Annotated in this window: 104 protein-coding genes and 1 pseudogene (1 of these 105 running past the window's edge); 53 read left to right on the forward strand and 52 right to left on the reverse strand. The window is 54.2% G+C overall.

All coding sequences use genetic code 11. The annotated features are described in order from the left end of the window. Positions 1–304: 304 nt before the first annotated feature. The 4 genes from ACPUC8_RS15200 to ACPUC8_RS15215 all read right to left on the reverse strand — a co-directional run bounded on the left by ACPUC8_RS15200 (position 305) and on the right by ACPUC8_RS15215 (position 5245). Entirely contained in the window at positions 305–1696 is a 1392-nt protein-coding gene (locus tag ACPUC8_RS15200) for a c-type cytochrome (RefSeq protein WP_494926704.1), read from the reverse strand. After that, positions 1693–3348, reverse strand: coding sequence for a GMC family oxidoreductase (locus tag ACPUC8_RS15205; RefSeq protein WP_058972588.1), 1656 nt, complete (start codon positions 3346–3348; stop codon positions 1693–1695). The genes ACPUC8_RS15200 and ACPUC8_RS15205 overlap by 4 nt, the downstream gene beginning before the upstream one ends. A 29-nt stretch (positions 3349–3377) precedes the next feature. Then, a complete protein-coding gene (locus ACPUC8_RS15210; RefSeq protein ID WP_039332568.1) occupies positions 3378–3944 on the reverse strand; it encodes a sugar dehydrogenase complex small subunit in 567 nt (188 codons plus the stop codon). 275 nt (positions 3945–4219) lie between these two features. Next, positions 4220–5245 (reverse strand): LacI family DNA-binding transcriptional regulator, encoded by a 1026-nt coding sequence (locus ACPUC8_RS15215; protein ID WP_494926705.1) that lies wholly within the window; start codon positions 5243–5245, stop codon positions 4220–4222. A gap of 238 nt (positions 5246–5483) precedes the next feature. Here ACPUC8_RS15215 and iolG point away from each other — a divergent pair, with 238 nt between their 5' ends. Beyond that, entirely contained in the window at positions 5484–6485 is a 1002-nt protein-coding gene (gene iolG, locus ACPUC8_RS15220) for an inositol 2-dehydrogenase (protein WP_058972586.1), read from the forward strand. A gap of 79 nt (positions 6486–6564) precedes the next feature. On the opposite strand, the gene ACPUC8_RS15225 is transcribed toward iolG, so the two are convergent. Beyond that, a complete protein-coding gene (locus ACPUC8_RS15225; RefSeq protein ID WP_039332571.1) occupies positions 6565–7290 on the reverse strand; it encodes a pirin family protein in 726 nt (241 codons plus the stop codon). Between the two features lie 123 nt (positions 7291–7413). Between ACPUC8_RS15225 and ACPUC8_RS15230 the strand changes: the two genes are divergently transcribed. Then, positions 7414–8295, forward strand: coding sequence for a LysR family transcriptional regulator (locus ACPUC8_RS15230; protein WP_039332572.1), 882 nt, complete (start codon positions 7414–7416; stop codon positions 8293–8295). A 112-nt stretch (positions 8296–8407) separates the two neighbouring features. Here the strand turns inward: ACPUC8_RS15230 and ACPUC8_RS15235 are convergent, their stop codons facing one another. From ACPUC8_RS15235 to ACPUC8_RS15255, 5 genes are all read right to left on the reverse strand, one after another. After that, positions 8408–9643 (reverse strand): MFS transporter, encoded by a 1236-nt coding sequence (locus tag ACPUC8_RS15235; protein WP_494926706.1) that lies wholly within the window; start codon positions 9641–9643, stop codon positions 8408–8410. Positions 9644–9861: 218 nt separating this feature from the next. Next, entirely contained in the window at positions 9862–10794 is a 933-nt protein-coding gene (locus ACPUC8_RS15240) for an ROK family protein (protein ID WP_494926707.1), read from the reverse strand. Further along, entirely contained in the window at positions 10791–11657 is an 867-nt protein-coding gene (locus ACPUC8_RS15245) for an ABC transporter permease (protein WP_039332579.1), read from the reverse strand. The genes ACPUC8_RS15240 and ACPUC8_RS15245 overlap by 4 nt, the downstream gene beginning before the upstream one ends. After that, positions 11657–12577 carry an ABC transporter permease gene (locus ACPUC8_RS15250; RefSeq protein ID WP_058972581.1) on the reverse strand — a complete coding sequence of 307 codons (921 nt, stop codon included), beginning with the start codon at positions 12575–12577 and terminating at the stop codon, positions 11657–11659. Before ACPUC8_RS15250 ends, ACPUC8_RS15245 begins: the two co-directional genes overlap by 1 nt. Before the next feature lie 3 nt (positions 12578–12580). Then, the gene (locus tag ACPUC8_RS15255) at positions 12581–14116 is read right to left on the reverse strand and encodes an ABC transporter substrate-binding protein (RefSeq protein WP_494926708.1); all 1536 of its coding nucleotides are present in this window, start codon (positions 14114–14116) and stop codon (positions 12581–12583) included. Positions 14117–14317: 201 nt separating this feature from the next. Between ACPUC8_RS15255 and ACPUC8_RS15260 the strand changes: the two genes are divergently transcribed. From ACPUC8_RS15260 to ACPUC8_RS15270, 3 genes are read left to right on the forward strand one after another with little or no spacing between them, the layout of a single operon-like run. After that, the gene (locus ACPUC8_RS15260; protein WP_494926709.1) at positions 14318–15451 is read left to right on the forward strand and encodes an ROK family protein; all 1134 of its coding nucleotides are present in this window, start codon (positions 14318–14320) and stop codon (positions 15449–15451) included. Between the two features lie 10 nt (positions 15452–15461). Then, complete coding sequence (locus ACPUC8_RS15265; RefSeq protein ID WP_494926710.1) at positions 15462–16904, forward strand: M81 family metallopeptidase; 1443 nt, start codon at positions 15462–15464, stop codon at positions 16902–16904. Then, a complete protein-coding gene (locus tag ACPUC8_RS15270; RefSeq protein ID WP_494926711.1) occupies positions 16901–18691 on the forward strand; it encodes an ABC transporter ATP-binding protein in 1791 nt (596 codons plus the stop codon). The genes ACPUC8_RS15265 and ACPUC8_RS15270 overlap by 4 nt, the downstream gene beginning before the upstream one ends. Here the strand turns inward: ACPUC8_RS15270 and ACPUC8_RS15275 are convergent. Next, complete coding sequence (locus ACPUC8_RS15275; RefSeq protein WP_494926712.1) at positions 18688–19146, reverse strand: acyltransferase; 459 nt, start codon at positions 19144–19146, stop codon at positions 18688–18690. The two genes, ACPUC8_RS15270 and ACPUC8_RS15275, sit on opposite strands and share 4 nt — an antisense overlap. Before the next feature lie 567 nt (positions 19147–19713). Between ACPUC8_RS15275 and ACPUC8_RS15280 the strand changes: the two genes are divergently transcribed. From ACPUC8_RS15280 to ACPUC8_RS15290, 3 genes are read left to right on the forward strand one after another with little or no spacing between them, the layout of a single operon-like run. After that, on the forward strand, positions 19714–19962 hold the full coding sequence (locus tag ACPUC8_RS15280; protein ID WP_072034423.1) for a hypothetical protein: 249 nt from the start codon (positions 19714–19716) through the stop codon (positions 19960–19962). After that, positions 19922–20296, forward strand: coding sequence for a hypothetical protein (locus tag ACPUC8_RS15285; RefSeq protein ID WP_494926713.1), 375 nt, complete (start codon positions 19922–19924; stop codon positions 20294–20296). The genes ACPUC8_RS15280 and ACPUC8_RS15285 overlap by 41 nt, the downstream gene beginning before the upstream one ends. A gap of 60 nt (positions 20297–20356) precedes the next feature. Beyond that, on the forward strand, positions 20357–21064 hold the full coding sequence (locus ACPUC8_RS15290) for a GNAT family N-acetyltransferase (protein WP_494926714.1): 708 nt from the start codon (positions 20357–20359) through the stop codon (positions 21062–21064). A gap of 153 nt (positions 21065–21217) precedes the next feature. Here the strand turns inward: ACPUC8_RS15290 and ACPUC8_RS15295 are convergent, their stop codons facing one another. Then, entirely contained in the window at positions 21218–22387 is a 1170-nt protein-coding gene (locus ACPUC8_RS15295; RefSeq protein WP_494926715.1) for an ROK family transcriptional regulator, read from the reverse strand. A 258-nt stretch (positions 22388–22645) separates the two neighbouring features. Between ACPUC8_RS15295 and ACPUC8_RS15300 the strand changes: the two genes are divergently transcribed. From ACPUC8_RS15300 to ACPUC8_RS15320, 5 genes are read left to right on the forward strand one after another with little or no spacing between them, the layout of a single operon-like run. Then, positions 22646–23893 (forward strand): extracellular solute-binding protein, encoded by a 1248-nt coding sequence (locus tag ACPUC8_RS15300; RefSeq protein WP_494926716.1) that lies wholly within the window; start codon positions 22646–22648, stop codon positions 23891–23893. A gap of 9 nt (positions 23894–23902) precedes the next feature. After that, positions 23903–24811 carry a carbohydrate ABC transporter permease gene (locus ACPUC8_RS15305; protein WP_494926717.1) on the forward strand — a complete coding sequence of 303 codons (909 nt, stop codon included), beginning with the start codon at positions 23903–23905 and terminating at the stop codon, positions 24809–24811. Further along, a complete protein-coding gene (locus tag ACPUC8_RS15310) occupies positions 24801–25640 on the forward strand; it encodes a carbohydrate ABC transporter permease (RefSeq protein ID WP_039332612.1) in 840 nt (279 codons plus the stop codon). The genes ACPUC8_RS15305 and ACPUC8_RS15310 overlap by 11 nt, the downstream gene beginning before the upstream one ends. 8 nt (positions 25641–25648) lie before the next feature. Further along, positions 25649–26590: a carbohydrate kinase family protein gene (locus ACPUC8_RS15315; RefSeq protein ID WP_494926789.1), complete on the forward strand. Its 942-nt coding sequence runs from the start codon at positions 25649–25651 to the stop codon at positions 26588–26590. A 3-nt stretch (positions 26591–26593) separates the two neighbouring features. Beyond that, entirely contained in the window at positions 26594–27679 is a 1086-nt protein-coding gene (locus ACPUC8_RS15320; protein WP_494926718.1) for an ABC transporter ATP-binding protein, read from the forward strand. A gap of 199 nt (positions 27680–27878) precedes the next feature. On the opposite strand, the gene bamA is transcribed toward ACPUC8_RS15320, so the two are convergent. Both bamA and ACPUC8_RS15330 read right to left on the reverse strand, forming a co-directional pair. Beyond that, positions 27879–30317 carry an outer membrane protein assembly factor BamA gene (bamA, locus tag ACPUC8_RS15325; RefSeq protein WP_494926719.1) on the reverse strand — a complete coding sequence of 813 codons (2439 nt, stop codon included), beginning with the start codon at positions 30315–30317 and terminating at the stop codon, positions 27879–27881. A 214-nt stretch (positions 30318–30531) separates the two neighbouring features. Beyond that, a complete protein-coding gene (locus tag ACPUC8_RS15330; RefSeq protein ID WP_039332618.1) occupies positions 30532–31941 on the reverse strand; it encodes an MFS transporter in 1410 nt (469 codons plus the stop codon). 115 nt (positions 31942–32056) lie between these two features. Between ACPUC8_RS15330 and ACPUC8_RS15335 the strand changes: the two genes are divergently transcribed. Continuing rightward, complete coding sequence (locus ACPUC8_RS15335; RefSeq protein ID WP_058972571.1) at positions 32057–32908, forward strand: helix-turn-helix transcriptional regulator; 852 nt, start codon at positions 32057–32059, stop codon at positions 32906–32908. A 303-nt stretch (positions 32909–33211) separates the two neighbouring features. Here ACPUC8_RS15335 and ACPUC8_RS15340 read toward each other — a convergent pair whose 3' ends face one another. Next, positions 33212–34114, reverse strand: a complete 903-nt coding sequence (locus ACPUC8_RS15340; protein ID WP_494926720.1) for a LysR family transcriptional regulator — start codon at positions 34112–34114, stop codon at positions 33212–33214. A gap of 94 nt (positions 34115–34208) precedes the next feature. On the opposite strand from ACPUC8_RS15340, the gene ACPUC8_RS15345 reads away from it, so the two are divergent. Further along, positions 34209–35225: a zinc-dependent alcohol dehydrogenase family protein gene (locus ACPUC8_RS15345; RefSeq protein WP_494926721.1), complete on the forward strand. Its 1017-nt coding sequence runs from the start codon at positions 34209–34211 to the stop codon at positions 35223–35225. Between the two features lie 7 nt (positions 35226–35232). On the opposite strand, the gene melB is transcribed toward ACPUC8_RS15345, so the two are convergent. Next, the gene (gene melB / locus ACPUC8_RS15350) at positions 35233–36660 is read right to left on the reverse strand and encodes a melibiose:sodium transporter MelB (RefSeq protein ID WP_494926722.1); all 1428 of its coding nucleotides are present in this window, start codon (positions 36658–36660) and stop codon (positions 35233–35235) included. Between the two features lie 90 nt (positions 36661–36750). Further along, positions 36751–38055: pseudogene (locus ACPUC8_RS15355) on the reverse strand (alpha-glucosidase/alpha-galactosidase). A gap of 222 nt (positions 38056–38277) precedes the next feature. On the opposite strand from ACPUC8_RS15355, the gene ACPUC8_RS15360 reads away from it, so the two are divergent. Together ACPUC8_RS15360 and ACPUC8_RS15365 are read left to right on the forward strand one after the other, a co-directional pair. Next, positions 38278–39117 carry an AraC family transcriptional regulator gene (locus ACPUC8_RS15360; RefSeq protein WP_494926723.1) on the forward strand — a complete coding sequence of 280 codons (840 nt, stop codon included), beginning with the start codon at positions 38278–38280 and terminating at the stop codon, positions 39115–39117. 491 nt (positions 39118–39608) lie between these two features. Next, on the forward strand, positions 39609–40631 hold the full coding sequence (locus tag ACPUC8_RS15365) for a DUF1254 domain-containing protein (RefSeq protein ID WP_494926724.1): 1023 nt from the start codon (positions 39609–39611) through the stop codon (positions 40629–40631). Between the two features lie 64 nt (positions 40632–40695). Here ACPUC8_RS15365 and ACPUC8_RS15370 read toward each other — a convergent pair whose 3' ends face one another. Further along, the gene (locus ACPUC8_RS15370; protein ID WP_494926725.1) at positions 40696–41007 is read right to left on the reverse strand and encodes a DUF1214 domain-containing protein; all 312 of its coding nucleotides are present in this window, start codon (positions 41005–41007) and stop codon (positions 40696–40698) included. 195 nt (positions 41008–41202) lie between these two features. Beyond that, positions 41203–42348, reverse strand: coding sequence for a GGDEF domain-containing protein (locus ACPUC8_RS15375; RefSeq protein WP_494926726.1), 1146 nt, complete (start codon positions 42346–42348; stop codon positions 41203–41205). 557 nt (positions 42349–42905) lie between these two features. On the opposite strand from ACPUC8_RS15375, the gene ACPUC8_RS15380 reads away from it, so the two are divergent. The 4 genes from ACPUC8_RS15380 to ACPUC8_RS15395 all read left to right on the forward strand — a co-directional run bounded on the left by ACPUC8_RS15380 (position 42906) and on the right by ACPUC8_RS15395 (position 48118). Beyond that, positions 42906–44420, forward strand: a complete 1515-nt coding sequence (locus tag ACPUC8_RS15380; RefSeq protein ID WP_494926727.1) for a DUF1254 domain-containing protein — start codon at positions 42906–42908, stop codon at positions 44418–44420. A gap of 27 nt (positions 44421–44447) precedes the next feature. Further along, positions 44448–45746 carry a DUF1254 domain-containing protein gene (locus tag ACPUC8_RS15385; protein ID WP_494926728.1) on the forward strand — a complete coding sequence of 433 codons (1299 nt, stop codon included), beginning with the start codon at positions 44448–44450 and terminating at the stop codon, positions 45744–45746. A gap of 149 nt (positions 45747–45895) precedes the next feature. Continuing rightward, entirely contained in the window at positions 45896–46699 is an 804-nt protein-coding gene (locus ACPUC8_RS15390; RefSeq protein WP_494926729.1) for a hypothetical protein, read from the forward strand. An 816-nt stretch (positions 46700–47515) separates the two neighbouring features. Further along, entirely contained in the window at positions 47516–48118 is a 603-nt protein-coding gene (locus ACPUC8_RS15395) for a site-specific integrase (RefSeq protein ID WP_479410201.1), read from the forward strand. Between the two features lie 912 nt (positions 48119–49030). Here ACPUC8_RS15395 and ACPUC8_RS15400 read toward each other — a convergent pair. Beyond that, positions 49031–49207, reverse strand: a complete 177-nt coding sequence (locus ACPUC8_RS15400; RefSeq protein ID WP_494926731.1) for a hypothetical protein — start codon at positions 49205–49207, stop codon at positions 49031–49033. A gap of 99 nt (positions 49208–49306) precedes the next feature. Next, entirely contained in the window at positions 49307–49534 is a 228-nt protein-coding gene (locus ACPUC8_RS15405; protein WP_058973798.1) for a hypothetical protein, read from the reverse strand. Between the two features lie 343 nt (positions 49535–49877). Here ACPUC8_RS15405 and ACPUC8_RS15410 point away from each other — a divergent pair, with 343 nt between their 5' ends. Next, positions 49878–50045, forward strand: a complete 168-nt coding sequence (locus ACPUC8_RS15410) for a hypothetical protein (protein WP_167347700.1) — start codon at positions 49878–49880, stop codon at positions 50043–50045. 872 nt (positions 50046–50917) lie between these two features. Then, the gene (locus ACPUC8_RS15415) at positions 50918–51616 is read left to right on the forward strand and encodes a metalloregulator ArsR/SmtB family transcription factor (RefSeq protein WP_494926732.1); all 699 of its coding nucleotides are present in this window, start codon (positions 50918–50920) and stop codon (positions 51614–51616) included. Positions 51617–51724: 108 nt separating this feature from the next. On the opposite strand, the gene ACPUC8_RS15420 is transcribed toward ACPUC8_RS15415, so the two are convergent. Continuing rightward, positions 51725–52621 carry a siderophore-interacting protein gene (locus ACPUC8_RS15420; RefSeq protein WP_494926733.1) on the reverse strand — a complete coding sequence of 299 codons (897 nt, stop codon included), beginning with the start codon at positions 52619–52621 and terminating at the stop codon, positions 51725–51727. 414 nt (positions 52622–53035) lie between these two features. Here ACPUC8_RS15420 and ACPUC8_RS15425 point away from each other — a divergent pair, with 414 nt between their 5' ends. Beyond that, a complete protein-coding gene (locus tag ACPUC8_RS15425) occupies positions 53036–55225 on the forward strand; it encodes a TonB-dependent siderophore receptor (RefSeq protein WP_494926734.1) in 2190 nt (729 codons plus the stop codon). 220 nt (positions 55226–55445) lie between these two features. Continuing rightward, positions 55446–56018, forward strand: coding sequence for a manganese efflux pump MntP (mntP, locus tag ACPUC8_RS15430; protein WP_494926735.1), 573 nt, complete (start codon positions 55446–55448; stop codon positions 56016–56018). A 60-nt stretch (positions 56019–56078) separates the two neighbouring features. Here the strand turns inward: mntP and ACPUC8_RS15435 are convergent, their stop codons facing one another. Beyond that, complete coding sequence (locus ACPUC8_RS15435; protein ID WP_494926736.1) at positions 56079–56735, reverse strand: LysE family translocator; 657 nt, start codon at positions 56733–56735, stop codon at positions 56079–56081. Between the two features lie 159 nt (positions 56736–56894). On the opposite strand from ACPUC8_RS15435, the gene ACPUC8_RS15440 reads away from it, so the two are divergent. The 7 genes from ACPUC8_RS15440 (at position 56895) to ACPUC8_RS15470 (ending at position 61735) form a co-directional block, all read left to right on the forward strand. Further along, positions 56895–57812, forward strand: coding sequence for a LysR substrate-binding domain-containing protein (locus ACPUC8_RS15440; RefSeq protein ID WP_494926737.1), 918 nt, complete (start codon positions 56895–56897; stop codon positions 57810–57812). A 257-nt stretch (positions 57813–58069) separates the two neighbouring features. Beyond that, entirely contained in the window at positions 58070–58723 is a 654-nt protein-coding gene (locus ACPUC8_RS15445; protein WP_494926738.1) for a LysE family translocator, read from the forward strand. A gap of 190 nt (positions 58724–58913) precedes the next feature. Further along, entirely contained in the window at positions 58914–59654 is a 741-nt protein-coding gene (locus ACPUC8_RS15450; RefSeq protein ID WP_494926739.1) for an SDR family oxidoreductase, read from the forward strand. 49 nt (positions 59655–59703) lie between these two features. Then, positions 59704–60126, forward strand: coding sequence for a GNAT family N-acetyltransferase (locus ACPUC8_RS15455; protein ID WP_494926740.1), 423 nt, complete (start codon positions 59704–59706; stop codon positions 60124–60126). 165 nt (positions 60127–60291) lie between these two features. After that, a complete protein-coding gene (gene fos / locus ACPUC8_RS15460; RefSeq protein ID WP_494926741.1) occupies positions 60292–60693 on the forward strand; it encodes a fosfomycin resistance glutathione transferase in 402 nt (133 codons plus the stop codon). A gap of 39 nt (positions 60694–60732) precedes the next feature. Further along, positions 60733–61215, forward strand: coding sequence for a glutathione peroxidase (locus tag ACPUC8_RS15465; protein ID WP_494926742.1), 483 nt, complete (start codon positions 60733–60735; stop codon positions 61213–61215). 133 nt (positions 61216–61348) lie between these two features. Further along, complete coding sequence (locus tag ACPUC8_RS15470) at positions 61349–61735, forward strand: VOC family protein (RefSeq protein ID WP_058973286.1); 387 nt, start codon at positions 61349–61351, stop codon at positions 61733–61735. A 39-nt stretch (positions 61736–61774) separates the two neighbouring features. Here the strand turns inward: ACPUC8_RS15470 and ACPUC8_RS15475 are convergent, their stop codons facing one another. From ACPUC8_RS15475 to ACPUC8_RS15490, 4 genes are all read right to left on the reverse strand, one after another. After that, the gene (locus ACPUC8_RS15475; RefSeq protein ID WP_039337336.1) at positions 61775–62266 is read right to left on the reverse strand and encodes a GNAT family N-acetyltransferase; all 492 of its coding nucleotides are present in this window, start codon (positions 62264–62266) and stop codon (positions 61775–61777) included. A 94-nt stretch (positions 62267–62360) separates the two neighbouring features. After that, on the reverse strand, positions 62361–63386 hold the full coding sequence (locus tag ACPUC8_RS15480; protein ID WP_494926743.1) for a Gfo/Idh/MocA family protein: 1026 nt from the start codon (positions 63384–63386) through the stop codon (positions 62361–62363). Positions 63387–63506: 120 nt separating this feature from the next. Continuing rightward, positions 63507–64688, reverse strand: coding sequence for an NAD(P)/FAD-dependent oxidoreductase (locus ACPUC8_RS15485; protein ID WP_494926744.1), 1182 nt, complete (start codon positions 64686–64688; stop codon positions 63507–63509). Between the two features lie 118 nt (positions 64689–64806). Further along, positions 64807–65748 (reverse strand): 2-hydroxyacid dehydrogenase, encoded by a 942-nt coding sequence (locus ACPUC8_RS15490; RefSeq protein ID WP_494926746.1) that lies wholly within the window; start codon positions 65746–65748, stop codon positions 64807–64809. Positions 65749–66002: 254 nt separating this feature from the next. Here ACPUC8_RS15490 and ACPUC8_RS15495 point away from each other — a divergent pair, with 254 nt between their 5' ends. Genes ACPUC8_RS15495 through crtB form a run of 5 tightly spaced genes read left to right on the forward strand, consistent with a single transcriptional unit; the run spans position 66003 to position 71770 of the window. Continuing rightward, entirely contained in the window at positions 66003–66908 is a 906-nt protein-coding gene (locus ACPUC8_RS15495) for a polyprenyl synthetase family protein (RefSeq protein WP_494926747.1), read from the forward strand. A gap of 14 nt (positions 66909–66922) precedes the next feature. Continuing rightward, entirely contained in the window at positions 66923–68194 is a 1272-nt protein-coding gene (locus ACPUC8_RS15500) for a glycosyltransferase (protein ID WP_494926748.1), read from the forward strand. Further along, positions 68194–69363: a lycopene beta-cyclase CrtY gene (gene crtY, locus ACPUC8_RS15505; RefSeq protein WP_494926749.1), complete on the forward strand. Its 1170-nt coding sequence runs from the start codon at positions 68194–68196 to the stop codon at positions 69361–69363. Before ACPUC8_RS15500 ends, crtY begins: the two co-directional genes overlap by 1 nt. Next, positions 69363–70844, forward strand: a complete 1482-nt coding sequence (locus tag ACPUC8_RS15510) for a phytoene desaturase (protein WP_494926750.1) — start codon at positions 69363–69365, stop codon at positions 70842–70844. Before crtY ends, ACPUC8_RS15510 begins: the two co-directional genes overlap by 1 nt. Next, positions 70841–71770, forward strand: coding sequence for a 15-cis-phytoene synthase CrtB (gene crtB, locus ACPUC8_RS15515; protein ID WP_494926751.1), 930 nt, complete (start codon positions 70841–70843; stop codon positions 71768–71770). The genes ACPUC8_RS15510 and crtB overlap by 4 nt, the downstream gene beginning before the upstream one ends. Here the strand turns inward: crtB and ACPUC8_RS15520 are convergent. From ACPUC8_RS15520 to ACPUC8_RS15530, 3 genes are all read right to left on the reverse strand, one after another. Further along, the gene (locus ACPUC8_RS15520; protein ID WP_058973295.1) at positions 71709–72239 is read right to left on the reverse strand and encodes a sterol desaturase family protein; all 531 of its coding nucleotides are present in this window, start codon (positions 72237–72239) and stop codon (positions 71709–71711) included. The genes crtB and ACPUC8_RS15520 overlap by 62 nt on opposite strands. Positions 72240–72365: 126 nt before the next feature. After that, entirely contained in the window at positions 72366–73334 is a 969-nt protein-coding gene (locus ACPUC8_RS15525; protein WP_494926752.1) for a nucleoside hydrolase, read from the reverse strand. Between the two features lie 9 nt (positions 73335–73343). Further along, complete coding sequence (locus ACPUC8_RS15530; RefSeq protein ID WP_494926753.1) at positions 73344–74321, reverse strand: substrate-binding domain-containing protein; 978 nt, start codon at positions 74319–74321, stop codon at positions 73344–73346. 451 nt (positions 74322–74772) lie between these two features. Between ACPUC8_RS15530 and ACPUC8_RS15535 the strand changes: the two genes are divergently transcribed. From ACPUC8_RS15535 to ACPUC8_RS15545, 3 genes are all read left to right on the forward strand, one after another. Further along, positions 74773–75012, forward strand: coding sequence for a type II toxin-antitoxin system CcdA family antitoxin (locus tag ACPUC8_RS15535; protein ID WP_494926754.1), 240 nt, complete (start codon positions 74773–74775; stop codon positions 75010–75012). 2 nt (positions 75013–75014) lie between these two features. Continuing rightward, the gene (locus ACPUC8_RS15540; protein WP_494926755.1) at positions 75015–75323 is read left to right on the forward strand and encodes a CcdB family protein; all 309 of its coding nucleotides are present in this window, start codon (positions 75015–75017) and stop codon (positions 75321–75323) included. Positions 75324–75452: 129 nt separating this feature from the next. Then, positions 75453–76643 (forward strand): CynX/NimT family MFS transporter, encoded by a 1191-nt coding sequence (locus ACPUC8_RS15545; RefSeq protein WP_494926756.1) that lies wholly within the window; start codon positions 75453–75455, stop codon positions 76641–76643. A gap of 2 nt (positions 76644–76645) precedes the next feature. On the opposite strand, the gene sfnG is transcribed toward ACPUC8_RS15545, so the two are convergent. Continuing rightward, entirely contained in the window at positions 76646–77734 is a 1089-nt protein-coding gene (gene sfnG / locus ACPUC8_RS15550; protein WP_494926757.1) for a dimethylsulfone monooxygenase SfnG, read from the reverse strand. Positions 77735–78210: 476 nt separating this feature from the next. Here sfnG and ACPUC8_RS15555 point away from each other — a divergent pair, with 476 nt between their 5' ends. Beyond that, on the forward strand, positions 78211–79053 hold the full coding sequence (locus tag ACPUC8_RS15555; protein WP_494926790.1) for an MBL fold metallo-hydrolase: 843 nt from the start codon (positions 78211–78213) through the stop codon (positions 79051–79053). Here the strand turns inward: ACPUC8_RS15555 and ACPUC8_RS15560 are convergent. The 3 genes from ACPUC8_RS15560 to ACPUC8_RS15570 all read right to left on the reverse strand — a co-directional run bounded on the left by ACPUC8_RS15560 (position 79035) and on the right by ACPUC8_RS15570 (position 81579). Beyond that, complete coding sequence (locus ACPUC8_RS15560; RefSeq protein ID WP_494926758.1) at positions 79035–79385, reverse strand: ArsR/SmtB family transcription factor; 351 nt, start codon at positions 79383–79385, stop codon at positions 79035–79037. The genes ACPUC8_RS15555 and ACPUC8_RS15560 overlap by 19 nt on opposite strands. Positions 79386–79450: 65 nt before the next feature. After that, entirely contained in the window at positions 79451–80392 is a 942-nt protein-coding gene (locus tag ACPUC8_RS15565) for a sugar phosphate isomerase/epimerase family protein (RefSeq protein ID WP_283226114.1), read from the reverse strand. Between the two features lie 8 nt (positions 80393–80400). Continuing rightward, entirely contained in the window at positions 80401–81579 is a 1179-nt protein-coding gene (locus ACPUC8_RS15570) for a Gfo/Idh/MocA family protein (RefSeq protein WP_494926759.1), read from the reverse strand. A 444-nt stretch (positions 81580–82023) separates the two neighbouring features. Between ACPUC8_RS15570 and ACPUC8_RS15575 the strand changes: the two genes are divergently transcribed. The 5 genes from ACPUC8_RS15575 to ACPUC8_RS15595 all read left to right on the forward strand — a co-directional run bounded on the left by ACPUC8_RS15575 (position 82024) and on the right by ACPUC8_RS15595 (position 87953). Continuing rightward, a complete protein-coding gene (locus tag ACPUC8_RS15575; RefSeq protein WP_494926760.1) occupies positions 82024–83037 on the forward strand; it encodes a LacI family DNA-binding transcriptional regulator in 1014 nt (337 codons plus the stop codon). A 17-nt stretch (positions 83038–83054) separates the two neighbouring features. Next, positions 83055–83879 carry a sugar phosphate isomerase/epimerase family protein gene (locus ACPUC8_RS15580; protein ID WP_494926761.1) on the forward strand — a complete coding sequence of 275 codons (825 nt, stop codon included), beginning with the start codon at positions 83055–83057 and terminating at the stop codon, positions 83877–83879. 241 nt (positions 83880–84120) lie between these two features. Beyond that, positions 84121–84849, forward strand: a complete 729-nt coding sequence (locus ACPUC8_RS15585; protein ID WP_494926762.1) for a gluconate 2-dehydrogenase subunit 3 family protein — start codon at positions 84121–84123, stop codon at positions 84847–84849. An 18-nt stretch (positions 84850–84867) separates the two neighbouring features. After that, a complete protein-coding gene (locus tag ACPUC8_RS15590) occupies positions 84868–86637 on the forward strand; it encodes a GMC family oxidoreductase (RefSeq protein WP_494926763.1) in 1770 nt (589 codons plus the stop codon). A gap of 2 nt (positions 86638–86639) precedes the next feature. After that, positions 86640–87953, forward strand: coding sequence for a c-type cytochrome (locus ACPUC8_RS15595; RefSeq protein WP_494926764.1), 1314 nt, complete (start codon positions 86640–86642; stop codon positions 87951–87953). Positions 87954–88068: 115 nt separating this feature from the next. Here the strand turns inward: ACPUC8_RS15595 and ACPUC8_RS15600 are convergent, their stop codons facing one another. Continuing rightward, on the reverse strand, positions 88069–88533 hold the full coding sequence (locus tag ACPUC8_RS15600; protein WP_039330336.1) for a heme-degrading domain-containing protein: 465 nt from the start codon (positions 88531–88533) through the stop codon (positions 88069–88071). Between the two features lie 93 nt (positions 88534–88626). Continuing rightward, positions 88627–89640: a LacI family DNA-binding transcriptional regulator gene (locus ACPUC8_RS15605; protein WP_039330335.1), complete on the reverse strand. Its 1014-nt coding sequence runs from the start codon at positions 89638–89640 to the stop codon at positions 88627–88629. A gap of 198 nt (positions 89641–89838) precedes the next feature. Between ACPUC8_RS15605 and ACPUC8_RS15610 the strand changes: the two genes are divergently transcribed. Continuing rightward, positions 89839–91035 (forward strand): L-talarate/galactarate dehydratase, encoded by a 1197-nt coding sequence (locus tag ACPUC8_RS15610; protein WP_494926791.1) that lies wholly within the window; start codon positions 89839–89841, stop codon positions 91033–91035. On the opposite strand, the gene clcA is transcribed toward ACPUC8_RS15610, so the two are convergent. After that, entirely contained in the window at positions 91032–92429 is a 1398-nt protein-coding gene (gene clcA / locus ACPUC8_RS15615; RefSeq protein ID WP_494926765.1) for a H(+)/Cl(-) exchange transporter ClcA, read from the reverse strand. The genes ACPUC8_RS15610 and clcA overlap by 4 nt on opposite strands. Before the next feature lie 100 nt (positions 92430–92529). Continuing rightward, complete coding sequence (locus ACPUC8_RS15620) at positions 92530–92877, reverse strand: cupin domain-containing protein (protein WP_039330330.1); 348 nt, start codon at positions 92875–92877, stop codon at positions 92530–92532. A 238-nt stretch (positions 92878–93115) separates the two neighbouring features. Here ACPUC8_RS15620 and glsB point away from each other — a divergent pair, with 238 nt between their 5' ends. Then, entirely contained in the window at positions 93116–94039 is a 924-nt protein-coding gene (gene glsB, locus ACPUC8_RS15625; RefSeq protein ID WP_058973899.1) for a glutaminase B, read from the forward strand. A 3-nt stretch (positions 94040–94042) separates the two neighbouring features. Here glsB and ACPUC8_RS15630 read toward each other — a convergent pair whose 3' ends face one another. After that, positions 94043–94984 carry a D-2-hydroxyacid dehydrogenase gene (locus ACPUC8_RS15630; RefSeq protein WP_494926766.1) on the reverse strand — a complete coding sequence of 314 codons (942 nt, stop codon included), beginning with the start codon at positions 94982–94984 and terminating at the stop codon, positions 94043–94045. 185 nt (positions 94985–95169) lie between these two features. Between ACPUC8_RS15630 and ACPUC8_RS15635 the strand changes: the two genes are divergently transcribed. Continuing rightward, positions 95170–95601: a DUF2946 domain-containing protein gene (locus ACPUC8_RS15635; protein ID WP_082672356.1), complete on the forward strand. Its 432-nt coding sequence runs from the start codon at positions 95170–95172 to the stop codon at positions 95599–95601. Between the two features lie 54 nt (positions 95602–95655). After that, on the forward strand, positions 95656–97416 hold the full coding sequence (locus tag ACPUC8_RS15640; protein WP_494926767.1) for a DUF2534 family protein: 1761 nt from the start codon (positions 95656–95658) through the stop codon (positions 97414–97416). Between the two features lie 91 nt (positions 97417–97507). Here ACPUC8_RS15640 and ahr (ACPUC8_RS15645) read toward each other — a convergent pair whose 3' ends face one another. The 3 genes from ahr (ACPUC8_RS15645) to ACPUC8_RS15655 form a co-directional block, all read right to left on the reverse strand. Next, positions 97508–98524: an NADPH-dependent aldehyde reductase Ahr gene (ahr, locus tag ACPUC8_RS15645; RefSeq protein WP_494926768.1), complete on the reverse strand. Its 1017-nt coding sequence runs from the start codon at positions 98522–98524 to the stop codon at positions 97508–97510. Positions 98525–98668: 144 nt separating this feature from the next. Next, on the reverse strand, positions 98669–99685 hold the full coding sequence (gene ahr, locus ACPUC8_RS15650) for an NADPH-dependent aldehyde reductase Ahr (protein ID WP_039330320.1): 1017 nt from the start codon (positions 99683–99685) through the stop codon (positions 98669–98671). A gap of 130 nt (positions 99686–99815) precedes the next feature. Continuing rightward, complete coding sequence (locus ACPUC8_RS15655; protein ID WP_494926769.1) at positions 99816–100076, reverse strand: hypothetical protein; 261 nt, start codon at positions 100074–100076, stop codon at positions 99816–99818. 288 nt (positions 100077–100364) lie between these two features. On the opposite strand from ACPUC8_RS15655, the gene ACPUC8_RS15660 reads away from it, so the two are divergent. The 3 genes from ACPUC8_RS15660 (at position 100365) to ACPUC8_RS15670 (ending at position 102726) form a co-directional block, all read left to right on the forward strand. Next, on the forward strand, positions 100365–100925 hold the full coding sequence (locus ACPUC8_RS15660) for a hypothetical protein (protein WP_039330317.1): 561 nt from the start codon (positions 100365–100367) through the stop codon (positions 100923–100925). 113 nt (positions 100926–101038) lie between these two features. Beyond that, positions 101039–101962 (forward strand): extracellular solute-binding protein, encoded by a 924-nt coding sequence (locus ACPUC8_RS15665; protein ID WP_494926770.1) that lies wholly within the window; start codon positions 101039–101041, stop codon positions 101960–101962. Further along, positions 101962–102726, forward strand: a complete 765-nt coding sequence (locus ACPUC8_RS15670; protein WP_494926771.1) for a molybdate ABC transporter permease subunit — start codon at positions 101962–101964, stop codon at positions 102724–102726. Before ACPUC8_RS15665 ends, ACPUC8_RS15670 begins: the two co-directional genes overlap by 1 nt. A gap of 46 nt (positions 102727–102772) precedes the next feature. On the opposite strand, the gene ACPUC8_RS15675 is transcribed toward ACPUC8_RS15670, so the two are convergent. The 10 genes from ACPUC8_RS15675 to ACPUC8_RS15720 all read right to left on the reverse strand — a co-directional run. Then, the gene (locus ACPUC8_RS15675) at positions 102773–103246 is read right to left on the reverse strand and encodes a GlcG/HbpS family heme-binding protein (protein WP_494926772.1); all 474 of its coding nucleotides are present in this window, start codon (positions 103244–103246) and stop codon (positions 102773–102775) included. 86 nt (positions 103247–103332) lie between these two features. Beyond that, on the reverse strand, positions 103333–103944 hold the full coding sequence (locus ACPUC8_RS15680) for a response regulator transcription factor (protein ID WP_494926773.1): 612 nt from the start codon (positions 103942–103944) through the stop codon (positions 103333–103335). Between the two features lie 4 nt (positions 103945–103948). Continuing rightward, a complete protein-coding gene (locus ACPUC8_RS15685; protein ID WP_494926774.1) occupies positions 103949–105280 on the reverse strand; it encodes a sensor histidine kinase in 1332 nt (443 codons plus the stop codon). A 144-nt stretch (positions 105281–105424) separates the two neighbouring features. Next, positions 105425–106558, reverse strand: a complete 1134-nt coding sequence (locus tag ACPUC8_RS15690) for a type VI secretion system ImpA family N-terminal domain-containing protein (RefSeq protein ID WP_052206015.1) — start codon at positions 106556–106558, stop codon at positions 105425–105427. Positions 106559–106576: 18 nt separating this feature from the next. After that, positions 106577–107032 carry a type VI secretion system baseplate subunit TssE gene (gene tssE, locus ACPUC8_RS15695; RefSeq protein WP_494926775.1) on the reverse strand — a complete coding sequence of 152 codons (456 nt, stop codon included), beginning with the start codon at positions 107030–107032 and terminating at the stop codon, positions 106577–106579. Continuing rightward, on the reverse strand, positions 107029–107574 hold the full coding sequence (gene tssJ, locus ACPUC8_RS15700) for a type VI secretion system lipoprotein TssJ (protein WP_494926777.1): 546 nt from the start codon (positions 107572–107574) through the stop codon (positions 107029–107031). Before tssJ ends, tssE begins: the two co-directional genes overlap by 4 nt. After that, a complete protein-coding gene (gene tssG / locus ACPUC8_RS15705) occupies positions 107552–108631 on the reverse strand; it encodes a type VI secretion system baseplate subunit TssG (protein ID WP_494926778.1) in 1080 nt (359 codons plus the stop codon). Before tssG ends, tssJ begins: the two co-directional genes overlap by 23 nt. Further along, the gene (gene tssF, locus ACPUC8_RS15710; RefSeq protein ID WP_494926779.1) at positions 108595–110442 is read right to left on the reverse strand and encodes a type VI secretion system baseplate subunit TssF; all 1848 of its coding nucleotides are present in this window, start codon (positions 110440–110442) and stop codon (positions 108595–108597) included. Before tssF ends, tssG begins: the two co-directional genes overlap by 37 nt. A gap of 53 nt (positions 110443–110495) precedes the next feature. After that, positions 110496–112079: a type VI secretion system protein TssA gene (gene tssA / locus ACPUC8_RS15715; protein ID WP_494926780.1), complete on the reverse strand. Its 1584-nt coding sequence runs from the start codon at positions 112077–112079 to the stop codon at positions 110496–110498. Continuing rightward, positions 112076–115343, reverse strand: partial view of an ImcF-related family protein gene (locus tag ACPUC8_RS15720; RefSeq protein WP_494926781.1) — the 3' portion only. The gene runs 146 nt beyond the window's last position; only the last 3268 of its 3414 coding nucleotides appear in the window; its start codon lies off the right edge, out of view; it ends in the stop codon at positions 112076–112078. Before ACPUC8_RS15720 ends, tssA begins: the two co-directional genes overlap by 4 nt.

Below are 115343 nucleotides of genomic sequence, written 5' to 3' on the forward strand. Positions count from 1 at the left end.
TAAACTCAGGAGTAAATATTCTTCCGCTCATAGAATCACCTCTCTGGTTAATAACGTTATAACCTCTGAGTGTGTCCTAATCTATTAAACCACTACACGATGGAACATCCATGTTCCAGCGCCACCTTTCGCCCGCGTCCTGCGGGCTCTCCTGGCATACTCTCTCCGTTCAGCGCTGCGGATGCCTGCCCCGGTGCGGCCCCAGCCAGCTCATTAGCTTCAGTGCGGGTTGTCAAAAAGGCCACTGTGTCTAATGCTCTGACACCTCTGCTGCACCCTCAGGCTATCCACAGCGCAGAGACTTTTAGGGAGCCCCACGCTTGCGGCGCATCACACGCCAGACGGCAATTCCCGCCAGCAATATGATGATCGCGCCAATCATTCCCGGCAGCATCAGCGGTTGCAGACGCGCCAGCAGCGGCGGATGCCCCCCTTTCCGCACCCACGCCACGTCGCCAGCGGTCACCGTCACAGCGGCATTACCGTAATGCGCCAGTACGAAGTTACTGATGTCCGCGACTTGCTGATCGTTCAGCTTGTCAACGTATGACGGTGAGCTGAAGCCGGGCATCAACACCTGATGGTCAGCGGTGTCGCGCTGTACGCCAAACAGGATGGCGGCAATCAAGTTATTAGGATTGCGCAGTCCGGTTGCGGTGTTGTGGAACAGCGAAGGATAGGCTTGATTGCTGCTGCCCGCTCCATCCGGTTGATGACAGCTGGCACAGTTACCGCTAAACAGCGCGGCACCGTTATCCAGCGAATGATTCGCGTTATTTGGATTGCGTCCGCGCACGCTATTTTCCACATCATAAGGCGCACCGTAGTTGAACGCCGGGAGCGTATCCCCAGCATCACGAATCGGCGTTGTGCCTTTCAGGTAAGTGGCAATCGCGCGCAGATCGCTGTCCGGTAGGTATTGCAGGCTGTGCTCAACCGCTTCCGCCATTCCGCCCGCCGCCTGATTTTTGCCTGGCGCGCGCCCGGTTTTCAGATACTGCACCAGTTCGTCATCGCTCCAGCCACCAATCCCGCTGATAGCATCCGAGGTGATGTTGGGCGCATACCAGCTTCCCAGCGGCCCGCCCGCCAGCGGCTGATGTTGCTGCTCCTGCATCATAAAACCGCGTGGCGTGTGGCAGGTGTTGCAGTGTGCCAGGCCGTTCACCAGATAGTTACCGCGATTCCACTCGGCACTTTTACTGCCGTCGTTCTGCCACATCTTGTCGTTGGCAAACATCATGTTCCAGAAGCGCATGCTAAAGCGCAGGTTGAACGGGAATGGCAAATCAGTTTCTGGATTGTGTTGCGCCTGCGCTTTCACGCCATGCATCATGTAGTAATAGAGCGCATGCAGGTCGCTATCGGTCATCATGCTGTACGAAGTGTACGGCATTGCTGGGTAGAGTTGTGCCCCATCCGCACGCACGCCGTGACGTACCGCATCCGAGAATTGCGCCTCAGTGTAGTGACCGATTCCGCTGCTGTCCGGGGTGATGTTGGTGGCGTAAATCGTGCCCATCGGCGAAGCGATACCGTACCCACCGCTGTAAGCGGTTTTGCTGCCCGGCGCGGTGTGGCACGCCTGGCAGTCCGCGGCAGTGGCCACCTGCTCGCCCTGATGTAGCAAACTCACATCAAGCGGTTCCGCCTGGGCGCCACAGGCGATCAACGTGGCTAACAGAAGTGCTCTCATGCGAACTCCTTCATGCGCAGGCTGATGTCATGTGCGGCTTTCAGGCCGAGTGCTGCCATGGTCAACGTGCTGTTCACCACGCTGGCAGATGGAATCGCGCCGCCACCCGGCAACCACAGGTTTTCATGGTCAAACGCACGGCAGTTGCCATCTACCACCGCATCCTTACCGCTGGAGCCCATGATCACGCCGCCCATAATATGGTTGTTGGCGTTCAATCCTTTGCTGATGGCAAACTCTTTGCCGTTGAACAACTTGCCGATCTTCTCCAACTGCTCGTGCGACACTTCCGCGCCTTTACGCACGTAATCCCCCACGTCGTAGTAGATATCCGGGCAGGCCAGTCCATGTGGATCTTTGCGCGTTTTGCTCAGGGTTAGACGGTTCTCTGGATCGGGCAGTGGCTCCAGGCTGATGGAAATGTCCACGCTGTGTACTGAGCGATAGCGAATCTCTTCATCCAGCGCTTTGCCCACCAGCCCTTTCTTCAGCGCCTGCTGGGTGGCGGCTACCACTCGAGAAATATTATTCAGAATCATTTTGTTAGCGGAATAATCACGACGGAACTCCCCATCGCGATAACCCACCATACAGCTGCTCTGCGCCGGGCCACGCCCCAGCCACACCGGCTCTTCGGTGAGGAATGAACAGTGGAAACCGGAGTGATCCATCATGTTGCGGCCCACCATATCGGAACCGTTGGCAATGCCGTTCGGATTGCCGCCGTTAGCAGCCAGCAGCAGCAAACGCGGGGTTTCAATTCCGTTACACGCCAGGGCGAAGGCTTTGCCGCTGGCCTTATGCGATGCGCCAGAAGCATCCTTCCAGTGCACGGCGGTGATGCGGTTATTGCCATCAGTATCGATTTTGTAGACGACCGCCTCGGCCAGCACCACTGCACCGTTACGCTCAGCACGTTCGATGTGGTGAATGCCGTTATACATGGCGCCAATCGGGCAAATCGGCTGACAGTTATTGTTGCCGCAGCAGGTAGGACGCCCTTCCCACGGACGCGTGCTGCGCCCTTGAGGAATCGGCACCAGGTTATAGCCATGCGGATTCACTACGCTGGCGAAGTAGTTATCGCCGTGCGCGAACGGCACCATATCCATCGGATACGGCTGGCTACGTTCAGTCGGCGACTGCATGCTGACGTCATTCGGACCCGCCACGCCAATTTCGTTTTCTGCCCGGCAATACCAGGGCTCCAGTTCGTCATAGCTTATCGGCCAGTCACGCCCGACACCGTATTTGGACTGCATCACGAAATCGCTGGGATGATGACGCCAGCACGATGCCGCCCAGTGCCAGGTGGTGCCGCCCACGGTACGGAGGTAACCCTGCTGGAAACTGGAGGCATTTGGTCCCGTGACGTTGACATAGTTGTTTGGCGGGAAATACAGCGGCGCAGGGGCAAATTTGGATTGCGGGTACAATCCCTGAAAATCTGACCCGGCGCGATTGGCGAACGGCATGTTGCGCCAGTTTTCGACCGCTTGCGCACGATCGATACGTAAACCTGCTTCCAGTACCAGCACCGAGTAGCCCTGGCTGACGAGTTCGTTCGCCATCAAACCACCGACCACCCCTGAGCCCACAATCACAATATCTGCGGAGGCATCACCCTGCGCAGTAAACGTTGGTTTTTTCATGATTTTTCTTCGTTTTATTTTTGAGGAAATTACAGCTGTTCGAGATGACCGTTGTGCTCATCCGGTACCGGTGCGGTCCACCAGATCGGGCCGTTGCCGCAGTAGGTCGGCACCACCAGACCATCGCTGACCGTCTGATACATCAGCGCCTGTTTGTAAGCCACCAGGGTGCCGTGATAGTCATCCCCTACCGTGCCGGTGTACCAGGCGGTGACGATTTGATAGAGGAAATCGTGCAGCCCCGCGCTGCTGGCCTTGGCCAGAAAATCCTGCGCGCTGATTTGCGGGGTTATCAAGGTCGTGAGTTGCGCCAGTCGCGGGACAAACTGCGTGTCACGCGTTGCCATCACCTCGTAAAAACGTGCTGCCAGCGCCACATCCAGATGCTGGTGTTCAGTGATGGCTTGCGAGACGCGAACAAACTGTTTCACCGCGTCACTGGCGTGAATCACGCCAGCGGCCAGTGCCCGTCCTGGCAGGGCGGCGACTGCGCCCGTCACGGTTAAGCCAAGCGTGGCCAGCAGGAATTCCCTGCGAGTGGAACCGGTTCCATTCTTACTGACAGAAACGGTTTCGGGTGCAAAATGTCGTTTCATGGGGTTACCTGATGCTAAGAAAAGAGGAGTAAGCCGAACGGCGCTATCCTAACGACTAAGTTGCAAAACTGTTATCAGGATTTGAACGAAATCCCATTATTCAGTGTGGGAATAGCTCTAAATGATAATTTAGGTCAAAAATTGTTGGGTCTGAGATAGTTGCAGTGCGCAATATCGTTGCACCGCACATACAACGAGCAAGTTCGTCGCAGGCTCGCCATTTATGACGACCAAACAGCACTAAAGTAGCCAGCATGGTTCACCGCTCATCACACTCAGGCAAAATAAGAATAGCGGTGATAAATCAACAGCGGGGTTTTGATGTCATTGACTGACCGTTCACTGATTGGCTGGTTGAATATCGCCAGACACTGCTCGATCTCGCGTCGCATATCATGACCCAACACCATATCCATTACGCCACGTTCCAGCAGCACACGGCTGGACTCGCTAAGTTCGTGACCGATAAAGATCACCTGATCCTGCACGCCGTAAGCTTCCAGCGCTTTTGCCACCCCTTCATTTCCCCCGGCGGTATTGTAAATGCCCGCCATCGGTTTCCCCTCGTCGAGCCATTTTTTTACGCTGTGCCAGGCGGTCTCCGCTTCGTCATTGATGTTGACGCGATCGCGAATCGTTAGCCACGGGAAGGCTTCGCGTAACACGCGGCGGAAGCCAATTTCACGCTCCTCTTGCGTGCGATAGGTCGAGCTGCAGATCAGCAGAATGTTACCTGGCTGCTGTGGCGGCAACATGCGGCCCATAAACCAGCCCGCCGTCGCACCCGAGGCGATTTGATCGATGCCGACGTATGCAGTACGGCGAGAGTTGGGCAGATCGCTGGTGAGACAAATCACCTGCACGCCGTCAGCGATGGCGGCTTTGACCGCACGATTGATCTTCACATCATCGCGACAAACCAGAATGATACCGCTCACCTCAGCGGCGCGGCGTTCAATCAGCTGACTGAAACGTTCAGCATTGAACTGGGCACTCGGTAAAGTATCAATGCTGATGCGCAACTGCGGTCGTTCCGCCATCACCGCGCGCGCCTGACGCTCCAGATGCCCGAGGAAGCTGGTGCCAGACTCACACAGAATAGCCACGCGCTGTACGCCTGCATTGCGGCTCTCCTCTCCGGCAAGCATGCCCAACCGCGCCATAGCGCTTTCGACTTTTTTACGCGTTACCTCGCGTACGCCTTCACGTCCATTGAGTACCCGGTCCACCGTAGCCGGGCTGACGTCCGCTTCCTGCGCAATGTGCTTAATGGAAGGCGATTTCCAGTTGTGTTGCGTCATGACGATTCCTGATGTCTTCCACCTCGATAGGCAAACAATATCCCGATAAGTTGATACAAATCAAATTGATATAACACTATGAATTTCAATCAATACTTAGTTTCTGAGGTGTTAAACATCAAATATCCATGTGATCGACCTCATCTTTTCACTCTCCTTTTTCGGCTTTGTTTTGACTTAACAGCAGGCAAAATCGATTAATAGCGCCATCACCTGTTGCCCTCAAAGGAAATATAAAATGCTCAAAGTTGCTCTGTTAGGTGCTGGTCGTATTGGTCAGATTCACGCCGGGAATATTGCTGCGCATCCGCAATGTCGTCTTGCTTACGTGATGGATGTCTACGCGCCTGCTGCCAACGCGCTGGCTGAAAAATACGGTGCCACCGTGGCGGATCTGGACACTATTCTGGCAGACAGTTCTATTGATCTGGTGGCGATTTGCAGCGCCACTAACACCCACGCTGATTTGATTGAAGCCGCCGCGCGCGCCAAAAAAGCCATCTTTTGTGAGAAGCCGGTGGACTTAAGCCTGGCGCGCGTCGAGAAGTGCTTAGCCACAGTGCGTGATGCGGGTGTGCCGTTGATGATTGGTTTTAACCGTCGTTTCGATCCGAGCATGGCGCATTTGCAGGCCTGCCTGCGTGACGGTGAAATCGGTGAGACGGAGTTGGTCACCATCAGTTCACGCGATCCGGGTGCACCACCTGCCGACTATGTCAAAGTCTCAGGCGGTTTGTTCCGCGACATGACGATTCATGACTTTGATATGGCGCGCTGGTTGCTGAATGAAGAGCCGGTATCGGTATACGCCAGTGCCGCAGCACTGACAGACCCGGATATCAAGGCGTTGGGTGATGTGGACACCGCTGTGGTCACGCTCACCTGCGCCAGCGGCAAGATGGCGGTGATCACCAACAGTCGTCGCGCCAGCTACGGCTACGATCAGCGTATTGAGGTACACGGCAGTGAAGGAATGTTGCAGGTCACCAACCAGCTAGAATCGCAGTTGGTGAAATCGGTCGCTAATGGCGTGGTGGCACAAAAACCGCAGCACTTCTTCCTGCAGCGTTACGCCGATGCTTATCGCAATGAGTTAGCGACCTTTATCGAAGCCTTAGCTAAAGGTGAAGGCCACTACCCAAGCGGCAATGATGGCTTGCAGGCGTTGTTATTGGCGGATGCGGCGCTGGCATCGCTGAAGAGCGGAAAGCCGGTGGCACCGCAGTCGTTGTTGTCGTAACCCGCACAGCTCGTAGCGGCACGATTTATCGTGCGATTTAAAAAGGCGCGCAATGAATTGCGCCGCTACGATTTAGCCCTTAGCGCTGTGGATGATTCACTTCCAGTGGACGCAGGTCGAACAGCAGTACTTCGGCATTATCGCCATTGCTGAACTGCAGCGCAGTTTCATTACGCACGCGCGCACCGTCACCTTCTTTGAACTTCACGCCGTTCACTTCAATGCTGCCGCGTGCCACATGAATATAGGCGTAACGGTCGGCACTTAACTCGAAGGTTTGCTGCTCTGCACCATCAAACAATCCCGCGTAGATGCGGATATCCTGGCGCACGCTCAAGCTACCATTCTGCCCTTCTGGCGAGATGATCAACCGCAGCTGGCCACGTTTGTCACTCTCAGCCACTGAAACCTGCTGATAGCCGGGCTGGCTATTGCGCTCGGCGGGCACAATCCAAATCTGCAGGAAGTGCACGTTATCACTTTTTGAGTGGTTGAACTCGCTGTGCGTCACGCCGCTGCCGGCACTCATCAACTGCACATCGCCAGGGACGATAACCGAACCAGTACCCATGGAATCTTTATGTTCCAGAGCGCCTTCCAGCACATAGGAAATGATCTCCATGTTGTTGTGTGGATGTGCACCAAAACCGCGACCCGGCGCGACGCGGTCATCGTTGATCACCAGCAGATCAGAAAAACCGCTCTGTTTTGGATCCCAATAGTTAGCGAAAGAAAAAGTATGATGCGAGTTCAGCCAACCGTGGTCACCCACTCCGCGTTGCTCTGACAGACGTTGTTCAATCATGGTGTGCTCCTCAAATGTGCTGTGGATTGGCGGTTGCCCTTCCGAATGAGGATAAGTATACGTAAACTGATTCGCTCAACAATGCGCTGTAACGACAATGACTGTCACATTTTAGTGGACAATATGCAGATAGAAGATCTCCGTATTTATGTTGCCGTGATTCAGGCCGGTAACTTTACCGCTGCCGCCGAGCAGTTAATGCTGTCGAAGCAATATGTCAGCCGCCGCATTGCGGCATTAGAGGAGTCACTCGGTGCCCGCTTGCTGAATCGCAATACGCGCAAATTATCCGTAACGGATAACGGCCAGATCTTTGCCCAGCACGCGCAGCGTATTCTGGATGATGTACAGGAAGCCGAGCAGGCCGTGTCCGGGCGGCAGCAGGTATTACAGGGCAGCTTTCGTCTTAGCGTGCCGATGTCTTTTGGCATCAGCCATCTGTCACCCTATATCGCCGAGTTTCTCAGCCAACATCCAGGATTGCAGTTCCAGGTGGAACTGGCCGATCGTTATGTCGATATGGTGGGTGAAGGTTTCGACATGGCGATTCGTATTGGCACCCTGCCCGATTCCAGCCTGATCGCTAAACGTTTAGGGGTGTTCCGCCGCGTGATTTGTGGCAGCCCGTCCTATATTCAGGGCGCGGGCGCACCGCGTGAACCCGAGGATCTGTTGCAGCACGCCTGCCTGCGCTATGGGCGCGAAAGCCAGACCGGTTGGGAGTTGTTTAACGGCGACCAGCGTAAAGTGATGGCGGTACAGGGGCCGATGGTCAGTAATAACGGAGAGATGCTGCGCGATGCCGCTGTGGCGGGGCTGGGATTGATTCTATTGCCTGAGTTTATTGTCGCGCCGGCCATCGCCCGTGGTGAATTGATGACAGTGCTCGATGCGTGGCAACCCGCGTCGCTAAACCTGAATGCGCTCTATCCGCAGCATCGACAACGCAGCGAAGTGAACCGGGTGTTTATGGCGTTTTTGCAGGAGAAACTGGCGGATAGTTAAAGATGTGTGTCATTCCGTAGCGGCGCAATTTATTGCGCGTTGACATGCCGCAACGCGGCTTCCAATCCGCGCGATAAATCGCGCCGCTACGATAACGTGTGATCTTTAACTATTACGCATTGCTTTCGTGCGCAAAAGTGATCGACTTTCTGCGCGCATCGCGAACCGCAATGCCGTGGATCAACAAGCCAAATACCGCGAGGATCGCACCGACCCAGCCGGTGGATTGCCAACCGAGACCGGCAGAGATGGTCACGCCACCGAGCCACGCGCCCAAGGCGTTCGCCAGATTAAACGCCGAATGGTTGAGCGCTGCCGCCATGGTTTGCGCATCGCCCGCCACATCCATCAAACGGATTTGCAGCACGCTTGCCAGCGCGACCATGGTGCCAACCAGCATCACGTTAAGCGAACCTGCAAACGCGTAGTGCGCGGTGAACACGAAAGCACTCAGCACCAGTACCGACCAGATCAGCACCAGACGAATGGTTTTCTCCAGACCGCGATCGGCCAGTTTTCCGCCCACCACGTTGCTGATGATCATACCGAAACCAAACAGCGCCAGTACCGCCGGGATCCAACTAACCGGCATTTGCGCCAGTTCGGTTAGCGTTGGCTTGACGTAGCTGAATACTGAGAACAGACCACCACTGCCGATGGCACCAATCGCCAGCGTCAACAGCACCTGCTTACGCGTCAGTGCGGAAAGCTCTCGCAGCGGGCTGGCCAGTTTGTCACCGGCGACATTTGGCACCCACATGCCGACCAGTACCAACGTCAACAGCGCCAGTACCCCGACAATCGCAAAGGCTTCACGCCAGCCAAATATCTGACCAATCGCGGTCACCGCAGGCACGCCGAGCAGGTTGGCGATGGTCAACCCAAACAGCACCATCGACACCGCCTGCGCGCGCTTTTTGCGCTCAACTAATCCGGCGGCTACCAATGCGGCAACACCGAAAAAGGTGCCATGCGGGTAACCGGCGAGAAAACGCGCCAGCAACATTGAGTAGTAACCCGGCGCGATGGAACTCAGCAAATTACCTGCCGCAAACAGGCCCATCAATGTCATCAGGAAGTTACGGCGTGAAGCACGCGCGCCGAGTATGGCTAACAGCGGCGCACCAATCACCACACCCAGCGCGTAAATACTGATCAGATGGCCCGCTGAAGGAATCGAAACGTTGAGCCCTTTAGCTGCATCAGGCAGCAAGCCCATTATGACAAACTCGCCGGTACCGATGGCAAAGCCACCGGTGCCGAGCGCAAACAGCGCTTTCAGCACGCTGGCGCGCGGCAGCGATGCCTCGTCCGGCAGCTGATTAAGTGGGGGTTGAACAGATGACATGTTTTTCCAGAAACGCAGGTGAAGAATTCAGTGCAGATCGTGGCCACGCCATCGTCTGACTGAAAGGATTTAGCGGCATATGATAACTGATTTAGGGGTGAATTGAATGACAGACAATTATGTGGCGGCTAATTAATTCTTTGCGGTCGCCATAAATGGCGACCCGACCTGAAAGGATACCGTTTATCGTAGGGTGCGCATTGATGCGCACCAGGCGTTTATCGTTGTTGGGCCAACAACGCTGCCCCCATCATCCCCCCATGGTGAGCAAACGCACCTGGCACCACTAACGGGTGCTGCGTACTACGCAGCACATAACGTTGCACTTGGTCATTCAGCGCATTGATCAACGGCGTCACCGAGGCCAACCCGCCGCCGACCGCCACCAGCGATGCGCCAGTGATATTAATGGTGTACGCCAGCGGCTGGCTCACCAGTTGCAACCACACCTGAATCGTAAGCGCTGACTGGGCTTCCTGCTGCTGCCACCCCGTGATGATATCGACGCTGCTGGCGTTCACCTGATGCAATGTACGATGCAAATTCTCCAGTCCACGCGCACCACCATAACTGTCGAGACAACCCTTTTGCCCGCACGGACATGTCTGGCGTGGCAAACGGACGGTTTCACCCGCGATCTCAATCTCCGTCTGAGTAATGGGGCCATGGCCCCACTCACCGGTCAGGCCATTCTGTCCGGTAATAATGCGCCCATCGGCCACCAATCCACCGCCCACCCCGGAACCAAGAATGGCACCAAACACCACTTTGTGCCCTTTGCCCACGCCAGCCAGCGCTTCGGCATAAGTGAAGCAGTCAGCATCATTGTGCACAATCACGTTACGTTGTAACGAGTCACCCAGCAACTGGCTGAGATTACGCTGATGAAAAGCCGGAATATTGCTGGCAAACATCTCACCTGTGTCCGGTGCCACAATGCCCGCGGTGGAGATCGCCAGCGGAGAATTGATGCAGAAATGCGCGTGATGTTCCGCAATCATGCGAACAATCAGTGCGGTAAAATCTGACCAACTGTGCGCGGGAATTTTTTGCTGATCGAGGATCGTTAACTGCTGCTGCGCATCCATCACGCCCAGCTTGACGAACGAACCACCGAGATCGAGGCAGATCACTGCCGGTGTTGTACTCATAAACGTTTATCCATGACATCGCGCAGGCCGTCGCCCAGCACATTAAAGCCCAGCACCGTAATCAATATCGCCAGTCCGGGGAACAGCGACACGTAAATATTCAGGCCAAGAAAGTTACGCCCATCGCTCATCATGGTGCCCCACTCTGGCATCGGCGGTTGCACCCCTAAACCGAGAAAAGACAAACTGGCCGCCGACAGCACCACCGCACCCGCCGTCAGCGTCGATTGCACAATCAATGGGCCAATAGAGTTACGTAAGATGTAATGGGTGATGATGCGCGGATAGCGCACGCCCAGCATGTGCGCCGCCTCAATGTACTCCATATTTTTCAGGCCGAGCGTCAGGTTACGACTGAGACGGGCATACACCGGAATCGAGAACAACGAAATCGCGATCAACATATTGGCCAGCCCTTCGCCGAGCACACTCACGATCAGAATCGCCAGCACGATGCCGGGAAAAGCGAAAATAATATCCATCACCCACATCACCAGCGCATCGATTTTACGGCCCGCCAACCCGGAGATGATACCGAGTGGAATGCCGATCACCATCGAGATCGCCACGCTCAGGCAGACCTCAAATAACGTAATGCGCGCGCCGTAAATCACGCGGGAAAAGATGTCCCGACCGTAATCATCTGTACCAAACCAGTGTGCAGCGGAGGGGGCCTGCAAGGTGTTCAGTAAATCCTGCTCCACCGGATCCCAATGCGTCAGTAACGGTGCCAACCCGGCCGCCAACACCACCAACAATACCAGCCCGCCGCCGATGGCGATCGATGGGTTACGCAACAGAAAGCGCAGCATTTGACGGTGTCGCGAGCGCGCCGGCAGCACCGAAGTATCGAGGCTGTTCATCAATCGAACCTTATTTTTGGATTGAGCAGACCAATCAGAATTTCACCCAGCAAATTCATCAGCACCACACCCGTCACCGCCACCAGCGTGACGCCTTGAATCACCGGATAGTCACGGTATTTCACCGAGTCCACCAGCAGACGGCCAATACCGGGCCAGTTAAACACCGATTCCGTCACCACCGCGCCGCCAATCAGGCTGCCGAAGTTGAGCGCCACTATGGTGACGATCGGAATCAGCGCATTACGCAGCGCGTGTTTCCAGTGAATGCTGGCGGAAGGTAACCCTTTGGCCTTGGCGGTGCGGATGTAGTCCTGGCTTAGCACATCCAGCATGCTGGAACGCGTCATGCGGGCAATCATCGCCATCGGCAAAATCGCCAGCGTGACGGTGGGCATCACGTAGTTTTTCCATGAGTCCGCCCCTAACAGCGGCAGCCAACCCAACTCCACCGCAAAATAGTTCATCGCTAACAGCGCCAGCCAGAAGTTGGCGATGGAGGCCCCGGCGATGGTGAGCACCATGACGATTTGATCGGGAATGCGTTGACGATAGATAGCACCGGTCATCCCTGCGGGCACACCAATGGCAATCGCCAGCAAATACGCCAGCGCCGCCAGCGATAGGGTGTAAGGCAGTCGTTCGCTGATTTCGGTGATCACCGGACGCTGAGACTGTAAGGATTCACCCAGATTGCCATGCAAAGCGTCGGTGGCGAACTTGACGTATTGCAGCGGCAGTGGCTGGTCCAGCCCCAACCGGATGCGCATATTGTCTACCGCTTCCTGTGGCGCTTCCGGCCCCGCCATCAGGCGTGCCGGATCGCCCGGCAACGCGCGGATGGCGATGAACACGATGATCGAGACGCCGAAAATAATCAGCGGCAGCGAGAGCACCTTCTTCGCAACGTACGCTTTCATCGATCAGTTCTTCACCGCATCGCGAACCACAATCTGTCCGCCGGGCTGCATAGTGACGCCGCTGATATTTTTACGCGAGGCGTAGAGATCGTCCTGATAGAACAGCAACACCTGCGGCGCTAATGCGCTGATCTGTTTCTGTGCCTGGAAATAGAGATCTTTGCGTTTCGCATCGTCAAGGGTAGAGGCAGCGGTATCGATTAAATCATCGGTTTTCTTGTCGCTGAAGAAGCCCAGATTCGCCCCACCTGGCGCGAAGCTGGCGGTGTGATAGAGCGGGCGCAGTTGCAAGTCAGAGCCATACAGACCCGATGACCATGAAGCCAGCACCGCATCGGTACCCTGCTGGGCTTTCTCTTTGGCGTCCGCAAAGGCGGCTTTGGTCCAGACGCCGCTTTCCATCTGGCGCACGTTGAGTTTTACACCGATTTTACTCCACATCCCCTGCAACACCTGTGCGGTACGCGCATCCGGTGCCTGCACCGCAATCGACATGCTAAAGCCATCGGCATAGCCTGCCGCTTTCAGCAGATCTTTAGCTTTCTGCACATCATACGGGTAATCATGCAAACTCTTGTCGTAGTTGGCATCCACGGGTGCCAGTGCGGAGTTGGCCGGTTGCGCATAACCAAACATAATCGCCTTCACCAACGCCGTCTGGTCGGTTGCCAGGTTAAGGGCCTGGCGCACGCGCACATCACTCAGTGCTTTGCTCTGCGTATTGAGATCCACCCAGAACACCGCTGCTCCCGGTGACTGTTTCAAATTCACGTTGGGATTGTTTTTCAACATCCCGGCAAATTGCGGTGGCACCGGGTTAATAATATCCACCTGACCTGACTGCAGCGCCATGTTCATGACGGAAGGCTCACTGCTCCACGTCCATTTAATTTCATCAGGTCCGCTGGATTTGCCCCAATAATCGCTGTTCTTCTGCTCCAGCACGTATTCGCCGGATTTATATTGCACCAACTTATAAGGTCCGGTGCCATCAGCTTTATTGTTGATGCTGCCCGCTTTATCCGCGGTTGGGCTAACCATTAAACCAGGGCCAGAAGCGAGCACGGTTAAAAACGCCGGATTAATTTTTTTCAGCTGGAATTCTACGGTTAAATCATCGGTTTTCTTCACGTCCTGAATAAAGGTGCGGATTTTTCCGCTGCCCGCCAGTCCGCGTTTGGTGTCTAAATGGCGCTGGAAGTTTTCCACCACTGCATCGGCATTAAACGGCGTGCCATCATGGAATTTCACGTTAGGACGCAGCTTAAAGGTCCAGTGCAATCCGCTGCTGTCCGCGCTCCACGACAGTGCCAGTGCGGGAATAATTTTTCCGTCATCACCCAGACGCGTCAGGCCTTCGTACATCGGGTCCAGTACCGTACCGGTGAACGTCGCCGTTTGGTTGCCGGGGTCCATGCTGCGCGGAGGCTCGTTCTGCATGATAACCAACTGACTCGCCAGTGCGGCGGAACTCATCATCGACGCCACAATACAACCGGCCAGCGTCAGTACCTTGAAATGCTTAAGTGTGCTTTCCATGAAGGCCCTCAATGAATCATTGAAACGTTCGGTGAAATAACCTCGCTATATAAGGCACATTCTCTAAACAAAAGCCAAGATGCTGGTTCATATATTTTACTTATATTTAGATCTGTGTTCAGAAAATTAACTAAATAACGTTGAATTTGTTTTTCAGCCTTATTATTGTCAGGGCATATCGCTATTGCAGTGAGAACCTGAATGCTCAATGCCCACCAGCAACAAATTCTGCGCCTGCTTATTGCCTCACACGGCTTAAGCCGCACCGCTATTGCGGAAAACATGAAGTTGAGCAAAGCCGCCATTAGCACGCTGGTTAAAGAGATGCTGAATGCCGGATTACTGGAAGAGAGCATCCCAGAATCAAACGGTCAGGGGCGTCCGTCGGTATTACTTAAAATGCGTGCTGACAGCGCCTATTTCCTCGGTGCCTCGTTGCTGGGTGAACAGGTTGTGTTGGTGCTGATCGACATGCACGGCTTGGTGTTGGCCAGCACCCAAATGACACTCAATCCTGACCCGCAACAGCTGAGTGCCGCCCTGGCTGCGGCTATTCCAGACTTAATAAAACAGCAAGGGATTTCAGCCGACCAACTGATTGGCTTGGGTGTAACGCTGTCTGGCTTTGTGGATGAAAATCAGGCTGTTTGCGTGCAGTCCGCCCTGCTTGGCTGGAAGGACGTGCCGCTGGCTGAGATGCTAAAACAGCAAACGGGTCTCGAGGTATCGCTGGAGAACGATGCCAAGGCACTGGCGGTCAGTGAGAATATTTTTGGCGTGGCGAAAAAAGCCCGTAACTTCACCCTGATTTCGCACGGTGATGGCATTGGATCGGCCCACTTTTTCCAGGGCCAGTTGCATCGCGGCGCACACGGCGGCGCGGGTGAAATTGCCCATTGCACCATTGAACCTGGTGGACGCCCTTGCCGCTGCGGTAAACGCGGTTGCCTCGACACCCTCGCCTCGCTCACCGCTATTCGCGAAAGCGTGCGGGATAAGTCGCTGGACGCGCACACCCTTGCGGCGCTGGAAACCCAGGCGGTGAAAGGCAACAGCGCGGCGATCAGCATTTTGCACCAGGCAGGACACGCGCTGGGCCTCGCCATCGCCAATATCATCCAGATGAACGATCCTGAGCTGATTGTCATCGCCCATCAACCTCAGGCTTTCGACGGCCTGTTGAAGACCGTGGTGATGCAATCAATAGACAGCCACGTGTTGCCATCCATGATGGGCAAGACACCGATTTCTACCATCGAAATTCATACCGAGAGCTGGGCGCGCGCAGCGGCCAGCGTGGCGGCATATCGATTTATCATTCAATTACCTGACTAGCGGAGGCTGTATGCGCATTGCTTTTGGTGGCATTCACACGGAGTGCAGTACCTATAACCCGGTGCTGAACTATGCCGACGACTTCCGTATCGTGCGCGGTCAGGATCTGCTGACCAATCCGTACTTTGCCTTTTTGCAGGATTACGAAGCGGAGTTTCTGCCGACCTTTCATGCGCGCGCCATCGCCGGTGGTCCCGTTGCCCGCATCACCTACGATGATTTCAAACAAGATTTCTTAACCCGCCTGCAAGCCCATCTGCCGGTTGACGGTGTGTATCTCGCTATGCACGGTGCGGTGTATGTTGAAGGCATGGAAGATGCCGAAGGTGACTGGATCAGCGCCACGCGTGAGCTGGTAGGGCCGGATTGCCCCATCACCGTGAGCTATGACCTGCACGGTAACGTCACGCAGCGCATCATCGATGCCATTGACATGTTCTCCACCTATCGCACTGCTCCGCACATTGATGTGGAAGAGACTATGCGTCGTTCGGTATCGATGCTGGTGAAAAGCCTGCAAACCGGCGTCAAACCGGGCGTGGTATGGGCACCCATTCCGGTGGTGCTGCCGGGTGAACGTACCAGTACCGAAGACGAGCCGGCAAAAAGTCTGTATGCGCGCTTGCCGGACATCAACGACCTGGAACACATCTGGGATGCGTCACTGATGGTGGGATATGTCTGGGCCGATGAGCCTCGCGCCACGGCTGCCGCGATCATGACCGGCACCGACGCCGATGTGCTCTCGGAGCAGGCAGCAAAGCTGGCACTGGCTTACTGGCAAGCGCGTGATGAATTCTGCTTCGGTTGTGTGACAGGCAGCACTGAAGCGTGCGTCGCCATGGCGATAGCCAGTGAAACTGCGCCCGTGATCCTCGCTGATTCAGGCGATAACCCCACCGGGGGCGGCGTGGGCGACCGCGCTAATATGCTGGCGGAGTTGATTCGCCAGGATGCACAAGGCGTGATCGTCGCAGGCATCACTGATAAACCGGCTACCGAAGCGGCTTTTGCTGCCGGTGTCGGGGCAAAACTGCACCTGACGGTGGGCGCGACTCTCGATCCCGCTGGCGGTAAAGTCAGTGCGGAATTTGAAGTATTATTGGTGAGTGACGATCCCCGATCACTGGCGAAACAGGCGCTGCTGAAAACCGGCGATATCACGGTAGTGGTGGCCGATCGTCGTCGTCCATACCACAATATTGCTGATTTTGAACTGCTGGGTTTGCATCCCGCTCAGGCAAAAATTGTGGTGGTGAAATCGGGTTATCTGTCACCCGAGTTAGCCCCGCTGGCCAATCCTAATCTGTTGGCACTGTCAGAAGGTGTGGTCGATCAGTACGTGGAACGCCTGGAGCGTAAACGTAAACTGCAACCCGCCTACCCGTTTGATACCGACTTCGACTTCCTGCCAGTCAGCACCCGCTCGGCTCGCTTTGTGGCGGCAAAATGAGTCAGCAACCCGTATTGCAGGTAGAAAACCTCACCGTTGCCTTTCGTCACGACGATCGCTGGCGCGAGGTGGTCAGGAACGTTTCGCTGACCATCAACGCCGGTGAGACGCTGGCGATTGTCGGAGAATCAGGCTCAGGCAAAAGCGTCACCTCAATGGCGATCATGCGCCTGCTGAATATGCGCCACGCACGCGTGACCGGCAGAGTAATGCTGAACGGCGTTGACCTGTTGAGTCTGAGTGAAAAAGCGATGCGGGACATTCGCGGCAACACGGTGGCGATGATTTTTCAGGAGCCGATGACCAGCCTCAATCCCTCTTTCACTATCGGTAATCAAATTGCCGAAGCGCTGATTAACCATCGCAATATCAGTAAACGCGCGGCGCGTGAAGAGACCATCCGCCTGCTGGAAAAGGTGCGCATTCCCAATGCGGCCAAACGCTTTGACGATTATCCACATCATTTTTCGGGCGGAATGCGCCAGCGTGTGATGATTGCTATGGCGCTGGCATTAAGGCCAAAACTGCTGATTGCCGATGAACCCACTACCGCGCTGGATGTCACCATTCAGGGGCAGATTCTTGACCTGATTAAAACACTGCAAGAGGAAGAAGGCACCGCCGTGCTGTTTATCACTCATGATATGGGTGTGGTGGCGGAAGTGGCCGATCGCACCCTGGTGATGTACCAGGGCGATGTGATGGAAACCGGCAGCACAGCGGATATTTTCTCCGCCCCCGCTGCGGACTATACGCGTACGTTAATCGCCACTGTGCCGCAGCTCGGCGCAATGCGTGGCATCGCGGGTCCACAGAAATTTGTGTTAAAAGGCGATAACAGCGCGCCACAGCCCGCACGCCCCGACACCTCGCAACCGTTGCTGTCGGTCAAAAATCTCAGTACCCGTTTCAGCATCCATGAAGGGCTGTTCAGCCGCAAAACCGGCGCGGTACACGCGGTGGAAAACATCTCGTTTGACCTGATGCCCGGCGAAACGCTGTCTCTGGTGGGTGAGTCTGGCTGTGGCAAATCCACCACCGGACGCTCCCTAACCCGGCTGGTGAAAGCCGATGCGGGTGAAGTCGCTTTCGACGGTTATGACGTGTTGAATTTATCGCATCAGGAACTGCGCCAACTACGCTGTTCAATGCAGATGATTTTCCAGGACCCGTTTGCCAGTCTTAATCCGCGTATGTCAGTGCTGGAAGCGCTGACTGAGCCCTTCCTCCAGCACCAACTCGGCAGCAAACAGGCCGCACAGCAAAAGGCCGCTGAGTTGATGGAACGCGTGGGTTTATCGACTGCGATGATGAAACGCTACCCCCATGAATTTTCCGGCGGACAGCGCCAGCGTATCTGTATCGCGCGGGCTTTGATGCTCGATCCTAAAATGATCATCGCTGATGAGTCCGTCTCTGCGTTAGATGTCACGGTCAAAGCGCAGATCATCAATCTGTTGCTCGACCTGCAAAGCAGTCTGGGTTTGTCATATCTGTTTATTTCGCACGATATGGCGGTGGTTGAACGCATTAGCCATCGCGTGGCGGTAATGTTGCTGGGTGAAATCGTCGAAATCGGCCCGCGCGCCGCCATCTTTGAAAATCCACAGCATGATTACACGCGCAAGTTGCTGTCATCGGTGCCTTTGCCCGATCCCTCACGCCGCCATCTCAAACGCCATCTCGACGTCAGTGAACTGAAAAGCCCGGTGCGTCCGCTGGGATTTGTGCCCGAAGCGCGACGGTATCGTGAGGTGAGCGCGGGCCATTGGGTGATGGAGAGTTAGAGCAGGCGTAACAGCCGCGCCGGGTTTCCGGCGTAAACGCCTTTCTGGGTAATATCTTTGGTCACCACACTGCCAGCCCCGATCACCGCGCCGTCGCAGATAGTCACGGCCAGGATGGTCGCGCCACTGCCAATCGACACGTCATTTCCTATACGGATGCACCCCCAACTGGCGCTGTCAGCATTGGGTTTGCCGTCGCGAAACATGTCGTTGGCAAACATCACACCGTGGCCGATAAAGCAGTTTTCCCCGACCGTGACATACTCACAGACAAATGTGTGTGATTGCACCTTGCTACCACGGCCAATCACCGTATGTGCCTGGATTTCAACAAACGGACCGATAAACACGTCATCTTGCAGAGTACAGCCATAGATATTGCTGGGCTGGTAGATGGTCACGTTACTGCCCATTCCAACGTTTTTGACTGCTGCTTCGCGCAAATTTGCCTGCATTCTTGCTCCTTTCTACCCGATCCGCATCAATGCGCACCCTACGATATCCACGCACCATTATCGTACCGGCGCGATTTATCGCGCGTATTTGAAGCCGCATTGTCACGCGATTTTTATAGCCGTATTGCCTTTACTTTACGCGCAATAAATTGCGCCGCTACTGGTACGGCAATCTATTGATTAATAAAGTAATCACCTCATAAACCTGTTATATAAGTTCGCTAATTTCGGCGCAACATCTTGTAAAGGTTACACGATTTTAAAAATTAGCCATCGCTTTCTCTTACAATGCAAGGAAGCGGTTACGAGTCACGCCTAACCTCCTGAAAGTCAGAAAAAGCGACTTGTATCATTTCATGTCAGAGCCTTCAAACCCTATTACAAGATGATGTAATGCATTGATTTAAAATGAAAATATTTTTATAAATCGACTCGTTTACTATTGCGCATTCTTGAGCGGGTGATAAGATGACTGCAGATTTTTTATTGGCTTGCCGTTAAATTTCAATAGAAGGTGCAATTTCCGTCATCTATAATCGAAGAGCATTTTTTTGATTGGGAGTCTGTATGTTTAAATTTGACATGCAAATAGAACAGAATTACGCCTCGTTTTTTGATGCTGAAAGCGGTAACGCTGTCTTTGTCGATTCATTTGATAATGAAGAGTTCGATGTCAGAATGGGAACGTTAAGTTTTAGCACCCACATCGCCACTGTTCATGCATTATCAAATGAAGAGCTCAACAGGAAACTGAGCGAGGTTGCTGCACAGCATTATGACCATCACGGAACAACAACTTCTCGATTTACAAGCTGATATCAATGACATCCTCGCTGAGGACTGCGCCAGAATTCATTTTACTTTCCATGCCGCATTTGAACGCTTAAATGACCCGCGAAATAATCCACCTATTACCTTGAATGAACTGAATAAAGTTTTTCAATCATTCATTGAATGCCATCTCACTACTATTTTAGATTACGTGGAAGGAACACGCTTTGTATTAAAATGCAATAAAACACACTTGCATTTCCCCTGCGCTATCACTCATGACCGCCAATTAGGGAAATTATGGGTTGTACAAAATGTCATTACTGTCATGCGTAAAAAAGATTTTAAATCGCCCGACATTTTTCTGGTTATAAACTGATTAATTCATCATATGCTTATCTCTGATCCTACCCTTCAATAACCACGCCAAGGAGAGACGATGACGCAACTGAATCAATACGGTCAGCCAGTGGGATTTGCCCTGCCGGACTGGCAGCCAGTGGACGTTCCGCCCACCGAGACGCTGAAAGGGCGATTCTGTACTCTGGCACCGCTTCATATCTCCCATGCCCCAGCCCTGTTTAGCGCCTTTTCCCTGGCACCAGACGATCGTGACTGGACGTGGTTGGGTGCGACTAAGCCGACGTCACTGGCTGAGATGCAAGCGTGGATTAGCGGCAAATGCCATGACAGCGGATTGGTCAGCTATGTGGTGATCGATCATCGCAGCCAGCAGGCGGTGGGTGCCGTGTGTTTCGCCAATATTGACGGACAAAATGGTGCGATTGAGATTGGGCATGTCACCTGGTCCCCCCTGATGCAGCGCAACGTGCTGGGCAGTGAGGCGATCTTTCTGCTGCTTCAGCAGGCGTTTCAACTGGGATATCGCCGCGTGGCATGGCGCTGTGATTCCACCAACCTTGCCTCTCGTCACGCAGCAGAGCGTCTTGGCTTTACTTTTGAAGGGCGTTTTCGTCAGGCCATGACACGCAAACAGCGCAATCGTGATACCGACTGGCTCTCGATGATAGACAGTGAATGGCCGCAGGTTGAGCGCGCATTGAAAGCATGGTTGTCGCCTGCAAACATCGATGACAACGGGCGCGAACAGAGTAAGTTGCGTGCATTTTTGGGCAAGTGCGCATAAATGCGCACCCTACGAAAACAGCAAAACGTCACCCTATCGCGCACCATCTGCGGCAGCCAATACCGCACACAATCATCGTAGGGTCGCCATTTATGACAATCATAAACCACGCACGATCATCGTAGGGGGCAGCTGTTGGCCGCCCGTCTTCAACTACTTCATCAACACCTGAAACTGCGGGTTAAACTCGTCAAAAATCGGCAGCGCCGCCGCGCCGAGAGCAGCGGTATCACTGCCGGTCATGCCGGTTTTCAAACGTGATCCGGTCAAATAGCGCCCGCGCACCGACTGATAAAGCGGAGGCAAGCGTTGAATGATCTTATCCAGCAGTGCCGCTGGCATCATGCCGCCGATGATCACGCTCTCCGCATCAAAAATGCACTCCAGCATATTGATGGCCTGACGCAGTGGCGTCAGCATGGTATCGATCCAGCGATCGAACAGCGCCGCATCGACCTGCAGTAAATCTTCCGGCAGTGCGGTCATCGGGTCCAGACCACAAAACTCATAGGCGGCCTGTAAAGAGACATAGCGCTCCAGACAACCCTGATTGCCGCAATAACATTCGCGTCCACCCGGTTCCACCACCACGTGACCAATTTCACCGGCGTTATGTGCATGACCACTGTAAACATGACCATCCATCAGAATACCCGCGCCCAAACCAGTACCAATATAGAGATAGATAAACGAATTCAGTTGGCGCGCCACACCATGAAAGCGCTCTCCGATCGCCGCGACGGTGGCATCGTTCTCCAGCGTCACCGGCAAATTGCTCAGTTCGCCCAACCGCGCTTCAATATCCACCTGTTCCCAGCCGTGCAGCGTGGTCGGCCCAACCGAAGAAATGCCCTCTACGCCAAACGGGCCCGGCATCACCACGCCAATCCCCAGCACTTTCTGCCAGCGGGCACCCATCTGCGTTTTCATCTCCGTCAACACTTCCGCAATGCGCGCTAAAGTGGCATCGGGTTGGGGCTTTTGCACCAGCATAAGGCGACGGAAGTGAATTTCTCCGGTGAGATCCACCAGCACAATCAACAGCGTTTGGTGATCGAGATGAATACCGATGGAGAACGCGCTGGCAGGATTCAGCGTGACGGGAATAGCGGGTTGCCCTCGTCCCTGCTTTCGCGGTTGGCGGCTGGACAGCAGTTCCGCCTCTTCTAATTCAGCGACGATATTCGACACGGTTTGCGGGGTGAGTGCCGTCAGGCGGGCCAGCTCAGCCCGCGTCAGTTCGCCGTGCAGGCGGATCGCTTCGATGATCACGCGTCGATTATGCGCGCGTGCATGCTCCAGATTGGTTCCCGATGTTTTCATCCTGCTTCCCTCTTCTTACCCGCGACTGACCGCGCATCAATATCTATGATCGGCGGCACATTTTACAACCTGTTTACCTGACAGCGGCAAAAATCTGTGCAAAGTAGTGTGCAGCGGCAACACGATTTATGCCCTGGCACGTCACTTGCTTAAGCTTACCGATGTCAGCCGCAGCAATCTGACAACCTGTGCGCGTTATTAAATCAATCAAATTGATTTAATTAAACACCCTCTTCTTGCATCAAGGCGGAAAATGTTATGAAAACCCGGTTCTCGACCACATTGAAAGGCTGTGCCATCGCGGTTTTACTCGCCAGTGCCGGTAGCGCGGCAGCAGCGACCACGCTCAATGCGCTGTTTATGACTCAGGCGGCGTACAGCGAAAATGATATCCGCGCCATGACACAGGAGTTCCAGAAAGCTCATCCGGACGTACAGGTGAATCTGGAGTTTGTGCCTTACGAAGCGCTGCATGACAAGATTGTGGCGGCGCGTGGCGCAGGCGGTAATGGCTACGATGTGGTACTGTTTGACGCCATCTGGCCGGCGGAATTCACCAAGTTCGACCTGCTGCAAGACGTCAGCAGCCGCATCGCGGCGGATGAAAAAGCACAGATCTTCCCCGGAGCCATGAACACCGTGGTATTCAACGGTAAAACCTTGGGCATGCCGTGGATCCTCGATACCAAATATCTCTACTACAACAAAGCCATGCTGGAGAAAGCCGGTATCACCACCCCGCCACAAACCTGGCAGCAGGTGATCGACGACTCGCGCATCATCAAGCAGAAAAACATCGTTAAATATCCTCTGGTCTGGAGTTGGTCGCAGGCTGAAGCCCTGGTGTGTGACTACACCACGCTGGTCTCTGGCTTCGGTGGCAAGTTCTACAACAACGGCAAACTCGACTTCTCCAGCCCAGCCTCGTTGCAGGCGGTTAAGCTGATGAAAAGTTCGCTGGATGAGGGTCTGACTAACCCGGCTTCGCGAGAATATCTGGAAGAGGATGTGCGTAAGGCGTTCTCCAACGGCGATGCAGCCTTCGCGCTGAACTGGACCTACATGTACAACATGGCTAACGATCCGAAGCAGAGCAAAGTGGCGGGTCAGGTCGGTATTGTCCCTGCTCCAGGTGATGCACCGGGTAAATTTGGTGCGGTAAACGGATCGATGGGCCTGGGCATTGCTAATGGCAGCACCCATCCTGATCAGGCCTGGCAGTACATCAGCTACATGACCTCTCAGCCGGTGCAGAACAAATACGCTACCTTGAGCCTGCCGATCTGGAAAAGCTCCTATCAGGACCCAGCGGTGCTGAAAAATCAGGAAAGCCTGATCGCCGCCGCTGACAAATCACTGAACGTGATGTTGTCGCGTCCAGAAACCGCCGATTATTCCCGTCTCTCCAATACTTTGCAGCAGCAGTTGCAGCAGGTACTGGTAGGCAGCGCCACGCCGGACGCCGCCATGCAAACGGTGGATAAAAGCGCGGCGCGTCTGCGTTAAGGAGTCAGCATGCTGAGTTTGCGTCAACGCGAACAACGGCAGGCATGGGTGCTGTTAGCACCCATGTTACTGGTGATGCTGTTGCTCACCGCCTGGCCGCTGCTGCGCACCATTTGGCTCAGCTTCACTGATGCCGCCTTAATCGGCAGCGGTGAAGCCCCCGGCTGGGTGGGCGTGGAGAACTACCTGTTCGCCCTTACCGATCCCGATTTCCAAAGCTCGCTGTGGCGCACGCTCTACTTCACCGTGGTGTCGGTGGCGTTTGAAGGGGTGATCGGCGTGCTGGTGGCGCTACTACTGAATCAGAAATTTGCTGGCCGCAATATCCTGCGCGTGCTGGTGATCCTGCCATGGGCGCTGCCAACCATCGTTAACGCCATGATGTGGCGTCTCAACTTCAACCCCGACTACGGCAGCATCAACGCCCTGCTGACCCAGCTTGGCATCATTGATGGCTATCGCAGTTGGCTGGGGTCACCCGATTCGGCGCTCAATGCCGTGATGTTTGCCGATATCTGGAAGAACTATCCTCTGGTCACCCTGCTGGTGCTGGCGGCGTTGCAATCCATTCCGGAGGATCTGTTTGAAGCGGCACGTCTGGATGGCGCCTCGGCATGGCGGCGTTTTCGCGCCATCACGTTACCGGCGATTGTCGGTCCCCTCAGCGTGGCCCTGGTATTGCGCACCATCGATGCCTTCAAGATTTTCGACATCATCTATGTGATGACACGTGGCGGCCCGGTGGACAGCACCAAAACCCTGAGTTTTTACGTCTACCAGGAGTCATTCAGCTATCTGCGCGCGGGCAGCGGTGCGGCTTACGCCATGTTGATGACGTTGCTGTGTGCCGTGCTGATCACGCTGTATATGTTGTTACTGTGGCGTCAGCGCCGCAAAGGGAGCGCGTATGAAGGCTAAATTGCGCAGCACCGCGAAGTACGCTGCCGCGCTGCTGGTAGCGATTTCCGTACTGGCACCGATGGGTTGGCTGTTCTTAATGAGCGTCAGCGCCACCAGCGATCTGACGCGTGTACCGCTGGAGTGGCTGCCGCGTCAGTGGGATTTCAGCCGTTATGGCAGACTAATGTCGCTTGAACCGGGTCAACCCGGCGCGCTGTTTCTGCACGCCATGGGCAACAGTCTGCTGGTGGCAACTGGCGCAACGATCATATGCTTGCTGCTGGCTATCCCGGCCGCATTCAGCTTCTCTCGCTATCGCGGTCGTGATGGTTGGCTGTTCGCCTCACTCGCCATTTACATGGTGCCGCCGGTGGCTTTTGTGCTGCCACTCTATTTCTTGCTGCAGCAGTTTGATCTGCTTAACACCCGCCCGGGTTTGATCATCGTGTACTGCTCGCTGATCCTGCCGTTCCTCACCTGGATGCTGAAAAACCAGTTCGACACCTTACCGCAGGATATCGAGCAAGCGGCAAGGTTAGATGGGTTGCGCGTCTGGCAAGTGCTGTTACGCATTACGCTGCCGCTGGCAAAACCAGTGCTGGGTGCTGCAGCGCTGTTTGGCTGGCTGCTAGCGTGGGACGAGTTCTTCTATGCCTTGCTGTTCACCAGCAATATCGCCGCGCAAACCCTGCCGGTGACCATTGCAGGCTTTACGGCTGGCCGTGCCACCGATGATGGATTGATCGCCGCTGTCGGTATTCTGGCCTCTGTGCCCCCCTTATTTATTGCTATCTGGCTGCAGAAAACCCTGGTCAGCGGCCTGGCCAGTGGCGGGAGCAAAGGATGATCGCGAACATGGACTCCACCGCCACCCTTTATGTGGTGGGCAATATTAATGTCGATTTGATTATGGGTACGCTCGACAGCTGGCCACAGCGCGGCACCGAAGTGATGCTTAATCACAGCGAACTGCGTCCGGGCGGATCGGCCGGTAACTGCGCACTGGCGCTGGAGGCGATGCAGGTACGCCATCGCGCGGTAGCCAACCAGGGTGATGACGGCTTGAGCGCCTGGCTGGCGAGTCACTTTCCGCATAGCGCTGCACACTGGAAACGCTATCGCTGTGAAACGTCACTCACCGTGGGCGTCACGCACTCGGATCATGAGCGCTCGTTTCTCAGTAACCTCGGTCATATTGTGCGACTCACCGCAGTCGATGTGCTGGACCAGCTGCCACTGCGTGCGACGGAAGGCGATATCGTGCTGCTGTGCGGCACCTTCTTATGCCTGCATCTTTATGACGAGTATCCACAGTTGCTGAGTGAGTTGCAGCAGCGCGGCTACCTGACGGCTGTCGATACTGGCTGGCCGCCGCAAGGCTGGACGGAAACGGTGCGCGAGCAGTGTGCCCGCTGGCTACCGCTGTGTGACTGGTTGCTGCTGAATGAGGTCGAAACCTTAGGCTTAGTGGGTCTGGACGATCTTGCTAACTGCGCTCAACAGCTAGCGCAACAACTCAGCGGACGGGGTGGCTGCGTGGTGAAATGCGGCGCACAAGGCGCGGGCTGCTGGCAAGCGGATCAGCAGATCAGCCAGTTGGCACGTCCGGTGACGGTGGTGGACACCATCGGCGCGGGCGACAGCTTTAATGCCGGATTTCTCACCGCGCTACTGCATCAGCAAGACATCACTACCGCTTTGCAATGGGGCATCGCGGTGGCTTCACTGGCAATCAGTACCTTGCCGCGTCGCTATCCCGACTGGCATCAACTGCAACTTTCCGCACAGGAGCGCTAAATCATGGCCAGTGTTGAACTCGTAAAAGTGGCCAAGCGCTACGGAAAACAATCGGTTCTGCATCCGCTCGACCTCACTATTCCCGACGGCAGTTTCACCGTGCTGGTCGGCCCGTCCGGCTGTGGTAAATCCACCCTGTTACGCCTGCTGGCAGGGCTTGAGAGCCTGTCGGATGGCGCGATCCTGATGGATAAAGTCCAGATTAACGATCGCGATCCTGCCGACCGCGATATCGCCATGGTGTTTCAGAGCTATGCGCTCTATCCGCATCTTACCGTGGCGGAAAACCTCGCCTTCCATATGCAGGTCAAGAAAGTGAAGCGCGAAGAGCAGCAGAGTAAAATCGAGCGCATCGCCGGGATTCTTGGCATTGATAAGCTGCTGCAGCGCTATCCTCGCGCCCTGTCCGGCGGTCAGCGGCAGCGTGTTGCCATGGGCCGTGCAATGGTGCGCAATCCGCAGGTGTTCCTGTTCGATGAACCGCTCTCTAACCTTGATGCGCAGTTGCGCATGGAGCTGCGTGCGGAGATCAAATCCCTGCACCAGCGTTTCAAAACCACCATGGTGTATGTTACCCACGATCAGGTGGAGGCGATGACGTTGGCGGATCAGATTGTGGTGATGCGCGAGGGTCGTATTGTGCAACAGGGTGCGCCCCTGGCGATTTACGATCGTCCGGCAGATACCTTTGTCGCCCGCTTTATCGGTTCCCCGCCGATGAACCTGTTACCGGCTCAATTGATTACGCGCGATGGCGTGCCCGGCGTGCAGTGCCAGGACTTGTGGCAACCGCTACCTGCGCGTTGGCAAGCGGCGGGACGTGAACGCGAGGGTGCCCACGTCACTCTGGGTGTACGTCCGCACGATTTGATTGAGGCCGAAACCAGTGCGCTGGCCATGGTTAAAGTGGTTGAGATCACAGGAGAATCAACGCTGCTGCATCTGGAATGGCACGGACATGCGCTGCATATGCAAATCGCCGGACGCCATGCGGCGGTGAGTGGCGATCAGATTCGCATTGGATTGAGAGCTGAAAAGATGCATCTGTTTGATGCGGAAACCGGCTTGCGGTTACCTGAGATTGCCTGAAAGCCATTTTAAAAATAAAAAAGCCACCCAATTGGGTGGCGAAAAAGATATTTAATTTGATGCATAACAACGATGGTGGCAGGCACTCATTCCTTAAGCACCGTACCCTGACTATTTTACCGATCCGGCTATTTTATTCTGTCATTGCGGTTTAAAGAAAGCGTAAAACTTACTTCGCACGTTAACAAAATAATAAAAATCACCAAGTCTTACCGATATTAAACTGGAACTGTTCCGACTTATCGCCATCATATTTCTTCAGCGGTAAGGCGTAAGAGAATACTAAAGGCCCAAGTGGCGATTGCCATTGCAATGCCAGACCGCTGGATACACGAATATTCGTGGCATCACCATAATCCGGCACGCCTGCGGCTTCCGTTGCGGCGGTATTTTGCCATTTGGTATCCCATACTGTACCGGCGTCAACGAAGAACGAGGTGCGTAACGAATCGGCGTAACGATCGCTAACAAATGGTGTCGGTACAATCAGTTCGGTACTTAACACCGCCATGGCGTTGCCGCCTACCGCATCGTCCGATTTGTTTACTGCACAACCGCCGTAACTGCTCTCGCTGCCAGTGCAGCTGTAGTACGCTGCTTTAGGACCAATGGTGTTGGACGAGAAGCCACGCACTGAGCTGGAGCCACCCGCATAGAAGTTGTCGTAAAACGGCACCTCTTTCCCGCCAAAACCGTCAGCATAACCTGCCTTGGCGCGGCCCATTAACACCCAACGATGGTCTTTGCTGATCGGCACATAGGCGTTGGCATTCAGCGTCGTTTTGTAATAGCTGTTGGTGGAGCCCGGGATCGTGACTTTAGTGTTAAACCCAGCACTCACACCTGATGTCGGGAAGAAACCACGGTCCAGTGAGTTATAGCCCCAACCTACATTCCAGAAGAAGTCGTTGGCGGTGAATTTATCACTGCTGGTTGAGTAGTCATCGTCATCATCGTCATCCGTTTCAATCACTTTTGGATGGATGCCCTGCGAGCCGAGATAACGCCACATCGCCACCTGCGGTGCCATGTTGCTGACGCGGTTATAACTGTAATCCAGCCCGGTGCTGAGGTTGCTGTTTTCACTGATCGGGAAGCTTAAAGTACTGCTGGCACCCAGACTTTTCAGCTTGTATTCAGACAGGTCGTTATCTTCCGCGCTGTAGTCGTTATAGAACAGCTTGCCGCCGAGGCTGACGCCATCCACGGTGAAATACGGGTCAGTGGCGGAAATCTCCACATAGGTCTGGTAATCGTTTTTGGTGCCGCTGAAGCCGACCGTGTTACCGGTGCCCATCCAGTTATCCTGGCTGACGCCAAGCTGATAACTGATGCCGCTGTCGGTGCCGTAACCCAGCCCGACGTTGAAGGTGCCGGTGTTACGCTCCTTCACTTTGTACACCACATCAACCTGATCCGGACTGCCCGGCACACGTTGGGTATCTACATCCACCGACTCAAAATAGCCTGTACGATTGAGTCGCGCCTTACCCTGATCCACCTGATCGCTCGCCAGCCACGCCCCTTCCATCTGGCGCATTTCACGGCGCAGCACGGAGTCTTTCGAGGTGTCATTACCGGAGAACTTCACCTGGCGCACATAGAAGCGACGTCCCGCATCCACGTTGAGATGCAGCTTCACCGTTTTATCGGCATCGTTAATTTCCGGCTGGGTGCTCACCTGCGGGAAGGCATAACCGTAACGTCCAAGCAGGGTTTTAATCGCCCCTTCGTTCTCAGTAATTTTGGCACCGCTATATAATGAACCGGCCGGTAAATGCGCAAGCTTCTCAATTTCCGCTGAATGGCCAGCCATATCACCAGTTAAAATAACGTCGGAGATATGATAAACATCGCCTTCATGAATATTCACCGTCAGATAAATACTTTTTTTATCTGGCGTTAAACTCACCTGCGTCGAATCAAGATTAAAGCGGGCATAGCCGCGATCGAGATAATAACTGCGCAGCGTTTCTAAATCGCCCGCCAGTTTCTGTTTCTGGTATTTTTGGTCGGCGACCAAATTCCACCACGGCACATCATCGCGCAGCTGAAAATGTGAGATCAGTTCATCGGATGAGAACGCATGATTGCCAACGATATTGATCTGTTGAATTTTAGCGGAGACGCCTTCGGTAAAGATGAACTTCAGATCGACACGGTTACGTGGCAATGGCGTCACCACCGCTTTTACGCTCGCGGTGTATTTACCGACGCTGTAGTAGAAATCTTCCAGTCCTTTTTCGATATCCGATAATGTCGTGCGGTCCAGCGCTTCACCCACGCGCACGCCTGAAGCGTCCAGATTTTGCTTCAACTGGTCATCTTTGATGGCTTTATTGCCCGAGAACGAAATGCTGGCAATCGCCGGACGCTCTCGCACTTTGATCAGCAGGACATCGCCGTCGCGCAGGACCTGAACGTCTTCAAAGTTGCCGGTGGCGAACAGTGCGCGGATGGTGCTGCGAATATCATCATCACTGACGCGATCGCCCACACGCACCGGCATACTCAGCATCGCCGCACCCGGTGCAACGCGCTGTAAGCCATCAAAGTGTATGTCTTTGAGGGTGAAATCATCTGCACCAAAGGCAGTGGTGGTTACCATGAAAAGTAACCCGGTTAACATCTTTTTCATCTGCTATGAGCCTGCCGTTTTTCCTGTGCCTGATTCAAACGCCTGTCTTCCGCACCACATAAAAACGGGCTGAACACGCGGTTCAGCCCGTTAGTTGCGGCGATATGTTCCGGAAAAAAGACCACTGAGCCAAAGGTAAATTCAGCGCGACTTACGGATTTTCGCTTACCTTACAATAAGCTGAAATGCTCCTGCTTAAATCTCACCAGAAGAATTACCCTTCTGCTGTGACAGGCTGGAAAGTCCGACGGTTGAAGCCGGTGACAACCACCAGCAAGACCATCATTAATAGCTCGACACCCAAGGTGCCCGAGATGGCCGCCAGATGGTTACCGTGCAGATTAATTTGCGTGAACACGCCACCCAGCAACATCGGGCCTAACCCCAGTGCCGACTGCTGCACCGTGGATAGCACGGCACTCCCCGCGCCGGCTTGATGATGTGGTACGCCACTCATGCCAATACGATAGAAAGTGCTGACGATAAATGACTGACCAAAGCCAATCAGGATGGTGGCTGGGATCAGCGTGAACACGCCAACATTCGGCCAGGCAAGCTGGAAAGTGGCGATCAGCGCCAACAGGCCAATCATCTGAATGCCGCAACCTGTCAGCAGCGTGGCGCGTTTGCCAAAACGCTCGACGATACGCGTTGAACGCATTGAACCGATAAAATAGGCCGCCCCCAAAGCGATAAAGGCGTTACCGGACTGGAACGCGCTCAGGCCGATGCCTGATTGCAGCGTCAGCGCCACCGCAAACATAAAGCCGCTCCAGCAGGAGAAGAACAGCACCGCCAGGGTTAAACCGAAGCGCACACTCGGCAGACGCAGCAGTGAAGGTGGCAACAGGGGCGCACCACCACTGGCTTCAAGACGCAACGAACTCTGACGCAAACGGTGTAGCAGCACCGGGAACAGCACTAATAGCAGAATGCACGGCCAGGACCAGTGCAGCAGCGGACCGAGCGCCAGCGCCAACATCAGGCAGCCTATCGCCCCCGCCAGCAGCAAGGTGCCACTGACATCCACCTGCACGCGCTGGTTGTTATGCGTTTCGGGTACAAAGCGACGGGCGGTGATCAGCACAAACAGGCAAATCGGCAAGTTAATCAGGAAGACGCTGCGCCAGCCGTAACCGCCAATATCCGCTTTGATGAGAAATCCGCCAAGTACTTGCCCGATAATAAAGGCCAGTCCACCAATGCCGCCATAGAGACCGATGGCGCGCGCGTGCTCCCTGCCCTTCATGGTGACATGCATGGTGGCGAGTATTTGTGGCACGATAAATGCAGCACCCACACCCTGCAGTGCGCGGGCAAACATTAACAGTCCGACGCTGTTGGCAATGCCGCATAATAAAGATGCAATACCGAAGATCCATACTCCTGCCAGGAATACGCGACGCCGACCGTAATTGTCCCCCAGGCGTCCACCCATCGCCAGGCAGATGGCAAAGGCAATGCCATACACTGCGACAATTAACGCCAGTTCGATGGAGGTGGCGCGCAGCGTATGCGCCATGGCATCTAACGCCACATTAACAATGGAAAAATCGATCATGGGCAAGAGTTGCCCTGCCAGCAGGACCACCAGTCCCGCGCGTTGAAGTTGCGATGTGTGCATCGGATTTAACCTTGTTTTTAGTTGCAGACGGCATAGCATCACCTAACAATTAAACGGGTACCAGTCTTTGTTTATCATGGTATAAATACTACCCGTCTCGCCTGGAGATCCATTCATGAGCACCGCTGCTGCGTTCGTCACCGCTGAACAGAATAACCGCAAACTGTTGGGCACTTTTTTACGCACGCGCCGTGAAAGCCTCGACCCCAATCGCCTCGGTTTACCGCATATGCGCCAGCGCCGCACACCGGGTTTGCGACGCGAGGAAGTGGCGCAGTTAGCCGACGTAGGCGTGACCTGGTATACGTGGCTGGAGCAAGGGCGTGATATCAAAGCCTCACCCAAAACCTTGACGGCGATTGCCACCGCGTTGCAGTGCAATGATGTGGAAACCCAGCATCTGTTTTCCCTGGCGGGGCATTCGCTGCCTTCGGTGCGCGTTGCCGCTGCCTGTTGCAAAATTGCGGCGCACAATCAGCAGATGCTGGATGCCATTCAGTTACCCGCGATTATTGAAACGCCGCGCTTCGATATTCTCGGCTACAACGCAGCATGGTGTGCACTGATGGGTGTCGATCTTGCGGAGATCGCCGTGGAGGATCGCAACTGCATCTGGCTGGCCTTTAATCATCCTGGCTGGCGCAAGGCGTTGAACGACTGGGATGAGGTGATGCCGCAGATGGTGGCGATGTTCCGCGGGCAGATGGGAGAGCATTTGGGCGATCCGCACTGGGAGAGTTTCCTCGCCCGCCTGTTGAATAGCTCAGATGAGTTTGCTCAAACCTGGCAGCGCTATGAATTGGGCCAGGTTGAGAACCGCGTGAAACGTTTTTATCGTGAAGAAGTCGGCGAAATGACGCTGCGCCAGAATAACTGGTGGTCAGCATCACGCAACGGCGATCGCTTGCTGGTGTATGTGCCTGATGATGAGCAGAGTGCGGTGTCGTTGCAGAGGTTGATCGGGTAGGCGGCAGGAGGCAGGATGCTGCCCGGGCAATAACGCCGTCTGGGGGCGTACCGGGGCTGGCGGTCCTCGCGCCGCTGACGCGGTACCTTCTCTTCATTCGTCTGCCTTACGGACCGGTGCCGATGGAACATCCATGTTCCAGCGCCACCTTTCGCCCGCGTCCTGCGGGCTCTCCTGGCAGACTCTCTCCGTTCAGCGCTGCGGATGCCAGCCCCGGTACGCCCCCAGCCTGCTTTTAAACTTAGTGCCCCTTTTTTAGGGTGCGGCCTTTACGCCGCCCGCAACCGCCACATCCGTTTCGGCTTACCAGCGCGGCACTGCAAACCACTTCACCAGCCAATCGGTTAACGCGCTAATTTTCGCCGACTGTAACTGGCTGGAAGGTTTCACCAGCCACACGCCATCCTCACCTGCGGGCTGCCAGTCTGTCATCACTGTGACTAACGAGCCTTCGGCCAACTCTTTTTGCACCAGCCAATTCGCGGCCATTAATACACCCAGGCCTGCTTTCGCCGCCTCTTTCAGGGTATCGATATCATCACTTTCATAGCGGGTTTTCACGGGTACAGAGACCTGTTGTCCCTCCTTCACCAGCCGCCACTCTGGCCAGCTGTGCATCGGTGTAAAACCGAGGCAATCATGTTCACGCAGGTCCTGCGGTTTGAGTAAAGGCGGATGCTGCGCCAGATAATCGGGGGCAACGCACAGCACCCGACAGGTATCAGCCAGTTTACGCGCGATGAGGCGGCTATCGGCCATCACGCCAATGCGGATCGCCATATCAAAGTTATCACCCAGCAAATCGACATAGTGATCGCTGCAGTTTAACCACAGGCGAATATCCGGATAGGTTTGCAGAAATTCCGGTAACGCGGGAGAGACCCAGCAGCGGCCAAAAGCGGCGGGCATGGCAACACGGATCGTGCCTGCTGGCCGCACGGCCAGCCGACGCGCTTCTTCCTCGGCTTCGCACAACAACTCATCGGCCAGTTCAATTTTTTGTCGATAGCGTTGCCCCTCTTCCGTGGGACGAATGCGTCGCGTGGTGCGCTCAATCAAGCGTATGCCCAGCCGTTTTTCCAGTGCCGCAATACGGCGTGAAACCACTGAAACATCGCGCCCCAACGCGCGCGCACCCGCACTAAAACTGCCTGCACGTACCACGGCCAGAAAGGCTTCGCGTTGGCGAAAATCGTCATCCTGCATTATTGCTTCCTGTGCAACGTTGATTTGGTTTTGGCAACGATTATAGCGCCTTTTTAACGCCACACTGGATGGACTTATTACACAGGAGATCACTATGCGAGCCATTCAACTCACCGCCCCATCTATCGACGCCCTGAATCTGACCGAACTGCCCTGCCCGCAGCCAGGCTATGGTGAAGTGTTGATCCGCCAGCATGCCGTAAGCCTCAACTATCTTGATTTAGCGCTGGCCACCGGACAGTTTGGCGATATCGCCAAGCTCATTATTCCCGGCGCAGACAGCGCGGGAGAGATCGTCAAAACAGGCGCAGGCGTTAGTGGTTGGCAAGTTGGCCAACGCGTTGTGCCAGGCATGATGTACCGCTGGCATGCCGGAGCGATTCGCGCTGAACATCATCACGCGTTACGCGGCGTGACCAACCATGGCGGGCTGGCAGAATACGCCGTTGTTCCAGCCGATTCTTTGGTCGCTATCCCCGATTTCCTCAGTTGGCAGCAGGCCGCCACCTTGCCGATCGCCGCCACGACGGCATGGAACGCGATCACTCGCGGTAAAGTCCAGCCTGGCAGCACTGTGCTGTTGCTCGGCACCGGCGGCGTCAGCCTGTTTGCCCTGCAATACGCGAAAGCGGCAGGTGCACACGTGATTATGCTCTCCTCTTCCAATGAGAAACTGGCAAGAGTGAAAGCGTTGGGTGCCGATGAAGGGATTAACTACCGCGAAGAGCCAGAATGGGATAAACGCGTGCTGGCTTTAACACAAGGCCATGGCGCTGATCTGGTGCTGGAATCGGTGGGCGCGGCAACCTTTGCAAAATCGATCGCCGCCGCAGCTTATAACGCCACGATATTTGTGATTGGCTTTGTGGGCGGCGCGGAATTAACCGTTCCTGTGCTGCCGATTATGCAGAAGATGTTGAATATTATCGGGAATAATACCGGATCGACCGCGGATCTGAGGGCAGCAGTCAGAGCGGTTGAAACGGCTGGGATTGCGCCCGAAATTGACCGTGTATTTGCGTTGGATAAGACGCAGGAAGCCTATCGCTACCTGCAATCTGCCGGACATGTGGGAAAAGTGGTGATTGATTTGGGTGTGAATGCTCATTAAACCTACGTTATGTTGAGCTACGCACTTCCTGTACCACTGGCGCAGCGCCTGCTGTTGGCTGCGCTGTTGTGGCGGGTTCTACGCCATATTTGCGCTGCAACCAATGCTGCACTTCATCCAGTAACTTCCCGTCTAACGCGTAATAGCGCAGATAAACAAAAACGGTGATGGCAAAGAACAGCAACGGCGCTCCCACCATAATGACTTGCATGCCGAACAGCGTACTCGCAGTCTGGACCGCATTAGGAACATAACCCACCAGACCCAACATCGCGCCAATAAACAATCCGGCAAAGGCCGCACCCGCTTTTACCACCATGGTTTGTACCGAATAAGCGATGCTTTCAATACGCACGCCCAACGCGTAATCGCCGTAATCTACGGTATCCGCCACCATAATCACCAACATCACCCAGAACAGCGCATTGCCAATGTTCACTAACACACCAGAAAGGGAAATCAACACCGCGCTCTGTGGTGACCACAAGGCAATGGCCACCAGCATCACACAGCTCAGTACCGGCAACACCGACGCGCTGAGCCACAGCACGCGACGCGAGAAAATGCGTACTAAACGCGGGAACAGCACAATCGTCACCAGATTGGCTACCCCTGCAAACGCCATATACCACGGGAATAGATCTTCGCGATCAAACACATATTTGAAGTAATAAACGGCAAACGCATTAATGATGCTGTAAGCCAGATTCCACGCCAGCGCCATAATCAACAGCACAAACAGCGGCCGATTGCGGGTAATCATGCGCAGCACCGCGCCAAGGCTGTGCTTCTCATCGTGAGCCGCCGCATTAGCGGATGAATAGCGCTCATGCACATTGAGCAGCGTCACCAGGGTGCAGATCAAGAAGAAGAACACGATGATGTAGGAGAAAAAGAGGAAGCCATCACCCTGATTGCCATTACCGAGCCAGCGAATGGCTGGCAGCCCAATCACGCCGGTTAAATAGCCTGCGCAGCTGGCGAAAAATCGTGGCCACGGGATAAGGGCTTCTCTTTCACGTTTATCCAGCGTGATGCACGGCACCAGCGACCAGAACGGCACATCCATAATGGTGTAGGTGAATCCCCACAGCAGATAAGTCAGCCATATCCACAGGATCTGTTCGGTACCGTGAAAGTGATGTGCACTAAACACCGCGATCAGCATCACTGAATTGACCAGGGTACCAACCAAAATCCACGGTTTGAATTTCCCCCAGCGCGTGCGGGTGCGCTCGACAATCCAACCCATGATGGGATCGGCCAACGCATCCAGGAAACGTGCGACCAGAAACAGGGTCGCCACCATGCCCATCGAAATACTGGCCACGTCGGTGTAGTAAAACATCAGGTACATATAAATGATGCCAATCGCAAAATCCTTGCCGAAGGCACCTATGCCATAGCTGATTTTCGTTTTCAGAGACACACTCATTGTTCACTCTCCTGCGGCGCGTGGCTGCAACCGACAGCCATGAAGCAGTTGTCAGCTCGCGCGGGTAATTTACCTGAAACACACGGGAAATCAGCTATATGACGGCAACCAATCGCCATGTGCCGCGATAAGTTCGTCACAAAGTCGAACCGTGTCGTCAATCGACAATTCAGCGGAAGTGTGCGGATCGAGCAGCGCGGCGTGATAGATATGCTCTTTTTTGCGCGTCACGGCGGCTTCAATGGTGAGTAACTGCGTGTTGATATTGGTGCGATTGAGCGCGGCGCATTGCGGTGGCAAATCGCCGACGTAGCACGGTGTAATGCCCTGCGCATCGACCAGACAAGGGACTTCCACGCAGGCTTCGCGCGGCAAATTGGTGATCAGACTGTTATTCAACACGTTGCCACCAATTTTGTACGGCTTATCCAGCATCATGCTTTAGATAATGTATGACGCGTACTCAAGGCTGCGCGTGTGCGTCAGGTTTTCGTTATTGGTAAGCTGCTCACGCTGCATATGCCAGCGGTCAATCTGCTCTACACATCGACGGGGATACTCATCCAGCGGAATGTTAAAGCGCCCAATCAACTCGGGATAATGACGCTTGATCCAATACGGCATGTACTCTGCGTTATGCTCAGAGGATTCTGTGACGTAATAACCAAACTGGTGCATGATCTCATGGCGCACCATGTCATCGTGCCTGGTGTTGAGCGCACGCGAACGACGGCGAATCTCAGGATACAAATCCTCGCCGTTACGGCGAATATCCAGCAGCCACGCCATGTGATTGATGCCCGCGATATTAAACACCACGTTATCGGTTGGCATATCAACGCTTTTCAGTAACGTTTCTGCGCAAACCTGCACGCTATGGCACAGACCGACGGTTTTCACGCCAGTGTGTTGCAGCATCGCGCCTGTTAACGACGCCATCGGATTGGTGTAATTCAGCAGCCAGGCATTTGGACAGACCTGTTCCATGTCACGCGCTACATCAAACATCACTGGCAAGGTGCGCAGCGCCCGGAAGAGTCCGCCGATGCCAAGCGTGTCAGCAATGGTTTGGCGTAAACCAAACTTCTTAGGTATATCAAAATCAATCAACGTGCTCGGTTTGTAACCACCAACCTGAATGGCATTAATGACAAAGTCCGCCTTATTTAAGGCCGCACGACGTTGTTCCACACCGACATACCTTTCAATGCGCGCACGACCTGCGTTAATATTGACATTAATATTCGTCAGCATTTTGTAGGATTCATCAAGCCGCTGCGCGTCAATATCGTACAGTGCAATTTCGGTGTCAGAGATACTCCCCGTTGCTAATACATCGCCCAGCACATTTTTGGCAAAAACAGTGCTTCCCGCTCCAATGAACGTTATTTTCATCTCATCACCTTTATTAAGTCATTCTCGACTGAGTGACTTAAACATAATTGCGCTTAGCAGGAAGTGATATGTATAAATGTGACATCGCTATGGCAGAAAAAAACGACACATAACAAAGTGTGATGTGCTTCTCACTATGCTTTCCCTTTGCTTTAAAGCCGCATCTGCCGTCTGGCTTGTGTGCTACAAAGGCATGTAAAACGTCAAGTTAACGGGTGCGATATGGAGAAATACTTACTGCCGGAACACATGCTGCATTTTGGACTTAATATTTATCAGTTCGGTCATGAAGCCTGCACCTCCTCACACCGTTTTGGTCCAGCGGTGCGGCAACATTATTTGCTGCATTATATTGTCAAAGGAAAAGGCAGCCTGACCTCGGAACAAGGCAGCTGGAACGTCACGGCGGGCGAAGCTTTTTTAATTTATCCACATCAAATTACCACTTACATCGCGGATAAAAAAACACCATGGGAATATATGTGGCTGGAAGTGGATGGTCTCATTGCCCAACGTACCTTTGAATTGTGTGGATTACGCCGCGAACACCCGCTATGGACCGCAAAAAATCCGCAGGACAGTGGCGAAATAAAACAAACCCTCGACTCATTAATTGCCGAAGACACCACGCGCCCGATTAAACTGGCTGGACTAACCTGCCTGTTATTTGATGCTTTAATCAGCCATGGCAAAGGCAATGTTGTTGCTTCGAATGGCGACAACAAGCATCTCGACCAGGCCACGACCTTTATCGAACGCAACTACCAAAATCCGATCAGCATCGGCGACATTGCCAACCATTGTCGTCTTGATCGCAGCTATCTCAGCCGACTGTTTCAGAAGGCATTCAGCATTGGCCCCAAACAATATTTGCTCAATGTGCGCATGAGTATGGCGAAGAACCTGCTGCAGGATGCGTCGTTACCCATCAAAGTCATCGCCTGTTCGGTCGGCTACAATGACCAACTGCACTTCTCTCGCGCCTTCAAACAGCACTTTGATCTGGCGCCGACAGAATGGCGTAAGCGCCATCCACCGAATAGTGAGTGCATTGAACTTTAAATCTGATTTTTAGCGGTGCATCAGTTGCAGAATGGGTGCACGGTGCATTCGTAGCCGCATGAATGGTGCGATTCTTGGAGCGGCATTATGGCGCAGTTTTTAACTGGGCGAGAGAGTTGTTTGGTTTGACCGCCGGGTACGGGGCGGTTGATGGTACTTAAAAATTGAAAGGAATGGCGGGATAGTGCCAATAGCGGGAGTAGCTAAATACAGTCTGTGTGGATCAATGGGGAGCAGTTCTTAACATTTGGCAAGAGCCTGGGTCGAGCCGTCCTATTGAAACTCACCTCTCGAAATCTGCATTTCTCACAGGCGCTGGTTTAAAAATTACATGAGATCCTCTGGCAACTCTGACTGCATGAGGCTGCCGTAACATTCCAGCTAATACCCTCCTGCACAATGCCGCCATTCGGCTATTCTTCAGAAATCTGCGGAATCATTTTCAGTCCTTCACTCGCAGCGCAAAGCCATATTAGTCTCGGAGACCTACGATGAAACGACCTTTATTCGCTGCGCTGTCAGTGCTGATTTGTAAAGGGGTTTCCGCAGCCCAGCCTGTAACACCGCAAAACTTCACCCGCGCAGAAACCGACCGCTACTTCGCCGACATTCAACAAAAAGCGGCTGCTCAGGCGGGTCATGGCAGTGGCATCAATCAGTTCTTCTATATCCGGACCATCCCAAAAGCCGGTGATCGTACCATCGTGCGTATGAACAACGACACGCTTTACGGCGGAGTGGTGGTTGATACGCGCGGGGGCGCGACGCTGACCATCCCGAAAATGCCCGATGGTCGCTACGCTTCAGCACTCATCCTTGATAATGATCACTACGCACCCGAAGTGTTTTATACGCCAGGGATGCACAAACTCCCTGAACGCACCCGCTATCTGATGGTCGCAATACGCATCCAGGTCTTTGATCCTAAAGATGAGGCAGAGATCAAAATGGTCAATGGATTGCAGGATAAGTTTAAAGTTAACGCACACAGTTCAGTACCTTTCAAATCACCTGGCTGGGACCAGAATCAGCTGAATATGCAGCGTAAGGCGTTCGAAGTGCAGTTTTCCCGCTTTCAACGTTATCCTGATGACTGGCAAGGGCCGCGCGGGAAAGTGAATGAAAAAACACGTGCTTATGCTGCCGCGGGTGCGTGGGGCCTGTTCCCCAATAAAGATGCAACCTATATCAATTACAATGCACACCTGCCCGCTAATAAATGCTATACGGCGACCTACCAGGTTCCACCTAATAAGGCATTCTGGTCAATTACCGTGTATGACAAGGAAGGTTTTACTGATAGCGCAAACTCTTTCCTGAACCGCTCGAACACGCGCTTAAACAGTGACGGCACCTTCACGGCCTATTTTGGTTCTGAGCAGGCCTGTGGCAACAAGCAAAACCGGGTTGATATTCCTGATGGCTGGAATTTCCTGATGCGTATTTATCGGCCGGGCAAAAGCGTACTGACCGGGGAATATAAGTTGCCGGATGTCATGGAAGTGAAGCTGTGATGGATTAAGGTCATGGTCCGTTAACATGGACTATGACCTCTTACTCCGAGCATCATGGATGAAGTCAGGGAGTGACAGGCTCCGCCCTGAGCGCCAGGACTTTCCACTGACCGTTGAGCGCCTGAGGTCCAGGCAGATAAAGACGCATCACCACATAGATCGGGCCGTCTGGCATAGGAAGCCAGTTCGCCTCCAGGTCTTTGCCCGGTGAACGATGCTGCAAATACAGGGTCATGCTGCCGTCCGCACCGCGCTTCAAATTTGGCAGCATCGAGGAGTTAATCAGATAACGATTGATTGGGTTGTCCACCAGATTTTGCCGTCTTACAGGGTAATTGACCAGAACGCCCTGACCGGCGGCAAACCTTTGCCACAAACGTCAGCTGGTATTTCGTGATTGATGCATCCAGTTGTTGTGCGCTGTTATCAAGCTGCCAAGCCGGGTAAAGGGCAAACTGGATTGGTACCTCAACAAACTGAAGCATCTGCAGTCATAACACTTTCCAGAACCAAATCAGCAGCCCTGACTGAAACACTCAAGGCCGCCGATTTTCTAATAACTTTTTCAGCTTCAGTTCAGTCTGTTATCAATCACCCAGCGATTTCGTCCCTGCTCTTTAGCCTGATAAAGTGCCTCATCAGCACGGGCAATAACCTCTGCGGGCTGTCGACGGCCTGGGTTTTGCGCAATCCCCATACTGACGGTGACCCTGTTACTGATCTCAGAGGCCACGTGCGGTAATGATGACTCTGCAATATTGCTGCGGATACGATCAGCCACCAGAGTAGCCTCATCTATAGCGGCAGCCGGCAGCACAATCAAAAACTCTTCTCCGCCATAACGGGCGATGAAATCCTCTGGCGTTCGTACTGACGCCTTTATCATTTCAGCCACCGCAGATAAGCAGAGATCTCCGGACTGATGGCCATAGTGATCGTTGTACCGTTTGAAATAATCGACATCGAGCATTATCAGCGCATAGGGCTGTTCATGAAGAGACGCTTTCTCAAGATAATTTTCCATCGCGCGTCTGTTTGCAGTGCCCGTCAGAGGATCCTGATGAGCGATGACGTCAAGGTGAGCCACCAGCGTCTGGTTTTGCTGGTACCGAAACCAGGCTTCATTGAACCAGCGCAGTAGAATCTGGCGCCCATAGATGAGAATGACCGTCAGGATCAGCCAGATAACCAGGAACCGAATGCTGATCCCCTGATTCAGGGTGATACTGGAAATCAGCGCCGAAGTCCAAAGGGGTATCAAGAAAGTCAGCAAGGATGGCAAATGATAATAAAGCGCAGACAGTGCTGTCAGCATCAGAATAACGGTCAATGGCCAGGCGAAGGAAAGAGACCACCACACTAAAAAGTGATAGCCGCTATAGCTCCACATCAGGCTTATGGAAAAAAGCAGCGTCAGTTTTAATAGAATATAGCCTGCAGGAAGCTTTCGTGTCACAAATACAAGTGAAAGAGAGGCAAGGACAATGCCGAGCATGACACCATCTATAATTACAGCGATTCCGGTTGTCGCATGAATTGAAAGATCAAAATTATCAAAAAGTACATTTCGAAAATATATCATCAAGGCAAAACTGATATTCACAAAAATGAACCAGTTAATACTGTTCCCCATTGCATGGTTGACCATATCTCTACGGCTTTGCCATGCTTCTAAGCTGACGGCGTTTTTGCGCCTCTCTCGACTGCTTTGCTTCATCCCTTGTTGCCTCGCCCTTGAGTCACTCCTGACATTGTAACCCTTAAATTGAGGCAGATAATGGCTGTGATGTTTTTTTATAAAAATCAGACAGATAAATAACGCATGATGATTTTATAAACCACGCGATTGAGAAACAAAATAATATTTGTTAATTCAGATAGTTATAAAAACCATCGCGATAAGATAACCCTTAAATTTCCCCCAGTGCCCACTCCATTCTTAGAGAGGCCGTAAAATATCAGATCCACCCTTGCCGATTCTTTTATGTCAGACCAAGAGCATCTTTACCCACTTAAATGAAAGTTTCTTCATACATTGATTTTTTCGACATCATTCTGCTAACGCAAACTACACTGAAATCGCACCCTTAAAAACACCGTATTCTCAAGAGGTTCCTGACCTCGTTTGTCTCGAGATCCATCACAGCGATTTCATCCATAAAAAGAGTTCTACTGTAACACCTGTTCAGGTTGCCTCTGCTGGACCTGACAAGACAGACATAAAAATAACAGGCAGTAAGCGTTATACCTTCAAATACGTTCAAGGAAACTATCATGGCCATATCAAGACGAGGTTTTTATAAGCTGGTTCTTGGCAGCGCGGCGGGCTTTGCCGTCATGAAGCATGCTGGTGCCAGACAGGCAAAAGTACTGGAGAAAATTCCTCTCCATCACGGTGCAGGCGACAAAGGTGAAACACAGGGTGGTTTCCCTCCGTCGGGGGCGGCTTGCTCCATCGTCGATTTTGACTATCAGATTAAGTATCAGCGTGCGTTTGAAGCGGTGCTCTGGAACATGCCTGCTGTGGCAATTTACAGTTTCCGACGTGCCGCCTTTAAGAATCTTGGTATGAAAGATAACGACATCATTGCCTACTCCCATACGGCAACGCCTAAGCTGGAGGCCATTACGGCCAACAGCACCACACCCTATATTTCCGCATTCACCGATTTACAGCGCGGGCCGGTCGTGCTGGAAGTGCCTGCGGCGAGCGCGGAGGGGAGCCTTTACGGGCAAATTGTTGATGCGTGGCAGTTCACCATCGCGGATGTGGGGCCTGCTGGCATGGATAAGGGCCAGGGAGGAAAATATCTTCTCACACCGCCGGGGTATCAGGGGGAGATACCGCAGGGCTACCTGCATGTCGCATCGCCCAACTATCGCATTGCCTTCGCATTCCGTTCCGTCCCCGCTGAGGGGAAATCGTTGCAGGATGCCTATCTCTATGCGAAGAAAATGCGTATGTACTTCCTCAGTGAGGCCGCCAGTCCGCCCACGCAGCGCTTTGTGGACCCCAGTAACGACGTCTATCCTACACTGCCGTTTTATGACGAGCGCCACTTTGAGGACATGCACGCCGTTGCCAGCGTTGAACCGGCTAACGAACAGGATAAAGTGATGATGGGCATGCTGATGTCGCTGGGAATTGAGCGTGGTAAGCCCTTTAATCCTGACGACACGACGCGTAAAGCCATGCGCCAGGCTGCGATTGACGCCTGGTTTTATCTGCAACACTGGTTTGATAATTTTCCCCGCGAAAAGCTCTTCTGGCCGGACAGGCACTATGCCTCGTTACTCCAGGCAGATGAAAATCAGCGTTTTACCTTTGTATATGAAGATAAAATCGACCTGATTAATCGCGCTGCTGAGTACTTCTGGTGTACCTACATGCCGAAGCAGCTCAGCCCGTCGCCTGCCACGCAGTACCTGATGGCAATGGCTGACAGCCAGGGCCAGTTACTGCAGGCCGGTTTGATGTACCGATTGACCGTACCCGCGCAGATGCCGGTGAAGCAGTTCTGGGCGTTAACCGTATACAACCGCGACACCATGTCCTTTATCTACAACACGCTCGAACGCACGACGCTCTCCTCCTACGATCTCGACGGGATGAAAAAGAATGCCGACGGCAGCGTGACGATTTACATCGGTCCGCATGCGCCAGCAGGGCTGGAGAGTAACTGGATCCCCACCAGCGGTAAACGCCCTCTGCCGGCCATGCGCCTGTATGGCCCCACCGATGCCTTCAACAACAAGTCCTTCAGACTCGCTGACGTTGAGCGTGCGTGATGAATCTGTTCCGAACCGGAGTCAAAGATGAAAATGAACAAAATCTTGATTGCCATACTGCTCTCTGCCGTCACGTTGCCAGCCATGGCCCAGATAAGCGATCAACTGGCTGAGGACGCCTACATCTATGGTTTTTCCATGGATGAGGCCTATAAATTTTTCTACAACACGGCAGTGAAAACCGACACGCCAATGAACCGCTTTCAGAACATCCGTCATCTTGCGGATGACACCTACACCGAGCACCCAACGATAAATAATGACACGCTTCACCTGCAGGGCTGGCTGGATGTCAGCGCAGAGCCTGTGATTGTCAGCGTGCCGGATATGGATAAAGGGCGTTACTGGATACTGCACACCATGGATATGGGGCACTACACCACTTCAATGATTGGATCGCGCACGCGCGGCACCAAAGGCGGTCACTTTATGTTTGCCTCCCGTACCTGGAAAGGCGAAGTCCCGCCGAGCGTGACGGAGGTGATCCGTGTCGATTCCGATCTTCTGAAGATGATGGGCCGTATCATGGCCACCAGTTCTGAAGACACCAAGGTGGCGCTGGGTTACATGGATGACTGGAATATTCGCACCCTGTCTGCCTACCTGGGTGAGCCCGGCCCGAAAGAGACGGTGCACCACTGGCCCGATCCGGTGAAAACCAACTGGCTGCAGCGCGTGAACTTCGTTCTGTGCGAAGGTGATATGGGCACCGCAGACAAAAAATGGATTGAGCAGTACAAAGCCGTGGGCATTGAGCCATGTAAAACCCACTTTACCGCCGAGCAGCTCGCCGCCGCGAAAAAAGGTGAAGAGCTGGGTATGGCGCACCTGAAAAAGCTCCAGCCCACCATGACATCATCCAACGGTGTACTGGGAACACGTGAAGAACTGCAAAATCAGAAGCGCGATCTCTTTGCTGAAGGCACATTGATCGGCCAGTGGGGCCTGCCACCGGAAGAGTCTATTTATCTGCAAATGGTTAAAGGTTCCGATGGCAAAAGCATCAACGGATCCAACGGTAAGCAATACCGTCTGCACTTTAAAGCTCCTGACGTCAGCCAGTTCTGGTCCTTTACGGTTTATGGTCTCGACAACATGTTTATGGCCCACAATGACATAAACCGCCACAGCCGGGGCGACCGCACGCTGAAGCCGGATGCTGACGGCATGTATACCATCGACCTCAGCGCCAAAGGTGACGCCAGTAATCCCAACTGGCTGCCTATCCCGGAGAAAGATGCTTATATCATCATGCGCCTCTATGGCCCGGATCAGGCAGCAATCGACGGGAAATACCCGGCACCCACACTGGAAGTGGTGAAGTAGAAACCGCGCGTTTCGTCATCATTCATCCCCCCATGCTGATGTCGGGGGGATTTCGGCATGTTTGATATCCCTGCAGTGGTGTTTTGATTAATGGAATTAAAAACACCTCTGCCATTTCGCTTCAGATACTTTCCTGAACAGGTGGATACATGAAAAAAATCTTAACGTCTGCCCTGTCACTGTTCTTAACCGCACACGCGTTGTCAGGCTATGCTGCCGATGACAGTGCCGGGCTGGCAAAACAGCTGAGTAACCCGGTCGCCAATTTGATCAGCGTGCCGTTTCAGTTGAATGTCGATGATAATGTGGGTCCGGGTAATGGCACGCGAACGCTGCTTAATGTGCAGCCGGTTATTCCTTTCTCACTGAATGCCGATACCAATATTATCAGCCGTACCATTTTGCCATTCACTACGCAGAGCCACGTTACCGGCCCTGGGGAAAATCAAACCGGTCTGGGTGATGTGGTGCAAAGCTTTTTCTATTCTCCAAAAGCACCCACAGACAGTGGTTTGATTTGGGGGTTCGGTCCCGTACTGCTTCTGCCTACTGGCACGGATAGTGCACTCTCTGGACGGAAATGGGGCGCGGGTCCCACTGGTGTCGTTCTTAAACAGACCGGGCCGTGGACCTATGGTGCTCTGGCGAACCACATCTGGGATTATGCCGGCAGAGACGACCGTAAGCATGTTAATGCCACTTTTCTGCAGCCCTTTCTTTCATACACAACGCCCGATGCCATTTCCTACTCACTGAACACCGAATCGACCTACGACTGGACGCAAAGCGAATGGAGTGTGCCGGTTAACCTGAGCATCAGTAAAGTCACTAAGATAGGTGATCAGGTGGTCCAGTTTGGAGGCGGCCTGCGTTACTGGGCACATACGCCCGATGACAGCGGCCCTGAAGGCTGGGGGGTGCGTTTTAATGTCACTTTCCTGTTTCCGCAATAACTGACTTCACGCTTTTACGGTAGCCATTCCTGCCTGGCTACCGTTCCCCGAACGGCTCATCGCTTTTAATTCAATGGCGGACAGGTGCCATATCAAGTCATTGACCCGATCATGTTGGTTCATACAGGATGCTGTTGGCAATCTCCGTTGTTCGCTCTTCGCTGCCCCTGGGCCGTTCCTTCGACTGCTGAGTGCCAAAATTGAACTAGCTAACATTTGTCTGCGTGGAGCAACGGGGGACGGGCCAAGAGAACTACTTAAGCCTCTTTCTGAGAATATTTGCGGCATCGCGTGCGAAAGCTTTTGTCTGTAAATCTTTTGATGAAGCTGAGATTCTCTCAAGTTCATACAAAATGTTAGCCTTACTTAGTTCTACCCCTCTGGCGGTTAATTCAATGACAGCTGCTCCTATAGCGCATCCAATCATCCCTGCCCTGTGTGATCTGGTTTCGTTCATGTGACATAGGTGAGTAATTAGTTTGACTTAGGATAAAAATAGATCGAAACGGCGATTTTTCAAGAAAACGTAAAGCACTAACTTCTATAGAGATTTATGCTTCCTGCGGGTTTTCTCTTGATGCATCATTATTTCTCCATGATTGATTAACAGCATTAGTAGTTACTTCATTCTACGAACAGCCCATCCACGCCCTTGATATGTTTTCTGATTCGCCAAAACAAATGCCAGGTACAGGCGCTGACCAGCTCCCCGTTGAATGACACTCGGCATAGCTAGCGACATCCATTGCGAATATCTGCTGATCGACCTTTAGGGACAACCATACTCAAATTACCCACATTACAGGAGTGTTGAGTATGAACACGTCACCCTGGAACAAAGACCGTATCATCGGTCAAAAAAGACCTCTTCAGATATCTCATATCTGGGGGATTAGAATCAGACTTGAAATTGAAGGTAACACGCGCGATCTTGCCCTATTCAACATGGCTTTGGACAGTAAACTGCGAGGTTGTGATCTCGTTAAACTCAAAGTGTCAGATATTGCATATGGGAATTCTGTTTCGAGTAGAGCAACGGTGTTGCAGCAAAAAACGGGTAATCCTGTTCAGTTTGAGTTGACTAAAGGGACAAGAGAATCTGTTGCAGCCTTGATAAAGCTCAGCAAACTACACAGTAAAGACTATTTGTTCCAATCCCGGATCGGTTCTTGCCAACACATATCAACCCGGCAATACAGTCGAATTTTTCATGGGTGGATAGCAAAGCTTGGTCTTGAAGATTCGCTTTACAGCACACATTCAATGAGAAGAACTAAACCTTACTTGATCTACAAGAAAACCAAGAATCTTCGCGTAATTCAACTCCTGCTGGGCCATAAAAAGCTGGAGAGTACGGTGCGGTATCTGGGGATTGAAGTCGATGATGCGTTGGAGATCTCTGAGTCGATTGAAGTCTAAGGTCCACAGGGCTGCTACAGCAGCCCTGTGACAGAAGCGGGAAGTCGTTAACAACAGTCTTTGTGCAGTACTGAGGGACAGGTCAATTACGTCATTAGATTGATACTGGTAAGTATGAAAACCAGTTATTCAACATTAAAGGTGTTATGGTTGGTGTTCCCTATGTCAGGGATACAAACAAAGGCCTCACAAAATGGGAATCGCTGGATGGATAGGAAGCGTAATAATCATTACATTGGTGGGAGCAGGAATCGTAGCGCTATCCAGGCTTTCAGTTCAGGTTTCTAACAATAATGATGACAAAGAACCCTAGAAAATTTTTTTGCGAACAGACCTTAAACGCACAAGAATTTTAGTAACTTCGTCAGTTACTGTTTAATTAACTTAAACATTTTATGCAATTCCCGTTTAAATGGTCGAGTCGCCATACAGTCTGGAATATGTGTCTGAGAATTTATCCTGTCAAGAAAAAGACGGCGTCAATACCATTATTTACACTCTTCAGGAAACGCCATATGGAATATTCATCAGACCTTTACAAAAATAACCTGTCTTAATACCCATTTCTGGTCCAAAGTTACCACCTTGTCTGAGTGACAAACGCTTAGCTGCCCACATGTTCACCCGCTGACCGCCTCAACCAGCCGCCGATCATGCATTAAGCATTCAGAACGTGGACAAGCGCGGTACTCCTACTACCGCGCGAGTGGGGAGAAGCCTGCATATATTGCAGGCTTTTTTTCGTATCCAGTCTTAGCAAGCCAAAACGGGTAGCAGCAATAGCCTGAAAGTTAAATATAAATCCTGGATGTAACTCAATAAAAATATTCTACGTGGCAGAAATTCATTCTGGTATTGAAAAACGAGCTTTTGAGCTGGTGAGTCGTAAAGGCGCTCGTGAAAGCGCCACTTTTATTCGGGCTCCCTGAGCCTCTCGCTGATGATGCGGTAGCCATCATGGGTGAGTTTTGTGAGACTGGCGGGTTTGTCATGCTGAGGTTGTATCCATCCTTCAGGCTGACATTCGGAATAAAACCATATTTCAGGCTCATCACTTCCACGTTTGAGCCAGTAATAGCCTTCTTTCATAGTGATATCCTCCGTTATAGCCTGGCCTGCTTACCGAAGATTCGAAGTTCAGGCCACTGTAAGCACATCAACAGCCCGGAGGTGACTGAGGATCCCGTGTCAGAGCAGTTTGTTTGCGGCCTCAAGTATTTCATCGCTTGAAAGTGTGCGGTCAGAGGCAACGTGAACCACCATTGAGTCCCCAGTCAGAGAAGGGAAACCAGCAGACATTATTTGAAGCTGAATTTCTTGTCCGCTGGGATAGGCTTTGCGGATTGAAGTGACCCCATCCATCAAGCTCATGACGACTGCGGGAGCTAAATTAAAGAAAACGATAACTCGTTTCATATACATCCTATGAGCCAGTGAATACCGACCTTATCACGACCACATGCACTTAGCTTGCAAATACTTGAGATGGAGTAACTTTTAATGAAAATTTTAAAGTTCTGATAGTTCTCATTAACTTAAAGAGAATTACAATCAAAACTTAAATAAAAGGCTAAGTATCAATTGCTTACACACCCTTAAAATACATATTTTTATGTGCATAATGGAACCTCAAGGTAAAATTAAAATAATTATTTCACGCATTTTATTTGCTTTCGCTTCGTTTACGTCTAGTCTTGACATACTTTTAATCACCCTCCATAGACATGCGGCGGTCTGTAATCACCTCTCAGGATAAATTTTGGAAACTCACTCAGCCGTTATAGATCAACTATCGTCTCTGATTCATCTTGTTACTAATAGCGAAAAAGAAATTTTTAGCGAAGACAAAACAGAAGAGATGGTTGAAATTTACCTTGTGCTGGGCGCAATGCTCCAAAGGGCATATCAAGTGAAAATAAAAGCCTGACTGGCGATTTTATCGGCATTTTTTTACACTATCTCCTAACTTTAGAACCAGGTTTGTTGCTCGCTCACTGCCGTCCTATTGGCTTGACAAGCGACACCTGAAGGCCAGGAGCTGACTTTGAGGAGACAGTCTTCAAAATAGCTAAGCAAACTCAAGCAAGAAGAGACTTTCCTGTATTTCGGTTTTTTCCTCTTTTTTATTACCAGGTGATGGCGGGATTGGCACCTCGCTATCATTCATTAAGTTAATGTTCCTTTGACATGACCTGGCATACAGGGAAACCGACATCGGCAGATATGTCAGAGGTTTGGCCTTAAACGTGTATGAAGACCGGCTACATAAGTCCTCACTTAGCAGAAATCCAGTCTCGTTCAGCTAAGTGCCATTGAAGCAAAAACCGCTGCCGGACAGGACTGCAGGTTTAAAACGCCAGCGTTAACAGAGAATTAATCTGAACTATCCTGCCCTTTCCCTGTCATATATCTCATGCAGATTATTCTCTGTAACGAATTTCACCCGCCATCAGCGGGTATTTTTTTGCCCGTATTTCGGGATAAAACTAAAGATAAAAAATCCCGCCGAAGCGGGTAGAAAGGGGGAAAGGGGGGAAAGGGGGGAAAGATAAGCCGCAGGGCATGAATTAAGATATAAGTATTGGCCACACAGGCTTCATCGGCCTCCTGGCCAGAAACGCATCCTTTTGCGCTTCGGCTCAGGCTTGTTGCCTTTAATCCTCTTCGGACATTCAGGCAGCGTTCCTCAATAGGATCAGTTAATTTAACGAGTCCTTGCACGCGCCAAATAATGATTCGAGGCGAATCGAAGTGTCTTCTCACTGATGAATACGTACTTCCCTTTTAACGGCGCACAGCATGAACCAGTTTCACATCTCAGTCGTAGCCCATCTTATCGCCGAACCGGTGCGTTCAATCATTTTGATTAGCCTGTCGGGTGGTGAAGCGCTTTCAGCCAGCGCTTTGGCAGAGGCCGCCGGAATTACAGCACAGACCGCCAGTTTTCATCTCGCAAAACTGCGTGATGGCGGGCTGATTTCTGTGGAGTCCGTTGGGCGCTATCGATACTACCGACTCGCCGGCCCCCATATTTCCCAACTGTTAGAAAGCCTGGCCTCGGTCGGGCCTGTCACTTCTCAGTGGCAAACGACACCGAGTAGTTCAGCTAAAGAGCTGCGATTTGCACGCCGTTGTTACGATCATTTAGCGGGGCAACTCGGCGTGATGATTACGCAAGGGATGCTTAATCGCGGTCTGATTGCCATACAAGGAGAACAACACTACGAGCTAACAATTTCAGGGCATCGCTGGTTTGAACAGCATGGCGTGGAAATCAGTGCGGATCATGCAGGAAATAACCGTCTGTGCCTCGACTGGACCGAGCGGCAATATCACTTCGCAGGTCCTCTGGGTTGCGCTCTATTGGAAGCATTTATCGCATGGAAGTGGTTGAAACGTCCGGGTAAATCAAGAGCGTTGCACGTTACCGCGTCAGGCTGGCAAGCCCTGGAACAACACTTTGGTATTCACCAACATCAAGTGAGCGTCTTAAAATGATTCAAATTCGATCTAAGGATGATCAGCCTGAAGCCATATTTCGATAAGACCAATGACTTCTTCGCCAGCAATGGATTGAGGTCAATCTCATACTGACGAATGGCGTTGTTAAAATGGGTATACTCTGCTCCAGTACGCCATGAAACTGACGTTTTCACTGGCAACATGGCGTTCCCTGACCAGATATCGCCGGATATGTTTTACAGCAGATGATTCCGCGGCTATCCAGCCATAAAATCGACTGCCTTCCGCCTCAGCGCCATGCCATAAAACATCATCTTCGACTTCCCTCCCCTCTTTCTGGTCTGCACTCAGGGCGTCGTCAGGTATGTGCACATGCTCCTTAACCGCGTGCAATAACGCCGCGCCGTGGGGTGTTTTTGTGGTGTCTCGCGGCAGCCAAAACACTTCAGCAAACGCATATTCGCGCCAGTCGAGGCAATCTTCTGTCAGCGGGACCTCCTGGAAAATCTGTAGCAAAGGCGGCAAAGACATTTTTGCCGTCTGTTCAAGAATCCCTTTCACCGCTGGCAGAGCGGTCTCGTCCGCCACCACCAAGGCGCGCTCCACTCTGGAACCGGGTCTCCACTCATACCCGCCGCTGTCAGCAGTATGTTGTTTATTGGGAGCGACAATCTGTAAGGCGTCTCCGGGCTTGGCGCTAATAACCCAAGCCGAAGCAGGCCCTTCTGTACCATGGACAACAAACTCAACCTCCATAAGACATTTGGCAGCATTGACGTGGCGAAGCGTGTAGGTCCGTGGTGTCGGCCTTTGCTCGTGCGGAAGCGCTTTAATTTGCTCCCACCAGTCGCCGGTTGCTGTCAATGCAGAGGCTACCCCATTGACCGACGGAAAGAGTATTTTGATCCGCTGATCGGGCCCATCCATCTTCATCATGCCCACCTCTTCGCCGGTGAACACGCAACTCACCAGTGAAGGAGAAAGCCATTTATTGTGTGACAGAACAACATTGAATACCTGGTAACTGGGAATGGTAGCCATCTCTTTTCCTGATGCTTAGCGCGCTCAACGCGAGTGATTGTCACATGAGATCACGCAAGAATATTAAATTTTCATCATCATTGAAAACTGCGCCAGATGCCAAGGTCGTCGATGACCGCTATCCATGCAACTACTCACCCGGAAATTCAGGCGTTTTAAGACCCACAAATTGTTATGAATCCGTCTGTTTTGTGCACCTGAGTGTGTGTAAATATTACAATTTTGGTTGTAAGTGTAAATGAAATGATTATCATCGCGATAATCATTCTCATAAATATGATGAGGATAGCTTACTTATCATAAGGTTTTAATGTTCACCGAATCGAGTGGCTTTGACTGCGCTGTACCCATACCACATAGCCCGAAGGTGAACACCGACTCTGTCTTAAACACTTCATCGGAAGAAAATAAAAAATGAAACAGCCGTATCTCTGGGTATTAAAACCTTGCCTGCTCGCCATGCTCTCTTCAGGCGCATGGGCCGAAGAGGCCAAAGACGATCAGATGGTGGTCTCCGCCAGCCGCACACACCGTAGCGTGGCGGAAATGGCGCAAACCACCTGGATTATTGAGCAGCAGGAAATCGAACAGCAGGTTCAGGGCGGTAAGGAGCTGAAGGAAGTCCTCGCACAGCTCATACCCGGCATGGACGTGAGCAGTCAGGGGCGTACCAACTACGGCATGAATATGCGGGGGCGATCAATGATGGTGATGGTCGATGGCGTCCGTCTCAATTCATCGCGCAGCGACAGCCGCCAGCTGGACGCTATCGATCCCTTCAACATTGAGCGCATTGAAGTCATTTCAGGGGCAACCTCACTCTACGGCGGCGGCAGTACCGGCGGTTTAATTAATATCGTCACCAAAAAAGGCCAGGCGGGCACCGAGGCTGAGTTGCAGACTGGCCTCAAAAGTGGTTTTAACAGCCATAACGATCACGACGAGAATATCGCTGCGGCCGTCAGCGGTGGTAACGATAACGCTTCCGGACGTCTGTCAGTTGCTTATCAGCGTTATGGCGGCTGGTATGACGGTAAAGGCAATGAGGTGATCATTGATAATACCCAGACCGGACTGCAGTACTCCGACCGTCTGGATATCATGGGCACCGGGACGGTAAATATCGATGAGCACCAGCAACTGCAACTCACTACGCAGTACTTTAAAAGCGAATCAGACGGTAAACACGGGTTGTATCTGGGTGAGAATTTCTCGGCCGTAACGGGTTCTGCGACGGCTTACAACGCCGGCAATCTCAACTCTGACCGCCTGCCTGGCACCGAACGCCATCTGATTAATCTGCAGTATTCCAATACCGATTTTATCGGCCAGGACCTGGTGGCACAGATTTACTATCGAGACGAAAATCTCACCTTTTACCCCTTCCCTACCCTCAGCGGCAATCGCGTCACCAGCATTGGCGCTTCGCAGCAGAAAACAGATTTCTATGGCGGCAAGCTAACCATCAACAGCAAACCGACCGACGCCCTGACACTAACTTACGGCGTGGACGCTGAACACGAAACTTTCGATGCCAATCAGCAGTTCTTTGACCTGAACACGGCGGCGCAAAGCGGCGGGATGACGCTGGAGAATGCCTATAATGTCGGTCGTTATCCTGGCTACAGCATTACCAACCTGGCACCGTTCCTGCAATCCAGTTACGACTTTGATGCCATCACATTAAGCGGTGGCGTTCGTTATCAATACACCAAAAATAAGGTCGACGACTTTGTTGGCTATGCGCAGCAGCAGGCGATCGCGACGGGTCGCGCGACTTCAGCTGACGCGGTGCCCGGCGGTTCAACCGATTACAATAATCTGCTGTTTAATGCTGGGATTCTGGGCCGCATCACCGAACGTCAGCAGGTCTGGTTCAACTTCTCACAGGGCTTTGAAATCCCTGATCTGGCCAAATATTACGGTTCCGGCACCTATCAGTTGGCGAACGGGCATTACAACCTGACCAACAGCGTCAACGTTAATGATTCGAAGCTGGATGGGATTAAAGTTGATGCTTACGAGCTGGGCTGGCGCTATACCGGTGATAATCTGCGCACGCAACTGGCGGCCTACTATTCGCTCTCGGATAAGACCATCAGCATCAATAAAACCGACATGACGATTAATCTGGAAGACGATAAGCGTCGGATTTATGGTGTAGAAGGTCAGGTCGACTACTTCTTCAGTGACAGCGAATGGAGCACGGGCTCAAACTTCAACATCATCAAATCAGAAACGCGCGTAGACGGTAAATGGGAAAAACTAACCATCGACAGCGCCAGTCCATCCAAAGTCAGCGCCTGGCTGAACTGGGCGCCAGGCGAGTGGAACCTACGCGTTCAGAGCACACAAACATTCGATGTCTCCGATGCAGATGGCAAGAAAATCGAGGGTTATAACACCGTCGATGTGCTGGGCAGCTACAGCCTGCCTGTGGGTAAACTCAGCTTCAGCGTAGAGAACCTGCTGGATAAGGATTACACCACGGTGTGGGGCCAGCGAGCGCCGGGCCTCTACAGCCCAACCTATGGCGATGCAGGACTCTACACCTACAAAGGCCGGGGTCGCACATTTGGTCTGAATTATTCGGTTGTGTTCTGAGGTTAGACAGGCGCCGACAGAGGAACCTGTTGCGGCCCTTCTACCCAACATAAATTCACTCAGGTTAAATTATCGGCATCTATAGCACTGGCTATCAAACTTAGCCATAGCTATAACATGTTGAATTTTAAGGTTTTTTTATTCTTTTTTTTGTGGCAGGATAGCGACCTCTTAAAAAATTCACGCTTTCCCCCTTTGAAAGCGCACCCTGAGATTCGTTATGAGCTTCTACGCTGTGATCATTCTGGCCTTTGGCATGTCAATGGATGCCTTTGCCGCCGCCATCGGTAAAGGCGCCTCGCTGCACCGCCCACCGTTCAAAGAGGTGCTGCGCACCGGTCTGATTTTTGGTGTGATCGAAGCCATCACACCGGTTATCGGCTGGGGCATTGGTCTTGCCGCAAGCCAGTTCATCATGAACTGGGATCACTGGGTGGCATTTACGTTGCTGTTCGTGCTCGGCGCCCGAATGATTGTGGAAGGCATCCGTAAAGAAGCAGACGAGCCCGCAGAAGCGCCTCGTCGTCACGGCTTCTGGTTGCTGGTGACCACCGCAATTGCCACCAGCCTTGACGCGATGGCGGTGGGTGTGGGCCTGGCCTTCCTGCAGGTGAATATCGTGGTGACGGCACTGGCAATCGGTGCAGCAACCACCGTGATGGCTGCCAGTGGCATGCTGTTGGGCCGTTTTCTCGGCGCGAAGATTGGCAAGTGGGCTGAAATCCTTGGCGGCGTAGTGCTAATCGGCATCGGTAGTTCGATCCTCGTCGAGCACCTGGGTCTGCTTAACTGAGGACATTCATCCAGAACCTCTTAGCATTCCTTTGAAGGGCGCGGTTTTTCCGCGCCTTTTCTATGAGACGTTGGCCAACATCCCCCATAAGGGCCGACTGTGAGTTATCTCAATAACGTTATAAACAAGCCCACATCCTGCCACGGCAAGCAAAAAGATCGATGACGTCATTGCTATTTTCCGGTTATGCCTGGCTGGCATCCATTTTTTCACGGTCAGGATGTAGACCGTCAGTATGGCAAAGTCGAAAATCATCCAGACCAGACTCAGCGTCAGAATACTGGTGGTGAAATCCTGCGTTACGGCAATGAACTGAGGAAAGAAAGAAACAAAAAAGAGGATGTCTTTCGGGTTAGACACTCCCGTAACAAAGCCGCGAAGAAAACTTCCCCGGCTCTGCGCACCTGTCCCGGTATCCGTTGTTCCTGCCTCGGGAGTGCTGAACAGACTGTGCAGTGCCGCATATCCGATATAAACACAACCCGCCAGTCCGAGAAAACTCAGCCAGGCCGGAGACAGAGAAATCACCCCCCTCAGCATCAGTGTGGCCACAGCGATAAGCATGAGGGAAGCCCCGTTTGTGCCAACAGCAGTGGCAAATGCGCTCCGATATCCATAACGGGCAGCGGTGCCGGAGATGAGCGCCACAACCGGGCCGGGCGTGAGCAGCAACATCATTACTGAAATAATATAGGCGCTCAGGAGGGTCATATTCATTACGGCGTTTTTTCCTTAGGTATGTTGACGATCTAGACGGCACGCTTGCCCAGATTCCTTCGTTAACTTTTTCAAACAGGATTATTCACCCACGTAAGGCAGTTGAAAAACGGATAAAACTCACGCTTAATGTGAGTAAAACTCACATTGGAGTTTCTGATGTCATTACCCCCTCTTTATGCTCTGCGCGCTTTTGAAGCTGCCGCAAGGCTGAATTCCTTCAGTAAAGCTGCAGATTTACTCAATATAACGCCGGGTGCGGTCAGCAGGCACATACGCACGCTTGAAGCGTGGTTTGACTGCGAGCTTTTCATGCGAAACGGGCCACGCGTTAAAGTGAGTGAGGCTGGACGTACTCTTGCGGGACAGCTTACCGAGGGGTTTATGAGCATAGAGCAGGCCTGTAATGCCTTTAAAAGTCACAGCCAGTTTTTGCGTCTCAAAGCCCCCTCAACGCTGACCATGCGATGGCTTCTTGACGTGCTCAACGATTTCCGCAAAAACCATCCAACCCCCCGAATCGAGATAACCAGCGTCTGGATGGACACGGATGAGGTAGATTTCAGTCGCGAGCCCTACGACTGTGCAATTCTGCTCGGTAACGGTCATTTTGGTGAAGGGACAGAGAGCAGACTGCTTTTCAGCGAGTGGTTGATACCCGTCTGTTCTCCTGCGATGCTTGTCAACGCCCGGGAGTCTCTTCCTGACTGCGAGCTTATTCATCCGTCTCCGGACCGTCGTGACTGGCGGAGGTGGCTCAAGAAGACGGGGCGTTTTGCGGGACTGAACATCAGTGGAGGGAAGGTATTCGACACGCTGGAGCAGGGAAATCTTGCCGCCCTGAGCGGACACGGCGTTTCGGTCGGCGACCTGCTCCTGAGCACTGACGCGATAAGAAGTGGTTTGCTTTGCCTGCCTTTTCCGGAGGCAGTGGCAACCGGAGACGGATATTATTTGGTGTGGCCAGGAAATTCCGCCATAAAGCAAAACGTTGAAATGCTACTGAACTGGCTAACACGTCATACTCCACTGTTTCCGGACGAGAGCCTGATTTACCTTCATTCCGGCGAAAAATAGATTTCATGAGCGAGGCTGGCTCAATGAACATTATTTGTTGTGGCAGTGTTTCAGTTTTGACCTGTTCGAGGTTGAGCAATACGCCATTTTCCATTTGTAGCAAGAAAACTGCAGACGTCCGCTTCGCTCATGGCTGCCCCACCTTAACGTCTTGATGGGCAGCTTCGTGCCAAGTGCCGACTTCGTATTGAGTTCCGCTTTCAGCGTTCATCAGAGTGAGTTAACGTAGCAACGTTATTTTTCCGGATGCGACGATCATGCCTTCAATTGAAACTTTTATGACTTTCCTGGTAGCGCTAACTCTTCTGGAGATTTCTCCCGGTCCCGACATGATGCTAACCATCGCCAGAGGAGTCGGTCAGGGAAGGCGCATTGCACTCCTTACCGTACTGGGAAACGTCTTTGTGGCGGGTTTTGTACAAGTTTCTTTTCTGGTGCTGGGACTGGTAAGTATCGTTCATGCCTGGCCAATTGCGCTAGATCTCCTAAGGTGGGTTGGAGCCGCTTATCTCATTTGGCTCGGCATGAAGATGATTGCTACCTCAGGCACAGATACACCAGTGCAAAAAACTGCCAGAATTTCTGACTGGAATGCAGTTAAGGAAGGCGCGCTAAACAGCCTGACTAATCCGAAATCCCTGCTCTTCATGTTTGCTTTTCTTCCGCAGTTTGTTGATCCAGCCGCTGGTCCCGTCTGGATGCAACTGCTTGTTCTGGGTAGTATCCAAAAGTTGGCTGGGGTTGTCTCCTTAGGCTCTGTTGCAATGGCATCAGGAACATTTGGATACTGGTTGAGTAAACACCCAGCATTGATTAAATGGCAGGAACGATTCACAGGCTTTGTGATGGTTGGACTCGGCATTCGCATGCTTTTCGGCGGGTCTGGCATTATACCTAAACCCGGCAAGTAGGTTTTTTCGAAAAAGATTTGCTTGAGCCCGTTGTTCTCTCGTAGCTGCCCTTTAAACCCTGCCTTTTGCCAGCTTTGCGGCAGAAGAGCACTTCCTGAATCCCTCTCTTCGTTACCGAACGAAACAGATGACGTCCGATGTTGATGTTGCGTAAGGTAAGTGCAGTTTTTAAAACCGGACAGGAGCAATCATGGAAAGGTTTCAAGGGAAACGCATTCTCATTACTGGCGGCACCAGTGGCATGGGCCTGGCTGGCGCTCAACGCATCGTGAATGAAGGTGGCTTGGTTGCCATCACGGGGCTGAATGAAGAACGACTGCAACGCGCCCGTGCACTATTGCCTGACACGTCACTGATCCTCAAAAATGATGCGGCCAGCGAATCCGATATAAGTGAACTACAAGTGGCAATCAACAACTGGGGCCCGCTCGATGGACTTTGGCTTAACGCGGGGTTTGCAGAAGTTGGCTCGCCGGAATCGGTAACTGCCGATACGTTTAATCGCATGATGAATGCCAACGTTCGGGGGCCAATGCTGCAACTTGCGGCCCTTTCTGATGCCCTTAATTCCGGTGCGTCTGTGTTGGTCACGTCTTCCTCATCGGCTTATGAAGGCGCGGCAATGACAAGTCTTTATGCTGCAACCAAAGGTGCCGTTATCGCGATGGTGAAAAGTTGGGCTTCTGCGCTGGCTGAGCGGGGTATCCGCGCAAATACCCTCGTGCCAGGCCCGATTGAAACGAACTTTAGGCATTTTATGCCAGCGGATTCGCGCCAGCAGTTTGAAGATTTTGTGGTCAGCCAGGTGCCGCTGGGTCGGGCGGGTACCGCAGATGAAGCGGCTGCTGTCGCGCTATTTCTGCTTTCCGATGATTCCTCATTCGTCACTGGCAGCCAGTACGCCGTAGATGGCGGCTTAGTACGTTATTAGGCCGACAGCAGAGTCTGGATTACAAATTTGGTGTAAAAGGAGTGTCGCCATGAATGTGCTGAATATTGAAGTCTCGGACTCAATCACCCCTGAGTTCGCGTTACCGATTGAATCAGGACTTAATCAATACAATGACGAGGCCGTTGGATTTAACGAAAATAAACCCCTCGCCGTCGTTGTTCGGGATGAGCATGGGGTTGTTCTGGGTGGAATGCTGGGCCGCACCTATCTCGGACTGTTATTTATCGATCTGGTCTATCTTCCCCCTGAAATCAGAGGAAAAGGCATAGGAAGTCAGATCCTAAAACGTGTTGAAGATGAAGGCAGAGAACGAGGATGTAAAACTGCCGTGTTGTATACGATTACTTTCCAGGCACCTGCGTTCTATGAAAAAAACGGCTGGCAGCGCTTCGGCGAAATACCTTGTCTGCCTGAGGGAGCCAGCCGTGTATTTCTTAGAAAAGACCTCTGATCACCCTTGACGATTTCATGACAAAGTATGCTGGTGCGCATCAATGCGCACTCTACAAATTTGTCTATTACAATATTTATCGGACAAGCACTTTAGTGTTCTGGTGTGCAAGCACATTGAAATCATTTAAATTAAATCCCTCTATATTCTGCTTACGAGTTTCGCATGCTGACCGGACTAAATCACATCACCCTTGCAGTCAGTGAGCTGACAAATAGCCTGAATTTTTACACTAAGATGCTTGGCTTCACGCCCAAAGCAAAATGGGATCATGGTGCTTATCTCGCGCTGGGCGATCTCTGGTTGTGCCTATCCGTCGATAGCGTAGCGGTAGGGCGTGACTACACCCACTATGCCTTCAGTATTTCAGGTGAAGCATTCGACGGATTCGTTGCGCGATTAAGAGCATCTGGTGTCAAGGAATGGAAGACCAACAAGAGCGAGGGAAAGTCTATATACCTTTTAGATCCCGATGGTCATAAACTCGAGATTCACGATGGCGATCTCGAAAGCCGTTTGAGTGCCTGTCGCAATAAGCCCTATCAAGGCATGGTGTTCTTCGATTAGTCTGCTACTCCGAACCGCTTCAGCTTTGAGGATCACCACATGAGCCCCTTTTATCAACTTGATGCCACTAGCCTGCGTGGACAGTCCATCGCTATGGCCGATTATGCGGGCAAAGTGGTGTTGGTGGTGAATACCGCCAGCCATTGTGGATTCACACCACAGTACGCGGGTCTTGAAGCGCTCTACAAGAAATATGCCGCCCAGGGTCTGATGATCCTGGGTTTTCCCTGCAATCAGTTCGGTAAGCAGGAACCCGGCGGTGCCGATGATATCGCGCAGACCTGCCATATCAACTATGGTGTGAGCTTCCCGATGTTCGGAAAAGTGGAGGTCAACGGCGCTGCGGCACACCCGATATTTCGTTATTTGAAAGATGAGTTGCCTGGCGTGCTGGGCGGGCGCATCAAATGGAACTTCACCAAGTTTCTGATCGGACGCGATGGTAAACCGATTAAACGTTTTGCACCGTTCACCACTCCAGAGAAAATGGACGCTGTCATTCAGGCTGCGCTCGAAAGCTAAACCCCTCGTCACCCTATTTGCTGTTAATCAGGAATCGATACCCATCCGCTCTCAGCGACAAATTGATAATCTCATTAGCGATAAACTCAGGAGGTAGAAACTTTTCTAGAACCGTTTTACAGGAGTTGACCCGATGTTTAGCCAAATGCGCATTGCCAGACCCGTTACAGACATTAATCGTGCATTTCATATGTACAGCGAAGGATTGGGGCTGCGAAAGATAGCCGAATTCAACGATCATCAGGGTTTCAGCGGAATAATGTTAGGTCTGAATAATTTATCCTGGCACCTTGAATTCACGGTGTGTCTGCACCATCCGGTTAAGCCATCGCAGACAGAAGAGGACTTGCTGGTGCTTTACTATCCAGACAAAGATGAATGGCAAGCAACCTGCGAAAAAATGATCACCGCGGGCTTCATCAAGGCCTCCTCGTTTAATCCCTATTGGGAGGTTAAAGGGCGCACCTTTATCGACCCGGACGGGTATCGGGTTGTTCTGCAAAATAGTGCATGGGGCTAAATTGAGTACAGCATGACTTACTTAGCCCATTTTCGGTTATCACAACGTCATCAGCATCTCATGCCACGCCATACCACCGTGATCCGACTCTGAAGGTTTGATGTACTGGTAACCAAACTTCTTATACAGATCCACGTGATGGGTTTTGCACATCAGATGGATGGTCTGTTTATCCATCTGCTTCATGGTGTCAATGAAATGGCGCATCATCAGTGAGGCGTAGCCTTTCCCTTGACAGGCCGGGTCTAAAACCACCGACATAATCACCACATTGGGTGCCGCGGGATCGTGTCCGATCAGTTCTTTGAACGCCTCATCGGACATTACCACGTCCCAGGCGCAGCCAGCATTAATGAAGCCCACGACCTCGCCCGCGATCTCCAGACAGATAAAGCCTTGCGGATACTGCGCAATACGCGTGGCGATTTTCTCGCGTGTGGCTGCTTCATCACCTTCATAGGCTTCGGTTTCAATGGCGTAGCAACGATCGACATCAGCTAAGGTGGCATTTCGGAAGGTTAAATTCGACACAACAACAACCTGAGGTTCAATTTTTAAGGCGGGTATTCTAGCAGGGCTGCATCAAGGAAGGAAAATAGCGCCACCCGCAGGCAGCGCTCCGGGTTCAAGCGACATCCACCACACGATTTTCGCGTGCGCTGATAAAAGCGGCATCCAGCACGGCAAGCACTTCTATTGCTTGCTCAGCGGTGACTGGTGGCGGCGTACCCTGCCGAACCGCCTCGGCAAAGGCTTCATAGTAAGCATGATAGGCTCCTTGTGCGGAGGGCACGCGCTCGCTGCCCTGCTCTGTATTCAACGTCCCCCAGTTTGCCTCTGCCTCATAGCCCCAACCTGCTAAGTCATCAGCCGGACGCTTACCTGCGAAGATCGCCTGCGCCTGAACGTCAGTACCATAGGAGGTGAAACTGCCTTTTTCGCCGTAGACGCGCAGTTCACGCGCAATCAGATGATTGATTTTGCTGGATGAGACGTGGGAATGGCTGCCGTTCTGGTGTGTCAGGGTGAGGACAAAACTGGCATCCGTGGTCCCTTCCGCCACCTCGACATGATCTAACTGGGCGTAAACACGCTTGACTGGACCCAGCAACCAGATAGCCTGATCGACCAGATGGCTACCCATATCACGCAATAGCCCGCCGGTTGGGCCACCTTCCAGCGTTTGCGGTTCATCCAGATCCATCCGGTTGTGCAGTCGCCAAACCTTCCCTAACCGTTGCTGCTCAATCAACTGTTTTAGCGTCTGCAAATCCGCATCAAAACGACGGTTGTGGTAGGCCCCCAGCACCACGCCTTTGGCCTGTGCTGCTGCCGCCAGCTCACGGCCGGTTTTGGCATCCGGCGCAAACGGCTTATCGGCGATCACCGCTACACCGGCGGCAATCGCTTCTAATACCAACTCGCGTCGGGTTTGTGGTGGTGTGGTGATGGTAACGATATCGATGCCGGCCGCCAGCATCTCAGTCAGGCTGGCGTAAATCGGTACGTCTGGGAAATCAGCTTTCACTTTCGCAATGGTGGCGGGCGCACGCGCCACAATTCCCGCCAGTTCCAGTCCCTGTGCTGCTTCAATAAAAGGCGCGTGGAAATTTTTCCCGCCCGTGCCATAACCCACAATACCGATTTTCATACTGCCTCCTTGAGAGTGAATACTGTGTTGATTGCCTTCAGTAATAACATAATTGCAACAAACAAACCCGAGCCCACCCGCAAAAATGGCACAAAAATATCATTATTTAGGAAAATGACTTTATTGTGCCGCCGGGAAATTACGCTTAATCGGCGCGAAATCACTGGCGCTTCTCCCCATCAACCGCTGAGGGCGGAAATCGGCGAGCAGATCGCTGGCATGATCTTGTACCAACTCCTCCGCCACCAGCCGGCCAATCAAGGGCGACAGCGTAATACCACTGTGTGTGACCGCAACATAAACGCGCTGCTCTGGTGTGACGTAGCCTATCGCCGGTAAGCCATCCGCTGGGCGTGCACGTTGACCCACGACGATCTTTTCAATCTGCAATTCACCGGCATCCGCAAACAGCGATTGATAGCGTTCACGAAACTGCTCGGCAATGGCGCTTTGTGTGGAAGGCGGCGCGGCAGGATCGGCCAAATCATCAAGTTCCAGTGCCTGTAACAGCAAGCGCCCGCCGCCATCTGGCCGCACGTTCAGTTGTGGTGCAATCAGGTTGGCACTCAGAGAAAGCGGCTGCGGCGCGGTACGCGCCAGAAAACTGCAGGCCACAGCATTCGGCTTACTGGTGTCGAGCAGTGCCAGCTCGACATCAAGGGTGTTAAGCAGTTGATTGGCCCAGCGTCCGGTGGCAATCACCACACGATCACCCTGCCACTGCTCGCCGTGCTCAAGGTGAAGTGTGACGCCATTAGCCTGTTCCACGATGCGCTGGATAGCCTGATTTTGATGCAGAATCGCCCCATGAGCGTGCGCTTCAGACCATAGCCGCGCCAGATACAGCGCCGGATGCAGCACCGACTCGGTTGGGAAATGCCACACCGCACCGCTGACCGCTTGCGGCCGCAGTTCAGGAATTTCACGTTGCAGCTGATCGGGCGTGACTTCGCGCGCCGGATAGCCTAGCGCTTGCAGTGACGTAGCGCGTTGCAGCAGGCGCTGCTGAGCCTCACCTTCTGCGGCCCATTCCCAGGTGCCGCAGGTCTCCAGCCAGCGCAGACCATTTAGCTGAGTGAGTTGTAATTTGACGTGTTCTTCCATCGACAGCGCATTGAGCTGATGATAGCTGAGCGGTTGCTTGCCGTTAGAGTTAACCCAGGCGAAGGTGGTGCTGCTGGTGCCTGCACCGATATGCTGTTGTTCGAACAGGGTGACCTGCACGCCTTGCAACGCCAGCGCGCGCGCCACCGCTAATCCGATGACGCCGCCGCCAATAATTGCAATCTTTTGAGTTGTCATGAATGGCTCCTGGTTAAATGGCCATTATCATAACAACTTCGGCAGAGTGAAATTGCAATGGTTAAATAACAATCATTGCGGTGAATATAAGAAAATCTTCTGCCACCAGAAAATTAAATTATATTGCCGTTAGCATTTTCCCGGTGGAGAAAAAGGCCAGCATATTCTCCAGTACATTATTTGCCATGCCTTCCCGGGTTTCATGGGTGGCGCTGCCAATGTGCGGGGTTAATAGCACATTATCGAGCTCACGCAGCGCAGCAGGAATAACCGGTTCCTGTGCGAATACATCCAGTGCTGCACCTTTAATGGTGCCCTGCTGCAGCGCCTGAATCAGATCGTTTTCATTGACCACCGTACCGCGCGCGATATTGATAAGTACCCCCTCTTTACCCAAAGCGGCCAGTACCCTGGCATCCACCAGCTGAAGGTTTTCCGGGCTACCTGGCAATGACAACACCAGGAAGTCGCTGAATGCAGCCAGTTGCTCAATGTTGTCACAGCGTTTGTAAGACACATCTTTGGCGCTACGTGCTGTGTAGGCAATCTCCATGCCGAAGGCCTCGGCACGACGTGCAATCGCCAGTCCGATCGCGCCTAAACCCGCAATCCCCATACGTTTTCCGCTGGCTTTGGTGGCCAGTGACGCACCGGCGCTCTCCCATTCCCCTGACCGAGCAAACAGATGATTCGCCACCAGGTTACGTGAGAAGGCCAGCGTCAGCGTCATAGCGAGATCGGCCACATCGTCAGTCAGAATATCACTGGTGATGCTGACCTGAATGTCATGATCAGCGGTATAACGCAGGTCGATGCGGTCGGTGCCGACGCCAAATACGGCTATCGCTTTGCACGCGGGCAGCTGTTCCAGAATGGCCGTTTCCACACCCACGTCACCACGCGTCACGATCCCTTGAATATCTTTTCCCTGCCGCTGAAGAAACAGTGCGGGCTCTTGATAATCATATAAACGATGGCACTGGAAATGCTGTGAGAGTTTGGCATCCAACTGTGGCATCAGCGGCTGAATAATCAGAATTTGTGGTTGAGAAGCGCTCATTTTATTTTTCCCGAATGGAGAGTCATTACTCACCAGCCTACCGGAGTAATTGATGTTACGGCACCGCTGTTACTTATTTCGCTAATAGGATCACGCGGAAAAGAGTATTCATTGCACCATAAAAATATAACGGGTCGGTACGACGAGAACGCTAATCGCGCTACCAAACCCTCCACCCGGTGGCGAACTCACCTTACGCAGTCTACGGTTAATTAAAAAAACCATAACAATTCAACTAACCATGGAAAGCCACTATGACCGCCCATGTCGACATCACAGCAGACCAGGAAAATGAACTTAGCCAATTGCACCTGACTTTGCAGGCGCACTTGGAGCAATTACTGCCCGCGGGCCAGCAAACCGATCAGGTGCGTGCGGCGATGCGCGCCGGGGCACTGGCGCCGGGTAAACGTATTCGTCCTTTACTGCTGCTGTTGGCGGCACGAGATATGGGGTGTGATGCCAGCGAGCGCGGCCTTTTCGATTTGGCCTGCGCGGTAGAGATGGTGCATGCCGCTTCACTGATCCTCGACGATATTCCCTCCATGGACAATGCGCAGATGCGGCGCGGTCGCCCTACTGTGCATCGCGAATTTGGTGAAAGCGTCGCGATTCTGGCCGCCATCGCCCTGCTCAGCCGTGCGTTTGAAGTGATTGCCATTGCGCCTGGCTTACCGCCGCTGCAGAAATCACACGCCATCGCCGAACTCTCTTCAGCCGTTGGATTACAAGGACTGGTGCAAGGGCAATTCCAGGATTTGCACCAAGGCGCGCAACAGCGCAGCCCGGAAGCCATTGCCATAACGAATGAACTGAAAACCAGCGTACTGTTCCGCGCCACGCTGCAAATGGCGGCCATCGCAGCCGATGCCACGCCGCAGATGCGCCAAAAACTCAGCTATTTTGCGCAGGATTTGGGGCAGGCTTTTCAGTTACTTGACGATCTGGCAGACGGTTGCAAACACACGGGTAAAGACATCAATCAGGATCAGGGCAAATCCACGCTGGTGCAGATGCTGGGCGCAGAAGGCGCAGAACGCCGCTTACGCGAACATCTGCGCAGTGCCGATGCACACCTGGCCTGCGCCTGTCATCGCGGTATCGCGACTCGTCAATATATGCACGCCCTGTTTAACCAACAGTTGGCGAAGTTTCACTGATCGCGGCACCGCCGATGGGGCACTATGCCGTGATTGCGCCACCGCTCTACAGCCATTTCCATGCGCTGCAGGCGTTGTCGCAGACTTTAATAGCGCGCGGCCATCGCATCACTTTTTTCCAACAGGCCGATGCGCACAGCCTGTTAAGCGATTCACATATCAATTTTGCGCCAGTGGGAGAACGCTCGCATCCGGTGGGTTCACTGGCAGCCGTGCTGCATCATCTGGCCTCACCGCTGTCACTGTTTCGTGTGATCGGCGGTATCGCTGCCAGTACCGATATGCTGTGTCGTGAACTGCCCGCACGCTTTAGAGCATTACAGATTGATGGTGTGATTGCCGACCAGATGGAGGCCGCGGGCGGACTGGTAGCCGAAGCGATGCAGCTGCCCTTTGTCTCAGTGGCTTGCGCATTGCCCGTCAACCGCGAAGCGGGTATTCCGCTGCCCGTGATGCCGTTTCGTTTTGGCCAGGATGAGAAGGCATTGCACCGCTTTCAGGCCAGCCAGGATATCTATGATCGGATCATGCAGCGGCACGGGGAGGTTATCGCCCATTATGCGCGCAGCTTTGGATTACCGGAACGGCACGGATTACATCAATGCTTGTCTCCACTGGCGCAAATCAGCCAGATCGTGCCTGCGTTTGACTTCCCGCGTCAGCATCTTCCCGCCAGTTTTCACGCGGTGGGCCTGTTACGCACACCCTTCGCGCAGGCAGCGCTGAGCGCCCCCTGGCCCGATCTGCCGCATCCGGTGGTGTACGCCTCTTTTGGCACGCTGCAAGGGCAGCGTTTCCGTCTGTTTCTCCATCTGGCGCAGGCATGCCGCCACCAGCGCCTTTCGCTGGTGATTGCCCACTGCGGCGGCTTAACTCCGCAGCAAGCCGTTGAGTTACAGCAGGCAGGGGCCGCCTGGATCACCGATTTTCTCGATCAGCGCGCTGCATTACAGCACGCGCGGTTATTCATCACCCATGCTGGCCTGAACAGTGCGCTTGAAGCGCTGGAGTGTGGCACGCCAATGCTGGCGATACCGCTGGCGTTTGACCAACCGGGCGTGGCAGCACGTATAGAGTGGCACGGTGTCGGCCGTCGTGCGTCGCGTTTCAGTCGCGTCCAGCAACTTGAACAGCATCTGCAACACCTGCTGGCTGACGAGGGAGATGTATTAAGCCTGTCTGCGATTCAGACTCAGCTACAACGTGCAGGAGGATGTGAACGGGCGGCGGATATTGTGGAGCAGGCGTTGGGCCAGCAACGCGTGGTGTTGGCGGAGGCGACCTGATGCGAGATCACTATGATGTCATTCTCGTTGGGGCCGGTCTGGCAAATGGGCTGATTGCGTTGCGCCTGCGCCAGCGGCAACCGCAGTTGCAGATTCTAATGCTGGAGAGCCACAACCATCCTGCGGGCAATCACACCTGGTCATTCCATCAACAGGATCTCAATGCGCAACAGTGGCAGTGGGTACAGCCGCTTGTCTCGCATCAATGGTCCGGTTATCAGGTGCGTTTTCCAGCATTACGCCGCAATTTCAGCGGTGATTATTGTTCCATTACTTCCGCTGATTTTGCCCAACAGCTGTATCAAGCCGTCGGCGATGATCTCAGAACCGAGTGTGCGGTGAAAGAGGTTAAACCAACTCAGGTCACGCTGGCGAACGGGCAGGTTATTAATGCCACCGTAGTGATCGATGGCCGTGGTTTACAGCATACGCCGCACCTGCAACTGGGCTATCAGGCCTTTATCGGTCAGGAGTGGCACCTGAGAAAGCCACACGGACTCACCCAACCCATCTTGATGGATGCCACCGTTGATCAGCAGCAGGGCTATCGCTTTGTTTACACCCTGCCGCTCGGCGTTGACCGCCTGTTGATTGAGGATACGCACTACATCAATCATCCCACCTTAGCAGAGGATAAAACACGCCAGAATATTGCCGACTATGCGCAAACACATCACTGGGACCTGGGGATGTTATTGCGCGAGGAGCGCGGATCGCTACCGATCACCTTAAGCGGTGATATCGACGCCTTCTGGCAACAGCAGCACGGCCAGCCCTGCAGCGGTCTGCGTGCCGGTTTGTTTCACGCCACCACCGGCTATTCGCTGCCGACAGCGGTGGTGCTGGCTGACACCATTGCCGATCTGCTCCCGAGTGACGCCGCCACTCTCAGCCAACAGATTGAAGTCTTTGCGCGCCAGCACTGGCAGACGCAGCGCTTTTTCCGTGCGCTCAACCGGATGCTGTTTCTTGCCGGACGCCCCGAGAAACGCTGGCGTGTGATGCAACGCTTTTACCAACTTGATGCCGGATTAATCAGCCGCTTCTATGCCGGGCAACTGCGTCTTGGCGACAAAGCGCGCATTTTGTGTGGCAAACCGCCGGTACCCATCGTCGAAGCGGTACGTGCACTGTTGATGACCTCTTCTAATAAACCAGGGAAGAAATAATGAAACGCACCTATGTGATTGGCGCGGGCTTTGGTGGGCTGGCACTCGCCATTCGCCTGCAGGCCGCGGGCATTCCCACCACCTTGCTGGAACAGCGTGATAAACCGGGCGGACGCGCCTATGCCTGGCAGGATCAGGGCTTCACTTTTGATGCCGGTCCGACAGTGATCACCGATCCCTCCGCGATTGAAGCGTTGTTTACCCTCGCCGGGAAATCATTGAGCGATTACGTCGACCTGATGCCGGTCACCCCTTTCTATCGATTGTGCTGGGAGGATGGTAAGCAACTCGATTACGACAATAATCAACCACAACTGGAAAAGCAGATTGCCGCGTTTAATCCGGCAGACGTTGCAGGATATCGTCAGTTTCTGGCTTATTCACGCGAGGTGTTCCAGCAGGGCTACCTGAAACTCGGCACCGTGCCGTTTCTGCATTTCAGTGACATGCTGCGCGCCGGGCCGCAACTTGGTCGATTACAGGCATGGCGCAGCGTGTATAGCATGGTGGCCAAATTCATTCAGGACGACCATTTGCGCCAGGCCTTCTCTTTTCATTCGCTGCTGGTCGGCGGTAATCCTTTTGCAACGTCCTCGATCTATACCTTAATTCATGCGCTGGAGCGTGAGTGGGGCGTGTGGTTTCCGCGCGGCGGCACTGGCGCGCTAGTTGCCGGTATGGCGCGCCTGTTTACCGATCTCGGCGGTGAACTGTTGCTGAATGCCGAAGTGAGTCAACTGGAAACAGAAGGCAACCGCATCAGCGGCCTGCAGTTGAAAGATGGCCGCCGTTTTACGGCCGCTGCGGTGGCGTCTAACGCTGATGTGGTCCACACCTATGACCGTTTGCTGCAGGGTCATCCTGCGGCGCGCAGACGGGCCGCCACATTGAAACGTAAGCGCATGAGTAACTCGCTGTTTGTACTCTATTTCGGTCTGAATCACCCGCATTCCCAGCTGGCGCACCATACCGTTTGCTTTGGCCCGCGCTATCGCGAGTTGATCGACGAGATTTTCAACAGCAGCCAGCTTTCGGATGATTTTTCGCTCTATTTGCATGCCCCCTGCTCCAGTGATCCTTCGCTGGCACCCGCGGGCTGCGGTAGCTTTTACGTATTAGCGCCGGTGCCGCATCTCGGTACCGCCGCCATCGACTGGCAACAGGAAGGACCGCGTTTACGCGATCGCATTTTTGCTTATCTGGAGGAGCACTATATGCCGGGATTACGTCAACAACTGGTGACACACCAGATGTTTACCCCCTTTGATTTCCGCGACACGCTGCACGCCCATCATGGCTCGGCGTTTTCGCTTGAACCGATTTTGACGCAAAGTGCCTGGTTCCGTCCGCATAACCGCGATGCCGATATCTCCAATCTCTATCTGGTGGGAGCCGGAACCCATCCTGGCGCGGGCGTGCCGGGCGTGATCGGTTCGGCCAAAGCCACCGCCCAGCTGATGCTGGAGGACCTCGCCGGATGAACCGTCAACCCTTACTGGAACAGGTGACCCAGACCATGGCGGTGGGTTCGAAGAGTTTCGCCACTGCCGCCAAACTGTTTGACGCCCCCACGCGACGCAGCACCCTGATGCTCTATGCCTGGTGTCGGCACTGCGATGATGTGATTGATGGCCAGACGTTGGGCGAAGGGGGTACACAGCATCCGGTTGAAGATGCCCAGGCGCGCATGCTGCATCTGCAAATTGAAACCCGCCGTGCCTACAGCGGCGCACACATGGATGAGCCGGCGTTCAAGGCGTTTCAGGAAGTGGCGCTTATCCATCAATTGCCGCCGCAGCTGGCTTTCGACCATCTGGAAGGATTCGCGATGGATGCACGCGAAGAACTCTACGCCAGCTTCGATGATACGCTGCGTTACTGCTATCACGTGGCTGGCGTGGTGGGTCTGATGATGGCGCGCGTCATGGGTGTTCGCGACGAAGCGGTGTTGGATCGTGCCTGCGACTTGGGCCTTGCCTTCCAGCTCACGAATATCGCACGAGATATTGTTGAGGATGCGCAAAATGGGCGCTGCTATTTGCCACAGAGTTGGCTGGATCAAGCCGGGTTGGCCGGTAAAGACCTCGCAGATCCCCAACATCGAGCGGCGCTGGCCCCGCTGGCGGCGCGCCTGGTCAGTGAAGCCGAGCCCTATTACCTCTCTGCGCGTTCGGGCCTGCCGGGATTGCCGTTGCGCTCCGCATGGGCGATTGCCACCGCGCGAGGGGTTTATCGTGAAATTGGTGTGAAGGTGCAGCATGCAGGGGCGCACGCGTGGGATGCCAGACAGCGCACCAGCAGCGGCGAGAAACTGGCGCTACTGGTGAAAGGCGCCGGATTGGCGCTTACTTCACGCTTGTCTCGTCCGGCGTCGCGTCCGGACGGCTTGTGGCAGCGTCCACGTTGAGAGGTTTATGGCGCTGACGCAACGCCGCCTGCAATTTGTGCAGCGGCGGCGCATAAAGAAAGCCAAACGAGACACAACCTTCACGCCCACGCACCGCATGATGCATGCGGTGCGCCATATATAAGCGCTTAAGATAGCCCTTGCGCGGAATGTAGCGGAACGGCCAGCGCTGATGCACCAGGCCATCATGCACCATGAAGTAGAGTGCGCCGTAAACCGTGACCCCCGCCCCAATCCATTGCAGTGGCCAAACGCCGTTTACGCCGATATAAATCAGCGCAATCGCCATCAGCATAAACACCACGGCGTAGAGATCGTTGAGTTCAAACTTGCCGTCATGGGGTTCATGATGCGAGAGGTGCCAACCCCAGCCCCAACCGTGCATGATGTATTTGTGCGACAGCGCCGCAATCACTTCCATCACAACCACTGCTGTCAGCAGAATCAGCGTATTCCATAACCAAAGCATGGTGCGTCCATTTGTGTTGAACCGAGGCTTTAAAGGTGGACGCGGATAGGCCAGGATGCAAGTCATTGTGGGTTTAAAACAGGGTCGCGGCGCGATTTATCGTGCAATAAATTGCGCCGCTACGGTTCACCCGGTGATGATGTTCACAATATCACTGACGATTTTATGCCCATCAATCTGCGTACAGACTTGCACGTTGGCGGGCGTATCACGCAGTGGCACCGTTTGCCCGACGGTTAGCCGCCCCTGGGTTTCGATACCAATAGCCATGGCCTCGAAAGCGCCAACCTGCGCATCAGCCGCCACGGCAACCGCCAGCGGATCGTACAGCACGCAGCCTTCTGACCAGTCAAACATCGGTGCATCGAAGTAACAGGCGCATACCTGCTTAAACAACTGCGTGAGCGGCTTATCGTCTTTCAACCCGGCCAGATGTTCACGCGTCAGCACCAAACCCGCATCCGCGTTGGTGACATCGAGACTCACCATTGCCAGGGGGATCCCGGAACGGAACACAATGTCAGCGGCCTGCGGATCAAACCAGATGTTGCACTCGGCTACCGGCGTGATATTGCCGCGCCCCCATTTTGCATCCATGCCCAGTGCACCCGCCATCATCACTACATCTTTGATCAGCGGGGCGATATCCGGTGCTTTGATCAGTGCCAGCGCCAGGTTGCTCTGCGCGCCAATACACACTAGAGTAATTTCGCCTGGATGCTGACGCACCAAATCAATAATCAACTCGCTGGCATGCTGGCCGCAGTGTGAATCTTGCAGGGCCGGCAGTGCAATGCTGCCCTCCTTACCGCGAGACCCCTGATATTCCTTTTGCAGCAGTTCAGGTAAGGTGCCACCCATTGGCACCGCCTGCCCTATCGCCACCGGAATCTCACTGCGCCCGGCAACCTGTAAAATACGTGTGGCACAGCGCGCCCCGAGTGCAGGCGGGCAATTGCCAAATACGGTGGTGATCGCCAGCAGTTCCAGCCGCGGATCTTGTAACGCCAGCATAATGGCGATGGGGTCGTCCGCATCGGTGCCGGGAATACCAATCGCCGGATCGGTATCAATAATGATTTTACGTCTGCTCACGGCGACTCCTTACAGGCCCATTTTGATCAGTTTCGGGAGGTTGTCTTTATCCAGACTTTCAAGGCTGTCACCAAACAGCGTATGGTTGGCGCTATCGACGCGCATTTTGCCCATGCCTTCAATTTGGGTGCCGTCGGTGATGGTTTTACCCTCGGCGACCATTTTGCCAATTCGCACAAACAGCTCGCCTGCGGTCATCGGGTTCCAGATATAGCCCCCTTTGATATTGCCATTCCGCACCAGAGCCGCAGCCTGATTCGGGCTGTACGCCCCCACTACGCAGACTTTATCTTTGGCCCCGCGCTCTTGCACCGCACGTCCGGCACCCACTGGGCCTGGTGAACCAAAGGCCATCATGCCTTTGAAATCAGGATATTTAAGCATCATCTCTTTGGTGACGCGCATCGATTCATCCACCGACTCGCCGGTACCAAACAGATCGCCTATCTGCTGCATTTTAGGGTAATGCTGTTTCTGATAATCAATCGCCGACTGCGCCCAAACACGGTGCAGAGGAATGGTCAGACTGCCGACAATAATCGAGTATTGCCCCTGCTCATGCATGCACTGCGCCATCAACTGCATATGGCGCTCGCCAAAGGATTTGGCATCCACCAGTTCAAAATCCCAGTCGGCATATTTCTGGCCTGGCGATTCATGCACAATCACTTTGATGCCCGCGTCTTTGGCTTTTTTCAGCACCGGCTCAAGAGCAGCAGGATCGACCGGCACCACGCCGATGATATCCACCTTTTGCACGATCAAATCTTCAATCGCTTTCACCTGCTGTGCGGGGTCCTGCGCAATTGGGCCGACCTGCCATGCATTCACGCCCTCTTTCGCTGCCTCTTTTTTAATGCCCTCCTCCATAGAGTTGAACCAGGCGTTTCCGCCCACTTTGACCACGACGCCCATTTTGAGCGGTTCGGCGGCAAAGGCGCTGCTACAAAGGGCAAGAGAGATTAAGGCTGCTGATATTTTTTTCATTATGTTCACCATTATTGTCCTTGTAGGTTTTTGAAATGTCGGGGAAGACATAACGTGCAGGTCGGTAAAAAGTGTTGCTATCGAGGAAATAAGTTAGAGGAATCGTTGGGTCAGAAATGTGCACGAGACGAGATAATCGGCACGCGCTTTGGCTGCACAGTTAAATGTGAACAGTGATGGCTTTAAGATGAAATATCTTGGTGGTTACATTTTGCACAGTGATGGATGTCACGACTGAAAGGATTCGTCTGCGCAGACATTTTCTAGATATGGGTTTGCTAAGCAGGATGCGGTAAGCAATTCATGCCCGAAGATGACGGTTTCTGTGTGGATGACTGTTTGAGATGACAATAACGGCGAGCAATAGCTTGAGGCACCAATTGATGTATGCTGCGTTTTCAACCATACTCTGACACACGTAAATTACACGTGTATATCACAAGGGGGATTTATGCCAAACACAGGTGTAAGGCAAAAGAAAACGGTGAGTGTTACCGTCGAGCCGACGCTTTTGCAGCAAGCTCGGGATGCCGGCTTGAACCTTTCGGCCATATTGACTGCAGCGCTTCGCCAGGAAATTCGTACCGTGGCAGCTGAAAACTGGAAACGAGAAAACAGTGCTGGTTTACAGGAACTGAATCGCATAACTGAAGAGCACGGTTTACTGTCGGATGAATACAGGACGTTCTAAAGATGCAGTATGTTATCTATCAAAATACTAGCAAAACAAGCTCATACCCTTACCTGGTCGATGTTCAAAGCGATATTATTGACCAGTTAAGCACTCGCCTCGTCATTCCTATGCTCCCGATCAGCAAACTCAGAAACAAGCAGGTAAAACGGCTTAATCCGATCATTGAAATTGAGGGAAACAGTTACCTGGTCATGACCCATGAAATGGCAAGCGTGCCTTTATCTCTATTAGGCAAACAAGTAATGGATGCACGTGCTTATCGTCAGCGTATCAAAGATTCAATCGATTTTATCTTTGATGGTTTTTGAAACTTTACATCCCCACTTGCCCTCGCTAGTATTGCCCGCTCTCAGCCAACGTGAACGGCTGCGTAAGCGTTAACGTCAATCAACGCACCATATGCAGCATCGTCTGCCTCATTACTATGGTGCGAAAATATGTCCCATACTGCTGTTACGCCACACCCTGCCCTGCAACGCACCGGATTTTTCCTGTTCCTGTTGCTGCTTACCGCAGCCAACCTGCGCACGCCCATTACCGCGACCGGACCGGTGCTGGAAAATATTCGTCTGAGTTTTGGACTGAGCGCCAGTGCCGCCGGGGTGATTAACTTCTTGCCGCTGCTGATGTTCGCGACCTTAGCCCCGCCTGCTGCCTGGTTTGGCAATCGCTTCGGCCTGGAGCGCAGTCTGTGGGGATCGCTGCTGCTGATTACGCTCGGTTCTCTGCTGCGTATTACCGGCAGTGAGAATGCTATGTGGGCGGGCACGCTAATTCTCAGTTCGGGTATCGCCGCGGCTAACGTGTTACTGCCGCCGCTGATAAAACGTGATTTCACTGAACACACGGCACGCTATATCGGGCTGTATGCCATGGTGATGGGGATTTCAGCGAGTATTGCATCGGGCATTGCGGTGCCGCTGGCAGAGATCAGTTCGGCCGGTTGGCGCTTGTCGCTGGCGGTGTGGTTAATCCCGGCGTTTATCGCGCTATTCGCCTGGCTGCCTTACCTGAAAAGACCCACGTTGCAACCTCACGCAACGGCAATGACCATCGTGACTCGTTCACCCTGGCGCTCGGCACTGGGCTGGCAGGTTTCGTTATTTATGGCCAGCCAGTCACTGCTGTTTTACACCCTGATTGGCTGGTTCACGCCTTTCGCGCAGGACAACGGCATCAGCCAGATTGAGGCCGGCGGCATGCTGTTTATCTATCAGATTGTTGCCATCGTCTCGAATCTCGCCTGCATGAGCGCATTGAAGAAACTGCGTGATCAGCGCGCGATAGGGTTTGTTGCCTCACTGCTTATTTTTGTCGCCGTACTGGGCTTGTTACTGATGCCCTCGTGGTCGCTGCTGTGGTTGATTCTGGCGGGACTGGGCGCAGGCGCATCCCTGGTGATCAGCCTGTCACTGTTCAATCTGCGCACGCAGGATCATCGCCAGGCCTCTAAACTGTCCGGCATGGCACAGTGTGTCGGTTATGGGCTGGCAGCGCTCGGCCCACTCTGTTTCGGCATGCTGCATGACGCCAGCGGTAACTGGTTGCTGCCACTGGTCATGTTGCTGGCCATCACCCTGGTGCAGATGGTGATGGCGCTACTGGCAGGCCGCGCGCGCCATATTTAAGGTCAGGCTGACACCAGACTCTGCTGGCGTTCCAACTCTCGCACCCGTGGAATCACTTCACGACCGAAGAACTCGACCTCTTCATGGAAGTGCAAAAACGCCAGCAGCAGCAAGTCGACACCTGCGTGTTTTAAGGCGATGATGCGCTCAGCTATTTGCTGTGGGGTGCCAATCAGGTTGGTTTTGAAGCCATCGTTGTACTGCACTAAATCCTCAAAAGATGATTTTGCCCAGTTGCCTTCTCCCTCAGGGGAGGCGCTTCCGGCATTTTTCACCTCATGCTGGAACCCTTTCACCGCATCTGGATTAGCCTTGGCGATGATCTCCTGTAACACCGCTTGCGCTTGCTGCTCGGTCTCACGGGCAATCACAAAACCGTTTACCCCGATTTTGACCTGATGGCCGTTGATGGACGCTTTCGCCTGAATGTCCTCGACTTGCTGTCGCACGCCGTCTGGAGTGTTGCCATTGGTGAAATACCAATCCGAAACGCGCGCCGCCATATCACGTGCAGCACGTGAACTGCCGCCCTGGAAGATTTCCGGCAACGGTAAAAGCGGTTTCGGTTTTAAGGCGTAATCGCGGAAGCGATAGAAATCCCCGGCGAAAGTGAAATGGCTTTCACCCCAAATACCGCGCAGGCAGCGGATAAACTCTTCAGAACGCAAATAACGCTCTTCGTGATCGAGCCAAGGCTCGCCAATCGCTTTAAACTCGCCACGGAACCAACCACTGACGATGTTGACCGCAATACGAGGACCGTAAAGATGGCTAATAGTGGCGATTTGCTTCGCGGCTAACACCGGATTCCAGGGCCCCGGTAACAGCGCGGCAATCACTTTGAGTTTGGAGGTGTGACTCAGCAAATCCTGCGAGAAGGTCACGGATTCATGCTGATTATCTGCTCCGTATCCGGCTGTAAAACGAATCTGCGTCAGGGCATACTCAAATCCCGCCTTTTCGGCGATCTTCGCCAGCTCACGGTTATAGTCTGCGTCCCAGTGTGTGCGCTGTTCGATCTGGCTAATCACCAGTCCCCCGGACACGTTCGGCACCCAATAGGCAAACTGGAGGGGTTTCTTTTCTGACATCGGCTGCTCCTGTCGAGTTATAGCGTAATGAAATATAAGATTGTCTTTTTCAATCTTTTGGCTATAAATATCAGTGCAGCCATCGTGCCATTTTTTCAGAATAAGCAGAGAGTTGATTTTGCAGCGTTTAGTGCCAGTCTCAGTGATTAAATACCGCTGCAAATGCAGCAGCGGCTGTCGCGGCAGGGTTGCATTTACAACAGCGACGGCTAATTAGCCCCAATAATAGCCTGCAGAAACGCCTGAATTAGCGGCCTGCTGTCGTCCTTGCGCCATACCGCATACAAGGCTATTTCAAGTGGCAACCAGGGCAACAGCACCAGTGAAACCGTCTCAGGCACCCTTCCCGCCAGGCTCTGCTGGATAAAGGTAAATGATGATTGTCACACCGTTGTATTCCCTGCAATATTTCATTGTTCATGCAGGTTGATGATTGAACAGTCCTTTTTTCTCTTCTCATTATCACTAAGGCGGTCATTGTGACGATATCCTTTTCATCCCAGCGTGTGGGGCACTACCAGGTCACCGCCATCAGCGACGGCACCATGCAAGCTAGCCTGGAACTCCTCTCGGGGATTGACCTACCCGCAGCGGAAAAGATTCAATCGCAATCTGGCATCACGGTGCCCGGTGATATTCACATCTACTGCTATTTAATTCGCGGTGCGGGACGCACGATATTGATAGATAGCGGCAGGGGCGCGGTCGGTGAGCTGCAGCGCAACCTGCAGGCGCTGGGGGTGATGCCTGAGTCTATCGACACCCTATTACTCACCCACGCCCATCCTGATCATATCGGCGGTTTATTGAATGAAGCTGGCCAACCCGCTTTTATCAACGCCCAACTCTTTCTGCACCCGGCGGAAGCCGCATTCTGGCTGGATGATGGGCAGCATACGGGCAATGAACGTACGCAGAGAAACGCCTTGTTGGTACGTCGAACGTTAGAGGCTTATCGCCCGTCGCTACGCTTGATTGAACACCCAACGATTACCCCCGACATCCAGGCGCTGAAACTGCCGGGCCACACACCAGGCCATACGGGCTACCTGATTCACTCTGGTAACGAGAGTGTGTTGATTTGGGGCGATATCGTGCATTACCCACACATCCAGTTGGCGCGCCCCGAAGTGTCTATTGTATTCGACCATGATCCCGTACTGGCCGAAGCCACGCGCAAAGCCATTGTTGAGCAGGTATTCCGGGACAAGACTTTGGTGGCAGGCATGCATTTTGGTGAATCGGCATTTGGCTATATTGAGCATGACTCGACAACGGGTTATGTCTTACGCGGACAGCCTCAGGATGCTTCGCGGTGAAAATCGCTCACCGTATCGCGCGTCAGCCCATCTTGCGCAGTGGCGTTGAGAAGCGCGTCCAGTAGTCCGGGGAAACGTGCGTCTAAATCTTCGCGGCGCAGTGACAACAAGTTTTCGCGCCCTGATGGTTTCTGCCAGATGACGCCGCTGTCACGCAGCACCCGCCAGTGATGGGTTAACGTCGATTTGGAGACGCCTTTCAGCAGCGACCCACAGGTGTGTTCGCCACCGGTAGCCAGAGTGCTGACGACGCTCATGCGCATCGGATTACCAAGTGCCGCCAGCACATGCTCCAGACGAATATCCGCGCGCAGCGGGTGATTTTCCAGCATTGGCTGCCTCTAAACTGTTCGTATAAATACGAAGTATCAGGCAGCCAACGCGGGATGTACAGCCTCTACTGGCTAATCGTCTGTTTCAATGCGGCAATAGATGAAGTCACCCCCGCTTCCACTGACATGGTGAGATCTTCCATCTCCAGCGACACCCAGTCGTTGTAGCCCATCATGCGTACCACCGAGAAGAACTCTTTCCACCACTGCAAATCCTGGCCGCAGCCCACGGCAACATAGTTCCATGCGCGGTTGGCGACATCCTCTACCGGTTTGGTTTCCAGCAAGCCATTCACACTCACCAGACCGCGCTCCAGTCGCACATCTTTGCCGTGACAGTGGTGAATCGCCGGGCCCAGTGCCCGCGCCGCGGCAATCGGATCGGCCCCCATCCATAACAGGTGGCTGGGATCGAGGTTCAACCCCACGCTATCGCCCACCGCATCACGCAGGCGGAACAGGGTTTCCGGGTTCCACACCAGCATGGAACTGAAATTCTCCAGCGCAAACTTCTCCACGCCGCTCTCTTTCGCCTGCGCCACCAGCCCCTGCCAGTAAGGGATCGCCACTTCATTCCACTGATAGTCGAGGCAGTTTTTCAGCGTGGGTGGCCAACTCACGGTGTAGGTAATCCAGTTCGGGATAGTGTCATTGGGGCTGGCGGGGGGAAGTCCGCTCATCATGACGATCTTTTTCACCCCCAGTTCGCCGGCCAATGCCAGAGCATTGTCGGTATCGCGCTTATGTTTGCTGCCAAGCTCACCCGGGTCGAGCGGATTACCCGACACATTCAGCGCCGCAATCGACATGCCACGGCTTTCCAGCGCCTGCAGCAAATGACGGCGCTGTGTGGCGTTGGCCAACAGCTCTTCGGTGCGCAGATGCGGCGCAGATGACCAGCCGCCGGTGGTCATTTCAACGCCATATACACCGAGTTCCAGCAACTTATCCAGCATCTGCTCAAACGGCAAATGTCCAAGGCTATCAGTACAAAATGAGAGTTTCATGGCTGTCCTTATTGATAGTTAACCCAGCTCGCACCGTTGTCGGCAGAGCGCACACAGTTTTCAATCCAGCGCACTCCTTCCAGCCCGGCATTGATATCGGGATAAACGAGGTTATCGAGGGTGTGCTGATCGCCGCGCTGCGTGGCACTGATCGCTATGGCAAATTTCAGGTAGATGTTGGCCCAGGATTCGGCCAGTCCTTCGGTATGCAGTGCGCCCAGACGCTCATCTGCCAGCGCACTTTCATGTAGATAAGGCATGCCATGATGCATAATCTGGTTCGGCTGCCCCTGCACCTCGAACTTCAGTTCACCCGGGTTGTAGTCACTCCACTCCAGGCTGGCGCGCGAGCCGATAACGCGAATGCTTTGGCTATCCATCGAACCCGCATTGATTGATGACGCCCACATGCGCCCGACCGCGCCGTTATCGTAGTGCATCAGCACCATGGCGTTGTCTTCCAGCGGCGCACGCGAAGGGATGAAACTCTGGCGATCGCACAGCAACGACTTCACCTTTAACTGCGGCAACACCAGTTGCGAGATGTAGAAGGTGTGCGTTGAGATATCACCCAAGACAAACGAAGGCCCGGCGATTTTTGGGTCAACACGCCATTTTTGCGCTTCACTGAATTTGTCGGCGCTGTCATTGGCGCTGAAACCATGGGTGTACTGCAGTTCAACCATACGCACGTCACCGATTTCGCCATTGGCGATCATCGCACGCATCTGCATCAGCAACGGGTGCCCCGAGAAGCCGTAGGTGACGCCTACAATGCGATTTTTCGCTTCGGCCAGCGCTTTGATCTCCAGTGCCTCAGCGGTGGTGAAGAACAGTGGCTTTTCGCAAATCACATGAATACCGGCATTCAGTGCCGCCTTGGTGATCTCGAAATGGGTGCCGTTGGGAGTGGCAATCGACACCACTTCTACCCCATCGGTACGTTTTGCCTCTTCTGAGAGCAGTTGCTGGTAATTGTCATAGCAACGTTCAGGATCAAGACCAAGATTGACACCGAACTCGCGTCCGCGCGCCGCATCAATATCAAACGCGCTGGCCACCATCTGGTAGGCAGTGTTGTCACGCAGCGCGCCCGATCGATGTTTATACCCGACCTGACTCAGGCGACCGCCGCCGATCATCGCCCAGCGCAGTGGGCGAGGAATACTTTTTTCACCGTTGAGCATATTTCACTCCTGTTATTTTGCACCCGGGTGCAAAATGGGTTGAGGTTAGATGTCTGTATGTTTCTCTGTTTATTATTGTTATGGCCTGAATGACCCGTAAGGGCGGGCAAATTCATCATTCATGTTGCTATCGAGTGCAAAATGGGTGGTTTTAAGGTGCTAAAAGGATGATTCTTGTCATTCATTCAGCACAATGTCTTTGAAGGCGAAGTCTTAGTCAATTGTGAAATGCGTAAATCAGTGGGTGTGATCACAAAAAGCTCACAAACTGCACCCGATTGCAAAAGTCATTGCAATCGGGTGCAAAGATCAAACATAATCGCAACATCGCAAAAACAGGGTTTTTCGATCGCATTTGCACCATTTGCTTGCGCTTAGGTGTTTATTTTCAGTTGGCTTTCACGTTCAATGCTGGGGTCTCCGCTTTTTCCCTACGCAGGTGCTATGAGTAAACCAACCATAAAATCCCATAAAGCCACAGCAAGCGATGTTGCACGCCTGGCGGGCGTCTCAAAATGGACCGTATCGCGTGCCTTCACGCCCGGCGCATCGATATCCGACAAAGCGCGCGATCGGGTACTGAAAATTGCCGGTGAACTGGGTTACCGCCCTAACCTGCTGGCACGCAGCCTGTCGCAAAAAAAGACGCACATTATGGGTGTGGTGATTGATGAGCTGAAAAATCCTCACTCCATGTTGATGCTGGATACCGTGACCCGACAGCTGCAACAGCGCGGTTATATGGCGCTGTTACTGAATATCGGCAACGGCGAGAATCACAGCGCAGTCATGACCTTAGCTGACCAGCTGCAGGTGGACGGATTGCTGTTTCTCGGCACGGTATTGACCGATGACATGATCGGTATTGCGCGCGAGATGCACCAGATTCCGCTGGTGCAGGTGTGCCGCAATAATGACGAGCCGGATATCGATGTGGTCAACATTGATGGTTTACGCGCCGGTAAACAGCTTGGCGAGCTGCTGCTGACGCAAGGTTTTACCCGCATCGGCTACATGATGGGGCCAGACACCAGCAGCCATCACACCCAACGCCTGGATGGGTTGCAACTGGCACTCAATGAGGCTGGGCTTGAGCTGGAGCTGTTGCTCACCACCGGTGTGTATTCGCGAGAGCGCAGTTATGAAGTGTTGAGTGATTACCTCAACAGCCACGCACCGCAGCAGCGCATTGATGCGTTGTTTTGCGAGAACGATATCCTGGCGTTGGGTGCGCTGGCCGCGCTGCGCGATCACGCAGGCAACCGCTTTATGGCGGTAGTAGGCTTCGATGATATCGAAGAAGCAAGTTTGCCAAGTTGGCAGTTAACCACCTTCAGCCAGCGTATTGATTTAATTGTCACAGAAGCCCTCAACCGGCTGATTGATGAACGTGCCACTCCGGGTGGTGTTTGGTCTCAGGGAGAATTGCGCCTTCGACGCTCTCACCTGAAGCCGTGAGGTAACAAGGAGGAGAGATGAAGTTGTCGTTGCATGGTGTTTCTGTCTGGTACAGCAATGCCGTCACTCAGTTACGTATCGCCCATGAAACAGGCTATAGCGGCCTGGAGATTTTACCCGAGCACCTGTATCGCTATCTGGATAACGGCGGCAGTTACGCTCAGTATCGTGAGCTAATGGCTCAATATAAAATTGAGATCACCTGCATCAACGCCCTGAAACGCATTGGGCGCTTCCAGCCTGACGAACGCGCGGCGATGCTGCGCGAAGCCGAAAAAGTGGTGCAGGCTGCGGTTGAACTGCACTGTCCGGTGGTGCAAATCATGGCGCTCACCGAATTGGATCATCTGCCAGACGCCGCACGTGATGCCATTCTGCTGGACAATATCTCCGCCATTGCCGATATCGGCAAACCCCACGGCATCAAATTCCAGATTGAGGTGGTGGCCTTCACCACCTTCAACTCACTGAAACATGCGTTGGATTTGATTAAACAAAGCGGCAAAGACAACCTTGGCGTGGTGGTGGACTTTTGGCATCTGCATGCGGGTGGCGGCACCACACCCAATGACGTGGCGCGCATGGATAAAGATCTGATTTACGGCGTCCATTTCTGTGATGGGCGGGCCGCGCATCCTGGTGAAATCTGGGACGAATGGGTCCAGCGTAACTACGCGCCAGGTGAAGGCGATGTGGATATTCCCGCCTGGGTCGCAGCCGTTAAGGCTACCGGTTATCACGGCGTCTGGTCCCCTGAGTTATTAAGCCCACGTAACTGGGAAGATGATCTCTGGGATATCGCGCGTCACAGCATTGATGACATGAAAAAATATATTTATTAATAAAATAAAGGAGGCCCGAATAACGGGTTTTCCGTGAAGACAATTGGCAATGGCGGGAATAGTCCAGCCTGCGGAATCGCGTATTGATCAACAGTGCGCGTTCACGCTTTTTCAATACCTTCTGAAAATAAATAATAACGAACGCGGATTCGTCGTGAACGGCTGCGCGCGGCATTTCAGTGTCTGAATGCCCGGAACGTCGTGCTCTGTAATAACATTCATCTGTTGTAGGGAAAGAAATATGAACCGAAGAGAAGCGCTCTTTTCGCTCAGCGGCATTGTTGCGTCACTCGCCGTGGCACCGCAACTGCGCGCCAAAGAGTTACACAATGTACCGCTGGAAACCCAACTCAGTGCCGACCATCTGCCACAACCGGCGTGGCAAGAGGGTTATCAGGTGCTCACCAACCCGTTGGATCGCCAAAATCTGCAAGCCATTTTTGATCGTTTGATCCCTGCCGATAAGCTTGGTCCGTCCGCCACAGAAGCGGGCTGTATTGCGTTTCTTGATAATCAGCTAGCCGGTGATTACGGCTCAGGTGCCGCACTCTACCTGCAAGGGCCGTTACATCCAGAAAATGAAGAGAAAATCATGGGCAGCCCGCAATTTCTCTCCGCGCCTAAACAACGCTATTTAACCGGGCTGCAAGCACTGGAAAACTGGGCACAGAAAAATCATCAATCGTCCTTCCATCACTTAAATGCCGACCAGGTGGATGATTTCCTGACAAACATGGAAGCCGGAAAAATTGATTTAGGCACGGAAGTGAATAGCCAGGCCTTTTTTGAATTAATGCTGCAAAACGCGCGTGAAGGATATTTAGCGGACCCGATTTATGGCGGCAATAAAAACATGGCGGGCTGGAAAATGATCGGTTTCCCTGGCGCACGCTATGACTATCGACCTTATATTGAGCGTCGGAATGAAAACCTCGCACTTATTCCCGTCAGTCTGATCCCCAACGATTAATTACCCGGAGCTGAGTCAATGTCATTAGTTAGAAATAAAGCTGACGTGGTTATCGTTGGTATGGGTTGGGCCGGTTCAGTGATGGCGGAAGAACTCACCCGCGCTGGACTGAACGTGGTCGGTATTGAGCGGGGCGCATGGCGTGACACCTCAACCGATTTCCCGGTGGCGATTGATGCCGATGAACTGCGGTTCCACACGCGCCGCAAAATTCTGCAGCCGATGAGCGTCGAAACCACCACCTTCCGCAACCGCAGCGATCAGCTTGCCGCACCGGTACGTAACTGGTCGGCGTACCAGTTTGGCTGGAACGTGGGCGGCGCAGGCACCCACTGGGCGGGCATGTCGTGGCGCTTTACCCCCTGGGATTTTGAGGTCGCAACCCAGACGCGTGAACGCTACGGCGCGAAGAAAATGGCGGGCTTGCAACTGCAAGACTGGGGTGTGACCTATGACGAGATGGAGCCGTACTACGATCGTTTTGAGCGTATTGCTGGCACCTCTGGCTACGCAGGCAACCTTAAAGGCGAGAAACGCGCGGGTGGCAACGTGTTCGAAGGCGAACGTCAACGTGACTACCCCACCCCGCCGCTGAAAGATACGCACTGGATGAGCAAGTATCGTCAAACCACCGAGCGTATGGGCTACAACCCCTTTACGGTGCCAGCGGGTAATCTTTCGCAGGCGTACGTCAATCCGCTGGGCGTCAGCATGGGACCTTGCACCTACTGCGGATTCTGCGATTTTCACGGCTGCGGCAACTTCTCTAAATCGTCACCACAGGCCTGCATTTTACCGGTACTGATGCGCCGCCCAAACTTTACGCTGCTGACAGAAACAGAAGTGCTGCACGCGGTGAAACACGAAGATGGCAAAACGGTGACAGGCGTGAAGTTTGTCACTCAGGATGGCGTTGAAGGTTTTCAGCCTGCTGATGTTGTGTGCTTCACCGCTTACCAGATGGACAACGTGCGCCTGATGCTGCTTTCGGGCGTGGGTGAGCAATACGACCCGCTGACTGCCCGTGGCACCATTGGTCGTAACTACAACTATCAAACCTGTTCCAGCGTCACCGGTTTCTTCGATAACGAATACATGAATCCGTTTATCGGCGGCGGCGCGTTGGCGGTGCAGATCGATGACTTCAACGGGGATAACTTCGATCACAGCGACCTCGATTTCATCGGCGGCGCGGGCATTATGGGCTTCTCCACCAATGGCCGTCCGATACAGAACATGAACGGCCTGCGTCCCGGCACCAAGCGCTGGGGCAGCGAGTGGAAAGCCGGTTATGCCCGTGATTACCAGACCGCCGGTACCATCTTCTGCCAGGGCACGTCGATGCCAATGCGTGAAGCTTACCTTGACCTCGATCCCAACTATAAAGATCGCCACGGCCAGCACCTACTGCGCCTGACGTTTGACTGGAACCAGAATGATCAGCGCATGGCGAAATTCGTTACCGATCGCGCCATCGACATCATGAAAGAGGTGGGCGGCCAGCATTTGGTGGTCGACAACCAGGCGGAGAAGAGCTGGAACCCCTATATGCAGCACAGCTCGCACACCATTGGCGGTGCGGTAATGGGGGCCGACCGCAGTACTTCGGCACTCAACCCGTATCTGCAAAGCTGGGATGCGCACAACCTGTTTGTGGTTGGGGCGTCGGCATTCCCCAACAACGGCGGCTATAACCCAACGGTCACGGTCGGCGCGCTGGCAGTACGTGCCGCGCAAGCCATCCACCAGAAGTACATTCACAATCCGGCACCGCTGGTGGGAGCATAATTATGGCGAAGGCAAAAAAGATCACTTATACCCTCGCTGCGTTAGCGGTGGTGGCAGCCATCGGCGTGACTGGCAGAATGTGGGTGGTCATGGACAGCTCACGTTCAAATGTGGCGGATGACCGGGTTAAACTGGCCGATTTTCACAGCAGTGATACCGACGCGATCAAACGCGGTGAGTATGTGATGCGACTGGCGGATTGCGCCGCGTGCCATAACGCGGACTTCTCCGGCGGCTACAAAATCGATACCCCGTTTGGAGCTCTGCAAACCTCCAACATTTCTCCTGATCGCGAAACCGGCATCGGTAATATGACCGAGCGCGACTTCTTCAATGCAGTCCGTCAGGGACGCGGCGAGCACGGTTTCCTTTATCCGGCGATGCCCTACACCGCCTATACCCAGATGAGCGATGCCGACATGCACGATCTCTGGGCCTATTTCTCCGCGCAGAAACCGGTGAAGAACGCCATCGACGAAAATGCGGGCATGCACTTCCCGTACAATATTCGACTGGCGATGGCGGGCTGGAACCTGCTGTTCTTCGATAACCGCGCCTTCAAACCGCAAACGGCGCAAAACGATGAGTGGAATCGCGGCAAGTATATCGTTGACGGCCCCGCGCACTGCAGCGTTTGCCATACCGCGCGCAATGCACTGGGTGGCGAGATCAGCAGCCAGTATCTGCAAGGCGGCAACCTCGGCAGCTGGTATGCGCCGGATATCTCATCCAACCCCCATGCGGGCATTGGTAAATGGAGCGACGAACAGATCGCCGATTACTTGAAAACCGGCTCCAATGGCGAGAGCGTTGCTGCCGGTCCCATGGCGGAAGCGGTTGAACACTCAACGCAGTATTTCAACGATCAGGATCTGAAAGCGATTGCCACCTATCTGCGTAGCTTGCCCGCCTCCCCGACCGCCCAACCCACCGCGTTTGTGATGGACAAGGCGAGGCACGATCAGGCCGCGCTGCGTTACGAAGTGGATTGTTCAGCCTGCCACGGCTTGTCGGGCGAAGGGATCACCGGGATGGTGCCTGCCTTTGCCGATAACACCGCGATGCAGAACGATCCTACCAATATGATCCACGCACTATTGGACGGCGCCCGCGCACCCTATACCGAAGGACGCCCAACGGCAGCCGGGATGCCTGCATTTTCATGGAAGTTAAACGATCAGGAGATGGCTGATGTGCTCAACTATGTGCGGAACTCATGGGGCAACCAGGCTGCCGAGGTGAAGGCCAGCGATGTTGCCACGCTGCGCAAAGCGACTAATGCAGGGGAAAAATTGCAGGTGCCGACGATGAAATAACGTTTTGGCGGTCGCCATAAATGGCGACCCTACGACGATCGTGCACGGTTTTCGTAGGATGCGCATGGAGGCGATATTTCGTTGGGTGCGCATTAATGCGCACCAGTTTTGCCTTTTAGCGTAACAGCTGAGTAATCCCCCACAGCGCTAACGCGTGGTCGTCTTCAGACGGCAAACCACTGATACTGACCGCACCAATAATCGCGCCTTGTGGGCTGAGCAGCGGGAAAGAACCGCCGTGATCGGTGTAATCTTCCTGACGAATGTTTCGCTGCTGCGCCATACGTTCACCCTTCTGCTCATTAGCGAACCCAACGTACATCGACGAATGACCCGTCAGCAGCACGGTATTACGCTTGCGACGCATCCACTCCAGGTTTTCAGGGGCCGATCCGGGTAACGCCGCCAGGAACAGCACCTGACCAAACGCATAAACCTCGATAGCGATCGGTGCATTCATTTCACGTCCGCGCTCACGAATTCCTTGGCCGATTTGCCACGCTAAATCGAAATCAAACTGCGGTAAACGGTGTTCAGCTTCTTGCTGCAACAGGGTTTCTAACGAAGGCAGTGCTGACATTGATAGGTTCCTCTCAAAATGAAATTTATTTTCCAGTTTTTATAACATGGAAGATATTTTCCGAAAGTGATGAGGATCGCAGTTCAGCCTGGGTTAGCCTGAATCACGCGGCACCATGGTAAATCCCATATCGATAATCGGATTCTCTATCGCTTGATTTTGCAGACGCCTTAACAACTGCTCTGCCGCCAGCTCGCCCATACGCTGACGATCGATACGCACGGTAGAGATAGAGGGGAAATTCGCTGCGGCGAAATCGAGATCGCCAAAACCAATCACCGCCAGCTGTTGTGGAATATTTAGACCGCGAGCCTGCGCCGCCATCAGTGCCCCTTGTGCCAGCGTATCTGAACTGCACACCAACACGTCAACCTCAGGATGGCTATCCAGCAATTGCGCGCTGGCTTCACGGCCACGCGCCATCAGTGCCGGCAATGCGACGGGCACCTCGGCGCAAGGTGCAATATTGCGCCTGGCAAGCGCATCCACCAGGCCCTGTTTACGCTGCAGTGCGCGACGGTCATCTGTCCATATCAAACCGGGCTTTTGATAACCCCGTTCAGCGAGGTACTCCGCCACGCTTGCGCCAATTTTCTCATGGGAAAAACCCACCAGCATATCGATGGGCGTTGGCGTCATATCCCAGATTTCCACCACCGGCACACTGGCCTGCAACAGCACTTTTTTCAGCTGCGTGCTGTGATGAATACCGGTAAGGACAATGCCATCTGGTCGACGGGACAGCAGCGTGGAGACGGTTTCGGCTTCCGTTTCAGCCTCATAACCGGTCACGCACAACAGCATGTGATAGCCGCGCGCGCTCAACGTATCGTTCAGGCTTTGTATGGTATCGACGAACATATTGTTGTTGATTTGCGGTACCACCACCGCAATCAGGCGACTGCGATTGCTGGCCAGACTGCCCGCTTGTGCATTGGGGATGTAACCTGTTGCATTGATGGCTGCCATCACTTTAGCGACGGTCGCCGGGCGTACCTGCTGCGGGGAGTTGAGGGCACGGCTCACCGTCATCGGCGAGATACCCGCGACGCGGGCGACATCTTCCAGCGTGGGCGCAGTGTTGCGCTCAGGATTGCGTTGTTTCATGGCGGCTCAGGATGCAGACAGATAGCGCTAGCATAGCAGGCCGCGACGGCAAATTCAGCGCATATCGCTTAAATGTTAGGGCTATCATTCATCATAACCGATTTCCGATTTTGTGATCGATAAGGCATTAATTATCCTGTTTAGTGACGCATAGTCTGCTTCGAAGATAAATGTTAGCGCAATCATTTACAGGAGAACATCATGTCGAGTGTGAATTCCAGTGCCGTCAGCTATGCCAAATCTCAAGGCGCGGGCAACGCCACCGAAAGCGGTGACCGCATCGTTTGGGTCAATCTGTCGCTGGCATTTTTGCCGCTGGCAACGCCAGTGAGTGATGCCAAAGTGCTGACCGGACGCCAAAAGCCGCTCACGGAAGTGGCGATCATCGTGGCGGAGATCGAAACGCGTGACGGATTCCAGGGCATCGGCTTCAGCTATTCAAAGCGCGCGGGTGGTCAGGGGATTTATGCGCATGCCTGTGAAATTTCAGATGCGCTGATCGGCGAAGATCCCAACGACATCGACAAGATTTACACCAAACTGCTGTGGGCAGGTGCCTCAGTGGGCCGCAGCGGCATGGCGGTACAGGCGATATCACCTTTCGATATTGCGCTGTGGGATATGAAAGCACGGCGCGCCAAATTGCCGCTGGCCAAGCTACTGGGCGCACATCGTGATTCGGTAAAGTGCTACAACACCTCGGGCGGTTTCCTGCATACCCCGCTGGATCAGGTGATCAACAACGTAGCGATTTCGCGGGAAAACGGCATTGGCGGTATCAAACTCAAAGTCGGCCAACCCAACACCGCGGAAGATTTGCGACGCCTGACGGCGGTACGTCAGACGCTGGGGGATGACTTCCCGCTAATGGTTGATGCCAATCAGCAATGGGATCGTGAAACAGCGATTCGCATGGGACGTAAAATGGAGCAGTTTAACCTGATCTGGATTGAAGAACCGCTGGATGCCTATGACGTCGAAGGCCATGCTGCGTTAACGGCCGCGCTGGACACGCCAATCGCCACGGGTGAGATGCTGACCAGTTTCCGTGAACATGAGCAGCTGATTCTGGGTAACGCCAGTGACTTTGTGCAGCCGGATGCGCCGCGCGTTGGGGGCATTACGCCGTTCCTGCAAATTATGGACCTGGCCGCCCGCCACGGACGCAAACTGGCGCCTCACTTCGCGATGGAAATCCACATCCACCTTGCCGCTGCCTATCCTATTGAGCCCTGGCTTGAACACTTTGAGTGGCTCAACCCGCTGTTCAACGAACAGCTGGAACTGCGTGACGGTCGGATGCTGATCTCCGATCGTCACGGTTTGGGTTTCAGCCTGAGCGAACAGGCACGCCGTTGGACCACGCTGACCCACAGCGTCGGCAAGCGTCCTTAAGGGCTTTTGGCGTGGGCGCTCAGCTGTGCTTTGGCAAGCGTGCGCGCCAGAATAGACGAATAAAGCGGCTTGCCACCAAAGAATTGTGCCGCCAGGGTAGCACCAAGACAGGTGATGATCATCGGCAGGATAAGTTGATAGTTGTTGGTCATTTCCAGCACCAAAACAATACCCGTCAGCGGTGCGCGCACCGAGGCCGCAAACAATGCCCCCATCCCCGCCACCGCAAAGGTGGCGGCTTCCAACTGATAGTCCGGGAACCAGTGCATACACAGCTGACCAAAACAGGTGCCGAGCAGCGTGCCCAGCGTCAGCATCGGGGCGAAAATGCCACCGGGCGCACCCGAGGAAAAGCAGCAGATAGTGACCAACGTGCGCAGTGCAAACAGCCCGAACAACGCCAGTGCACCGAAGTGACCGGAGGCAAAATCAGGGATCAGCGTGGTACCGCCGCTCACAGCCTGCGGTAAAAAATACCCCAGCACGCCGCATAAACCTGCCAGCACACTGCCCCACATCACCCAGGAAGCCGTGCGTCCTTGATGCAGACGTTGGAACTGATCCTGCGCAAGGAAAATCATCCGGTTGAACGCTACCCCGCAACCGCCAAACAGTACCCCGAGCAGCAGGTAGAGCCACAGCGTATTGGTAGGCGCATCGCGTAACTGACCGATGTTGATAATGGCTTCATTGCCATTACACACCCGAAAGACGATGCTCGACACAATCACGCCGACAAACACCGCTTTTATCGAGATTAAGCTGTAGCGAAACTGCGGACGCATCTCTTCAATGATAAAGAGAATACCCGCCAGCGGCGCGTTAAAGGCGGCAGACAACCCCGCCGCCGCGCCGGTGGCCAGCAACGTATGGCGTGACTCAGACGATTTGACCCGGAACAGATCCAGGCACATGCCGCCGATGTTGCCACCGATTTGCACTGTCGGACCCTCGCGGCCCAGCACCATGCCGGAACCCAGCGCACCAAGGCCGCCAATGAATTTCACTGGCAGCACACGCCACCAGCGCACCGGGCGCAACTCTTCCAGCGCGCCTTCAATCTCGGGAATGCCCGATCCGCCCGCTTCCGGCGCAAAGCGACGCACCAGATAGTAGCCCATCGCCCCCAACAGCGCCGCCGTGATAAAGGCACAAATCACACCTAACAACGGGTTGCTGATGGCATCGTCCAGCCAATCGAGGCGCAGATGCAGGATGAAATTGACCGCGCGATCAAAGGCCACACCCACCAACCCGGTAAGTACACCCACCAGCGCAGCCAGCAATAATAAGGCCACTGGCGTTTTGTCACGGCGCAGCAGCTTTTGCAGCAGCATAAAGCGCCCGGCACGCATCTCATTATCAGGCTGAGTGGCATTTTGTGAAACAGACATGCAGATCCTCAATAACTTCAGCGCCGCGCATCCCGCTACGGAAAACCGTCAGCATAGCCAAAGCCGACGGCAGCGTAACGCAATCATTGGCAACAGAATTTTACGGTTGATCTGAGATCTCACCGTAATGTACCGCCAGCCAGACCGTCGGCCCGCCGCTGTCGGTCCAGTTAACACGATGGCGACAGTGGGGCGGAATATTCACGCAGTCGCCGGGGTGCAGCCTGCGCTCTTCGCTCTCCCCTTCCAACTGCAAACCGGCCGCGCCCTGCAAAACCAACACCCATTCGCCTTGCGTCTGGCAATACCAAAAATCCGGCGGGCTGGCCTGTCCGGTGGAGACAATACGTTCAATGCGTAAGCCCGGCTGCGATAACAGGCTTTCAAAGGTCTCGGCTGTGCCGTTTTGCGCTGCTGCCGGAAAATCGCGCAGGAGATGGCTGATCATGAGTTGGCTCGCTGTTGTGTGCAGGATATTGGCACTGTAACGCAGGCTTCACCCGGAAACCTCACAGATTTTTGCGCCGCCCGTTGACGCGCAACAGGCAAAACACCATGATCCTGGCCGAAGTCGATAATACGATGCTTTGCCATTGCACATGCGGTAGCGGCGCAATTTATTGCGCGATAAATCGCGCCGCTACCGCATGTGCACCCCATAAAATGAACAATATCGGAGCCTGCAGGTGTCAGAACTCACTAATGGATTACTGGAAGAGATCGTAAACGAGGTTAGACCGTTAACGCATCAGGGAAAAGTTGCCGACTACATTCCTGCACTGGCGGGAGTCGAAGCCGATCAACTTGGCATCGCGATCGTCACCTCTGACGGCCAGCGTTTTCAGGCCGGCGATGCCTCAACCCGGTTTTCCATCCAGTCGATCTCTAAAGTGTTGTCGCTGACCGTGGCACTGACTCTGTATGAAGATGCCGAAATCTGGCAACGGGTGGGCAAAGAGCCCTCAGGCCAGGCGTTCAACTCGCTGGTGCAGCTTGAACTGGAGCAAGGAAAACCGCGTAATCCGTTTATCAATGCGGGGGCGCTGGTGATGTGTGATTTGCTGGAGAGCCGTTTAACCGCCCCTCGCCAACGTATGCTGGAAATTGTGCGTCGTCTGGCCCAGCAAAATGACATCCATTACGATCGGGTGGTCGCACGCTCGGAATATGAACACTCAGCCCGCAACGCGGCCATTGCCTGGCTAATGAAGTCTTTCGGCAACTTCCATAACGACGTAAGCAAAGTGATGGAGACCTATTTCCACTACTGCTCGCTGGCGATGAGTTGTGAAGAACTGGCGCAAACCTTCCTCTATCTCGCCAATCACGGTCGTAGCCAGCAGGACGAATGGGCAGTGATTTCACCCCGTCAGGCGCGACAGGTGAATGCCTTGATGATGACCAGCGGTATGTATGATGGCGCAGGCGAATTCGCCTGGCGCGTGGGCATGCCCGCCAAGTCAGGCGTGGGCGGCGGTATTGTGGCGGTGATCCCAGGGGAAATGAGCATCGCTGTCTGGTCACCCGCACTGGACAATTCCGGTAACTCGCTGGCGGGCACCGCCCTGCTGGAAAAACTCACAGAGCGGCTGGGCCGATCGATTTTTTAGCGCTTAACTCACCACGTGACGCGCTTCACCGGCGGCAAAGGCGGCAAGATTTCCCTCAATACCGCGCAGCAGGTTTGCCACACCCTGCTGGCTGGCCCAGGCAATGTGCGGCGTCAGCAGCAGATTTGGCACATCGGGTTGCAACAAGGGATGGTCTGCTGGCGGCGGCTCATGGGTTAACACATCTAGCGCAGCCCCTGCAATCACACCCTGACGCAATGCATGCGCCAACTCGGATTCATTGATAAGCCCGCCACGTGCAGTGTTGATCAATAAGGCGGAAGACTTCATCTGCGCTAACGCGTGCAGATTTATCAACTGTTGGGTTTGTGGCGTTAACGGACAGTGCAGCGTTAACACATCACTGCGCGCCAGCACCTCTTCAAACGGCACATAGCCGGGACGCGGCTGGGTGCTGCCCTTGCGATCGGCATACAACACCGTCATGCCTAACGCTTGCGCCATTGTCCCCACGGCACTGCCGATATCCCCCTTGCCGACAACCCCTAAGGTGGCACCGAAGATATCCTGAATCGGTTGGCGATGTACGCAGAAGTGCGATGATGCGGGCCAGACACTGCGCGTACTCGTGGCGTAATCCACTAACTGACGACGTAGCGCAAACAGCGCAGCAATAACGCCTTCGGCCACACTGCGCGTGGAGTAACCTGGCACATTGCTGACCACAATACCCTGCTCGCGGCAGGCCTCTAAATCGATACAATCATAACCGGTGGCCGCCACGCAGATGTAGCGCAAGTCAGGCAACTGCCGCAGTGTCTCCGCACGCAGGGGGACTTTATTGGTTATGGCGATGTGCGCGCCGCGCAGCGCCGCTACAATCTCACTGGGCTGCGTCGTCCCGCGAAAGTGCCATTCCGTACACCATTCAGGACGTGCAGGGGGTTGCGGCAAGGTGTCGCCATCCAGCATCACTATCTTCATCGCGTCTCCGTTTATTGTTTCCGTACTGTTCTCATCAGGTTGCATTAAGGTTAACAAATGCAGCCCGTAAAGTGACTTTTTTCAAAAGGTGCGAATTTTTTCTAAAATAGCCTGAGTTTTTTTAACCCTTACACGGCAATGGCGTTACACTTCGGCCTCATTTGTTGAATCAATCCGTACTCACCATGACGTTTTCACACCAATTTCGCCAGCGCCTGACTGCCTGCGTCGCCATTGTGGCGGTGCTGTTGCTGTTTGTCGCGCCGATCGTGTCGAAGACGTTGATGGAGCAGCAAAACCGCATGATGGCGATGCCGTCACACGGCACAATGTCGGGCATGTCGATGCAACATCATGAAATGATGATGGATATGGCGATGCCGGGCATGGACCATCACATGATGGATGACGGCGAGTTTGCCTGCGGTTACTGTGATTTGCTGGTGCATGTGCCCTTGATGATATGGGTGTTTATCCCCTTCATCTGGCTGATCATGGTGAGCTCACGTGCCCCGCCGCTGCCGCATGTGGTCACGCCGGTGCTACGTCGCTACAGCGGTAACCATCGTCCACGCGCGCCACCACAACGCCTCCTCCTGACTGAACAATATCTATAAACGGCACAACGGCTTGTTGCGCCACGTCATTCTCTAAACGGAAGGAAGACGGCTTTGTCAGCTGCTCACTCTGCAGCACCGCGCGGTGCGGTGCTTAATCTACTACGTCGCTTACATTTCTATATCGGTCTGTTTGTTGCGCCCTTTATCTTTGTGGCGGCACTCAGCGGCACCCTGTATGTGCTCACGCCGCAACTGGAAAACCTGATTTATGCGGATGCGTTAACGGCACAGCCCCAGGGAAGCGCACAGCCGCTGTCAGCGCAAATCAGCGCGGCGCGTGCCTGGGCGGGCGAAAAACAGCACATTTATGCGGTGCGACCTGCGCCGGGAGCCACTGACACGACCCGTGTGCAGTTCAGCGATGCCTCGCTGGGCGCATCGCAATCGCGCGCGGTGTTTATCGATCCCTACAGCCTGAAAGTGAAAGGCGATATGACGGTGTACGGCACCAGTGGCGTACTGCCGCTGCGGACGACCCTCGATTTGTTGCACAGTAGTCTGCTATTGGGGGATTTTGGTCGTAACTACAGTGAGCTGGCAGCTTCGTGGTTATGGGTCGCCGCGCTCGGTGGCGTGTTGTTGTGGCTGGGAACACGTCCTAAACGCAAGTTGAAAACGGCACGCACCGGGTTTGCTTTCAGCCGCCACTGGCACATCACATTGGGGTTCACCTTGTTGCTGGGGCTGGTGTTCTTTTCAGCCACCGGGCTGACCTGGTCACAATGGGCAGGCGGCAATATTGATCGCTGGCGTACCGAACTCAACTGGCTGACACCGCAGGTGAACACGGCGTTGAGCAGTGATGCCCCTGCCGCTCCAGCAGATCCTCATGCGGATCACCACAGCATGCCGGGCATGCCCGATATGGATATGTCGGATATGAGCATGTCGAGCATGCCGATGTCTGCCATGACTAAACCGGTCGCCGCTTCCGCAAAATCGATGCCGAATAACCTGCCTGACGCTGACTGGGACCAGGTGCTGAACGCGGCCCGCCAGGATGGACTCCATGCCACCAAGCTGGAGTTGCGCCAACCGAAAAGTGCCGACAAAGCCTGGACGGTGTCGGAAATTGATCGCAGCTGGCCCACTCAGGTTGATGCGGTTTCGGTGAATCCGCAAAGTTTTGCCATTGTCGATCACGTCTACTTTGATCGATTCCCGCTGGTGGCGAAGCTGACACGCTGGGGTGTAGATGCCCATATGGGCGTGCTGTTTGGCCTGCCTAACCAGCTGCTGTTGGCGTTCTTCGGTCTGGGCTTGTGCAGCATGATCGTGCTGGGGTATCGCATGTGGTGGATACGTCGTCCAAAGTTGGTTGAGGCGAATCCGGCGCAGACGCTGACCGAAACCTGGCTGGCGATACCACACTACAGCAAAGCAACCTGTTTGATTGTCGCGCTGGCGCTGGGCTATGCGTTGCCGGTGATGGGCGTCAGCTTACTGGCGTTTTTGCTGGTGGATATCATGCGCTGGCGCAAGCAACAACGCGTGCCGATGACAGAAGCAGAGATTCTGGCATCGCAGCAATCCCCGCTGGGCATTATTCGTGCTCGATTTAAAGTGAAGCGTAAGGAGATGCGCTATTTCCTGCGTGGCGTCTGCATCCTGGCAATCATCGTTGTCTCTGTGATGAGCAATGCGATTATTGGCGGGGTCATCGACCAGTACGGTATTCCGTTCAGCCACTGGTCATTGACGATGTACATCACGCAGGGCTTTATGATTGCGCTGTATAGCTCGGTGTTTACGGCCTTGATGTCGATTCCGCTATGGTACTTCTTCCTTGGTGAGAATGATCCTCGCGGGTAATGCGTTGCCTGGGCGCCATTAATGGCGCCCCTACTAAGACTTTGCGCCCTTTATATGGCCGGGTGCACATTCAGGTGCACCCGGTTTAAGGTTAAAAATCTGCTTTCAACACCACGCGGTAATGGGCTTTCCCCGCCCGCACGTGTTCCAACGCAGCATTGATTTGCGACATCGGAAACGTTTCCACCTGCGGGGCAATATCTACCCTCGCCGCCAGCTTGAGCAAGGCTCGCAATTGCGCCGGTGAACCGGTTGAAGATCCCGTCAACGCCCTGTCTCCCACTATCAAACTGAACGCGGGTACTTCAAAGGGTTTCATCACTGCGCCTACGGTGTGGAACTTGCCCTGACGCGCCAGAGCCTGATAGTAGGGCTTCCAGTCGAGATCTACCGCCACAGTGCTGATAATCAGATCAAACTGTCCGGTCAATTCACTTAACGCTTCGGCATCACGGCTGTTCACTACGCGATTGGCACCCATGGCGAGAATGGTGTCGGTTTTACTGGCATTTGAACTGAATGCGGTGACGTCCGCCCCCATGGCGCGCAGCAGCTTAATCGCCATGTGGCCTAATCCACCGATGCCAATCACCCCCACACGGCTGGTGGCGTTGATGTTGTGCATCAATAACGGTTTGAACACGGTAATACCGCCGCACAACAGTGGACCGGCCGACACGATATCCAGTGCTTCGGGCAGCGGGATCACCCATTGCCAGTTGGCGCGCAGATGGCTGGCAAAACCGCCGTGATTGTTGATGGTAGAGACTTTGCCGTTCAGGCAGTTGACCTGATCGCCGGCAATGCAGGCGTCACAGTGCTGGCAGCTTTTCGCCGTCCAGCCAATGCCAACCCGCTGACCGATGCTCAGCCCTTTATTCTGCGCAGCATCACCCAGTGCCACCACACGCCCAATCACTTCATGACCGGCGATCAGTGGATAGCGTGAACCGCCCCACTCGTTATCGATCATCGAGAGATCGGAATGGCACACGCCGCAGTATTCGACTTCAACCTGCACATCTTCCGCTGCCAACGGACCGGCATCATATTCATAAGGCACCAACGCCTCACCGGCTTGCAGCGCGGCATAGCTGGAAATCTTCATCGTTGTCCTTGGAGTTTTGCTTGAGAGAACAGCAGATTAGCAAAATGGCGGGCAATATAATGCTGAATAGTCAGAGGATTAGGGCGCTGAATGCTGTTTTAGAACGGTGCGCAGAGCTGCGCACCGGAAAGGATCAAAGCGAGGTTAGAAATCCGCTTTCAGTACGACACGGTAATTGGCTTTACCCGCGCGCACGTGATCCAGCGCATCGTTGATTTTGGACATCGGGAAGGCTTCCACCGTGGGTGCAACATCCACACGCGATGCCAGTTTCATCAGCGAACGTAGCTGACCCGGTGAACCGGTTGACGAGCCGGTGACTGCGCGGTCGCCCATGATCAGGCTGAAAGCCGGCACTTCAAATGGCTTCATCACCGCACCGACGGTGTGGAATTTGCCGTGTGGAGCCAGTGCCTGGAAGTACGGCTGCCAGTCAAGATCCACCGCCACGGTGCTGATGATCAGGTCAAACTGTCCAGCCAACGCATTCAACGCCTGCGGGTCACGGCTGTTTACTACGCGATCCGCACCCATCGCCAGGATGGATTCAGTTTTGCTGGCGTTAGAACTGAACGCGGTCACTTCCGCTCCCATCGCCCGCAGCAGTTTGATAGCCATATGGCCGAGACCGCCGATGCCAATCACACCCACGCGGCTGGTGGCATTGATGTTATGCATCAACAGCGGTTTGAATACCGTGATGCCGCCACACAGCAATGGGCCGGCGGTGGTGATATCCATCGATTCTGGCAGTGGGATCACCCATTGCCAGTCTGCACGCAGATGGCTGGCGAATCCGCCTTTATTCATGATGGTAGGAACGGAGCCATTTTCACAGTTGACCTGCTCGCCGTTGATGCAGGCATTGCAGTGCTGGCAGCTCTTTGCCGTCCAGCCGATACCGACACGCTGGCCCACTTTCAAGCCTTTGTTCTGCGCCGCATCACCCAACGCGCTAATGCGGCCAATCACTTCATGTCCCGCAATCACCGGAAACGCAGAGATGCCCCACTCGTTATCAATCATCGACAGATCGGAATGGCATACGCCACAGTAATCGACCTCAACCTGTACCTCTTCAGCTGCCAGCGGACCGGCCTCATACTCAAAAGGCACCAGTGCTTCGCCAGCATTCATCGCGGCATAACTTTTGATTTTCATTACTGTCCTCTGTTTCAACGTTTTCGACCACACAGTCTAGCAGAGCATCATTTAGGATTATGACGATTAATCAGTCGATTAGACTGAAACAGGCGATAACAGAGACGAAAAGCATCCAGAGTTAAAGCGGTCAGTGATTAACTGACCCGCGATACGCGAGGCGTGCGGCTTCCACCAGTTGGCTGGCCGTAACGGTCGGGGGCAAGCGCATCAAGACCTTACACGCCTGCCAGTAACACAACACCATCTCCTCGTCTGTCTCGTTTTCAGCCATCTCGCGCAGCCGACGATGCAGGGTTAACACATCCAGAGTTTGCTGCTCATCCACCATCTCCGCAATGGTTTGATTGATCACCTGATGGATGATTTTCCAGGAAAGTTCGGCAAACACATTTAACCTCGTTGCTTGACTATTGGCTCCAGGCAAATGAATAAAACGTGCGGCGTACACCGCACAAAAAGGAAATCCAGAATGGCATAACTATAGTCGGATATTTTCTGCGCAGACGCTGCAGCGGCGGGTTTTCTCGTAGTTAACGGATCTATAAAACGATTTTTCTTTGAGGCGGTTTTCGCCCAGCGAATGCCCTTGTAACAAAAAAGCCTAAGCCGATGCTGGCTGTCGCTTTCGCATTTTGCCAAATTAAGGCAACGTCTATCCTCGCAACAGGGAATGAAAATGAGTCAAACCACTGCTTTACATGCTGATCCGCTGGTCTGGGGCCATGGCCCTAAAGTCTTCGAGGTGTTTTTGGAGCCAACCTGCCCGTTCTCAGTGCGTGCATTCAATAAGTTAGACGCGCTACTGGCATTGGTCGGCGAAGATAAGATGACGCTCAAGATTCGACTGCAATCGCAGCCGTGGCATATGTATTCAGGGCTGATCGTGCGCTATATTCTTGCCGCTTCGACGCTGCCAGAAGGCAAAGCTGCCGCGAAGCGCGTGTTGCAGGCGGTAGCCGATCACCGTGAAGAGTTTGAGTTTACCGATCACAGCCATGGCCCCAATATGGATGCGACGCCGAATCAGATTCTTGCACGTTTACAACAATATAGCGGTGTGGATGCACAGGCACCTTTCTTGCGTGCGGAGTTGCAGAACGAGATCAAATGGCATTGCAAGTACTCACGCCAGAATGGGATTCATGTCTCCCCAACCTTTATCACCAATGGCTTAGTGCAGTTGGATATCGGCAGTGGCGACGATATCGAATCCTGGGCTCAGCGCATTCTCGCCTGAGTTCGCAGCCCGCCACGGCGGGCTATCCCCATATTTCGCAACAGATTTCAGCTTGCACTGCTGACACAATTTCCGATAATCGTTATCTATCTAATTATATAGCGAGAAAGGGAATGCACGTTAAATACCTCACAGCACTGTTGTTAACCACCACCGCTGGGCTCAGCCTGCAGGCGCAAGCCAACACCGATATTCGTGTGACTTACGCGGGTTCGATGGGCAAAGTGATGGACCAGTCTTTAGGTCCAGCCTTTGCCAAACAAAATGACGGCAAATATGAAGGTCAAGGCCAGGGCGCTTACGGTATGGCGCGTCTGCTGGCGAGCAAAAAAATCACCGCTGACGTTTTCGTCTCCATCACGCCAGGTCCAATGCAAATTCTGAAAGATGCGGGATTGATTGATGATGCGGTGCCTGTTGCCAGCACCAGCATGGTGATCGCCTACAGCCCGAAAGGCAAATTTGCACAGCAGTTCGCGCAGGCTAAAGGCAGTGATGCGAGCTGGTTGAAAGTATTGTCGACGCCGGGCATCAAGTTCGGCCGCACCGATCCCATCAACGACCCGAAAGGTCAGAACATCGTCTTTACCCTGTTGCTGGCGGAGAAATATTACAAGCAACCGGGCATCGCCGATAAAATTATGGGTGGCTATCAAAATCCGGCCCAGACACATCTGGAAGGTGGCCTGTTGGCACGCTTAGAGAGTGGTCAGGTGGATGCCGCTGCGGGTTATGAAAGCGAAGTGATCTCGGCACATCTGCCCTACGTGGCCCTGCCGGATGAGATTAACCTGAGTAATCCAGAGATGGCGAAACAGTGGTATGACACAGTAAGCTTCAGTGTGAAAGATAGCGCGGGTAAAGATAAAGAACTGCACACCCAACCGCTGGTTTACTACGCTGCCGTGCTGAAAAACGCGCCTCACGGCACCGCAGCAGGCAAAGCGTTTGTTGATTTCATGCTGAGCCAGCCAGGCCAGGCACTGTTTAAACAGAATGGCTATGCCACGCCGAAAGGCGGTGCTATTTACGAATAATGAAAACCGGCTATGCCACTGCGCTGTGGCTCTCACTGCCAGCACTTTTGTTGCTGGCAGTGCCTTTTGTTACCCTGATTGGTGTGACGCAGTGGCAGCATCTGCATCTTGCTTGGGGAGACGGCAACGCCATCACCACCTCTCTGGGTTTGGGCGCGATTGCACTGCTGTTAATTTTTATCAGTGGGCTACCGGTGGCGTGGTGGCTGTCGCAGGCACAGGGTCGCGCACGCGCCATTGTCGAACTGCTGGTGATGGTGCCGCTGCTGACGCCACCGCTGGCGATGGGCATTCTGCTGGTCAGTGCTTACGGCCCTTATAGTGTGCCGGGAGAGTTGTTGGGTAAATTCGGCTGGACGTTGGTCAACAATCCAGCCGCTTTTATTTTGGCGCAGTGGTACGGCGCACTGCCCTACTTCATCACCACTGCGCGGTCCGCGTTTGCGGGTGTCCCGCAGGATATTCTGGATGCGGGGCGCACGCTGGGTGCATCATCCTGGCAGGGGTTTTGGCGTCTTTCGGTACCGCTGGCAGCGCCGGGTTTGGCATCGGCGACGGCGTTAGCATGGGTGCGGGCGATGGGTGAGTTCGGCATTGTGATGATTTTTGCCTATTTCCCGCAAGGGATGCCGGTGCAGCTTTATAACAACCTGCAGAATGATGGCGTGGACGCGGTGTATGTTTTGCTGTGGTTACTGCTGTTGTTTACCTTACCGGTGCCGTTGTTGTGTTTTATGGCGTCGAAGCGGGTAAGGCCAATGTAGGGTGCGCATGGGTGCGCACCTTCTCAACCCTCTGATTAATCAATCATTACTGAATTGCTTTTAACGCATCTAGCGCGCAGGCTTCATCCAGGTTTCCGCCCGGTGCACCGCCAATGCCGATGGCGCCAATCACCTGATCGCCACTCTTCACTGGCACACCGCCTGCCAGCAACAGGAAGCCGGAGATGTCACGCATGTTTTGTGCGCCAGCATTGTTCTGTGCCGATTCCATCACTTTACCGCTTGGGTTTTTGGTGCTCAGTGCGGTGAAAGCTTTCATACGGCTGGCATCAACGGTATGGGGTCCAGCGTTATCCATGCGTTGTACGGCTTTGACCAGACCTGCGCGATCCACCACTGTTACGGTGACATTGTAGTTTTTTGCCGCGCAGGATTGGATCGCTGCGCTGGCGAGTTTCTGCGCTTCAGCGAGTGACAGATTGGTTTCAGTCACGGCAGCCTGGCTACCAAAGGAAGCAAATACTGCCGCGGCAGCGATAAGAGAAAGGCGAATATTCATGTGTCACTCCTGAGTTATGTTGGGCAACACTCTAGGACGTAAGCGGGTCAAAAAACATTCGGACGATTACGCGGCAAACCAGGTAGTTATACCTGGTTGAGTTGTTGCCAGGCGTGGATCAATTGCGCCAGGTTATCCATCTCCAGCTTAGCCAATACTGCCGCACGATGCGCTTCAACCGTGCGTGGGGATAAAGCCAGATCGCTCGCAATCTCTTTACTGGTTTGCCCAGCAATCATCAGTTGCATCACTTCGCTTTCTCGCGCTGACAGGAGCGCAAAACGCGCCTGCAATGCCTGCTGTGCTTCCCAGCGCTGCGCGCGTTGTTCACTTTCATGCATCGCCTGATGCAGGGTTTCCAGCAGCGGTTCTATATCCAGCGGCTTGGTGTAGAACTCAAACGCCCCCTGACGAAACGCACGGCGGCAGGCCTCGATGGTGCCATGGCCGGTCATGATAATCACCGGCAGCAGCGGATGGCGTGCCCCCTTTTCCGCCAACCAACTGAGGCCACTGATGCCCGGCATGCGCACATCCAGCAGTAAGCAGCCGCGCAGCGGTTCCTCCGCTAGGGTTGCCGCTTCAAACGACGCTAAATCGGCAAAATCGGCAACGTCATACTCCAGCGTTTTCAACAAAAAACCTAATGATTCACGTACTGATAAATCATCATCCACCAACCAAACTTTTGCGCCCATTCCGTTACTCCGCCAGTGGAAATATTAAGGTAATTTCCGCGCCGCCTTCGGCGCGATTTGCCAGCCGCAGCTGGCCGTTCATGCGTAACATCAGGCTTTCAACCAGCGTCATGCCCAACCCCATGCTTTGTGGGCGCGTGCTGTAGAACGGCATGCAGGCCTGCGCTAATCCTTCGGCAGAGAAGCCCGGTCCGTTATCACTGATGATGATTTTGATTTCGTGCGGTAGACACTCAGAAGAAATGCGTACCCATGCGTCTGCCTGCCCCTGCTGCATGTGGATGGCGTTCTGTAAAAGGTTATGAAATACCTGCTCAAGCCATTGATCGTCGCCAATCAAACGCATGTGTTCGTGTCGAAAGTGCGTGTGGATCTCAACGTCTCCTGCATCCAACTCCTGTTGTAGCAATACGGTAACGCGCCGCCACACTACATCAGGGCTGATCGCTTTCATCGCCACGGGCCGTTCGCTGACAATGTCACGAAAGCGCTGCAGCAAACCTGCGAGGCGTTCGGTTTGCAGATTGATAGCGTTAAGCGCATGCGGCAGATTTTCGTGCTTACCCTGTTTCAACAGCAATTGGCTGCTGTGCAACCAGGTATTGATAGCTGTCAGCGGTTGATTGATCTCGTGGATGATACCCGCAGTGAATTCCCCTAGTGCTTCACGTCGCGTGCGCTGGAAGTAATCGGCGCGCAATCGCATCTCGACGTTACGTCGCCAGTGGCGTAACAGACTCCAGCCCAGCACACCGATAATCAGCCACAATAGCAGGGCCAGCAGGAAAGGAACCGCATGCAACGCATGCCAGTCGGGGTTCGCACTGCCCTTAATCAGAAAGGGCTGATAGAGATTGATAAAGGGTCGTTGCCACTGCCAACGCGCCTGGTCTGAATAGGTCGGTGCGGAAATCACCGGCTGTGCATGAATATGAAATGCCAGCGCCAGCGCGACATCCGGTGATTGCACGGCAAAGTGCAAATCCACCAGCATGCGAAATTGTCGATAGGGGTTATACAGCCAGTAGCGACCGGAGCTGACTTCTTCAAATCTTGGCCCCGTCAGCGAGCGATTCTGCGTGTGTTCAAGTTTGATAATCTGGGGGAATTTCTTCTGCAACTCGGCCACATATTCATCACCCGTTAATAACGGCAATAAAGTTTCGTTTTGCGTTAAATAGGCCGCAATGCGGTTAAACTGCTGATGAAACTCTGCCTCCCGCGCACGATGCTGCTGCAGGATCTGGTTGGCGAACAACGCCAGTAGCGTGACCAGCGTGAGGAGGAGCCAGACCAGCCAATACCTTTTCATCCATCGGCGCTGTTTATGTGGCATGGTTTTCCGTTATCAGGCAGTAAAAAAAAGCCCTCCGTGAGAGGAGGGTTGTCGAAAACGCACAGGCGTCCGGTCATTTGATTTGCAACGTTTTAACCTGCTCAACCAGCGGATTCAATCTGTTTTGCACGCAGATCACCTATTTCAGAAGTCTGCCGCATACGACTTTGATTTAGATTGGCTTTTTAGTGCGTCGGTGCTGGTTTGCGCTTTTTCCTGCTTCAAAAGCTGATAGCGCAGCGTTAATTGCTCCAGTAACAATTCCGTTTGCGACTCATCACTCAACTGATTGCCGCTCCCTTCGGCATAGCGTCGCAACTGCTCTTCCACGGGAATCCGTTGATTAAAAGCCTGTATAGCGGAAAATATCCCCGTTTTAAGCTCGCTCACGGTGAGATACTTACCTTTGACCTTGTCCAGACCATTTAGTTGCTCAGCCATGTTTTCCAACTGTGCCATGCCGCGATGCCAGCTCTGCAAGCGATCCATTGGTATCGCCTGTTTGGCTCGATACTGCTGTTCGATCAGCGCTTGCGCGGCCACAGCGCGCTGATGATGTTCAAAGCGATACCAGCTGCCGCAGACTAACACCACAGCCCCGGCAAGCAAGGCACAGCAGGCGCCGCTGACAAAAGATTTCAGTGAAAAAGTTTGGGCAGGGACTTCATGCTGCACTTCGGCTTCAGGATAGACGACATAGACGTGGGTGCTGCTTTCCGGTTGATTATGGGTTGGTGCGCGTTGAACTGGCATCGGCGAGGCGGGTTTTGCCTGCAGGCGAACGAGTGAATGCTTGACCTGGTGCAACAGGGTATTGGCCTGAGCAATCTCCTTCACGCCAAAACGCAGCAGCGCCTCACGCAATGAGATTAAGCGTTCTTCGGTCTCAATCAGCGTGGCGAGCAGGTCAATCTCATCCACCACCCAACTGCGATAAAGATTTTGCAGTCGCTTAAACATCAGGCTGAGAATGTCTGCCCGGACTTCAATAGCCAGCGGCCAGCAGACTGACCATTGGTGCACGATGAGCGCATCGATCAGGCTCAGCCCTTCGTTTAACCCGGTCAATCCTGCATTGTGACTGCGCGCCAACGTAAACCAGGCGGCGCTTTGCAACTCGACGCCGTTTTGCTCAAACAAGGTCAGGCTGAGTTGCTCTACTTTATGCCAGTCTACGTCGGGCCGGGCGGGATGCGACAACTTACTGATTTCGTCTTTGAGCTGTGCATAGGCGGGTAAGGTGCGCGGATCGGCACCGGTTTTAATTTCGAAACTCATGCTTGCTGCCTTCCTTGTTTAACGCGTCAATCCGTTACCCACTAACTGCTGTTGCTTCAAGTGACGCAACAGCACCCTGCCCTCGGGCTGAAACTCGGTGCCAAAGCGTACCAGCCCCACTTCTGCGAGTTCAGCGTCAATCGCGTAACGTAATTCACCAGGGATGGTTTGTTCTAGCAGAGACACGTTGATGCCTTTCAGCCGTGGTTCATATTTCAGCAGGACTTCGGACAGGGTGAACAGCAGCTGATGCGCCGTACCCGGCATACCCTGCAGGATGCGTGTCATATCCGGCAAACCGTAATCAGGGATGTGCGCGATGGAGCCAGCACGAGTGTTGAGGATGCGCTGCATGTTGTCGAGGACGGAGAGGATGACCTGGTCCTGTTCGCTGACGGCGCCGAGTTCCAGGCCGCCGGTGAAGTGGCCCTTCAACAGCTCATACAGCGACGGCTGGCGGTGGCTGGCACTCATTTTTTATCCTCCGCGATCAGCCGCAGGCTGTGGCTGCTCAGCTCAATCACGCGCGGCTTGTCGGGATCCAAATCGTTGCGCTCCAGTACCTGCCGCCAGCTGTTTTTCGCCATATCCGGCTGCTGGAACAGCGCCACCACCGCCACATATTTCGCCTCTTTTTCCATTGGCACATTCAGTGACACGTCACCGCCCGGCGTCAGCACCACATCCCGGTCGGCCAGCAGTTCGGCCTTAAGCACGTCCGCCGCATCCCCGGTCAGTTGCTGGTACACCGCACCATCAAATGCCTTGCGATCGCGTAACTGGAATACGCGCACCATGACCGGCTGCGACAGTGGATTATGCTCACGGCTGTCGCTGTTGAGGCTCTCGCGCGCGGTGAAATCGAGATGCAGTGTTTTGATCTGTTTGTAGAATACCGCCTCAAAGGCGTATGCAGTGCCGTCGCTGACGGACTGCTGCAGCCCGCAGGCTGACAGCGTGAATGCCGCGATGACGGCCAACAGGCCGCGGGATTTAGTCGAAATGGTAATGGACACGTCGTTGTTCCTCACAGGGTGTCACCGGATCCATGCCGGCATAACAGCCGAGCTCCGTAGTAAAGGTTTGGGGAAGTTCTGAGGTGGTAACGTCCGCCCCCAGCACGCCGGTCATGCCTAGCCAGAAAGGGGCATCGCCCAGTTCTGGCGGAGCCAGCAGTGACGTTTCCAGGCACAGCCTGATGCGCGCCCGGTAGCGCCAGCCGAGGTAAACACGCAGCATCACCAGAAAATCCTGATACAGCCGGCCCTCCGGCAGCCAGCGCTGCGCCTCATCGGGGTTGGCTGTGGTCAGCGTAATCAGCAGCTGGCTGCTGGCATCCATCGCCTCGTCGCCCAGCGGGCGATTGCCGTCCAGCACAAAGCCTGCGTCATCGGTAAAACCCAGCGGCTGCGCAACGGAAACCGGCCGCAGGCAGTGCGGGCTGACGGTCACAGCCGTTCCCGGCGCCAGCAGTCGTACCAGCGCCCACACGCCCTCTTCCGTTCTGGCAGGCTGGCGCAGTACGCCCAGCAGCGCCAGAAAGCGGGATACCGGCGTAGCGATGTGTTTGCCCGTACCCGGAATACCCAGCCCCACCAGCCCGAGCAGCGACTGCGAGGTATTGTCAGTGCCACCCGGTGCAAAGGTCGCCGGATAGGAGTACTTACGCCAGATGCGGTAAAACTGAGTGAGCATGCGGTGGTTGAAGATATCGAGGAACCCTTGCAACGCCTCATGCCCCTCCCGGCGCTGCGCGATATCATCGATGTAGCTGCCCGGCAGCGGCGAGTCCACGCCATACAGTCCAAGAAAAGTGGTGCGCACCACCGGCGGAGTTCCCGGGTCATCATCACTGTATTCCACTGACCTCAGTTCACTCGCCGGAAACCCCATGCCGGGATGTGGCAGCAGACGCACCACATCATTGCCCGGCTGGCTGGTGCTGCCCAGCGGCGGCTTATCGGGATGCTGATGCTCGATAAGCTGACAGAAGCGGTAAAAATTCATCCGCGTCAGCGCCTGCTCCATCCGGGGCGTCAGCCGGAGATGCGGCGGTTGTGCTTCTCTTCCCATTCGAGGCGCTCTCCGGTTGGCTGCAGGATCAGTATCAGGCGGTTAAACAGGTGAATATCGGTGTAGAGGGCAAAAAAGCGGCTCAGCATCTCGCCAAACAGGCAGATATCCCCGCTGCCGGCAAAGCCGCTGCTGTCGAGGGTGATTTCTATCTGCACGCCGCGCAGCAGGTAGCCTTGCTCAAAGCGCTCGGTCTCTTTGTGGCAGACGTGCTGAATGGCCTCCAGGCGGCGGCGGTTCATTTCGCTGTTGGTCCAGTCATACAGCGCCAGCGTGCCGCGTAACACATCCGCGTTATCCATCATCCACAGGAAGCTGGACCCGAGATGGCTCAGTACCCGCCAGTGGAAGCGGTCGCGGCTCGGAGGATAGCGCGGTAGCGTGGGAGCGAAGAGGTTACGCACCTGGATGGCGACATCGGTGCTGCTCACGGCGGTGTCCAGCAGCGTGCTCTGCAGGGCACGGCGGGGCAGCTGACCGTTGGTGCCGGTCACGCTCACCGACAGGCTTTCGTTCTCCGCAACAGTGTGATTATCAAAGGCTTCGCCACCCAGGATCAGCCAGGTTTCATGCAGGCCGGATGCGCCACGCCGCACGCGGGTGTGGTAGTAATGCTCTGGGGCTTCATGACGCAGCATGCCCCCCTTGTGGCGGAAGCTGCTGAACGGAACGTAATGCTCTCTGCCCGACGAGATAACCGTATTGACGGCGTAGATTTCGGTGTGCCCGTCCTGCACACGCATGGGACGCAGCAGGTATTCCGTCTGCAGGCCGTTAATGGTCAGCGGGTCTGACTCCAGCGCAAACAGGTTAATCACCGGCACGGTATTGAGGCGCAGGTGCTTCTCACTGAAGCGGAAATCATGCTCCCAGCGCTGCGCCAGCACCACCTCGACTTCAAACCACGGCAGCGCAGCCGGCAACTCTACGGTTTCCAACCCACGCAGGTTCACCGCCATGAACTTCTCGCGGAAGGTGAAATATTCCAGCAGCAGTTGATAGCCGCTGAAACTGCCCTCATCCCCCGGCCAGAGCCGGTCGCCTTCGCTGAAACCCTGCGCGCTGAAGTGTCCGGCAAACGGACGCGCGTCCGTTTCGCCGGGCAGGTGCAGCGTCATCTGCGCCACGTTCAGGGTGAGCGCTTCATGCAGCGCGCAGGCGAGCGGAGCATCCCCGTTGAGATACAGTGGGATCTGACTGAGATCGAGGCGGCGCCAGTCGGCCAGCGGCCCGCCGTTGAATCGCATGCAGACAACCGACNCATCCCCGTTGAGATACAGTGGGATCTGACTGAGATCGAGGCGGCGCCAGTCGGCCAGCGGCCCGCCGTTGAATCGCATGCAGACAACCGACCGACCGGCCGAGTCCGTGGTCAGACGCACGGTTTCCAGCGCCAGTGGCAGCACCGTGATGTCCCGCGTGGTGGTGTAGCGGCAGCGGGTGCATTTTTCACCCACCGGACGAGACATCACTTCAAAGCCGCGCGCCAGCCGCATCGGCTCCTTCAGCTCACGCCAGTCCGGGGTGAACTCCACAACTGACATAGAGGGTATGGTGCGCAGGTAATGGGGCCACAGCAGGCTGACCAGCCCTTCGGTCAGTTCTGGCAGGTCATCGTCCAGCTTTTCACGCATGCGCCCCATCATGAAGGCAAAGCCTTCAAACAGGCGTTCTACGTAAGGGTCGCGGGCACCGGATTTGTCGAGGTTGAGCATCGCCGCCTGCTCGGGGTGGGCCCGGGCGAATTCTTCACCGGCTTCCAGCAGATAGCGCATTTCGGCGTCGTAATAACGCAGGGTTAAGTCGTCCATGGATTCACACAGGTTGTATTCAGCAGAACGCTGAAGAAAGAATGATTCGGGGGTTAACTGCAGAGAACGGCGGCGCGGGACGGATCGAGGGCAATAAGCCCGGACAGCAGCGCGTCCATTTCCGGCTGCAACCGCTGCTTATCGCTCTCACTGCGCGCCGCTTTACCGCGTAACAGCTTCAGCCGCCGCGCCCGCACCTCAAACATAAATTCCGGTGACCACTGTGCTAACGTCATGCGTTCACCGTGTTGATTGAGCTCATCCAGCAGATGCAGCGCCATTTCACTCCGGCCACACTGCTCGCACAGACGCGCCATCAACAGTCGCACCAGCCACTGCTCTCGGGCAGATATCACACCCGGTCGTGCCTGCAACCAGCTGAGTGCGGCATCCAGACCGTCCGAGTCAGCTCTTTCAAGCGCCTCGCTTTCCAGCGCCAGAATATCATCGTCATGCGCATTTACCGGCAGTGAGGGCTCGCTGTCCCACATACCCGCAGCTGGATCGCTCATCACTGACTGTGCAATCCAGCTGCGGGTCACCTCATCAGCAAACGGCGTACCGTCGTCAAAACATAACGTTTCAAGCCCCGGCACGCGAGACAGCAGGCCGCGAAGGTCCTGTTGCAAAATGGAATTGACCGGATGTCCGCTGTGCAGTCGGCTGTGCGCTTCAAACGCGTACCACTGCAAATCAAACCACAGGTGGTTGACCCCCTGAGCGAACAGCGAATCGGTCAGCTCCAGCAACTCCATCCAGCTCTGCTGCAGATACAGACGCTTGAGCAGGGACAGGCTGTCAGGCTTGGGCGGCTTAAGCCGCGTATTGCCGTTGTCATACAGCGCTGGCAGTCGGGTAATGGTATCCCAGCGCACGCTTTTCATCAGATGGTGTGCGGCCAGCCATCCCTCAGGCTGCTCACGAAGATATTTCGCCAGCAGCTTCGCCTGATCCATCAGCGCCTGGCCGGTCGCGACAGGAGTCAGTTGCACTGCAGCAGACTCTGCAACCGGCTGTCCGCTGCTGTTCTGCGGTACCACGCTGTCTGCCCCTCCGTTTTGTGCCAGCCTGACTTCCAGCGCCTGCAGCAGCGGAGAGAGGAGCGGACGCTCCTCCTCATGCAGGGCGTCATGTACCAGTAGCAGCGCGCCACAAATACGGCGCGTCAGCGCGAGGTCCGCTTCGGGCCAGAGCGAAAGCGAGTCAGTCACGCGTGTACTGCCAAGCCACGTCAGCGCGGCCAGGCGACTACGGGCACGGTGTGGATGCAGCGCATCGCCGAAGTGTTGCAGCATCCCGGCCAGCAGCTCCAGTCCCTCGGCGAGGCCGCGTTCACCGTCCTGATGCAGTCGGGACCAGAGATAAAAAGTGAGTACACGAAGGTCTTTACTGACCGATGTCAGTAATGCTTCTGACAGCGAGCTAATCAGCGCCGTGTCCACGCCGGACAGCTTATTCACTTCTTCACGGATCTGCTGAAACTGCTCATTGTAGGTCGGGTCTTCCCCTGTCAGCGATTCGCCACTGACGGGACTGAGCCACCCCGCCCAGTCCTCCAGATGGCGCTGTGCAGCATCCTTCAGGCTGTCAGCATCTGCACCACAGGCGTTTATCAGCGCATTCAACGTAGCAGTCATTCTGCTCCCTCTCCTTCAGACACAGTTCCATCAGGCACGCTGTCACGTGCCGCCATGGCCTCCGACGCGCTGGCTGCATCAACGGTAAAAATGTTATCCGGCAGCCTGAAACCACGCAGCCGCAGGAGCGCCAGCGGACCGTCACCCATCTGCGTGCGCAGCAGCCAGGTCAACTGCCGCTTATCCGGCGTGCTGAATCTGAGCAGCCAGCGGCTGCGGTCAAGGCGTTCGCGTTTGCCCTGCTCGAGCCAGCGGATAAAGCCCCAAGTCCCCGGATAATCACCGTAAATCTGCGCGCTGCTCCTGACGCCTGTCCAGGTCAGTAACATGCCCTGTCTGACGCTGTCACCCGGCCAGCGCATCGACTGCCATGCGGGCATCTGGTTGAAGTAGTGCAGAGGCTGACCATCCAGCATCAGTTGCGTTTCCACCACGTCTGGCGTAGCCCTTCCCTGAAGTTCAAAACTGATACCCTGCGCCCCGTCGGTGAACAGGATATCGGCGAGTTCACGCAGCTGATTAACAGCCTTCAGGAAGGCCGGATTGAACGTCAGTCCCTGACTGTGCGCCGCATCAGGCACCCAACTGCTGCCCTCTTTCTGCAGCACGCCCCCAAGACGGCTGCTCAGGAAGCTGTCGATACGCCCGGCATCACCGCGAATAAACTCGGCCAGCATCGGCAGTGACGCATCGCTCTGGCTGGCGGCAAACGGGTAACGCCCGTCGAACGCAGTACGCCAGTTCTCCACAATCGAGCGCTGCCACTGCGCGTTCAGGCTCACCGCAGAAGGCTGCAGGATGGTTTCCCACGCCTGCGTCAGCGGCTGCACAAACATCGTCTGACCAAACCCGCTCCACTCCTCGCCGAGGCTCGCCGCCATCAGGCTGCCATACTGCTGCGTGTCCGTCAGGTCAACGCTCTTGCCCTGAAACACCGTCTGCGCCAGCGTCTGAAGCATTTCCTGCGGGTCCGGCGCGGCGGCGACCTGTTGCAGGCGCAGGCGGACACGGGTAATGCGGGTCAGGTAGGTCTGCAGCGTAAGACTGCTGTCAGCTGAAGCCAGCTGCGCGCCATTGCCTTTGCCCGTCAGCACCAGTATTGGTCCAAAGGTCGCATCCAGCGGCCCCTCTGGCCCGGAGGCTTTCTGGCTGATAACCGGCTTCTCTTTGCGGTTAATCAGGTCCTTCGCGGAGTTAATCAGCGTGTCAGACAGCGCCTCACGCTGCTGTCCGGTCTGTCCCTGCCACGCCAGCGTATTCATCAGGGCAATCAGCGGGGACTGACGCACATCACTCATCAGGGTGAGCTGATCGGTGACGTCGGCGATGTTGCTGGTCGGGTTCAGGCGGATACCATTGAGGAAATTAAGCCAGCTGGCAGCAAAATCACTGAAATAGCACTCGCTGAGACGGGCCTGCAGCGCTTCAGGAGAGATATACTGCGTCACCGCGTTTCGGTTATCACTCAGCACCCAGTCAATCTCATCACGCCGGGCGTTAGCTGCTTTTTCAATCTCTTCGCGCACACTGCCTTCCCACGCCTGACGGGTAAAGACGCCGGGTATCGTGCCATCGGAGCTGAAGAGCCTGGCGGCATCGGTGCCGGAGGTCAGGTCCTCAAGTGTCAGGTCAGCATAGTTGCGCCGCACCGCCTGCAGCATGTTCTGATACAGCGTCATCTCGGCGTTACGCTGTCCGGCCTGCATCAGCAGCACCTGACGCGCCTGAGATAACAACGCGGGATCTGGGCGGATTGACCAGCTCGGTTGCGTCGGCAGCATGGCGGCATAAAACTGCCATAAATCCGGGGCCAGGCTCTGCCAGAGCGCATCCGAAATGCCGCTATGCCGGGGCTGCACGGCAGCCATGGTCTTCGCGTAAAACACAGGGTCTGCCTGCTCAGGACGGGCCATCATAAGCCATGCTTTAAGCTGGTTATAACCGGACTGAGCCAGCGTAGCGCGTAATGGGCTGGCCGCCGGTAGTCCGGCGAGTCGCGTCAGCTTCTCCTCCAGCGCCGCCCGCGCAGGGGCGTGGATCATCCTGCCTGCGGTCAACCCGTACCAGGGCAGCAGCGCATCATAAAGTTCCCGCGTGTGGTTAAGGCCAAAGCGCTGATACCAGGGGATACCCTGCGCCAGCCAGTGCTGCTGACGCCCCAGATCGTTTCGCAGGGTGTGCAGACTCATCAGTTGTTCGTCACTGACTGTGCGGGTGGCAGCAAGCGCACGGGCACGGGCACGTTCGGCCATATCAATGATTTGCTGGCGATTGAGCAAAAATGACGCCAGGCTCCCCGTCCCCCAAGTCAGCATCACGACCATCAGTGACCAGGCCAGCGTTTGCTGCCATGGCAGGCCGGTGCGGTGCCCCTTCATACGGTCTGAGGCAATCCCCTGCCAGAGCGCACTGTCAGCTAATGCATGTGGATGCACGCTGTCGGGCGCAGGCTTTGTAGCCGGCAGGCTGAACATCAGGCCGCGCAGTAAGCTGCGCTGCGCCGGGTCCAGCCACGGCGTTAAGCGCTGCTGCCAGGCCAGGCTTTCACCGCTGGCAAACTGCTGCGACAGGCGCAGCAGCCAGTCGTGGCTGAGGCTGTGATCGACCTGCGCTAAGCCGCGTTCACGCAATGGAGCGACCAGGCTTTCGAGCTGCTGAGCAACATCTTCCGGCAGCGCTTTGGCAGGAAACACTGCGCCTACCGCGTTGCTTTCACGCTCTGGCTGCGGCCAGTCACTGTGTCCAAGCTGCCAGATCCACACCGGCGCGCGCCAGCGCAGCGCGGTGGCCACCTTTTCCAGCGATCGCATCACCGCATCACTTTTCTGCGGCGTTAAAACGGCACCGTCCGCCTGAACCAGCACGATGCCATCCAGCGGTCGACTGCGACGCAGCTTACGCAGCGCAGCATATTTTGCCGTATCCACGTCAGCCGGGAGGTTGCCGCCATAGATCAGCACGGTTCGATTCCCTTCCAGCCAGGTATTTTTGCGCAGACCCGGCGCTAATTGATCGACGGCCACGTCGTCGCCGACGACCAGCAACAGGCGCACTTTTTTACGCCATAGCCAGCGGTAACGCGCGCTGAGCTGCTGACGTAATGTCCGCAGCGTTTCCCAAGCACTATTTTCCGTAACCGCTTTTTGAGACGTTGCAGGTTCTGAACTGACTGAGCGTTTAATCCATAATCGCCAGCCCATTACCGCAATCACGACCAGGCTACCTGCCAAGATCCAGACCAAAAAGCTGACCAACAATAATGGA

The organism is Pantoea sp. CFCC18177 (assembly GCF_059412425.1).

Bases quoted from the DNA above. Each gene is read 5' to 3' on its own strand.
- tssE (WP_494926775.1), bottom strand. From the start codon at position 107,032: ATGAGTGCCAGCCACCGCCAGCCGTCGCTGTATGAGCTGTTGAAGGGC.
- ACPUC8_RS15255 (WP_494926708.1), bottom strand. From the start codon at position 14,116: ATGGAAAGCACACTTAAGCATTTCAAGGTACTGACGCTGGCCGGTTGT.
- ACPUC8_RS15560 (WP_494926758.1), bottom strand. From the start codon at position 79,385: ATGCTGGAAAATCACCCGCTGCGCGCGGATATTCGTCTGGAGCATGTG.
- ACPUC8_RS15295 (WP_494926715.1), bottom strand. From the start codon at position 22,387: ATGAAAACATCGGGAACCAATCTGGAGCATGCACGCGCGCATAATCGA.
- ACPUC8_RS15280 (WP_072034423.1), top strand. From the start codon at position 19,714: ATGTTTAAATTTGACATGCAAATAGAACAGAATTACGCCTCGTTTTTT.
- ACPUC8_RS15455 (WP_494926740.1), top strand. From the start codon at position 59,704: ATGAATGTGCTGAATATTGAAGTCTCGGACTCAATCACCCCTGAGTTC.
- ACPUC8_RS15400 (WP_494926731.1), bottom strand. From the start codon at position 49,207: ATGAAAGAAGGCTATTACTGGCTCAAACGTGGAAGTGATGAGCCTGAA.
- ACPUC8_RS15685 (WP_494926774.1), bottom strand. From the start codon at position 105,280: ATGCCACATAAACAGCGCCGATGGATGAAAAGGTATTGGCTGGTCTGG.
- ACPUC8_RS15465 (WP_494926742.1), top strand. From the start codon at position 60,733: ATGAGCCCCTTTTATCAACTTGATGCCACTAGCCTGCGTGGACAGTCC.
- ACPUC8_RS15225 (WP_039332571.1), bottom strand. From the start codon at position 7,290: ATGATTGAACAACGTCTGTCAGAGCAACGCGGAGTGGGTGACCACGGT.
- ACPUC8_RS15595 (WP_494926764.1), top strand. From the start codon at position 86,640: ATGGCGAAGGCAAAAAAGATCACTTATACCCTCGCTGCGTTAGCGGTG.
- ACPUC8_RS15535 (WP_494926754.1), top strand. From the start codon at position 74,773: ATGCCAAACACAGGTGTAAGGCAAAAGAAAACGGTGAGTGTTACCGTC.
- ACPUC8_RS15230 (WP_039332572.1), top strand. From the start codon at position 7,414: ATGCAGATAGAAGATCTCCGTATTTATGTTGCCGTGATTCAGGCCGGT.
- crtB (WP_494926751.1), top strand. From the start codon at position 70,841: ATGAACCGTCAACCCTTACTGGAACAGGTGACCCAGACCATGGCGGTG.
- ACPUC8_RS15670 (WP_494926771.1), top strand. From the start codon at position 101,962: ATGAAAACCGGCTATGCCACTGCGCTGTGGCTCTCACTGCCAGCACTT.
- ACPUC8_RS15315 (WP_494926789.1), top strand. From the start codon at position 25,649: ATGGACTCCACCGCCACCCTTTATGTGGTGGGCAATATTAATGTCGAT.
- ACPUC8_RS15470 (WP_058973286.1), top strand. From the start codon at position 61,349: ATGTTTAGCCAAATGCGCATTGCCAGACCCGTTACAGACATTAATCGT.
- iolG (WP_058972586.1), top strand. From the start codon at position 5,484: ATGCTCAAAGTTGCTCTGTTAGGTGCTGGTCGTATTGGTCAGATTCAC.
- ACPUC8_RS15395 (WP_479410201.1), top strand. From the start codon at position 47,516: ATGAACACGTCACCCTGGAACAAAGACCGTATCATCGGTCAAAAAAGA.
- ACPUC8_RS15540 (WP_494926755.1), top strand. From the start codon at position 75,015: ATGCAGTATGTTATCTATCAAAATACTAGCAAAACAAGCTCATACCCT.
- ACPUC8_RS15495 (WP_494926747.1), top strand. From the start codon at position 66,003: ATGACCGCCCATGTCGACATCACAGCAGACCAGGAAAATGAACTTAGC.
- ACPUC8_RS15660 (WP_039330317.1), top strand. From the start codon at position 100,365: ATGAGTCAAACCACTGCTTTACATGCTGATCCGCTGGTCTGGGGCCAT.
- fos (WP_494926741.1), top strand. From the start codon at position 60,292: ATGCTGACCGGACTAAATCACATCACCCTTGCAGTCAGTGAGCTGACA.
- ACPUC8_RS15405 (WP_058973798.1), bottom strand. From the start codon at position 49,534: ATGAAACGAGTTATCGTTTTCTTTAATTTAGCTCCCGCAGTCGTCATG.
- ACPUC8_RS15510 (WP_494926750.1), top strand. From the start codon at position 69,363: ATGAAACGCACCTATGTGATTGGCGCGGGCTTTGGTGGGCTGGCACTC.
- ACPUC8_RS15630 (WP_494926766.1), bottom strand. From the start codon at position 94,984: ATGAAGATAGTGATGCTGGATGGCGACACCTTGCCGCAACCCCCTGCA.
- ACPUC8_RS15445 (WP_494926738.1), top strand. From the start codon at position 58,070: ATGCCTTCAATTGAAACTTTTATGACTTTCCTGGTAGCGCTAACTCTT.
- ACPUC8_RS15275 (WP_494926712.1), bottom strand. From the start codon at position 19,146: ATGCAGGCAAATTTGCGCGAAGCAGCAGTCAAAAACGTTGGAATGGGC.
- ACPUC8_RS15680 (WP_494926773.1), bottom strand. From the start codon at position 103,944: ATGGGCGCAAAAGTTTGGTTGGTGGATGATGATTTATCAGTACGTGAA.
- ACPUC8_RS15675 (WP_494926772.1), bottom strand. From the start codon at position 103,246: ATGAATATTCGCCTTTCTCTTATCGCTGCCGCGGCAGTATTTGCTTCC.
- crtY (WP_494926749.1), top strand. From the start codon at position 68,194: ATGCGAGATCACTATGATGTCATTCTCGTTGGGGCCGGTCTGGCAAAT.
- ACPUC8_RS15635 (WP_082672356.1), top strand. From the start codon at position 95,170: ATGACGTTTTCACACCAATTTCGCCAGCGCCTGACTGCCTGCGTCGCC.
- ACPUC8_RS15290 (WP_494926714.1), top strand. From the start codon at position 20,357: ATGACGCAACTGAATCAATACGGTCAGCCAGTGGGATTTGCCCTGCCG.
- ACPUC8_RS15585 (WP_494926762.1), top strand. From the start codon at position 84,121: ATGAACCGAAGAGAAGCGCTCTTTTCGCTCAGCGGCATTGTTGCGTCA.
- ACPUC8_RS15215 (WP_494926705.1), bottom strand. From the start codon at position 5,245: ATGACGCAACACAACTGGAAATCGCCTTCCATTAAGCACATTGCGCAG.
- ACPUC8_RS15365 (WP_494926724.1), top strand. From the start codon at position 39,609: ATGAAACGACCTTTATTCGCTGCGCTGTCAGTGCTGATTTGTAAAGGG.
- ACPUC8_RS15600 (WP_039330336.1), bottom strand. From the start codon at position 88,533: ATGTCAGCACTGCCTTCGTTAGAAACCCTGTTGCAGCAAGAAGCTGAA.
- ACPUC8_RS15335 (WP_058972571.1), top strand. From the start codon at position 32,057: ATGAGCACCGCTGCTGCGTTCGTCACCGCTGAACAGAATAACCGCAAA.
- ACPUC8_RS15250 (WP_058972581.1), bottom strand. From the start codon at position 12,577: ATGAAAGCGTACGTTGCGAAGAAGGTGCTCTCGCTGCCGCTGATTATT.
- ACPUC8_RS15210 (WP_039332568.1), bottom strand. From the start codon at position 3,944: ATGAAACGACATTTTGCACCCGAAACCGTTTCTGTCAGTAAGAATGGA.
- ACPUC8_RS15270 (WP_494926711.1), top strand. From the start codon at position 16,901: ATGAGTCAGCAACCCGTATTGCAGGTAGAAAACCTCACCGTTGCCTTT.
- ACPUC8_RS15605 (WP_039330335.1), bottom strand. From the start codon at position 89,640: ATGAAACAACGCAATCCTGAGCGCAACACTGCGCCCACGCTGGAAGAT.
- ACPUC8_RS15500 (WP_494926748.1), top strand. From the start codon at position 66,923: ATGGGGCACTATGCCGTGATTGCGCCACCGCTCTACAGCCATTTCCAT.
- ACPUC8_RS15375 (WP_494926726.1), bottom strand. From the start codon at position 42,348: ATGAAGCAAAGCAGTCGAGAGAGGCGCAAAAACGCCGTCAGCTTAGAA.
- ACPUC8_RS15415 (WP_494926732.1), top strand. From the start codon at position 50,918: ATGAACCAGTTTCACATCTCAGTCGTAGCCCATCTTATCGCCGAACCG.
- ACPUC8_RS15520 (WP_058973295.1), bottom strand. From the start codon at position 72,239: ATGCTTTGGTTATGGAATACGCTGATTCTGCTGACAGCAGTGGTTGTG.
- ACPUC8_RS15580 (WP_494926761.1), top strand. From the start codon at position 83,055: ATGAAGTTGTCGTTGCATGGTGTTTCTGTCTGGTACAGCAATGCCGTC.
- ACPUC8_RS15490 (WP_494926746.1), bottom strand. From the start codon at position 65,748: ATGAGCGCTTCTCAACCACAAATTCTGATTATTCAGCCGCTGATGCCA.
- sfnG (WP_494926757.1), bottom strand. From the start codon at position 77,734: ATGTCAGAAAAGAAACCCCTCCAGTTTGCCTATTGGGTGCCGAACGTG.
- ACPUC8_RS15260 (WP_494926709.1), top strand. From the start codon at position 14,318: ATGCTCAATGCCCACCAGCAACAAATTCTGCGCCTGCTTATTGCCTCA.
- ACPUC8_RS15420 (WP_494926733.1), bottom strand. From the start codon at position 52,621: ATGGCTACCATTCCCAGTTACCAGGTATTCAATGTTGTTCTGTCACAC.
- ACPUC8_RS15480 (WP_494926743.1), bottom strand. From the start codon at position 63,386: ATGAAAATCGGTATTGTGGGTTATGGCACGGGCGGGAAAAATTTCCAC.
- ACPUC8_RS15200 (WP_494926704.1), bottom strand. From the start codon at position 1,696: ATGAGAGCACTTCTGTTAGCCACGTTGATCGCCTGTGGCGCCCAGGCG.
- ACPUC8_RS15385 (WP_494926728.1), top strand. From the start codon at position 44,448: ATGAAAATGAACAAAATCTTGATTGCCATACTGCTCTCTGCCGTCACG.
- ACPUC8_RS15690 (WP_052206015.1), bottom strand. From the start codon at position 106,558: ATGAGTTTCGAAATTAAAACCGGTGCCGATCCGCGCACCTTACCCGCC.
- ACPUC8_RS15265 (WP_494926710.1), top strand. From the start codon at position 15,462: ATGCGCATTGCTTTTGGTGGCATTCACACGGAGTGCAGTACCTATAAC.
- ACPUC8_RS15285 (WP_494926713.1), top strand. From the start codon at position 19,922: ATGACCATCACGGAACAACAACTTCTCGATTTACAAGCTGATATCAAT.
- ACPUC8_RS15565 (WP_283226114.1), bottom strand. From the start codon at position 80,392: ATGAAACTCTCATTTTGTACTGATAGCCTTGGACATTTGCCGTTTGAG.
- melB (WP_494926722.1), bottom strand. From the start codon at position 36,660: ATGAGTGTGTCTCTGAAAACGAAAATCAGCTATGGCATAGGTGCCTTC.
- ahr (WP_494926768.1), bottom strand. From the start codon at position 98,524: ATGAAGATTTCCAGCTATGCCGCGCTGCAAGCCGGTGAGGCGTTGGTG.
- mntP (WP_494926735.1), top strand. From the start codon at position 55,446: ATGAGCTTCTACGCTGTGATCATTCTGGCCTTTGGCATGTCAATGGAT.
- ACPUC8_RS15340 (WP_494926720.1), bottom strand. From the start codon at position 34,114: ATGCAGGATGACGATTTTCGCCAACGCGAAGCCTTTCTGGCCGTGGTA.
- ACPUC8_RS15440 (WP_494926737.1), top strand. From the start codon at position 56,895: ATGTCATTACCCCCTCTTTATGCTCTGCGCGCTTTTGAAGCTGCCGCA.
- ACPUC8_RS15590 (WP_494926763.1), top strand. From the start codon at position 84,868: ATGTCATTAGTTAGAAATAAAGCTGACGTGGTTATCGTTGGTATGGGT.
- ACPUC8_RS15205 (WP_058972588.1), bottom strand. From the start codon at position 3,348: ATGAAAAAACCAACGTTTACTGCGCAGGGTGATGCCTCCGCAGATATT.
- ACPUC8_RS15360 (WP_494926723.1), top strand. From the start codon at position 38,278: ATGGAGAAATACTTACTGCCGGAACACATGCTGCATTTTGGACTTAAT.
- ACPUC8_RS15320 (WP_494926718.1), top strand. From the start codon at position 26,594: ATGGCCAGTGTTGAACTCGTAAAAGTGGCCAAGCGCTACGGAAAACAA.
- ACPUC8_RS15300 (WP_494926716.1), top strand. From the start codon at position 22,646: ATGAAAACCCGGTTCTCGACCACATTGAAAGGCTGTGCCATCGCGGTT.
- ACPUC8_RS15425 (WP_494926734.1), top strand. From the start codon at position 53,036: ATGAAACAGCCGTATCTCTGGGTATTAAAACCTTGCCTGCTCGCCATG.
- tssG (WP_494926778.1), bottom strand. From the start codon at position 108,631: ATGGGAAGAGAAGCACAACCGCCGCATCTCCGGCTGACGCCCCGGATG.
- ACPUC8_RS15235 (WP_494926706.1), bottom strand. From the start codon at position 9,643: ATGTCATCTGTTCAACCCCCACTTAATCAGCTGCCGGACGAGGCATCG.
- ACPUC8_RS15530 (WP_494926753.1), bottom strand. From the start codon at position 74,321: ATGAAAAAAATATCAGCAGCCTTAATCTCTCTTGCCCTTTGTAGCAGC.
- ACPUC8_RS15570 (WP_494926759.1), bottom strand. From the start codon at position 81,579: ATGCTCAACGGTGAAAAAAGTATTCCTCGCCCACTGCGCTGGGCGATG.
- ACPUC8_RS15665 (WP_494926770.1), top strand. From the start codon at position 101,039: ATGCACGTTAAATACCTCACAGCACTGTTGTTAACCACCACCGCTGGG.
- ACPUC8_RS15345 (WP_494926721.1), top strand. From the start codon at position 34,209: ATGCGAGCCATTCAACTCACCGCCCCATCTATCGACGCCCTGAATCTG.
- ACPUC8_RS15545 (WP_494926756.1), top strand. From the start codon at position 75,453: ATGTCCCATACTGCTGTTACGCCACACCCTGCCCTGCAACGCACCGGA.
- ACPUC8_RS15435 (WP_494926736.1), bottom strand. From the start codon at position 56,735: ATGAATATGACCCTCCTGAGCGCCTATATTATTTCAGTAATGATGTTG.
- ahr (WP_039330320.1), bottom strand. From the start codon at position 99,685: ATGAAAATCAAAAGTTATGCCGCGATGAATGCTGGCGAAGCACTGGTG.
- ACPUC8_RS15310 (WP_039332612.1), top strand. From the start codon at position 24,801: ATGAAGGCTAAATTGCGCAGCACCGCGAAGTACGCTGCCGCGCTGCTG.
- ACPUC8_RS15575 (WP_494926760.1), top strand. From the start codon at position 82,024: ATGAGTAAACCAACCATAAAATCCCATAAAGCCACAGCAAGCGATGTT.
- ACPUC8_RS15620 (WP_039330330.1), bottom strand. From the start codon at position 92,877: ATGATCAGCCATCTCCTGCGCGATTTTCCGGCAGCAGCGCAAAACGGC.
- ACPUC8_RS15485 (WP_494926744.1), bottom strand. From the start codon at position 64,688: ATGACAACTCAAAAGATTGCAATTATTGGCGGCGGCGTCATCGGATTA.
- ACPUC8_RS15240 (WP_494926707.1), bottom strand. From the start codon at position 10,794: ATGAGTACAACACCGGCAGTGATCTGCCTCGATCTCGGTGGTTCGTTC.
- tssA (WP_494926780.1), bottom strand. From the start codon at position 112,079: ATGACTGCTACGTTGAATGCGCTGATAAACGCCTGTGGTGCAGATGCT.
- ACPUC8_RS15390 (WP_494926729.1), top strand. From the start codon at position 45,896: ATGAAAAAAATCTTAACGTCTGCCCTGTCACTGTTCTTAACCGCACAC.
- ACPUC8_RS15450 (WP_494926739.1), top strand. From the start codon at position 58,914: ATGGAAAGGTTTCAAGGGAAACGCATTCTCATTACTGGCGGCACCAGT.
- ACPUC8_RS15380 (WP_494926727.1), top strand. From the start codon at position 42,906: ATGGCCATATCAAGACGAGGTTTTTATAAGCTGGTTCTTGGCAGCGCG.
- ACPUC8_RS15305 (WP_494926717.1), top strand. From the start codon at position 23,903: ATGCTGAGTTTGCGTCAACGCGAACAACGGCAGGCATGGGTGCTGTTA.
- clcA (WP_494926765.1), bottom strand. From the start codon at position 92,429: ATGTCTGTTTCACAAAATGCCACTCAGCCTGATAATGAGATGCGTGCC.
- ACPUC8_RS15245 (WP_039332579.1), bottom strand. From the start codon at position 11,657: ATGAACAGCCTCGATACTTCGGTGCTGCCGGCGCGCTCGCGACACCGT.
- ACPUC8_RS15330 (WP_039332618.1), bottom strand. From the start codon at position 31,941: ATGCACACATCGCAACTTCAACGCGCGGGACTGGTGGTCCTGCTGGCA.
- bamA (WP_494926719.1), bottom strand. From the start codon at position 30,317: ATGAAAAAGATGTTAACCGGGTTACTTTTCATGGTAACCACCACTGCC.